We start from the raw sequence: 111,029 nt of genomic DNA, 5'->3' as shown, positions 1-111,029 counted from the left end.
CGGAGCGAGGGGTGTGGCGTGGGTCTCCACGACGGACCCCGCACCCTCGCCCTCGACGATGTGCATGACGACGGTACGGGGCTCGGGCGCCGTGAACCGGGCCCGGACCGGCACCACCAGTCGCCCGGCCACCTTGAAGGACACGTCGACGGTGAACCCGTCGTCCTCCGCCGGGCTGTCGGCGGGGGTCCCCGTCACCGTCAGGTCCACGAAGGAGTACGGGTGGAACCACGCGCCGTGCCACGGATCGAGGCGGTTGGCCACCACGTCTTCCGGCTCGCAGCGCCCTACGCCGGAGTAGACCGCCTCCACGGCGTCCCGCGCCCTCGGCCGAGCGGGTAGGTACGGACGTTCCGAAGGGGGCTCGCCCCCCACGCGGTCGAGCCGCACCCAGAGAAGGACGCCGTCGTCGAAGGCGGGATAGGGCTCCCATCCGGCGAACGGCCCGCCGTCCAGTACGAGGCCGTGCCAGTGGCAGACCAGCGTGCCGCAGCGGACGGGGCTGTCGCGCAGCGGCGCCCCCAGATGCGGGCACGCACCCGGACCGGTGCGCAGCCTTCCCCCGCCGTCGCGCCACGCCACCACTTCCGTGGAGCCGACCGTGACCCCGAGGGCCTTCCCGGGAGGAAGGGCGCGCGAGGCGCCGATGACGTACCAATTGCCGGAAGGCCTGCTCCGCGCACGTTTCAGGGCCTCCGTGATGAGACCGGGTTTCGCCTCGCGCCATGTGGGCGCCTGACGCTCCCACGGAACGGGCGCGCGCCGCACCCGCAAGGGAACGCGCCCGCGTCGTGGGCGTCCTGCCGCCGGGCTCATACGGCCTCCTCCCGCACCGGGGCCGGGGCGCCGGCCGTCCGCAGCCGGGACACCCCGTCGGACCGGACCGCCTCGACCGCGTCTGCTCGGCGCCGGCGCACCGTGCGTACGGCGACCGCCCGCACCAGACCGTCCAGCGCCACGGCGGCCCGTCGTCGGCGCGGGACGACCGCCCGGCGGTGCAGGACCGCGTACCCGTCCGCCTCGATCGCGTCGAGGATGCCGCTGTACAGCACGAACGCCGTACGGATGCAGGGCCGCGACACCGGGGCGAGCATCGCGATGCCGGGCAGGGCGGCCCGGTAGACGGCCCGGTTGTGGGCTGCGGCGGCCCGCAGTACGTCGGTGATCCGGCTGTCCGGCAATCCCGTGCTCCGGCTCCACTCGAAGCGTTCCCGGTCCACCCCGTGCGCGGCCAGCAGCTCGGCCGGCAGATAGAGCCGGCCCCTGTCCAGGTCCTCGCCGACGTCCCGCAGGAAGTTGGTCAGCTGGAAGGCGACACCGAGCGCGGCCGCGTGCGGTGCCGCCTCCTCGCGCGCCACCACCGTCCCGAGCACCGGCAGCATCTGAAGGCCGATCACCGCGGCCGAACCGTGCATGTACCGGCCGAGATCCTCGTACGAGGCGTACCCGCCGACCGTCAGGTCGCTGCGCATGGAGGACAGGAAGTCGGTGAAGTGCCGATGGTCGATCCCGTACCGGCCCGCCGTGTCGGCCAGGGCACGGATCACCGGCTCGGCGGCCCGGGCCCCTCGCAACCCTGCCTCCAACTGGGCTTCCAGGGCGAGCAGAGCGCGGGCGCGCTCCCCGGGCGTGGCTGTGGTGTCGAGATCATCGACGATGTCGTCGGCCCGGCGGGCGAAGCCGTACAGGGCGTGGACGGCCGGCCTCCGGCCGACGGGAAGGAGCCGCGTCGCGAGGAAGTAGGTCCTGCCGTGACGCGCGTTGAGGCCGCGGCAGCGGGTATACGCGGCCCGGAGCGCGGGGTCGTGGATGCCTGCTGCGTCGAGTTCGTGGTCGGTCATGCGCTGGCACCTCTCGGGGCTGGGCGCGGGGCCCGGGCGGTACGGGGGCCGGTAATCCTCTCCGCCGCCAGCTTCCCGGAGATCAGGACGGTCGGCACGCCGACGCCGGGCGTGGTGCCGCAGCCGGCGAGGACGGCGTTGACCGTGCCCCGCACCAGGTTGCGCGGCCGGAAAGGGCCGGTCTGCGGGAAGGTGTGGGCCACGGAGAAGGGAGTGCCCGCCGCATGCCCCCGCGCGGTCCAGTCGACCGGCGTGACCAGCCCCTCCTCCTCGATCGCCGCGCCGAGACCGGGCATCTCGCGGCGCTCCAGTTCGGCCAGCAGCTCGTCCCGGTAGCGGGGCCCCAGCTCCCCCCATTCCCGTACGCCGGGCCCGACCTCGGTGTTCGGGCAGGGAGCCAGTACGTAGTGGAGATGCTTGCCCGGCGGTGCGAGAGAGGGGTCGGTCGCGGTGGGCCGGGTGATGAGGAGCGAGGGGTCCGACATCAGCTTCCCGGTGCGGGTGAGTTCGTGGAAGGTGTTCTTCCAGGCCGCGCCGAAAGAGATGGTGTGGTGCGCCAGGTCCGGCCAGGTGCGGTCCGTGCCCGCGTGCAGGATCACCGCGGACGGCGAGTGCCGCAGCGGCAGGGGGCGGTGCGGGCTGCGGCCGAGCAGTCGGTAGCTGACGGGCAGATCAGGGGTCAGGACGACCGCGTCGCACGGAATGCGCTCCTGGTCGGTGACGACAGCGGTGACCCGGTCACCCGAACGCTCCAGCCGGGACACCCTCTGCCCGTAGCGGAGCGATGCTCCGGCTTTGGCGGCCGCGTCCGCCATCGCCCGGGGCAACGCGTGCATGCCACCCCGGGGGAAGTACACACCGGCCACCGTGTCCATGTAGGCGATCACCGCGTACGCGGCCAGTGCCCGTGCCGGCGGCACGCCCGCGTACAGCGCCTGGAAGGAGAAGACCCTGCGCAGCCGTTCGTCCGACACGAAGTGCCCGACCCGCGCGTCGAGCCGGCCGAAACCGCCGAGCGCCGCGAGGCGGGCCAGGTCGGGATGGGCGAGCTGGAGCGGTGAGTCGAAGTTGGTGTCGATGAAACGGCGCATCTGCACCCGGTAGAGGCGCTCCAGCCAGATCCGCAGCCGCCGGTAGCCGACCGCCTGCCGGGCCCCCGCGAACTCCTCGACGGCGGCCTCCATCGCGGCACCGTCGGTGTGCACGTCGAGCTGGGACCCGTCGGCGAACCGCGCCCGGTAGGCGGGGGCCAGCCTGATCAGCTCCAGCCGGTCGGCCATCCGCTCCCCGACCGCGGCGAAGGCCTCCTCCACCAGATCCGGCATCGTCAGCACCGTCGGCCCGGTGTCGATACGGAAGCCTCCCGACTCCAGGAGCCCGGCCCGGCCCCCGGGCACGTCCTCCCGCTCGACGACCGTCACGCGGCGGCCCGCGCCCAGCAGGTGCAGCGCGGCGGCCAGTCCCGCCAGACCGGCACCGACCACCACCACATGGTCGACGGGTCCCTTGACCGTGATCATCCGCCATTGCCTCCTTCGGTCGCGATCAAAACCGGGGAGGCACCTGCCGCCCCGGTGCCGCCGCCGTCCGTCTCACCGGCGGTGCCGGGGGAGTGGGCGGCCCGCTCTCCGGAGACGGTGCGCAGCAGACCGAGCAGTTGGCGGCCGCTGTGCCCCTCCACGTCGACGGCCTGCCCCAGACGGCGTACGGCGTGATCCCGGAGGCGCTCCGCCCTCCGCTCCACATGAGCGCGCGCCCCGGTCATCTCGAGCACGCCGCGTACGTCCGCGAGATCCTCCTCGGTGAGGTCGGCGTCGCCGGTGACGCGGCCGAGTACCGCCAGCGCTTGTTCGTCGCCCGCCGCTTCGGCCCACCTCCGGCCCACAGCCAGCAGGTAGGTCGACTTGCCCTCGCGGATATCGTCGCCGGACGGCTTCCCGGTCAGTGCCGGGTCGCCGAAGACCCCGAGCAGATCGTCCCGCAGCTGAAAGGCGATACCGGCACACCGGCCGGCGGAGCGGAGAGCGTCCGTGGTCCGGTCATCGGCGCCCGCCAGGGCGGCACCCATCGCCAGAGGCCGCTCGACGGAGTACGAAGCACTTTTGAGGCGGGCGGTCCGTAAGGCCTGCGCCACTGATGACCCACCGCTGACCTGGCCCCGCAGATCCAGGTACTGCCCGGCGACCATCTCGGTCCGCATGGCCCGCCACAGCGCGCCGATCCGACGACGCTGGACGGCGGACAGCACGGTCTCCGCCACCGTGTCGTCGGCCCAGACCAGGGCGAGATCACCCGCCAGCACGGCGGCCGAGGTACCGAAGACGGAACCCCGCCCGGAATCCGGCGAGAGACCCGCGCGCTCTGCCAGACCGATGTGCACGGCAGGCTTCCCCCGGCGGAGCCGCGAGCGGTCCATCACATCGTCATGGATGAGCGCGCAGCTCTGGATCAGCTCCAGCGCCACCCCGAGCCGCAGCGCGGCCGCGGTCTCCGCCGCGCCGCAGGAACGCATCCCCCACCACAGAAGGCGGGGCCGCATCCGCTTGCCGCCCTCCAGCGTGAAGTCGGCGACCCGCCGTGCCAGCTCCTCGCAGAAGGAGGCGTCGCTCCGCACCGCCTCTTCGATCCGGTCCGCCAGCACCGCCCGTGCGGTGCGCAGGACCGCATCGACCACGTCCGCGTCCACGACCCGGGCGTCCTCGCACGACGGGACATGGCGGCGGCCTCCGCCCTCCTCGTGGGCCGGGCGCGAAGAATCGCCGAACGAGTGATCCGTAGGCTGGCGGCGGCCCATCTCACGCCCTTCCGAGATCAGTGATGATGACGAACGACTCGACACTCCGCCCGGCCGCGTACCCCGATCGCGTGCCTTCGTGCACGGCCGATCGAAGTTTCGCGCCGCGCGAAGGCAGGCACTGATGAAGAGACGATCACGTCGGCCGCGCACTCCCGGTGGAGAAACACCCCGGACACGTCATGACGGCGGCCACCACGCCCGTATGGCCCACGTTGACGGGCGCACACCGGCCGCATCTCTCGGTTCGTGGTGCGACGTCGGCGCTCGACGATGTGGGCGATCGTCCTGTGAGTACGGGAGGAAAACTCCCACGACGGGGGATATGCGGAGGGGGCCGAACAGGTTCTCCTTGTCGGGACGCCCGCGTGCCGCATATGCCAACGGCCGTTTCGTCAGCCAGGTTGGTCGCACCGCACCTACCGATGACATGAAGGAGAATGCCATGATCCGTCGTATCGCGATCACGCTGGCGGCCGTCGCCGCAGCCGGGTTCGTCGCCGCGGGACCGGCTTCCGCGCAGGGAACGAACGGCTGGGAGGGCCCGGCCGGCGGTGGTCACGAGGAGATCGAGGGCGGCTGGGCCAGCGGTGAGTACCGCAACCTCGGCGGCCCGTACGGGATCACCTACATCAAGGGCGAGAAGGCCTACTTCGACGCGGAGCGCGGCTACTTCGTCCGCTGACCCGGCAGCCGGGCGCACCCGGCCGCGGCTGTTCCGGAACGGGTGGGGGCCCGCCCACGGGGACGCTGTTGGTCAGTTCGGGCTCGGCGTGACGTCGGCCTTCAAGACCTGGTTGGTCTTGAAGGCCGACGTTGTCGTAGGGGGTGGAGTGCCGACGTCGATACAACCGACGGAGCAGGGAGACGTCCCCGCTGAGCTTGTTCCTTCAGCCTCCGCCCCCGCTCTGGCGCTCCCTGCCTATTGGGGTGACCATGGCGAGCTGGTCCGACACACTGGTTCGATGCGGCACGATGATGAACAGCCCTTGTCCGGTGGCAATGTCAGTGAGGGTGTCGTTCGCGTCGGGGACACCGTTCGCCGTCCGGCCGGGCCATGGACCCCCGCTGTGCATGGCCTGCTTGCCCACCTACACCACGTGGGATTCGGCGCGGCACCTCGTCCGCTCGGCATTGACGATCAGGGGCGTGAGGTCCTGACCTTCATGCCGGGGGACGTGGTCTGGCCCGACCGGTTCTCGCTGGTCGACCCCGCTCGACAACTGGCTCGCGTTGCACGGTTGATCCGGGACTTCCACGAGGCCGTGCAGGACTTCACGCCGCCGTCCGACGCGCGGTGGCAGACGTCGATCCCCGCTGAGGGCAGTGACATCATCGCCCATAACGACCTGGCGCCCTGGAACCTCGTGGTCGCAGACGAGACGCGGTGGGCCTTCATCGACTGGGACGGTGCAGGTCCCGGCTCGCGCCTGTGGGATGTCGCCTACGCCATTCACGGGTTCATCCCGCTGTCCGCGCATCCGGACTGGGAGCGCCCGGACGCGGCGAGCCGACTGAGAGTCTTCGCCGACACCTACGGTCTCGATGAGCCCGAACGTCGTCGGTTGGTCCCTATGTTGGGGCGCCGTACGCGTTCCATGCACGACTTTCTGCGAGACCAGGCAGCCCAAGGTGTCCAGCCCTGGGAAAGGCTGTGGGCCGAAGGCCACGGTGAGGCCTGGCGAAACGACACCGAGTACATCGAGCAACGCGAAGACCAGTGGGTCCACGCCCTGCTCGCAGGGTGAGCTCGTTCTTCATGGTCCGAGGTCGAGATCGGGCCTCGAACTCGTCCGCTCACCTGGACGTTCACCGGACCAGCCACCAGCACAAACTCACCGGCGCCGCCATCAACCTCGCCCACATCGACGCCGGCTCTCCGATATTGGCCATGCCCGCACGCGCGTCTCACACTGCGCGGTTCTACAGCACAGCCAGGGCTGAGCAGCGCTCACGGATTGGATTGATGGCCCCCGAACCCCTTACGGCTTTGCCGATGTCGGATGGCCAATTGGGCCTGCACCGGGCAACGAAGTCGCGGAAGTCCTCGCACAGGTATTGCGGGTCAGAGGGCTTCAGCCGTATCTGCTGGTGACCGCTGTGCACCCACCAGACCTCGAAATCGGTCACTGTTCCCTCGACAGGCCAGTCCTCGTTTCGTCGGCGAGGCAGAAGCACGACGTCGACGAACCCTCCGACACTGAGGCCGATGTCCACGAAGATACCTATCGCCCCTGGCCTGGGCACCCGGACGACCGTGCCCGTGAAGACCTGACCGAAGCGCAGCTCACCTTGGACTCGCTCCCACTCTGCTTCCGTCACCACTCACGCATCCTCGCACCTCGGCACCGGCCTGGACGGGAGAACCCGGTGCGGGCTTCGACTCACACCTCAGGCCTGGCCGGCCCCCGCCGCCACCGCTTTCGCCCAGCGGTAGTCCGCCTTGCCGCTGGGCGAGCGCTGGATCCGGTCGGTGAGCACCAGTGCGCGGGGGACCTTGTAGCCGGCGAGCCGGGTCCGGCAGTGCGCCTGTATCTCGTCCAGAGTCAACCTGTTCGCCCCCTCGCGCAGTTGGACCACGGCGGCGACCCGGTTGCCCCAGCGTTCGTCGGGTACGCCCGCGACGAGCGCGTCGTACACGTCCGGATGGGACTTGAGCGCCTGCTCGACCTCCTCCGGATACACCTTCTCGCCCCCGGTGTTGATGCACTGGGAGCCTCGGCCGAGCACGGTGACGATGCCGTCCGCGTCCACGGTCGCCATGTCGCCCAGCATCACCCACCGCTCCCCACCCCTGCGGAAGAAGGTGTCGGCGGTCTTGGCCGGGTCGTTGTAGTAGCCGAGCGGGACATGCCCGCGCTGGGCGATGCGGCCCGGCTCGCCCGGGACCACCGGCTCGTACGTCACCGGATCGACCACGGCCGTACGGGCGTTGACCTGCACTCGGAAGCCCTTCTCCGGTCCCGAGTCGGCGGTGGCCGTGCCATTGAAACCGGACTCCGAGGAACCGAAGTTGTTCAGCAGCGTCACGGTCGGCACGAGCGCCTGGAACTCCGCCCGCACCGAGTCCGACATGATCGCCCCGGAGCTGGAGACGGAGAACAGCGACGAGCAGTCCGTTCCGCGCAACTGCCCTTTCAGGCAGTCGATCAGTGGTCGCAGCATCGCGTCGCCGACCAGCGAGACACTGGTGACCTTCTCCTTCTCGATCGTCCGCAGCACCTCGACGGGAACGAACTTACGCTGTACGACGACACGTTGGCCGAAATTGAAGCCGATGAAGGCGGTCAGAGTGGAGGTCCCGTGCATCAGTGGCGGGGTGGGGAAGAAGGTGATCCCCCCGCCGCTCGCGGAGACCCGTGCCGCCAGCTCCTGCGGGCTCTTCACCGGGTCGCCGGTCGGGGCGCCGCCGCCCAGGCCCGAGAAGAAAAGGTCTTCCTGACGCCACATCACACCCTTCGGCATCCCGGTCGTGCCGCCCGTGTAGATGATGAACTGGTCGTCGGCCGAGCGGGGTGCGAAGCCGCGCCCGGCCCCGCCCGACGCCTCCGCCTCGGTGAACGGCACGACCGGAACGGCCCGGGGAGCGGCGGGAGCGCGCCCCACCCTGACGAGGTGGCGAAGGCCAGGGGCCTGCGGGGCGGCCGCCGCGACCCGCTCGTCGAACTCGCCGTCGAAGACCAGCGCCGCCAGGTCCGCGTCCCGGTAGAGGTAGACCAACTCCTCCTCGACGTAGCGATAGTTGACGTTCACCGGAACGATCCTCGCCTTGAGGGCTCCCAGGACCGTCTGGAGGTACTCGACCCCGTTGTAGAGGTGCAGCCCCAGGTGCTCGCCCGGTCTGATCCCCGCGGCGATCAGGTGGTGGGCGATCCGGTTGGCGGCGGCGTCCAGCTCCGCGTACGTGAGCCGCCGCTCCGCGCCCGTACCGGGATGGTCGACGTACAGGAGCGCCTCGCGGTCGGGCACCGCGTCGACGACCGATTCGAACAGGTCGGCAAGGTTGTACTCCACCGTTCCTCCTGACCCCGGGTGACTGGCGGCTCGGCCGTCATTAGAGCGCCGGGCGGCACAACTGGGAAGGGGTGGCGTCGCAACAATCTGACGAACAGTCAGCAATCTATTGAACTGCGTGCCCTCCTCCTGCAACCTGTTCCAGATCTGGAGAACGGAGTCGGTCATGGGCGGTACGGAACACCTCACCGTGCGGCGCGAAGGCGCCACGCTGGTGCTCACCTTGAACAGACCACAGGCCAGGAACGCGCTCTCGTTGCCGATGCTCGTCGGTCTGTACGACGGCTGGCTCGCGGCCGACGCGGACGACACGGTCCGCTCCGTCGTCCTGACCGGAGCGGGCGGCGCGTTCTGCGCCGGCATGGACCTCAAGGCCCTGGCGGGTGACGGAATGGAGGGGGAGGGGTACCGGGAGCGGATGACGGCCGACCCGGACCTCCACTGGAAGGCGATGTTGCGCCACCACCGCCCGCGCAAACCGGTGATCGCCGCCGTGGAGGGCCCCTGCGTCGCGGGCGGCACCGAGATCCTCCAGGGCACCGACATCCGCATCGCCGGAGCGGGAGCCACCTTCGGGCTCTTCGAGGTCCGCCGGGGCCTCTTCCCGATCGGCGGCTCCACGGTCCGGCTGCCCCGGCAGATCCCCCGCACCCACGCCCTCGAAATGCTCCTCACCGGCCGCGCCTACACCGCCGACGAGGCCGCCGCCATCGGGCTCATCGGCAGGGTCGTGCCCGACGGAACGGCGCTGGAGGAGGCCCTCGCCGTCGCCGAACGGGTCAACGCCTGCGGGCCGCTCGCCGTCGAGGCCGTGAAGGCCTCGGTCTACGAGGGCGCGGAGCTGACGGAGACCGAGGCGCTGGCAGCCGAACTCAAGTGCGGCTGGCCGGTGTTCGCCACCGAGGACGCCAAGGAGGGCGCGCGCGCGTTCGCCGAGAAGCGGCCGCCCGTCTATCGGCGCGCCTGAGCGCCGAGCACCCCGTCCTCAGTGCTCCCCCCAAGGAGGCAGTAGCCATGTCCGACGTCCTCAGCGCCCCGCTGGTGGTCGAATTCCCCTTCACCCGATCGCTCGGGCCCGTCCAGAGCGCCTTCCTCACCGGACTGCGCGAACGGACCGTCCTCGGCGTCCGCACGGAGGACGGCACGGTACTCGTGCCGCCCGTGGAGTACGACCCCGTCACCGCGAACGAGATCAGCGACCTCGTCGAGGTCGCCCCCACCGGCACCGTCACCACCTGGGCCTGGAACCCGGACCCACGCCGCTACCAGCCGCTCGGCACGCCGTTCGCCTGGGTGCTCGTCCGCCTCGACGGAGCCGGCACCGCGCTCCTGCACGCCCTCGACGCTCCGGGCCCGGACGCCGTGCGCACCGGGATGCGCGTCCGCATCCGCTGGGCGGCGACGCGTACCGGAGCCATCACCGACATCGCCTGCTTCGAGCCGTACGACAGCGAGCCCGGAGGCTTTGAAGCCGTGCCGCACACGGGGGAGTTCACCGACGCCGTCACCGGCATCGTCACCCCGGCCCGCCTCGACTACGTCCACACCCCGGGCCGCGCCCAGAGCGCCTACCTCGCCGCCCTCGAAGACCACCGCACCGTCGGCGAACGCTGCCCCGCCTGCCGCAAGGTGTACGTCCCGCCGCGCGGAGCCTGTCCCACCTGCGGGGTCGCCACCGCCGAACAGGTCGAGGTCGGCCCGCGCGGCACGGTCACCACGTTCTGCGTCGTCAACATCAAGGCCAGGAACCTGGACATCGAAGTCCCGTACGTCTACGCCCACATCGCCCTCGACGGCGCCGACCTCGCCCTGCACGGGCGCATCGCCGGAATCCCGTACGACCAGGTGCGCATGGGGCTGCGCGTCGAGCCCGTCTGGGCCGGTGCTGGTGGTCAGGGGTCCCGACACCCGGACCACTACCGGCCCACCGGGGAGCCCGACGCCGACTACGACACGTACAAGGAGCTGGTGTAGATGCGGGACGTGGCCATCGTCGCCTTCGCCCAGACCGCACACCGACGGCGCACCGACGAGCTCTCCGAGGTCGAGCTGCTGATGCCCGTCCTCCACGAGGTGCTCGGCGCGACCGGCCTCAAGGCGAACGAGATCGGGTTCGTCTGCTCCGGCTCCGCCGATTACCTCGCCGGGCGGGCCTTCTCCTTCACCATGGCGCTCGACGGCGTCGGCGCCCACCCGCCCATCTCCGAGTCCCACGTCGAGATGGACGGGGCCTGGGCGCTGTACGAGGCCTGGGTGAAGATCCAGACCGGCGAGGCGGACACCGCGCTCGTCTACTCCTACGGAAAGTCCTCGCCCGGCCGGGTCCGCGACGTCCTCACCCGCCAGCTCGACCCCTACTACCTCGCCCCGCTCTGGCCCGACTCCGTCGCGCTCGCCGCCCTCCAGGCGCAGGCCCTCATCGACGCGGGCGCCACCGACGAACCCGCCCTCGCCGAGATCGCCTGCCGCAACCGCACCGCCGCCGCCGACAACCCGCACGCCCAGCTCACCGGCGACGTTCCCGCGGGCGACTACCTCGTACGGCCGCTGCGCACCGGCGACTGCCCGCCCATCGGCGACGGGGCCGCCGCCGTGGTCCTCGCCGCCGGGGACGCCGCCCGCGCCCTGTGTGCGCGGCCCGCCTGGATCCGGGGCATCGACCACCGCATCGAGGCACACGGCCTCGGCGTCCGTGACCTCACCGACAGCCCCTCCGCCCGGCTCGCCGCAGAGCGTGCCGGAGCGTTCGAACGGCCCGTCGACACCGCCGAGCTGCACGCGCCGTTCACGTCCCAGGAGGTCGTCCTGCGCAAGGCGCTCGGGCTCGGCGACGACGTCCGTGTCAACCCCTCCGGCGGCGCGCTCGCCGCCAACCCCGTGATGGCCGCCGGACTGGTCCGCCTCGGTGAGGCCGCCGCCCGCATCCACCGGGGCGCGTCCGACCGGGCGCTCGCGCACGCCACCTCCGGCCCCTGCCTGCAACAGAACCTGGTCGCCGTCCTGGAAGGGGAGAGCCCCCGTGTCTAAGGAGCCCGTCGCCGTCGTCGGCATCGGCCAGACCAAACACGTCGCCGCCCGGCACGACGTGTCCATAGCCGGACTGGTCCGTGAGGCCGCCGTCCGGGCGCTGGAGGACGCCGGGCTGACCTGGAGGGACATCGACGCCGTCGTGATCGGCAAGGCCCCCGACTTCTTCGAGGGCGTCATGATGCCGGAGCTCTATCTCGCCGACGCCCTCGGCGCCGTCGGCAAACCCATGCTCCGCGTCCACACGGCGGGCTCGGTCGGCGGCTCCACCGCCCTGGTCGCCGCCAACCTCGTCGCCGCCCGCGTGCACCGCACCGTCCTCACTCTCGCCTTCGAGAAGCAGTCCGAGTCCAACGCCATGTGGGGCCTCTCCCTGCCCGTCCCCTTCCAACAGCCGCTGCTGGCCGGCGCGGGCGGCTTCTTCGCCCCGCACGTGCGGGCCTACATGCGGCGCACCGGAGCACCCGACGAGGTCGGATCGCTCGTCGCCTACAAGGACCGGCGCAACGCGCTGAAGAACCCCTACGCGCACCTCCACGACCACGGCATCACCCTGGAGAAGGTCCGGGCCGCCCCCATGCTCTGGGACCCCATCCGTTACTCCGAGACCTGCCCCTCCTCCGACGGAGCCTGCGCCATGATCCTCACCGACCGGGAGGGCGCGGCCGACTCGCCCCACCCGCCCGCCTGGATCCACGGCGGGGCGATGCGGAGCGAACCGACCCTCTTCGCCGGCAAGGACTTCGTCTCCCCGCAGGCCGGCAAGGACTGTGCCGCCGACGTCTACCGACAGGCCCGGATCACCGACCCGCGCCGGGAGATCGACGCCGTCGAGATGTACGTGCCGTTCTCCTGGTACGAGCCGATGTGGCTGGAGAACCTCGGCTTCGCCGAGGAGGGCGAGGGGTGGAAGCTCACCGAGGCGGGCGTCACCGAACTCGACGGCGACCTCCCGGTCAACCCTTCGGGCGGTGTGCTGTCCACCAATCCCATCGGCGCGTCCGGCATGATCCGCTTCGCCGAGGCGGCCCTCCAGGTGCGGGGGAGGGCCGGGGAGCACCAGATCGACGGGGCCGCCAGGGCGCTGGGCCACGCCTATGGCGGAGGAGCCCAGTTCTTCGCCATGTGGCTGGTCGGAGCGGAGCCCCCGCCCGGCTGAGGGGGAGCGGTGGGCCCGGGCCCGCGCGGCCCGGGCCCGGCTCCGCGACGTGAGCCGGGACACGTAACATGGCAGCATGTCCTTCCTCCGCCGCCGTAGCGCCGCAACACCCGCGGGCCCGGACTTCGACGTCCTGGCCATGGACCCCGGGGACTGGCCCGGCAACCTCGGCGCCGGCCTGCTCCCCGCCCCCGACGGCAGCTGTCAGGGCGTCTTCCTCCGTTACGACCTGTACGGCGGCCGGGGCCCGGCGATGATCATCGGCAATCTCCCGGAAGGCTCGCCCGCCCGTGAGACCGAGGAGGGCCAGGTCCCCTTCGAGGTGGCCCAACTGCTCCTCGCCCTGGAGAACGACGAGCCGATCGAGGTCGTCAGCTCCGAGGACGTCCCCGTCATGCAGGGCGACAACCTGCTGATCGTCCGCCGCGTCAAGCTCTCCGAGAGCCGTATCGCCTGCGTCCAGTTCGACCGCAGCGACGGTGTCCTCGTGACCATCGCCAGCTGGGACCGGCCGATCACCGACGATCTGTACACCCTGCTCAAGCCCTTGCCCGCAGAGCTGTTCCAGCAGGGCTGAAACGTCCCTGCGCAAGGCCGCCCGGATTCGTCCGGGCGGCCTTTTCCGTTGTCCGGGCGGGTATCCGGCCATTCTCCGCGCCCGGGTGCGCGGCGGCCCAGGAGGAGGCTAGGGTAGAAAACGCAACGACTGTTCAAGTTGTAGCGACCGTTCAAGTTGATTGATCGTTGCCCGCGAAGGGCCGCCCCTACGTCTGCCCACGGAGGTCCGCGCATGGCCAACCCCTACGGCGTCCTGTTCCGGACACCCGGATCGAGGGCCTTCTCCGCCGCCGGGTTCGTCGCCCGTATGCCCCTGTCCATGGCGGGCATCGGCATCATCGCGATGGTGTCGCAGATGCGCGGTGACTACGGCCTCGCCGGAGCCGTCTCCGCCACCTTCACCCTGTCCATGGCCCTGTGCGGTCCGCGGATCTCCCGGGCGGTCGACCGGCGGGGCCAGAGCCGGGTGCTGCCGCCCGTCGCCGGACTGAGCGTGATCGCGCTCGGCGCGCTGCTGCTCTGCGCCCGGTACGAGGCCCCCGCCTGGACCCTGTTCGGCTGCGCGGCGGTGGCCGGCGCGATGCCCAACATGGCGGCGATGGTGCGTGCCCGCTGGACCCACGCCCTCAAGGGCTCCGACCGGCTGCACACCGCCTACTCGCTCGAATCGGTCGTCGACGAACTCACCTTCGTCGTGGGCCCCGCGCTCTCGGTGGCGCTGTGTACCGTGCTGTTCCCCGAGGCCGGGCCGCTGGTCGCCGGGATGCTGCTGATACTCGGCGTCCTCATGTTCGTCCCGCAGAAGCGCACCGAGCCCCCGGTGGTCCGGCCGGCCGACGGCCACCCGCGAAGCGGCTCGGCGATCCGCAGCGGAGCGCTCCGCCTGCTGGCCCTCACGCTCGCGGCCGGCGGCGCCATCGTCGGCACCGTCGACGTCGTGAGCGTCTCGTTCGCCGAACAGCAGGGCTCACCCGCCGGCGCGGGCATCGTCCTCTCGGTCTACGCGGCGGGATCCGCCCTCGCCGGGCTGGTCTTCGGGACGCTCAAGCTCACGACACCGCTGCCGCGGCTGCTCGTCATCGGCACCGCCGGGACGGCGCTCACGACCCTTCCCCTGCTGCTCGTCGGGGACATCGTCTCGCTGTCCGCCGCCGTCTTCCTCCCGGGTCTCTTCTTCGCGCCTACCATGATCGTGGTGATGGGGCTGGTGGAGAGGACGGTGCCGCCCGCCGCACTCACCGAGGGCATGACCTGGGCCATCACCGGACTCAGCGTGGGCGTCGCGTCCGGCGCCGCGGTGTCGGGAGCGATCGTCGACCGCTTCGGTCCCGTCGGCGGCTTCGGCGTCGCCGTCGCCGCGGGCGCGGCCGCCCTGCTGACGGCGTTGTGCGCCAGGCGTCCGCTGGAGCGGAGTCTCCAGGAGCGTACGGACCGCGACGCCGGGGAACCGGCCGCGGCTCCCGGCCGGTCCGCGCACTGACGGGCCCGCGCCATCGCACACCCGCCGTCCCATCCACCACGACGCCCGGAGGCACCGTGCACGCACCGCAGACCGACGGACGCCTGCTGAAAGGCGAGCGACGGAAGGAGGAACTCATCGAGGCCACCCTCCAGGTGGTCGCCCGGGAAGGAGTCGCGGGCGTGAGCCACCGGGCGGTCGCGCGCGAGGCGGGCCTGCCCGCCACCGCCGCGGCCTACCACTTCACGAGCATCGACGACCTGCTCACCGGCGCGCTGACCCGCTGCATGGAGCAGGACGCGGACCGCATGCACCGGCTGGCCGAGGAGACCGACGGCGGCCCCGAGGGCATCACCGCGCTCGCCGAGCTGCTGGCCAAGGTCGTCAACGGCCCCGGACGGCTGCTCGCGGAGTACGAGCTGTACCTGCTCGCGGCCCGCCGCCCGGAGCTCCGCGGCTCCACCCGGCACTGGCTGGAGGCCATCGCCGCGTACGGCCGCCGCTACACCGACGACCCGGTCCGGGTGCGGGCGCTCAAGGGCGTCATCGACGGCCTGCTGCTCCAGGGGCTGCTGACCGACACCCCGCCGACGGCGGCCGAGTTCGAGGCGGTGCTCCGGCACGTCCTGCTCTGAGCCCCCGCCCCGTCCGCATCCGTCACCGGTCGTGGCCCGCCGTCCGTTCCTCCGTGCGGCGGGCCACGACCCGGACAACTAAACCGGGCTGCCCGCGAGTTGGGCCATCATCCGGGTCACCTGCGCTGCCGAGGTGCCCAGGCCCGTGGGGCCGCTCAGATGCCAGGGGGTGTCATTGCCCTGCCGCAGGTCCTCCTCGCGGTAGCGGCGGCAGCCCCGGTGCCAGATCAGGATCCCCGCGATCCAGTGCTCGAGCTCCCGCACATAGCCCGCGAGGATCTCCCGAGCCTCGGCGTCGAGGCCGAAATCGTCGTACAGCACCGGGAGTTCGACCTCGGCGACATGCAGGAACTGTCGCAGCCGCGAGTTCATCAGGTCGTGCACGATCGCCACGCCCGTCGGGTAGTCCACGCCGAAGAAGTTCTGCACCACCAGGACGCCGTTGTGCACCTCGCCCTCGTACTCGATCTCCTTCTGGTACGAGAACAGATCGTTCATCAGGCACGCGTAGTCCGCCGCCGCGTTCTCCAGGGAACGCATCGGACCACTGCGGTAGACCTCGTCAGGAACCTTCCTGCCGTGCCCGAGCCGGCACAGGCTCATCGTCAGGTCCGATCCGAACGTCGCCCGCCGCATCTCGATGTAGTCCACCGGATCGGGGATACGGTTCTGCGCCTGGTTCGCCAGCTCCCACAGCCAGCTCTCGGTCATCGACTCGATCGCCGTCCGGAAGGTACGCCGCCCGCTCAGGTCCATCGGGGCGGCCGTCCTGCGCCACAGGTCGCCCAGACTCCGCTCCAGCGCGTTCACCGGCTCCGGCGTCCCCTCACCGTCCAGCGGCATGAACAGCGACAGCCGCTCGTTGGCCAGCCGCGCCCCCGCGAGGTCCCGGGCCCGCCCGTGCACGACCGGGAACCAGTCGTCGCCGTACGTACCCCAGGCCAGCCACCCCGAGGACAGGTCCAGTTCGTCCGGGGTCGCGTCCGGATCCAGCCCCGCCGCGCACAGCGGCAGGTCGATCGCGACGAGCCGCCGCTCGTCCCAGATATGGGAACCCGGCACTCCCGGCTGGGCCTCCAGGATGCCCATGCGCCGCGCCCAGTCGACGATCCGGACCCGGGCCCCCTCCAGATGCGGGCTCAGCGTCGTCCCGAACGGCAGGTCGAAATCCGGCAGCAGCGAGGGACCCACGTGCTGGTACGGCACATGGCTCTGGCTGCGGGCCCGCGCGGTCTCCGAGCGGAGCGTGAACCTGATGGAGGCGGCGGACATGCCGAAGCCGGCCACGCTTTCGCCCGCGCCGCCGCCGTTCATGTAGCGGCTGGAGCGCATGTGCCACTCGTGGCCGCCGGACTGCCAGTCCTGGAGCCCCTTGACGTACGCCAGCACGGCCGCGGCCCCCGCCGGGTCCAGTCCCCTCTCGGCGCAGAGCGGGCCGAGTTCGGTCAGCGCGGTGTTCTCGAACTGCTGGAGCCGTGAGGTCAGCAGGTCATTGACCGCCTCGGCGGCCTCCTGCGTGGAGCAGCCGAGGAACTTCTCCAGCACCAGCACGCCGTTGCTGTTCTCCCCCTCGTCCTCCACCTCACGTTGGTACGAGAAGAGGTCGTTGCGCAGGTGCACCCCGTCGGAGAACGCGTCCCGCAGCACCCGCAGCGGGCGGGCGTCGGCGACCGAAGCGGGCACCTCGGCGTTGGCCGCGTACTCCACCAGACCCGCCGACCAGGGCGCGCCGCCCACTTTGCGGCGCATCTCGATGTACTCGACGGGGTTCGCGATGCGGCCCTCGTGGATGTTGGCGAGCTCCCACAGGGACTCGTTGAGGAGGTTCTCCGTCGCCTCCGCGAACCGGGCCCGCCAGGCGTCCGACATCGAGGGGACCGTGCGCGCCCACAGATCGGCGAGCCCCGCCTCGACGGGGTTCTCCGGCTCCGGCGTCGGGGCGCCGCGCTCCATCGGCATGAAGGCGGGCAGACGGTCCAGATACCGCTTGCCGCCCTCCCGGTCGGGCGTGCGCTTGAAGAGTTCCAGGAAGTGGTCGTCGAAGAAGAAGACCCACACGTACCAGTCGGTGACCAGGGAGAGCGCCTCGGCCGAGCAGTCGGGGTGGGTGTAGGCGCACAGGAGGGCGTAGTCGTGCGCCTCCAGGTCCTTCTCCTCCCAGATGCCGGATCCCTCCAGCATCCCCATGGAGCGGGCCCATGCCCGGGTGTGCGTGCGTGCCGCCTCCACGTGAGGGTTGAGCCGCGCCGGATACGGAACATAGAAGTCCGGCAGAGAGAAGGGCTGTGCCATGTGCGTCAGGCCTTTCCAGAAGCCTCCACGCGGGGAATCGCGCGGACCGGTGGTGTCCGCGCAGCACTACCCTTCGGCCATACGGAGCACGCACGACGGCGAATAGTCACATAATCGCAGCGCTGATGCGTGCTCAGAAGGCGGTCGTTCGTCAGTCGGTCGTTCGGGAGTCTGTTGCTCAGTAGGCGGAGTCGACGTTGTCGATCGAGCCGTACCGGTCCGCGGCGTAGTTGGCGGCGGCGGTGATGTTGGCGACCGGGTCGGTGAGCTTCTTCGGGGTGCCCTTGACGTGGTAGGCGTCGAAGGTGGGCTGGATCACCTGGAGGAGACCCTTGGAGGGAATGCCGTTCCGCGCGTTGATGTCCCAGTCGTTGACGGCGTTCGGGTTGCCGCTGGACTCGCGCATGATGTTGCGGTGCAGCCCCTCGTAGGAGCCGGGGATGTTCTTCTTCTTCATGATGTCGAGCGACTCGCGGATCCAGCCGTCGAGGTTGTTCGCGAACTTCTTGGGCGTGACGGCCTTGCGCTCGGTGGAACGGTTGGCGGCCTGCTTCTCGGAGCGCGCCTCGGCGGCGTCCTTCTCCGCGGTCGCCTTGCGGGCTGCCGCGGCCTTCTCAGCGGCGGCTTCCTTGGCGGCGGTCTCCTGAGCGGCCTTCTTGGCCGCCGCGTCCTTCGCCGTGGGGATGCCTGCGGCGGCGACCGGCTCCACGGAGATGGAGGGCCGGGTCGCCGTGGTCTGCGCTTCGCTCGGACCGCCGGTGGCGGCTATGGCGCTGACGGAACCGGCCGCGACGAGCACGGCGGTGGCGATCTTGTGCGAGCGGGTGATGCGCAGGGTGGAGATGCGGGGCATGCGTGAGCTCTTCCTGTGGGGGACGGGCTTCGCGGCCTTCGCGCCGCGTCGGCGGGAACCGGGATGTCCGGGCCGCGTTCGCCGGAGGGCGATCGACGCGGGCTCGAACTCGGTGCTTGCCGGGATCCATGGTTAGCGCTCGTCGACATAGGAAGCAATGACCGCCTTTACTACTCTTTATCGTGAGATGCCAATTTATGAGCCATATGGGCGGTTCGTTACGCCGTCCTGGAGGGCTCGTGCCTACTACCGGAGGCCGTAGGTGACGTGGGTCTCGTGGCGGGCCTCACCCGCGACGGGCCCCGGCGCGGCACAGGGTCAACCTGCGGTCACGGGGAGATACCGCACGGAAGGGGTCGCGTCGCCGCCGTACGGAGCCTCGTGCGATGTCCGCCCGGGAGCGTCGGCGTCAGCTCGACCGGGCGCGACCGGGCGACGGCGGAAAGGCCCGGGAACGCACGACAGCGCGCTGCGGGACCGGTGTGTCGGCACCGGTCCCGCAGCGCGCTTCTTCTTCACAGTGGTCAGGTCACTGCGGTCCTCGGCGAGGCGGGCCGTATCCCCGCTTCGCCGTCCGCTTCCTCAGCGTGTGCCGACCGCGGCCCGCACCGCCCGCCGCGCCAGGGCGCAGTCGTCGTGCAGCCTGCGCAGCAGCAGCCGCTGCTCCTCGCCCGAGGAGAGCGAGCCGGGCCGGTCGGCCCCCGCCGCGGGCGCCTCGCGCATGGTGCGCTGAACCGCCGTCTCGTAGTTGCGGATCTCGCGGGTCAGCACCAGCATCAGGTTCACCAGGAACGCGTCCCGCGCGGCCGGCCCCCTGGCCTGGGCCAGCTGGCTGATCTGGCGTCGAGCCACCGGAGCATCGCCCAGCACCGCCCACAGCGTCGCCAGGTCGTACCCCGGGAGATACCAGCCGGCGTGCTCCCAGTCGACGAGCACCGGCCCGGTCGGCGACAGCAGGATGTTGGAGAGCAGCGCGTCCCCGTGGCAGAACTGCCCCATGCCCTGCTTGCCGCCCGCGTGGGCCAGACCGTGCAGCAGCTTCTGCAGATCGCCGAGGTCACGGTCGGTGAACAGACCGAGCTCGTGGTAGCGCGCGATCCGCGACGCGTAGTCGAGCGGTGCCTCGAACAGTCCGGGCGGCGGCCGCCAGGCGTTCACCCGGGCGATCGCCCCGAGCGCCGCCCGGATGTCGGCCCTCGGCGGCGCCTCCGCCGGGTGCCGGGTGAGGGCGGCGACCCGACCGGGCATCCGCTCGATCACCAGCGTGCAGTTCTCCGGATCCGCCGCGATCAGCCGGGGCACCCGAACCGGGGGGCGGTGCCGGACGAACGCGCGGTATGCCGCTATTTCGTGCCGGAACCGCTCGGTCCACGCCGGCGAGTGGTCCAGTAAACACTTCGCGACGGCGGTGGCCCGCCCGGTCGTTCCCACGATCAGGACCGAACGGCCGCTGCGACGCAGCACATGGACCGGATTGAACTCGGGGCAGATGCGCTGCACGGAGGCGATGGCCATCCTCACCTGCGCGCCCTGGGGCCCGGACAGGTCGATCCTTCCGCTGAGCGGTCCGGCGCCCGGCCCCGTGGCCCGTCGGGCCCGGCCCGGACCCTGCGCCGGTGCGCCGGCGTGAGGAGCGAGATAGGGCCCGCCACCCGCGCCCATCGGGCGGAGCGGACGGGGCGGGGCGGACACGGAGGACGATGCTGTGTACATGGGCGAGACAGATCCCTTCGTGCGCCGACAAGGTACGTGCGCCAACCCGGCCGACGGCCGTTCGGCACCCTGGGGAGTACCTAGGGCTGCCGGGCGGGGTGGCGCTTTCCTACCTGACACCGCAGCGCGGGTGGCAGACCATCTGGCGGACCCTGGCGAACCCTGGCGAATAGTCACAGCGCATCTGACAGGGGGTTAGTGTCAAGTCAGCCGAGAACCTGGGGGCTTGAAGTGACCGGAGAACCCAACACCCGCCTTTCTGACCTGTTCGGCCTGGCCGGCTGGTCCAAGGGCGAACTCGCGAGAATGGTGAACCGGCAGGCGGCGGCCATGGGCCACCCGCAGCTGGCCACCGACACCTCGCGGGTCAGGCGCTGGATCGACATGGGGGAGTCCCCCCGCGATCCCGTGCCCGAAGTGCTGGCGGCCCTGTTCACCGAGCGGCTCGGCCGTGTCGTGACCATCGAGGACCTCGGGTTCGGCCGACGCGGGCGTGTGGGGAAGCGGCGTGACTCCGGGACGGAACACCATCCCGATCAACTGCCGTGGGCGCCCGAACGGACGGCAGCGGTCCTCACCGAATTCACGGGAATGGACCTCATGCTCAACCGTCGCGGCTTGGTGGGTGCGGGCGCCGCGCTCGCCGCCGGCTCAACCATCGCCGGCCCCCTGTACGACTGGCTGCACAGCGACCCCGCTCCGGCGGCCGAAGCTCCACGCGCCAACGACCCCCTGCACGCCGACCCCGCCGGTTTCGACCGGTACGAGGCCGCCCCGGTCGGCTCCGAGGAGATCGAGGCCCTGGAGCACTCGGTCGAGGTGTTCCGCGCCTGGGACGCGTCCCGGGGCGGCGGACTCCAACGCAAGGCGGTCGTGGGCCAGCTCAACGAGGTGGGCGGCATGCTCGCCTACCGCCACCCCGACCATCTCCAGCGCCGCCTGTGGGGCGTCGCCGCCAACCTCGCCGTCCTGGCGGGCTGGATGTCCCACGACGTCGGCCTCGAACCCACCGCCCAGAAGTACTTCGTCATCGCCGCTCACGCGGCTCGCGAAGGCGGCGACCGGCCGCGCGCCGGAGAGGCGCTCTCCCGGGCGGCACGCCAGATGGTGCACCTCGGCCGCCCCGACGACGCACTCGACCTGATGAAGCTCGCCAAGTCCGGCTCCGGGGACGAGACCCTGCCCCGTACGCAGGCGATGCTGCGCACCATCGAGGCCTGGGCACAGGCGTCGATGGGCCGCGGGCAGGCCATGCGGCGCACCCTCGGGGAGGCCGAGGAGCTCTTCGTCTCGGACAAGAGCGATGTGCCGCCGCCCAGTTGGATGCAGATGTTCGACGAGGCCGATATGCACGGGATGCAGGCGCTCGCCTTCCGTACCCTGGCCGAGCACGACCGGGGAGCCGCGGTCGTCGCCCAGCGCCATGCCAAGCAGGCGCTGGAGCTTCGGGTCAACGGGCGCCAGAGGTCGAAGATCTTCGACTACATCTCGCTGGCCTCGGCCTGCTTCATCGCCAACGACCCCGAACAGGCCGACCGGTACGCCCGGCTCGCGCTGGTGTCGATGGGGGAGACCTCCTCGCACCGCACTTGGGACCGGCTCCGCGCAATGTACCGGCTCACCGGGCAGTTCGCCGGATACGCGCGGATCCAGGATCTGCGTGAGGAGATCGAGCTCTCGATGCCGTCGAGCCGGAAGAAGACCAAGGGCACGCAGATCTGAGCCGGCGGCGCCACTCCGCGCTCCTTCACGCCCTGATACGTCCGCGCTTCCTCATGCCCCGATGCGGGCGACCAGCACGCACGCGTCGTCCAGGCGCTCGGCCCCGCCGAACTCCTCGACGACGCTCCGTACGCACTCCTGTGCCGTACGGGCGTCCGCGAACCGGGGAGCGAGGGCGAGCAGCGCCTCCGGGCACGCACTCCGGTCGCCGCGCGGCGTCAGGCCGTCGGTGTGCAGTACGAGCACGTCACCGGGGTACAGCCGTACCTCGTCCTGTTCGAAGACGACGTTGGACGCGGCGCCGAGCAGCATGCCGTCCGGCGGGGGCAGGAGCCGTCCCGAACCGTGGCGGAAGAGCAGCGGTGCGGGGTGTCCGGCCTGCGCCCAGGACAGAACGGAGGTGTCGGGGTCGTAGCGGCAGCACAGGGCGCTGCCCAGCGCGGGTTGTAATGACGTTTCGAGCACCTGGTTGAGGTGCCCCATCAGCGCGCCCGGCTCGATGCCGGCGACGGCCATGCCGCGCAGCGCTCCCAGCATCATCGCCATCGCCGAGGTGGCGGGGACGCCGTGCCCGGTGAGGTCGCCGACGGTGAGGAGGGTGCGCCCGTCCGGCAGCTCCATGGCGTCGTACCAGTCGCCGCCGATGAGGTCGCTCGACTCGGAAGGGAGGTAGTGCGCGGCGACGTCCAGGGTTGCGGGGCCCCGCGTCGGGGGCCGCGGCGATCCGCGCCACGGGGGGAGGACGGCCTCCTGGAGCTCCACGGCCATGCGGTGCTCGGCGCGCTCGATGTGCTCCTCGTGCCGCACCGACGCGCTGCTTCTGCTCACGGCCTGTTCGTTGCGCCGCAGCTCGCTGACGTCCCGCAGGACCGCCCACATGGAGGCGGTGCAGCCTTCGGCGTCCAGGACCGGCTCGCCCGTCATGTGAAGGGTGCGTGTGCGGCCGTCGGGCCGCACGATGCGGAACTCGCCGTCCATCGGCCGGCCGTCGACGAGACAGCCCGTCACCATGGCGGTCAGCACCGGCTGGTCCTCGGGCAGCAGTACGGACGGCAGGTCGTCGAGGGAGAGGGGGGTGGACCCGGGCGGCCTGCCGAAGATCTCGTACAGCTCCTCGGACCAGCGGGACTCGTCGGTGAGGAGGTTCCACTCGGCGCTGCCCGCCCGGTTCAGCGGGGAACCGGCGCTCGGGCCGCCCGGGACCCCGGCGGCCCGGGGGGCGTCGGCGGAGCAGTGATCCGGCAGGCCCGCCCGGAGCTGGCCCAGGTGCTCGTCGAGGTCGTCCAGGTGCTGCACGGCAAGCTCGCACAGCGCACGCTGCCAGCGCAGCTGGGGGTCGTCCTCGTCGAACACGACGGCGTCCCGCCGTACCGCGTCCACGTCCCCGCGCAATCGACGCGTGCGGTGGATCAGAGCTCCGACGGCGTCGTGCGCGGGAAGCTGTGGTGCGGGGCGGTCCGCGGAGAGGGGGGACGGCATCTCGTACTCCGATACAGGCGCGGCCTAGCCGGTTCTGAGGGGTGGATCGCTACCGACTGTCGCACAGGCCGCGGCGGCCCGTAAGAGCTTTGGCAACACTCGATGGGTGCTTGCTTCTGGCATATGCCAGCGGCCCTCAGCGGTGGTGGCTATCCGAACAGGCTTGCGTATGAGGCGAGTTGACCGTGAGGGGAGATGTGGCCGAGGTGCGTGCCAGGGGCAACGGGAGAACGTGAAGCCGTGATTTGCTCGGATCCATGTGCGGCGATGTGCGGCCCTGCTGCCGGTGCGGAGCGGCGGGCCCCGGGTCCGGCGGGTGAGGTCCGGGCAGGAGCCGGGCGGTGCCGGACTGCTCCGGTGAATTCGCCGGTTCCTGCACCGGGGTGATGGTGCCCGCCTCCCCCCGCGGCAGTGATCGGCCGATCAATGAGGCATCTGAGCTGACCGACTGCCTATCTCGTCGGCATCTCCGGAGCTCACGGGCAGGCACTCGGCGAGCAGGTCGACGACGTCGCGCCAGGCTCGCCGCGCGTGCTGCGGGTGGAAGCCGACGCCGGGGGCCACGGGGTGGTCGACCGGCGGGTGGTGGAAGGCGTGCAAGGCGCCGCCGTAGACCGTGAGGCGCCAGTCGACGCCCGCGGCCTGCATCTCGGCGGTGAACGCGTTCCGTTGCGCGGGCGGCATGATGGGGTCCTCCGACCCGACCCCGGCCCACACCGGGCAGCGAATGCGCGCCGACTCGCCCGGTCGGCCCGTGGTGGTCGCGTTGACTGTCCCGATCGCGCGGAGGCCGACGCCGCCGCGCCCGAGTTCCAGCCCTATGGCACCCCCGGTGCCGTAGCCGACGGCGGCGATCCGGTCGGGGTCGGTCCGCGGTTCGGCGCACAACACGTCGAGCGCCGCATGGCCGATGTCCCGCATCCGGTCGGGATCGGCGAGCAGTGGCAGGCAACGGGCCAGCATCTCCTCGGGGTCGCGCAGATAGCGCCCGCCATGAAGGTCGAAGGCGAGCGCCACGTATCCCAGGTCGGCGAGAGCGTCGGCCCGGCGGCGCTCGACGTCGCTGAGCCCCGTGCCCTCCGGCCCGAGCAGCACCGCGGGTCGGCGGCCGACACCGGCCGGGAGTGCGAGGTGCCCGATCATCGTCAGACCGTCGGCCGGATACTCGACCGTACGCGTGGTAGCCGTCTCCATGAGACCGGACTGTAGTGATCGTCGGGCCCGGTCCGGTGGGCGTTCTGCCGCTGGCAGAACGGGGCGGGCAGCCCTCTGGGACACGGGGCGCGGCGGGTCGGGAATGCCGAGCGGGGCACCCGCGTTACTCCACCAGAACGAAAACGAATCCCATTCCCGGTATAGGAGTGGGGTCGGCAGAAGTATCGGGAGGCGCTCATGGCACGCAGCGAGACCAGGCCGGTCGTCACCCTCCGGTCCACCGTGGGAACGGGCCGGAGTTACGTGACGCGCAAGAACCGCCGAAACGACCCCGACCGGCTGGAGCTCCGCAAGTTCGACTCCGCCGCAGGTCGGCACGTTCTGTTCCGCGAGGTCCGCTGACCGTCCGGAAGAAGTCCGTCCCCTTGTACGTCGCCGCTGTGTGCGGTGAGGAAGGAACGCATCCATGAAGTCCCGCATCCACCCCGTGTCCCGTCCGGTGGTCTTCCGTGACCGCGCGGCCGACGTCGCCTTCCTGACCCGCTCCACCGCAGACTCCGTCGAGCGCGTGGCATGGGGGGACGGCAACACCTACCCCGTCATCGACGTGGAGACCTCGTCGGCGAGCCACCCGTTCTACACCGGCGGCCGCCAGGTGCTCGACACGGCGGGCCGCGTCGAACAGTTCCGGCGCCGCTACGGTACCGGCGAGACGTCCGCGAGCTGACCGGGCCGGTCCTGGCCAGGGGAGAAGCCCGGAAAGTCGTGCCGTGGATCACATCCGCAGGGGCGGGTTCCCGGGAACGGCCGAGGATGGTTTATCGTTCATCTATATGTGGGAGTGAGGGGGACCGCGTCCCCGGGCCTCACCCGTAGCCCATGGGGAACATGGCCCTGCCGAAGCCCCATGGAGCGCTCCGCCGAGAGGCGACCGCCCTGCACGCCCGCACTCAAGCCGCCCCGGCTGGATTCCCCCGATCCGGCCGGGGCTTCCCCTTGCCCGCACCGGCACCGTCTCCGCGCCGGAGCACCCGAGGCCATCACCACCGCGTACGGGTCACACGGTCTCGTCGAGGTCCTTCGCATAATGCTCGATCGCCCGCCGGTACTGCTGGACGGACGGGTCGTTACTGGTCGTGGCCGTCAGCTCCAGCAACAGCCGCATCGCCTCGTGGTGCTCGTCGGTGTTGTACAGGGCCATCGCCAGGAACGCCCGGAACGAGCCGTCGTCCGGGAACTCCTCGACGCCCCGGCGCAGCGTCTCCACCGCCTGCCCGTACCGCCCGAGGATCCGGTACGTACTGCCCAGTCCCAGGAGGGCCCCACTCCGATCCTCCGCGGCCAGCTCCGGATGGGCCAGAGCGCGCTCGTAATAGGGCACCGCCTCCGACTCCAGCCCCAGTACGTCGTGGATCCACGCCGTCCGGCAGGCCACTTCCGCGTCGTCGGGGTACTCGGCGGTCAGGGCGAGGAGCCGTTCGCGCGCCTCTTCGGGCCGGCCCTCCGTACGCAACCGGTCGGCCTCGTCCAGCAGGTCCCTCTTCTTACGTGCGCTCATGCGCACATCGTCTCAGGCGGGCGTGGACGGGCGCGTGAGATTTTCGCTCCACGGGGCCGTCCGGCGCTTGTTCCGGCCGGGCGGGGGCACCCGTCGGCCATGACAGCAGAGGCGAATCCCCGTACACGCCGGGGGACATGGGTACGTGTGCTGGTGCGCGGAGCTGCCCTGACGGTGGTGCTGCTGGGACTGGTGGCGTTCTCCGTCCTCCTGGCCAAGGTGACGCTCACGCCCTCACCGGCCTCCGCGGACCTCGTCACCTCCAATCTCCGCCCCGGGCACTCCCTGCGCCAGTACGCCGAGGAGTACACCTTCCTCGCCGCAGTCAAACAGGCGGGCGGAAACCTGCTGCTCGGCGTGCCGTTCGGGCTCCTGCTGCCGTTCTTCGGGCCACGCCGCCTGCGCATGATCCGGACGACGCTGCTGACCGCCGTCGCCATGGCCGTCGTCGAACTGATCCAGGGCGCACTGGTCGCGGGGCGCGCCTTCGACATCGACGACGTCATCCTCAACACGGCGGGCGCACTGCTGGGCTACTTCGTGCTGGGCCGCCGGATCAGCCACCGCTACTACACCTACACCGACGACCGGGGCTCTCCCGGCCCGTCGGCGGAGAAGCCCGAGGCCGAGCCGGTGCGCGCGCCGAGCCCCGCCGCGCGCACCAGGGCGGACCGCGCGAAGCCCGCTGCCGGAAAATCCGACCTTACGGGGACCGTCGCCGCCAAGGCGGGTCGTACGAAGACGGCGGCCACGAAGACGGCGGGCATTGAGCCCGGACAACGGGCCCGGCCGAAGCCGGCGGAGGCGACCCCGGCGAAGAGGCGGGGCTCCCACGCCGGAGGGACCGACGGCCCGGCGGGCGCCGGCCGCAGCGCCCCCGGGTCCGGCTCCGTCCGCTCCCTGCTCGACCGCCTCCGCGGCCGCTGAGCCCGGGCACCCGTTCGGGCCGGGCCGTTTGCGGGCGGCCCGGGGCGAACGCACGGTGGGGACACGTCCTGCGCGCGGATGCCGTACGGATCCCCTGCCGAGGAGAAGCGACATGGCCGAAGGCCAGTGGAGCCCGGGCCGCAAGGAGACGGACGCGGACGAGTTCCGGCCCGTCCTGGACATCGTCGAACCGGCCCGCCAGCGGCGGCTGACCGTCCTCCTGCGACTTCTGCTGCTCGTCCCGCACTTCATCGTGCTGTCCGTCCTGCGCATCGCGGCGTTCTTCACCGTCATCGTCGGCTGGTTCGCCGCCCTGGTGCTGGGACGGCTGCCCGATCCCGTCTTCCGCTTCCTGACCGGCGTCCTCGGATACGACATGCGCGTCTCGGCCAGCGACATGCTGCTCATCGACCGCTACCCGCCCTTCGCCCTGACCCCGCCGGCCGACTATCACGTGCGGATCGAGGTGCGGCCCACCCCGCTCAACCGGCTCGCGGTGCTGTTCCGTGTCTTCCTGATGATCCCGGCGGCGATCGTGCAGAGCCTCGCCGTGTACGGCTGGTGGGCGCTGGCCTTCGTCTGGTGGCTGATCACGCTGTGTCTCGGCCGGATGCCCCGGCCGCTGTTCGAGGCGACGGCGGCCGTCCTGCGCTACCGGATGCGGTTCTCCGCGTACGTCATGATGCTCACGCCCGCCTACCCCAAGGGGCTGTTCGGCGACGACGACCTCGCCGTGGCGCCGGAGCGGTCGCGCTCCGCCACCCGGCCGCTGGTCCTGAGCAGCGCCGCGAAATGGCTCGTGGTGCTGTTCCTGGTGCTGGGTCTGGCCGGTCACATCGCCTCGTCCGTGACCGCCTCGACGACCGACGACACCTACGACACGTGTCTCGTCGGCTCCTGAGGGTCGGCGGGCCCCGCCGCGTCGGCGTAACGGCGGGCCAATTGAGCGAAGGCGCCCCTGAGCGCTTCGGGCCCGACGACCTCGATGGCCACGTCGAACCGGCCGAGTTCGGCGGCGAGGCCGGCCCACGACCAGGCGCCCAGGACCACGCGGCAGCGGCCCGGGCCGTGTTCCTCGACGATCCCGTCGCGGAGGTGACCGGCCACCGCGGAGGCCGGCGCGTCGAGGATCACCTCGCCGCGGCAGGGCCACGCGCCGGGGGCGTCGGAGCCCTGGAACCGGGCGGCGACGAAGGCGGCCACATCGCCTCCGGGCACCTCGCGCGACGTGAACCTGGGACCCGTGGGAGTGCGAGGGGTGATCCGGTCCGCGCGAAAGGTCCGCCAGTCCTCGCGATCCAGGTCCCAGGCGACGAGATACCAGCGCCCGCCCCAGGTGACCAGATGGTGCGGCTCCACCCGCCGCACCGCGGGCGGGGCATCGGCGGCGGCCGGCGCATACGCGGGGGAGTGGTCGAAGCGCAGCACCTCGCGGGCGTGCACGGCAGTGCTCAACGCCACCAGCACCCGCGGATCGGCCTGCGGCCGCGGCGGGACTCCCGTGCGTTCGACGGCGGTGACCCGCAGGGCGTCGACGCGGTGGCGCAGCCGGGCGGGCATGACCTGCCGGACGGTGGTGAGCGCGCGGGCCGCGGCCTCCCCGATCCCGGCGCCGGTCGCCGCGGCCGTCCGCAGCGCGACGGCGAGCGCGACGGCCTGGTCGTCGTCGAACAGCAACGGCGGCAACCGTGCGCCCGCGTCCAGCCGGTATCCGCCGTCGGGGCCTTTGAACGCCGCGATGGGATAGCCCAGCTCCCGCAGCCGGTCGACGTCACGCCGCACCGTGCGCGGGCTGACCTCCAGCCGCTCGGCCAGCAACGCGCCCGGCCAGTCCCGACGCGCCTGGAGCAGGGAGAGCAGCGCCAGCAGTCGGGCTGAAGTCTTCGGCATGACGCCAGTATGGCCGGGGAAGAGGCCACACCCTGACCTCTTCCCTTGCGAGGGTTGACCCGTAGCGCACGCCAGGAACACCGGAAGGAACCGATCACCATGACCACCGCCACCACCTCTCCCGACCCCGAGCGCACCGAACTCCTCGCCGCCCTCGCCACCGCGCGGGCCGCCCTGATCCGCGCGGTCGAGGGCCTCGGCGACGAGCAGGCCGGTGAGCGCCCCACCGTCAGCGCGCTGTGTCTGGGCGGCCTCGTCAAACACGTCACGGCCATGGAGAAGAGCTGGCTGAACTTCGTGACCGAGGGCCCGTCGGCGATGTCCTTCGCGCTGCCCGAAGGAGTCACCTGGGACGACCTGGCGGCCGGCACCGCCGCTGAGTACCCGAAGTGGGCGATCGAGCGGGAGAAGGAGTTCCGGATGCTGCCCGGCGAGACGACGGCCGGGGTCATCGGTGCCTACGAGCAGGTCGCCGCCCGCAGCGAGAAGATCATCCTCGCGGTCCCCGACCTCTCGGCGGCGCACCCGCTCCCCGAGGCGCCCTGGAACGAACCCGGCGGCGAGTGGAGCGTACGGCGGGTGCTGACCCACGTCCTCACCGAGACCGCCCAGCACGCCGGGCACGCGGATATCCTGCGCGAGACGCTCGACGGGCGGCAGGCGACCTGACCACCGGCGCACCGCGCGGGGTCGCGCGGAGGCGGAGACCGACGTCGGACGATCGAGAAGGAGGGGCCACACGGTGACCGTCCTCGACAACCGGGCGCTCAACCGCGCCACGCTGGCCCGCCAGTTGCTGCTCGACCGGGCCGATCTGCCGGTCGTGGACGCCGTGGCCCACCTCTGCGGCCTCCAGGCGCAGGAACCGCAGGAGCCCTTCGTCGGGCTCTGGTCCCGGCTGACCGCCTTCGACCCGGCGGTTCTCTCGGACCTGCTGACCCGGCGGAGCGTGGTGCGCACCCATCTGATGCGGCGCACGATCCACCTCGTCACCGCCGACGACGTCCTCGCCTGGCGGGCCCGCCACGACGCCATGCTGCGCCAACGCGTGCTCGGGGTCTACCGCGACGAACTGAAAGGGGTCGACCTCGACGCACTCGCGGCCGACGCCCGGGAGCTCATGGCCGACGGGGAACCCCGTACAGCGGCCGAGATCGTGGCCGCGCTCGCCGGGCGCTGGCCCGGTCCGGGTCCTCGCCCCCTGGGCGAGATGGTGGTCGCCGCTCTTGTTCCGATGGCGCAGGCACCGCCCCGGGGGTTGTGGCGGGCGAAGGGCGGGGTGCGCAATGTCGCCCTCGCCTCCTGGCTGGGCCGACCGGTCGATCCGCCCGCCCCCGGCGGCGCCGACCCGGTCGGCCAGGTACTGGTCCGGCGCTATCTCGCCGCCCACGGTCCCGCCGCGGCGGCCGACCTGCGCGCCTGGTCGGGCCTGGCCGGGCTGCCCGGCGCGGTGGCCGCCGTACGCGACGAGCTGGTCCGCTTCCGCGACGAGCGGGGACGGGAGCTGCTCGACCTGCCCGACGCGCCGCGCCCCGACCCGGACACTCCCGCCCCGGTGCGGTTCCTGCCGGCCTTCGACAACGCGATCCTCGGCTACCAGGACCGCGGCCGGATCATCGACGACGCCCACCGCGGCCTCTCGGTCGCCGGCGAGCGTGTCGTGCTGGTCGACGGCCGCGTGGCGGCCACCTGGCGCGTCACCGACGGGGTGGTCGCGGTGGAACCCCTGCGGGCCCTCTCCCGTGCCGACCGTGACGCCGTGGCCGATCGGGGGAGGGAGCTGGCGTCGTTCCTGACCGAGGGCGAGAGCGACCGCGTACGGGTGGCCGCCGCGCCGCGCTGAGCGGACCCGGCCGCCGGGCTGACGCCCTCGTGTCTGCCCGGCCCTACCGGAACGGGCCCATTTTGTACGGTAGTTCTCTCCGGATTCGGTAGCAGCCGGACTGAAAGCACCGGTCGCGGGTCACACGCTGGACATGACGTCCAGCGACGTAACCACAGAGCCCGCGCCGCACGGCGACGAAAAGCGCGACGCCCGCCCTCCCCGGGCATGGCCGAAGGTGCTCGGCATCGCCGCGGCCGTGCTGGTGCTGCTGTTCGCGGGCAGCCGGTTGAGCCTGCTGCCGGGTCTCGACGACCTCTTCGGCGAGGAGACCCACGACCGGTCGGGCCCCGCCGTGCTCAAGTCGATCCAGGACATGAGCGCGTACGAGGCCGCCTCGGGCGACTTCCAGGTCGTCGTCGACCTGGAGAAGGACGCGAAGTTCGTCCCCGACGTCCTGCGCGGCACCCGCACCCTGTTCGTCGGTGCGGGGACGGTCGGCGCCTCCGTCGATCTGGGCGAGGTCACCGGGAGCGGCGTCGTGGTGAACGAGGACCGCACCACCGCCGAACTCCGGCTGCCGCACGCGGTGCTGGGCAGGCCGGCCCTCGATCCCGACCGTTCCTACGCGGTGTCCAAACAGCGCGGTCTCTTCGACCGGCTGGGCGACCTCCTCTCCGACAATCCCGGCAGTGAGCAGGCGGTCAACAAGCTCGCCGTCCACCACATCTCGGAAGCGGCGAAGGAGAGCGAACTGACCGCCCGCGCGGAGAAGAACACCGCCGACATGCTGAAGGGGCTGCTCGGTTCCCTCGGCTTCGAGCGTGTCACGGTCCGGTACGGCGACGACCAGGAGTGATCGCGTCACACGGGCGGCCGCGCGGGGTGCGCGCGCGCACCCGCGGCTCGGAGGGGCGGGCCCACCACCACGGATCGCTCTTGACGTGAACGCATCGATGGGTATGGTCTAGTCCAAGTGCAAGGCCTTTCCGGACACCTTCATCAGGCCTGTCCGGCAAGGGACTTGCAGCCCTTCGCGCCTCTTGGCCCCACACTCGCGAGGCCTCGCCGCCGAAGCCGGGCCCCCCACGGCCCGCCACCGCGCGGTGTGGTCTCCTGTGAAGGAGAAACATGCACGCGAAAAGGAAGACCGCACTCGCCGTCGGCGCCATGCTCGCCCCGGTTCTCGCCCTGAGCCTTCCGGCGAGCTCCGCCAGCGCCCACGGCTACATCTCCAACCCGCCGAGCAGGCAGGCGCAGTGTGCCGCCGGCACGGTCAGCTGCGGTGCGATCAAGTACGAACCGCAGAGCGTCGAGGGCCCCAAGGGGCTCACCAGCTGTAGCGGCGGAAACAGCGGCTTCGCCGAGCTGGACGACGACTCCAAGGGCTGGTCGGTCACTCCGGTGAACCGTTCCCAGCAGTTCGAGTGGAAAATTACCGCGCGCCACTCGACCAGCACCTGGCAGTACTTCGTGGGCGGCGAGAAGATCGCCGAATTCGACGACGGCGGCGCGCGGCCCGGTGCGACCGTGACCCACCGGGTCGATTTCGGCAACAAGACCGGCCAGCAGAAGGTGCTCGCCGTCTGGAACGTCGCGGACACCTCGAACGCCTTCTACGCCTGCATCGACGTCAACGTCAGGTAGGAGCGCCGTACCGGTCGGGCCCCACGTTCCTCCGTCCGCCCACGCCCCGGTCGCGCATCGTCGCGGCCGGGGCGCGGTGCTGTCCGCAGTGGCCGGAAAACGGCATGGCGCGGAAGCCTCGGGTAGTTGAGCGGTTACCCTACGTCAGCTGTTCTGGTTGATCGTCAGTGCTCGAGGGGACTCCTGAATGAACCGCATCCGTACCGTACTCGCCGCGCTCGGCATCACCGCCGGACTGATCTCCGCCCCGGCGGCGAGCGCCGCGCCGGGGCCCGCCCGACCCGCGCCCGCCGCCGAGCGTCACGAGCCCTGCACCGGAGAGTTCCGCGGCGACGCCCGCCTCGGTCCCAAGTGGCTGCCGAACAAGCGGCTCGCCCCGGTCGGCCCGCTCCTGAAGGGCTGGAAGCGCACCGGCGACCTCACGCCGAACGACTTCCTCAAGAAGTACTGGGAAGGGCCCGCGGACACCGGTAGCTGGAAGTACCCGCCCAACGACGGCTTCGCCGAGGTGAACGGCGAGATCGACAAGGAGCCCGTGAAGCTCCGCACCGGCCAGCGCCTGGACCGTTTCGGCTCGGAATACGGCGGCTACCTCGCCCCGGCGGGTGACGCCTACGCCGAGCGCGCCCTGCCCCCGCAGAACCTGAACACCCGTGACGCGGCCAGCCCTTGCGACTACCGGGTCTACAAGGTCGCCAAGCCCTTCTGGGTCTGGCAGGGCGGCATCGCCCCGTGGTTCGAGCAGCCCGGCGGTGGCCAGCAGATCAAGCTCGACGCCGTGTTCCTCGACCCGGGCGCGGGGCAGCGGCTCAATGTGAAGTGGCTGCTGGACAACGCCTACCTGACGCCCGCGGGCGCGTAACCCGCCATGGATCGCCGGGCCCTGCGGGCCGCACTCGTCGAGGCGCGGATCCCCGGGGGCTACTACCGGATCGAGGGCGTCCACGAGCCCGTTCCCACCCCGCCGGACTTCCTCTTCGTCCGGCGGAGCGGGGGCGGGGACTGGGAGACCGGGGCCTTCGAGCGCGGCACATACGAGGTCGTCGCCCGCCACCCGGACGAGGCCACCGCCTGCGCGCACCTGCTGAGCCTGCTCGTCTGAAGCAGGCCCCCGCAGCCGTTGTTTTGCCGGAACGGCAAACAACCTTGTCCGTGCGGTCCCACCCGCCGAATGATCGTGACCGGGCGGCCGGGCCCCCGGCCCGGCCGCCCGCCGAAGCGACACGACCGCCCCACCCGCACGGGGCGCCCGAGGAGGAGCCATGCCGGAGCCCACCCCCGTACCCACGCCGTCCGCGCGTTCCGCGGACCGTGCCGCCCGCCCCTCCGCCTTCCTGCCCGGCGCGACCCACCGGACGGTCGCCGTCCCCGGCGGCCGGGTCCACTGCGTCGAACAGGGCACGGGCCCTCTCGTGCTCCTCGTCCACGGCTTCCCCGAGTCCTGGTACTCCTGGCGCCACCAGCTCCCCGCCCTGGCCGCAGCGGGGCACCGGGCCGTCGCCATCGACGTGCGCGGCTACGGGCGTTCCTCCGCACCCACCGCCACGGACGCCTACCGCATGCTCGCCCACGTCGCCGACAACACCGCCGTCGTCCACGCCCTCGGCGAGGAGACCGCCACGGTCGTCGGCCACGACTGGGGCTCGCCCATCGCCGCGAACAGCGCCCTGCTCCGCCCGGACGTCTTCACGGCGGTCGGGCTGCTGAGCGTCCCGTACGCACCCAGGGGCGGCCCCCGCCCCACCGACGGCTTCGAGGGCATCGGAGGCGAGGAGGAGTTCTACGTCAGCTACTTCCAGACCCCCGGCCGGGCCGAGGCGGAGATCGAACCGGACGTACGCGGCTGGCTCGCCGGCTTCTACGCGGGCCTCTCCGGGGACACTGCCGCCCCCGCGGACCACCCCGGCCTCTTCTTCGTACCTCCGGGCGCGCGCATGGCCGACCGCTTCCCCGTCGGCCCGCTCCCCGGCTGGCTCGACGAACGGGACCTCGACGTCTACGCCGAGGAGTTCGAACGCACCGGTCTGACCGGCGCCCTCAACCGCTACCGCAACGTCGACCGGGACTGGGAGGACCTCGCCGCCTGGGACGGAACACCCGTCACCCAGCCCTCGATCTTCATCGGCGGCGCCCTGGACGCCTCCACCGCCTGGATGTCCGACGCCATCGACGCCTACCCGCGGACCCTCCCCGGCCTGTCCGCCGCCCACATCCTCGAAGGCTGCGGCCACTGGATCCAGCAGGAACGCCCCGACGAGGTGAACCGCCTGCTGACCGACTGGCTGCACGGCCTGCGCTGAGCGACACCGGATCGCGGTGCCCCCGGGGCGGCAGGCCGTGCCGCCCCGGGGGCACCGCGGTCGCCCGATGTACTGCCTCCGGACGGCTAAGGCGATCTCGCCCGTCCCGTCCCGCTCGTGGGCGGGCATCCCGTACGCCGACACCTCGCGCAATCCAGCCGGCTCCCCGCCGCACAGCGCGCGGCGACACACCGCCGACCCGGCGGTGTGTCGCACCCGGGAGTTGCGGGCCTCTCCGGCGAAGGTGGACGCATGAACACCGCAGGCATGCTGGCCGAAGCGTTCGACCGGGTCGGGGAAGCGGTCCACGCGGCGGTCGAAGGACTCACGCCCGACGACCTCAACGCCCGCGTCGACGCGGGGGCCAACTCCATCTCCTGGCTGGTCTGGCATCTCACCCGCGTCCAGGACGACCACATCGCCGACGCGGCCGGTACCGGACAGCTCTGGCTCACCGATGGCTGGGCGGACACCTTCGGGCTGCCGTTCGACGAGGCGGCGACCGGCTACGGGCACAGCACCGACGAGGTCGCCGCCGTCCGCGTGGACTCCGCCGATCCCCTTCTCGGCTACTTCGACGCCGTGCACGAGCGGACCCTGGACTTCGTCGCGGGACTGGAGGGCCACGCCCTCGACCGGATCGTCGACGAGGGCTGGTCGCCCCCGGTGACGCTCGGTGTCCGGCTGATCAGCGTCGTCGCCGAGGATCTCCAGCACGCGGGCCAGGCCGCCTTCGTCCGAGGGATGCTGGAACGCGCCTGAGGACCGGTGACCGGAGCACCGCCGGTGGGACCGCGCACACCCGTGCGCGGTCCCACCGGCGGTGCCATACTCGGAAGAAGTCGGCTGGACCGGCTTGCCGTCGTCCGAAAGGTGACCGTCATGAGCTGGGCATCTTGGACGACCAGCGGTGTCTTCGCGGGAACGGGCGGGGTGCGCACCGAAGAGGCGGGCATCCTGAGCGGCGACCTCACGGTGCATACGACCTGGTCCGACGGACAGGCGTCGGTGGCCGTGCAGTACAGCGGGTCGTCGGACTGGTTCACCCTCACCGGCAGCCCCGTGCCGTGCCCCTCCGAGGAGGAGAGCCGCACCTTTCACCAGAGCGTGGTCGAAGCCGTCCGTGCCGGCGAGGGCGCGACCGTCCCTCCGGTCGGCGCGGGACCCGTCTGACGTCGCTCACCGCTCACCGCGCCCCATAGAGTGGATCACCGGATCCGTTCCCCCAGGGGCGGGCGCGCGGTACACGGGCGAGGAGCGGTGCACATGGGGCGGGCGGGCACACGGCGGTCGAGGACACGGAAGAACCGGCCGTTCTGGGTGGAGCTGCCACTCCTCATCGGCGTCGCCCTGGTGCTGGCGCTGCTCATCAAGACGTTCCTGGTGCAGGCCTTCTCCATTCCCTCGGACTCCATGCAGAACACCCTCCAGCGGGGCGACCGGGTCCTCGTGGACAAGCTGACACCCTGGTTCGGATCGGAGCCGGAGCGCGGTGAGGTGATCGTCTTCCACGACCCGTCGAACTGGCTCGCCAACGTGCCCGTGGACCCGCCCAACACCGTGCAGAAGGTCCTGAGCTTCGTCGGCGTGATGCCCTCCGCCGAGGAGAAGGACCTCATCAAGCGCGTCATCGGCGTCGGAGGCGACACCGTGGAGTGCGAGGGCGCCGGACCGGTGAAGGTCAACGGCACCGCCCTGGACGAGCCGTACGTCTTCCCCGGCAACACCCCCTGCAGCGACGACGAGGACGGCGGCCGGTTCAAGGTCACCGTGCCCGAAGGCAAGGTCTGGGTGATGGGGGACCACCGCCAGGCCTCCGCGGACTCCCGCTACCACCAGGACGACCCGAACCAGGGGATGGTCCCGGTCGAGGAGGTCGTCGGCAGGGCTGTCGTCGTCGCCTGGCCGGTCGGCCGCTGGAGCACCCTGCCGGTGCCGGGAACCTTCGACGACGTGCCCGACAGCCCTTAGCGCTGCGGGAAGTTCCGTACGTAGCGGCGCTGCCAGGGTGTCTCCACCGCCCGCGGGTGATAGCCGTCGCGCACGAACGCCACCGCTTCGTCGGAGGGGACCCCGTCCAGGACGGCCAGGCAGGCCAGCGCCGTGCCGGTGCGGCCCATTCCGCCGCCGCACGCCACCTCGACCCGCATTCCGGCGGACCGGTCCCACGCCTCGTGGAGGAGTTCCCGTGCCGCCGCCCGGTCCGCCGGGAGCCGGAAGTCCGGCCACCGCAGCCACCGGGATTCCCAGGCGACCGGGGGCGGGGTACGCCCGAGGAGGTACACGGCGAAGTCCGGTTCGGGGCCTGCCGGCAAGGGCTTGCGCAGACCCCGGCCGCGCACGAGCCGTCCGGAGGGGAGGGCCAGGACGGCCGGGTCGGCGGCGTTCCACGTGTCGATCACGTGTCCCAATCTAACGACCCGGCAGTCGCCGGCAGGACATCGACCGGGGCGCGGCCCTCACAGACGATGGTCACCCTGACCGGCTGACCGGCTGACCGGCTGACCGGCTGACCGGCTGACCGGCTGACGGGCGGCGGCCAGGACGAGCAGGAACGCCGGACGGGCGTGGAGCCCGCTGCGGGAGGCTATGGCGACGGTCTGCCGGTGCATGGAGCACTCGTGGGCAGGCATGTTCGGGAGGGGCACGTGTGCGGAGTTCAGGCGGCGACGGTGACCCGGGAGCCGTCGGGGCCCGCGGACCCCGTGTCCCCGGCAGCCTCCGGTGCCGCCCTGCGCGCGCCCTTGAGCAGAACGACGAGCGCGGTCGCCACCAGCGTCCCGGCGGCGATGGCGAGCAGGTAGAGGAACGGCCCGCCGATCAGCGGGACGACGAAGACGCCGCCGTGCGGAGCGCGCAGGGTCGCGCCGAAGGCCATCGACAGGGCGCCGGTGACCGCGCCGCCCGCCATCACCGACGGGATGACCCGCAGCGGGTCGGCGGCGGCGAACGGGATCGCGCCCTCGGTGATGAACGAGGCGCCCAGCACCCAGGCCGCCCGGCCGTTCTCCCGCTCGGTCCTCGTGAACAGCCTCCTGCGTACGGTGGTGGCCAGCGCCATCGCCAGCGGCGGCACCATCCCGGCCGCCATGACCGCGGCCATCACCTTGAGGCTGCCCGGCGTCGGGTCGGCGAGACCGCCGACCGCGAAGGCGTACGCCACCTTGTTCAGCGGGCCGCCCATGTCGAAGCACATCATCAGCCCGAGGACGACGCCGAGGATCACCGCGTTGGAGCCCGACAGACCGTTCAGCCAGTCCGTGAGCGCGTTCTGCAGTGAGGCGATGGGCTTGCCGACCACGATGAACATCAGGAACCCCACGGCCGCCGACGCGACCAGGGGGATCACCAGAACCGGCATGATGCCGCGCAGGGTCGCGTGGACGGGGACCCGCTGGATGGCCATCACCACCGCACCGGCCAGCAGACCGGCGACCAGACCTCCGAGGAATCCGGCGTTCACCGTGAGCGCGATGGCCCCGCCGACGAACCCGGGCACCAGCGCCGGCCGGTCCGCCATCCCGTACGCGATGTACCCGGCCAGCACCGGCACCAGGAACCCGAAGGCGGCCGAGCCGATCTGGTTGAGCAGGGCGGCCCAGCTGTCCGCCTCACCCCAGACGAAGTGGTCGGCGACCGACTTGGCGCTCGCTATCTCGTAGCCGCCGATGGCGAACGACAGGGCGATCAGCAGACCGCCCGCCGCGACGAACGGCACCATGTAGCTCACGCCGGACATCAGATACGTACGGAGCCGGACGCCGAAGTGCGCGTGATCCGCGGCGGATCCGTTCCCGTCCCCGGTGTCCGCGCCTCCGCCGTCCTCGGACACGGCGGCGATCTCCCCGCGTTCCGCCTTGCGGCGGGCCTCGGCGATCAGCTCGGCGGGCCGGTTGACGCCCGCCTTGACCCCGACGTCGACCAGCGGCTTGCCGCGGAAGCGGGACTTCTCCCGGACCTCCACGTCGTGCGCCCAGATCACGGCGTCCGCCGCCGCGACGACGGAGGGGTCCAGCTTCTTGAAGCCGGCCGAACCCTGGGTCTCCACGGTCACCTCGACCCCCTCGGCGCGACCCGCCGCGGCCAGGGACTCGGCCGCCAAGTAGGTGTGGGCGATGCCGGTGGGGCAGGAGGTGACGGCGACGATCCGGAAGGGGGCGTACGCGGCTGCTGCGGCTTCCGTCTCCGTCTCCCTCTTCGTCTCCGTCTCTGCCCTCGCCTGTTCCTGCTCCTGGCACTCCTCCGGCGGCTCCTCGCCCCGGATCAGCGCGGCCACCGCCCGCGGATCCGTTCCGGCGCGCAGGGCGGCGGTGAACTCCGCGTCCGTCAGCCTGCGGGCCAGGCCCGACAGGATGGTGAGATGCGCGTCGTCGGCCCCGGCCGGGGCCGCGATGAGGAAGATCAGATCGGAAGGACCGTCGGCTGCCCCGAAGTCGATGCCCGCCCCGCTGCGCCCGAAGGCCAGCGTCGGGGCGCTCACATGTTCGCTGCGGCAGTGGGGGATGCCGATGCCGCCGTCGAGGCCGGTCGGCATCTGCGCCTCGCGGGCGGCGACGTCGGCCAGGAAGCCTTCGAGGTCGGTGACGCGGTGCGCGGCCACCATCCGCTCGGCGAGCGACCTCGCAGCTGCGTCCTTCGTCGGGGCGGACAGATCGAGATCGACCAGTTCCGCGGTGATCAGCTCACTCATCGCGGTGCTCCTTGCTCGGGGACCGCCGTGCGGCGGCTCGGTGGGACGGGGCGGCGGGCCCGTACGCACGGGGTCCGTACGGGAGTTGCGGGAACTGCGACGGCGATGGCGGTACGGGGGGCGGTGATGGCGGCACGAGGGTCATGGGGCGGGCTCCGTCAGCGCGCGGTCCAGCGGCACGTCGGAGGTCGTCACGACCGACGGCAGATCCAGGTCGGCCGGGGTGGGCATGAGGCTTCCGGCCAACTGCACGGCCGCGGCACCGTGGGCGACGGCCGAAGTGAGAGCTTCCGGGCCCTGCCCGCCCGCTGTCAGGAAGCCGGCCAGGGAGGCGTCCCCGGCGCCGACATTGCTCCGGACTGCGGCGACCGGCGCGTTGGCGAAGTACGCGCCCGACGCCTCGACCAGCAACTGCCCGTCGGCGCCCAGACTCGCCAGCACCGACCTGGCCCCGCGCTCCCGCAGCTCCTCGGCAGCCTTCAACGCGTCACCCACCGTGGCGAGCGGCCGGCCGACGGCCTCGGCGAGCTCCTGGGCATTGGGCTTGATCACGTCAGGACCCCGGTCCAGGGCTGCGGTCAGCGCCGCTCCGGAGGTGTCCAGCGCGATGCGCGCGCCGGCCCGGTGGCTTCGCTCCACCAGTTCCGCGTACCACTGCGGCGGCAGTCCGCGCGGCAGGCTTCCGCAACAGGCGACCCAGTCTGCGGCGGCCGAGTGGGCCCGTACCGCGTCCAGGACGTCCTCCGCCTCGGCCGGACTCAGCTCGGGGCCCTGCGCGTTGACCTTGGTCAGGGTGCCGTCGGGTTCGACGAGCGTGACGTTGATCCGGGTGTTCCCGGCGATCGGCACGCCGACCGCCTCGATGCCCAGGTCGCCGAGCAGCCGGGTGAGCAGGGCGCCCTCCGGGCCGCCCATCGGGGCGACGGCGAGGGTGCGCTGTCCGGCCGCCGCGACCGCGCGGGAGACGTTGACTCCTTTGCCGCCAGGATCGACACGGTCGGCCGTGGCACGCAGCACGCTGCCGCGGGTCAGCCCGGGCAGCTCGTAGGTGCGGTCCAGGCTGGGGTTGGGGGTGACGGTGAGGATCATGCGCGTACTACTTCCGTGCCCCGGCTCTCGATGGAGCGGGCGTCGTCGGGGCTGAGGCCCGTGTCGGTGATGAGCAAATCCACGGCGGTGAGATCGCCGAAGCGGGCGAAGTGCTCCTGCCCGAACTTGCCGGAGTCGGCGAGGAGGACGACCCGGCGGGCCGCCTTGATCACGGCGCGCTTCACCGCGGCCTCGGCGAGGTCGGGCGTGGTCAGGCCGCCTTCGGGGGAGAAGCCGTTGGTGGCGAGGAAGACCACGTCGGCGTTGATCTCGGCGTACGAACCCAGCGCCCAGGCGTCGACCGCCGCGCGGGTGCGGTGCCTGACCCGGCCGCCCACCAGATGCAGCGCGATGCCGGGGTGATCGGCGAGACGGGCGGCCACCGGCAGGGCATGCGTCACCACGGTCAGCGTCGCGTCGACCGGTACGGCGGCGGCGAGCCGTGCGGTCGTCGTCCCGGCGTCCACGATCAGATTGCCGTCGGCGGGCAGTTCGGCGAGGGCGGCCTGGGCGATGCGGTCCTTCTCGTCGGCGGCGACGCCGTCGCGTTCGGCGAGGTCGGGCTCGAAGCCGAGCCGCCCGGCGGGGATCGCGCCACCGTGCACCCGGCGGAGCAGCCCAGCCCGGTCCAGGGTCTTGAGGTCACGCCGGACGGTCTCGGCCGTCACCTGGAACTCCTCGGCCAGGGACAGCACGTCGACCCGCCCGCACTCCTGGGCGAGGCGGAGGATCTCCTGCTGACGCTCCGGTGCGTACATGTGGTTTCGTTTCCGTTCCGTGCCCGATCCTGTGGTTTCGCGCTCAGGTTACGTCCGAGGTGTGGCAATGTAAACACAATCGGGCGACGGGTGGGCATGAACGGAAGGGTGAGCTCGCGCGTGGACGTGCGCCCACCCCAGGGCGGGGCGCACCGCGCACGGTGCGCCCCGCCCTGGGGGTTCGGTCACGGCGTTCGGGGTGGGTCCTCGCTCAGAGGGCGGGCCAGCAGGGGAGTGCCGGGGACCTGGTGGCCGCCGCTGGCGAGCATGCGGACTTCTCCCCGGTCGCTGATCTCGGCGCGCACGATCCCCGTCTCGTCCTCGTACACCGGGAATCCGCCGGCTCCCAGTCGGTCGGTGAGCCGCACGCGGACCACGTCGTCCGCGGCTCCGGACAGCTCGAAGATGAGCTCGTAACACTCGGTGTGCACCATGTGATCCATGACGGCCTCCGGGCCGGGCGCGGAGAATACGGCCCTGCCGCCATTGTTTCGCACCCCGGCGTCCACCGCCCGGGGAGCGACGGCCAACGGGCGGACGCGCCCGGTCGATCGGGTGACTCCCCGGTAGGACAACATGACCGATGGCCCGAAGGGCTAGACATGCGTGCATGAGACTTGAGCCTCGACGAATGAACAGTGCCTCCTCCCGTTCCCGCACCCTCAAGACGGTCGGCGCCCTCGGCATGGCCGCCGCCACGGCCGTTCTGATGACCGGATGCGGTCAGAGCTCGGACAGCGCGACGAGCGCGGCCACGTCCGAAGCCGCGAAGGTCGTCCCGCAGAAGCAGACGACGTCGCCCTCGGCCAGTGCCCAGCTGACCCAGGACCAGCAGGAGCGGAAGAAGGTGCTCGACGCCACGAAGGTCACCTTCGACGACGCCGCCACCACCGCCGCCGGCGAGGTGGCCGGGGGCAAGCTGGTCGATCTGGACCTGGAGGGTGTGGACGACGACGACAAGGACCAGAGCCCCAGCCCGACGGGATCCGGCAGCCCCACGGGTTCGGCCAGCCCGACCGGTTCGGCCAGCCCGACCGGCACCGCGAGCCCGAGCGGAACCGGCACCTCCAGCCCGAGCGCGAGCCCGGGCTCCGAAGGCCCGGTCTGGGTCGCGGAGGTCGCGGAGAAGGACGGCACCGTCCACACCGTCCGGATCAACGCGGTCGACGGCAAGGTGATCGAGGCTCGGGTCGACGCGGATCAGGACGCGGACGACAAGAAGCAGACGGCCGCCCGGCTCGCCCAGGCCACCCAGACCCCGCAGCAGGCCGCCAAGGTCGCCACCGAGAAGAAGAAGGGGACGGTCACCTCCGTCGGCCTCGACGACAGCGACGGCAACAGCGTCGTGTGGCAGGTCGACGTGGTCGGCTCGGACTGGAAGAAGACGACCTTCGACGTGGACGCCAAGAACGACACCATCGTCCGCGAGGAGACCGACAACGACTGACCGCCGCCCCACCTGACCCGCGAAGGGGTGCGCCGGACGCCCGGCGTACCCCTTCCGTCCTCCAACCGCGGGACAACCCAGCAAGCACCACCTGATCTGTGACGGACGCGGCACCCCGCTCAAGGTCGTCATGACTGCCGCGAACGTCAACGACGTCACCCGGACGCTCGCCCTGGTCGACGGGATCCCGCCCGTCGCGGGCCGCCCGGCCGGCCCCGCCGTCGGCCCGACACGCTGCTCGGTGACAAGGGCTACGACTCCAACCCGAACCGGGACGCGCTACGCAAGCGACGAATCCTGCCTCGTCTCGCGCAAGGGCTGCCCGAACCTCAAAGGGATGCGCAAGCTCCGCTACGTCGTCGAGCAGATCTGCGCCCTGCTCCACCACTTCAAGCGTCTCGCCGTCCGCTGGGAACGCCACACCGAACTCCACGACGCCTTCGTCTCCCTCGCCTTCAGCCCGATCTGCTGGAGACGCCTCAAGACGACCCGCACATGATCGTGTTACGAGCTCTTAACCGTGCAGGTCAGGAGCTTGCCCTGTCCGAGGGCCGGAGTCGTGGCGGTAGGACTCACCTGCTTGGATTCCGGCATGACGGATTGGGCGCAACTCAGCCATGCCCACGGCTCGGCGCACGACATACCGGTGCTGCTGGACCAGATCGCTTCGGACCCGAGCCCCGAGCGTTGGAACGATCTGTGGACGGCGCTCTGCCATCAGGGCAGTGTCTACTCGGCCAGCTTCGCGGCCTTGCCATGGCTGGCCGACGTAGCCGGCCGCGATGACCGGGAGCAGGCGGTCAGCGCCTTGAATCTGGCGGGTGCGATCGTGGCGGGCTCTGACCAGCCGCACGGGGCCGGCGACGTCCGCGCCCAGCACGCTGCGGAGGTCGAGACCTTGCTGGTAGTGGTGAACGAACACCTCCGGACATCGTCCGATCGGAACGAGTACGCCTATCTCCTGGAATCCATGCTGAGCTTCGAGGGCGTCGTGAGCTGGGGCGAAGAACTCGCCTGGGGCCTCGTCATCGAGGAGTACGAGGTCTCCTGTCCTGGCTGCCAAGCCAACCTGTTCGTCGTTGTCGGCGAGCGCGGATTCTTCTCCACGAGCGGTGACTACGCGCTGTCGGAGGATGACGTCGAGACGACGCCCCTGCGTCCCGCCAGTCCTGCGGCCATGGATGGCATCGGCCGCCGGCTCCACGACATCGCCCTCGCCGACGGGCACCAAGACGTCGCCTGCGCGATGACCTACGTCTTCGGCGAGGCGACGTGCCCGGACTGCGAAACCGGCTTCTCCGTAGCGGATCAGTGCCGATGGGTCCGCCACACACTGAACAGGTCCAGAAGAACAGAGGTGCCTTCGCCGAACCGGGCTCTGGTGCCTCCGGTCGATGGGTTCTGACGGGAGAGAGCCGTCGCCGGGAGCTCACCGCATCTCCGTGTTCAATAGGCGGCCTGTCGGCAGGCGTGCGGGCACCACCGTCGGGCTGCTGAGGCCGGCTGCACGGGGGTGCGGCAGAAGCCGCATGTCGGGCCCGCAGGTAGGCGGGCTGGAGGTGGTCGGCCTGGGCGAGGCGGACCATGAAAGTCTCGATGCTTTCGCGGTCCAGCGGCCGGATCTGGCGCGGGAGGTGGGAAACGGCGTCAGGGGCGCTGGAAGACGCCGCGGTGCCATCGACAGCGGCTCTGCTGGCCGCGACCCGGAAGCGGGATGAGAAGTTCCCCCGGCCCGGGGGCGACAGCGAGGTCGGCCCCGACGCCGAGTAGGCCTCTCCCCGGGCCCACGCGCAGCGCGAAGCCCCCGACCGCAGCATGGTCGGGGGCTTCGCACGCGGTACAGCGCCAGCACGGTGGCGCCGCGCACCTGTCCTCAACAGGGCTGGGCGGCCCCCTCATCGTTGGTGAAGACGGCGAGGATGAAGCTCCACAGCTCTTTGGCACGGGTTCCGACGTCACGCAGGCTTCCGTAGGCGGCTTGGGCGTCCCGCCCGGCCTTGGTCGCGCCACGCAGCACTTTGGAGACCTTGTCGCCGGCCTGGCCCAGGCTCTCGAGAAAGTCCAGGCATGAGGACACCAGGGTGGGGTTGGGGTTCTTGCGATGTGCCACGAACAGTCTCCTAGTGCGGGATGCGGTGTGCTGCCCCACTGTGGCACTGAGCACTGGCACGTGGGGCGGAAACGCGACACCCTCACCCGAACCGGGCAGGGGGCGGACGGGTCGTCAGGCCGGGGCGATGACCTTCACCAGGTCGGTCCGCCACAGGATGACCTGGAACGTGCTGTCCCCGTACCAGCCTGTCCCGCCTCACGCGACGGCAAGCCGTGGGTCTTCCTTCATCCACCGGTCCAGTTCTTCACGGTGCCCTGGGCGAATCTCGTACGGAGCGTGGTGCGACCCCGTAGGGCCAGGCGACGCCGCCTTTGTCGTCGGTGCCGAAAATGGGCTTGGCTCGGGTCTCGCTGACAGCCACTGGTGCCCCCTGCTGGTGTGTGTGGGCCGAGCGTACGGGCACCCCCTGACAATCCGGGACGGCCTACAGCGTTGGTACGTACAAGCCGGCGGCGGCCCCGATGTGTGGTTCGGGTGGCGCGGGTGTCGCAGGAGTGGGGAGCCAGCTCGAACACGCCACCGATTTTGTGGGCGATGACGGTCCAGCGGATCCGAACCTCACCAGGGTCGTAGCCGTCGGGATGCTGTTCGTGCTGACCGTCCGCGTACTCGCCGACCCACATGGCCCATGGCCTCAGGGCGGTGATCTTCGGCGAGGTGGCCTGGTACATACGTCATAGTCCCTGGCCGGCGTACGGACGGTGGCTTCGGGCGGTCGGCTGGCAGAGGGCCACATCGCGCGGAGGACCAGGACGCGTTCGTACTTGGGCTCGCCCGCGGGCCGGTCTGTCCAGGCAGGGAAGTGAGTGGTCACGATCGCGTTGTCGCCGGAGTCGACGTGACGTGCTTCTGGGTCCAGTCGGCGGCCTGCTGGAAGACGTCGGGCTTCGCCGAAGCCTTCGAACGAGATGGTGGACAGCCTCGCGCTGAAGCTCATGATCACCGGTCACCGAACAAGACACGCCCCCTCTCCGACACAGTCTCCGCGAAAGTGAATTCATGGGCTGCACGGACTACGAGGCGGACGTCGACTCCAGCGGCGATTTCCGCAGCAGGGACGGCCTCAGCACCCGGGACGCGGGGAATCTCGGTGCCACCGAGATAGCGCTCGCGTGCACGTGGAGCCATCCGTACGAAGGCAAGAAGAACGACCTGCGGGAAGCTGACGTCCGGTACAACACGTCGGACTACGATTCCCGGAGGTGCAGCGGGTGGAGGACGCCTCGTGGCAGGCGGAAGCGCGGCGCGCTCGTCCGGTTCCCGCCGGCCCGCACGCGGCTGGATTTCGACCAGGCGATGGTGGCCATCGCGGCGGACGGGACGTTCACCGCGCGCATACTCACTCGTCCCGCAGCAACCGTGCGCGCCTGAGCAAGCACCGTATCTGTGAAGCCGTCCCGGAGAAGAAGGAGCGGGCCGCCAACCGGAAGAAGAAGGGCAGGGAAGGCGGTCCAGCGGTCCCTGGCGGGTGGAGGACGGCTGCACCGACTGCGGACGCGACGCAGTCCACGCCTACGCCCGCCGGAAGTGGATGACCCAGCAGAAACGCCGGCCGGATATCTGACCGCCGTACTGGGCAGGGTCGGGAATGCGCTGTCTGCGGCTCTCAGCTCGCCCGGGACCGCCCTGACCTCCGTGTGGTCGTCCACCCACGTCTCGACGACCAGGTCGTCTCCCAGAACCGACCCCCCCACACCAGCTCTCGATCGGATCAGGAGCCTGCGGGTGGGCCGTCTCCGCTCCGACCCCGAACCACGGTGGCAAGACCCGCCAAGCGCCTCCGCTGTCCAGCACATGGATGATCACCGCGAACAGCTGTTCATCAGAGGCGTCGTACGTCGCACCGCCCTGCGCCCGCACCTTCGACGGCGGGATCAGTGCGCGGTTCCCGGCTTCCGGCGGTCGAGCAGTCGGCAGACGAAGCCCTCCTGGAGTTCGCGGAGCCTGGCCAGCAGCCGGGGGTTCGTCGAGCTGTTCACCTGGGACGCGAGGGAGACGGTCAGCGACCGCTTGCCGTCCTTGGTCCCCGCGGCGAACTGCGTGTAGCCGGGGAAGTTGCCGGTATGGCCGTATACGGTGCCGCAGCGCGTCGTGTACGAGAACACCGCGAGACCGGCCCTGTTGCGCCCGGGGCCGGCCGGTTCGGAGCTGCCTTCCACGAAGGACAGCTGCTGCCGGCGGACCTCGGGGCCGAGGCCCAGCCCACCGGCGTAGCCCCGGATGAAGGCTCCCAGGTTCCGGGGTGTGGAGACGATGCCGCCCGACGCCCACACGCCCGACGCGCCGAGCACCGTGCTGACGTCCTCGGGCGCGTTCGGCGGGTCCACCACGTAGCCGTGCAGATAGGGCTCGGGCAGCCGGTAGCCCTGCGGGAGGCTGGTGTCGCGCAGGCCGAGCGGCCGGTACACGAGCTCGGCGAGGAGCTGCTCGTACCGCCGGCCCGTGGCCGCCTCGGCCATCAGCGCCACGGCGATGTTGTCGGAGTTGGAGTAGCGGTACGCCGAGCCCGGCTCGAACCGCAGCGGGTCCCCGGCGACGTAGTCCAGCAGGCGGCGTGAGTCGAAGCGCCGGCGTGGGTCGGCCGTCAGCTCGGCGATGAAGGCCGGGGCCTCGGTGTAGTCGGGCAGCCCGCTGGTGTGGTTCAGGAGCTGACGGAGCGTCACCCGATGCCAGGCGGCGGGGAGCCGGGGCAGCCGCCGACCGAGGGTGTCGTCCAGGCCGAGCGCGCCCCGCTCGGCGAGCTGCAGGGCGACCGAGCCGCTGAAGGCCTTCGCGGTGCTGGCGATCCGCATGTGGTCGGTGGTCCTGGGCGGCCGCCCGGTGCCGAGCTGCGACGTACCCGCCCGGTACACCTCGCTCCGGCCGCCCGCCGTGAGGACGGCGATGGCGCCGGGCGGCCCTCCCGGAGTGTCCACGAGCGCCTGGAGTCCCCGCCGCAGCTCGGGGCCGACCGGCCCGTGCGGGCCGTCGCCGCCCCCGCCGGCGTGGGCCGGGCCGGACATCAGGCCGGCAAGCGATGCGGCCGTCAGGGCCGCGACGACGGCTCCTCGCCGCCCGGACCGACCACGGGGGCGGGGGAGCGGGGCGTCAGGGCGAGAAGGTACGGACACGGGGGCCTCCTCGAGGCGGTGGGCGTCGGGCGGTGCGGTGGCGTCCGCTCCCGCGAGCCCCAGCATCGGGCGGCCGGACGGGGCTCGCCCCCGAGGTGGACCATCCGGCCGATCCCCGCCACACTGCCGGTGCCGGGCAGCGCACCGGCCACGCGACCGCTCCCCGCCCCCCTCCTTCAAGGTGATGCTCAGAGGATCGGGGGAGCGCCCCGGCTCAGATCCAGGACGTACCGCCGCCCGGGACGGTCGCCGAACATGACGTCCTCCAGCGGCTCGAACCCCGAGCGCGCCAGCACCGCGCGCGATCCCGTGTTGTCCAGCGTCGTCTCCGCGCGCAGTGCGGTGAGCCCGTAATCCCGGGCCGCCAGGACGCAGACCTGATGGACCGCCCAGGTGGCAAGCCCGCGCCCGGCGGCCTTCTCCGCTATGCGATAGCCCAGCTCGGCCGAACCCTCCCGCACATCGACGAGGTTGATCCGGCCCAGGACGCCGCCGTCGTCATCCTCGATGACGTGGAAGTGGAGCAGCCCCGCGTCCTGCTCGGCGAGCAGCTCACGGTGCCGTTCGGCGAACGCGGCGAAGTAGTCGTCGCCCCGGTCGGGAATGGACGCGGCGAAGTAGGCCCGGTTCTCCCGCTCGAAGGCGAGCAGAGCCTCGGCGTGGTCGGGACGGAGCCTGTTGATGGACGTCATACGGGGATGCTAAGTGGTGTCCCGTCGGGGTGTTCGGTGTCCAGCGGCTGCCTCCGGTGTCCGGCGTCCGGGCGGCTCGGGCTATCCGGGATGTCCACGCTCCAGCGCGTGGGCCAGGCCGCGTTCGGCGTCGTCGGCCGAGGCGCGCCGGTAGGCCCGTTCGTACGCCGAGTCGCCCGCGACCTGCCGGGCCCGGAGCTCCCACTGCTCGCGGATCGCCCCGAGCTCCGGGGTGCCCCGGTGCGGGTGGCCGATCATGCGCCAGTACGTGTGCCCGGTACCGGAGGCGCGGGCCGCGGCCACACCGTTCCCCTGCGCGGCGATGGATCCGGCGAGCAGATCGAGGCCGAGTGCTATGCCGAGGCTGTCGTGGAGCTCGTGCTTGCTCGCGAGCATCGCGCGAGCGTGGCTCTCGGCATGGCGGGGGCGGCCCTGGAGAAGGTGGATGAGGGCGAGTTGGTGATCGGCGTACGCCCGCGCCCAGTGCTCGCCGAACCGCAGGCTGATCCGCTGGAGCCGCATGGCCTCCTCGTATGCCTCGTCGAGCCGGCCGAGCGCCGACAGGGCGAACAGACGTATCACCCGGCAACGCAGCTGTGAGGGGGCGTCGGCCGGGTCGCCGCCGTGGTGGCTCAGCGCGCGGTCGCTGACGGCGTACGCGGTGAGCGGTTGCCCCATCATCAGATACGTGAAGCTCATGGAGTGGGCCGCGAGCAGCACCGCCTCCGGGTTCTTGTCGCGGTGTGCGGCGTGCCGGCACTCCTCGCCGGTGCGGCGCGCCGCCTCGTGTTCGCCCTGCAGGGTCAGCGTGATGCCCAGGGCCCACAGCGCCCGGGTGCGGTGAGGGCCGGCGGAGAGAGGCAGGGCGAGCACCCGCTCCAGGTACGTACGGGCCTGGTGCAGATGGCCGCAGCAGCTCCAGAAGAGTCCCGCGCAGCCGGCCATCTCCATCGCCATCTCCGGGTCCTCGGCCAGCAGATGGTCCAGGGCCGCGCACAGGTCCGCGTGGGTGTCGGCGATCCGGTGGTACCAGAGGACCTGCGACGGCCCGAGCCAGCCCGCGTACGCCTGGACGGCGACATGGGCGAAGTGCCGGGCGTGCCGGTCCGCGAGGAGCGCGTCCTCCGCCAGCTCGGCCAGCCACATCGCCCCGTACTCACGCAGCGTGTCCAGCATGCGGTAGCCGTCCCCGGTCCGCCGGAGCACGGACTGGTCGGCCAGACGTTCCAGGGCCGGGGCGACGGCCCCGGCGTCCAGCGGCCCGCCCGCGCACACCGCCTCGGCGTCCGGGGTGGTGATGACGTCGCGGAAGACGGAGAGCCGTGCCCACAACAGCCTCTCCAGCGGTGCGCAGAGCTCGTGGCTCCAGCCGATGGTGGTGCGCAGGGCCCGGTGGCGGCGGGGCCAGACGGTGTCGTCGGTGAGCTCGTCCATACGGGAGGCCAGCCGGCCGGTGATCTCCTGCGCGCTGCTCTCGCGGAGCTGGGCGCAGGCGAGTTCGACGGCGAGCGGTATGCCGTCGAGCCGACGGCAGATCTCGGCGACGGCGGCCGCGTTCCCGGGGGCGTCGAGCGAGAGGGCCGGGGCGACGACTGCCGCGCGCTCGTGGAAGAGCCGGACAGCCTCGTCACCGTCGTCGCCCGCGGAGAGCGGGGGCACCTCGACGCTCTTCTCGTCCGCCGCGCCCAACGGCTCCCTGCTGGTGGTCAGGACCGTCAGCCCCGGGGCCGAGGCGAGCAGTTCGGTCACGAGCCGCCCGCAGGGGCCGACGATTCGCTCGCAGCAGTCGAGAACGAGGAGCAGCCGCCGACCGGACAGCCATTCACCGAGTGCGGTCACGGGCCGGCGGGGGCTGTGGTCCAGAAGCCCGACGCCGTCGCAGACCGTGGTGGCGAGCAGTTGCTCGTCATGCAGATGGGCAAGGCCGACCCACCAGACGCCGTCGGCGTAGCGGTCGCGGGCACGCTCGGCGGTGCGCAGGGCGAGCCGACTCTTGCCGACCCCGCCGGGGCCGGTGAGCGTGACCAGCCGATGGTCTCGAAGTGCCCGTTCGACGCTGACCAGTTCGTTGTCGCGTCCGACGAAGCTGGTCGTCACGACGGGGAGGTTGCCCATCACGGGGACATCCTGCCTCGCGGCGGCCCGCCGCCTCCGTGCATAGCGAAAAACAGTCAGAAACGGCCGACAATGCATCCTGTTCGATCGGTAAGTGGCTTAGATCAGAGAGAAGGTGGTGTGCCCGCGCTCCGACGCCCCGGTCCGGTGCTGCGCAGACAGCGAAGCGCCGACGGCTGACGGAACGGCGGCCGGGAGGCCTTGTCGTACCCCTGCGCTACGTTGCTGGCATGAGGCAATTCGTACTGGTGGCAGGGGCCTGGCTCGGCTCGTGGGCGTGGCGCGACGTGGAGCCCGGACTGCGCGCGGCCGGTCACGGGGTCCACCCGCTGACCCTGTCGGGCCTCGCGGACAAACGGGAAGCGGCGGCCGGGCAGCAGACCCACGTCCGGGACATCGTCGACGCGGTTGAGCGCCTGGACCTTCGGGACGTGGTGCTGGTCGGCCACAGTTATGCGGGCATTCCGGTCGGGCAGGCCGCCGAGCGGATCGGTGACCGGCTCGCCCGCGTCGTGTTCGTCGACGCCGACGTTCCGGCCGACGGCGAGTCCTTCGTCTCCGGCTGGCCGGACGGCCGGGCCGGCGTCGAGGCCGCCATCGCCGCCAACGGGGGCTTCTGGCCGCCGCCGGCCGCCGCCGACTGCGCGGACCAGGGTTTCACCGATGAACAGCTCGCCCGGTTCCTCGACGGCTCGACACCCCACCCCGGTGCCACGCTCACCGGTCCCGCCGTGCTGGCCCGTTCCCCGGGCCTGCTGCCCGCGACGTACGTCACGTGCCTGCTCGACCGGCCCGAGCCGAGCCCCGAGGTGGCCGAGCTGCTGGCGGGCGAGCGGTGGCGGCTGGTCACGATGGACACCGGCCACTGGCCGATGTTCTCGCAGCCGGCCGAGCTCGCCCGCGTCCTGTTGGACGCCGCGGGGACGGACGCCCGACGATGACGGCCTCACCCCGCCCGGAGCGGCGCTCCCCGGACGAAGCGGCCACGGAGCACCCGGAGATCACCTACATCGGATGCGCGCGCTGCGGCACCCTGATCGCGGGTCTCGACGGGCGGTACGCCTGTTCGGGCTGCGGCTGGGTCAACGAGTGGACCGAGGGCCACCGGCCCCTGCCCGAGGCCCGGCGGCGGCGCTCGGCGGACACGACCTAGCTGGAGCACGCCCCCCGCCCCGGCGTCCGGTCTCACTCCGCGCCCAGCCTCCCGATCCCCCTCCCGCGCCTTCCGGCGCCCCCATCCATCCTTTGAGGAGTGCACGACATGTCCGACCCGCACGACGCCGACGCGATCCGCGCGGCCCTGGCCGAGATCGCCTCACTGCTCGCGCCCGCGCGCCCCGCCGTGGCCGAGGAGGTGCTGAGCGCCCACGACCGCCCGCACGACTACGTGAGCGCCTTCGGGGACCGCCTGGAGGGGCGGGGTGTCGACGAGCCGGTGGACAACCTCGCCTGGATCGCGCTCATCGACGCCCTCGCCGCACACGGTCTGCTCGCGGAGTTCGACTGGAAGGAGGACGCGCGGGAGATCCGGGCCCAGCTGCGCAAGCTGGAATCGAGGCCCTCCGTGGATCCGTGGGTGCTCTTCGAGGCCGAGGAGACCCTCCTGCCGACCGAGCAGTTCCTGCACGCCTGCGGACGCCGTTACCGGGAGATCGGTGCGGCGCTGGCCGTCCTCGACATCGAGTCCGACTGCTATCCGGTGGTGGGACTGCGGGCGGCCCGTGCCGACGAGCTGACGGCGCTCGCCGCCCGCGCGGGCTTTCCCGTGCAGCACCTCGGCGCCGACCGTCGCAGCCGGTGACCGAGCCGCCGCCCGCGCCCCCTGGGACGGGACGCTGTTCCAGCAGGTGCGGCAGGGTCCGCCGGCCGGAATGGAATCGCGGCCGCCGCCGCCCACCACGTACACTCGCCCCCGCCTCCGCCGACCGGCAGAGGTTTTTCGCACCAGACCACCGGGAAAAAAATCGCATGAGTTCCGCAGACAGCACCGAAGCACCGATCTACGCCGGCCTCGTGGAGGAGCACGGCGATGTGCCCGCCGAGGTACGCAGAGTGGCCGAGGAGGTCCTGCGCGAGGCCGACCGCGCCATCGACTTCGGCACGGTACGAACGGCCGCCGCGGCACGCTGAGGGCCGCTCGGGGTCCGCAGGCCGGAACCCCCCGGCCGCAGCCGCCTCGCGGCGGCCATGCCCATCACGGGACGATAAGCGTCCTGCAACTATTGCCATATTCTTGCGTTCGTGACGCGATGGTTTGCTGAGCAACCGTCGTCAGTGGAAGCGGGTGAGGCTGCGGTAGGCCGGGCGTTACGACATCACGCCCGATGCCACCGCGGCCCCCGGCCCCCCGTCGCGACCGCCCGGCGGCCGTGCTTCGGTGAGCGGTCCACGCAGGCGCGTGGAGAGCGCTCCCAGCCGGCCGTCGAGGGCGGCGGGCGGCAGGGCCGACACCGCGCGCGTCGTCGGCCGGGACTTCGCCCACCGGGCGGTTTCTCACCCGGTTCCCCATGGTGGCCCACGCCCTGCGGTCGACGCCCGCGCTCGTCGGCATCTCTGGCGGGGCGTCGCGCGCCCCGCGGTACGTCACCCGTCGGAGACCGCCGCACCTCCCATGCCCCGGGGCTCCCGCCGCCCGTCCGCTGCGGTGGGGGCGGCGGCTGGTCCTGTCCCCGTCCCGCACGACGCCACGCGGTCCACGGGTGACCCCTCGTACGGGGTTCACCTCCTTGGTTCTCCACGATTTCGTCCGTCGGTGCGGCCTGCGCGTACAAGGACTGTCAAGGATTTACGAAATCAACGCGACATCTTGCGGACATTCGTCGGCGGTGGTTGAGTGTGGCTCGCCGCACAGCTCGGGGCTGTGGGCTTCCCGCACTCCTGCCCTAAAGGGGTCCACCGATGAGAAGTTCTGTTCTTCGTCGTACCTGCGTCACCGCCGTCGCCACCGCACTGACCGTCATGGGCCTGGCCGCCTGCAATTCCGGGAGCGACAGTGCCTCGGACGGCAAGACGCGCATCACGGTCAACTGCTGGCCCCAGCCGAGTGCGAAGATCGACCACCAGCGGTTCGACGAGGACGTCAGGACGTTCGAGAAGCAGAACCCCGACATCGACGTCACCGCGCACGACGCCTTCCCCTGCCAGGACCCCAAGACCTTCGACGCCAAGCTGGCCGGCGGCCAGATGGAAGACGTCTTCTACACGTACTTCACCGACACCGAGCGCGTCGTCTCCATCAACCAGGCAGCGGACATCACCGAGTACGTCAAGGACCTCAAGGCGTACAAGGACATAGCCCAGCCCCTGCGCGACGCCTACACCGTCGACGGCAAGATCTACGGCATCCCGCGCACCAACTACTCCATGGGCCTGCTCTACAGCAAGCCGCTCTTCACCAAGGCCGGACTCGACTCGAACAAGCCGCCGGCCACCTGGGAAGAGGTACGGGCCGCGGCCAAGAAGATCGCCGCCCTCGGCGACGGCACCGTCGGCTTCGCCGAGTACAGCGCCCAGAACCAGGGCGGCTGGCACTTCACCGCCTCGATCTACTCCCAGGGCGGCGCGGTCGTCAGCGAGGACGGCAAGAAGGCCACGGTCGACACCTCCGAGGGCAAGGCCGTCCTGCAGAACCTCAAGGACATGCGCTGGCGCGACGACTCCATGGGCGCCAAGCAGCTGCTCATCATCAACGACACCCTCCAGATGATGGGTTCCGGCAAGCTCGGCATGTACCTGGCCGCCCCCGACAACGTCCCGCGCATCGTCAAGGAGGCCGGCGGCACGTACGAGGACCTCGCCTTCGCCCCGATGCCCGGCGGCAAGGGCAACCTCATGGGCGGCGACGGCTACATGTTCAACAAGAAGGCCACCCCGGAGCAGATCAAGGCCGGACTCAAGTGGCTGGAGTGGACCTTCCTCACCCCGGGCCAGGGCTACATGAACGACTACGCCCGCGCCGCCGAGGACAAGTCCCCGGTCGGTCTGCCCGAGCCGAGGCTCTTCACCGGCGCCACCGACGCCAAGGACCAGGAGCTGAAGAAGGCGTCCGCCAACGTCCCGGTCGCCAACTACCAGGCCTTCATCGACGGTGGCCAGCAGCTCGACATGAAGCTGGAGCCCAAGCACGGCCAGCAGATCTACGCGGTCCTCGACGGCGCCGTCTCGGCGGTCCTGACGAAGAAGGACGCCGACATCGACGCCCTGCTGAAGGACGCCCAGTCCAAGATCGACGGAATCCTGGCCCGGGGCTGAGAGAGCCATGAAGACCACGTCCCAGCCCGCGGCGCAAGCGGTACCGCGGTCCGCCGGCACGACGCCTTCCCCGGGGGACGCGCGCCCGGCGGGCCGCGGGCCACTGGGCCCGCTGCGCAGGAAGATCGCCGACCAGGCCACCGCCTACGGGTTCCTGATCGGCGGCCTGCTCTGCTTCGTCCTGTTCTCCTGGTACCCGGCCGTCCGGTCGGTGATCATCGCGTTCCAGAAGTACACCCCCGGCTCCGACCCCGAATGGGTCGGCACCGCGAACTTCACCCGGGTCCTCCAGGACCCCGAGTTCGCCGCCGCCTGGCGCAACACGCTCACCTTCACCGTGCTCGCCCTGGTCATCGGGTTCGCCATCCCGTTCGTCATGGCCCTCGTCCTCAACGAACTGCGGCACGCCAAGGCCTTCTTCCGGGTCGTCGTCTACCTCCCCGTGATGATCCCGCCGGTGGTCAGCGCCCTGCTGTGGAAGTGGTTCTACGATCCGGGCGCGGGCCTGGCCAACGAGGTGCTCGGCTTCCTCCACCTGCCGACGTCGAACTGGACCAACGGCGCCGACACCGCGCTCGTCTCGCTCGTCGCCGTCGCCACCTGGGCCAACATGGGCGGCACCGTCCTCATCTACCTCGCCGCCCTCCAGGGCATCCCCGGCGAGCTGTACGAGGCCGCCGAGCTGGACGGCGCGTCCGTCTGGCAGCGCGTCCGGCACGTCACGATCCCGCAGACCCGCTTCATCATCCTGATGCTGATGCTGCTCCAGGTCATCGCGACGATGCAGGTGTTCACCGAACCGTTCGTCATCACCGGCGGCGGCCCGGAGAACTCCACCGTCACGGTGCTCTACCTGATCTACAAATACGCCTTCCTCTACAACGACTTCGGCGGCGCGTCCGCCCTCAGCGTGATGCTCCTGCTGGTGCTCAGCGCCTTCTCCGCCCTGTATCTGCGACTCACCCGCACCGACTGAGAGGAGCGCCGCCCGCCATGACCCGGACAGCTCCGCCCCCGGTACAGAAACCGCCCACCGTCCGCGCCAGGAAGTCCGGAGACCCCCCGGTCGACCGGTCGCCACGTACCGTCATCTCGCCGCTGGCGCTGGCCGGAAGACGCGGCAAGGTCGCCTACTGGTCGGTGTTCGCCCTCGTCGTCCTGCTCTTCGCGTTCGCGTTCCTCTTCCCCGTGTACTGGATGGTCACGGGCGCGATGAAACCGCCCGAGGAAGTGGTGCGCACCCCGCCCACCCTCGTCCCCGAGCAGTGGCGGGTGAGCGGCTACACCGATGCCTGGGACCTCATGCGGCTGCCGACCCACCTGTGGAACACGGTCGTTCAGGCGACGGGCGCCTGGGTGCTCCAGATCGTCTTCTGTACGGCCGCCGCCTACGCCCTGTCCAAGCTCAAGCCCGCCTTCGGCAACATCATCCTCGGCGGCATCCTCGCCACCCTCATGGTCCCCGTGCAGGCCCTCGTCGTACCGAAGTACCTCACCATCGCGGACATGCCGCTGATCCACGTCAACCTCCTGAACGACCCGCTGGCCATCTGGCTGCCGGCCGTCGCGAACGCCTTCAACCTCTATCTGCTCAAACGGTTCTTCGACCAGATCCCGCGCGACGTCCTGGAAGCCGCCGAGATCGACGGGGCGGGCAGGCTCCGCACCCTGTGGTCCATCGTCCTGCCCCTGTCGAGACCCGTCCTCGGCGTCGTGTCGATCTTCGCGCTGGTCGCCGTGTGGCAGGACTTCCTCTGGCCCCTGATGGTCTTCTCCGACACCGACAAGCAGCCGATCAGCGTGGCACTGGTGCAGCTCTCGCAGAACGTCCCGCTGACCGTGCTGATCGGGGCCATGGTCATCGCGAGCATCCCGATGGTCCTCATGTTCCTGGTCTTCCAGCGGCACATCATCGCCGGAATCAGCGCCGGCAGCACAAAAGGCTGACCGCGCCGGACGGCACCACCTGCGCCGCCCACCCGGACCCGCCGCCGTCCCCGGCCTTCCCGCCCCGCTCCGGGGGCAGCGGCGTCAGAACCTCCTGTCCTCTGTCGCGCGGACCGGCCCACATCCCGCCGGCGACCGCGCCCCGCCCGAAAGGAACCCGCCTCATGGAAGGCAGCCAGCTTGCCGCCGACGACTGGTGGCGCTCGGCCGTCATTTACCAGGTCTACGTCCGCAGCTTCGCCGACGGCGACGGCGACGGCACCGGCGATCTGACGGGCGTGCGGTCCCGGCTGCCCTACCTGGCCGAACTCGGCGTCGACGCCCTGTGGTTCACCCCCTGGTATCTGTCCCCGATGGCGGACGGCGGGTACGACGTGGCCGACTACCGGGCCATCGACCCCTCCTTCGGCGACCTCGCGGAAGCCGAGAAGCTCATCGCGGAAGCCCGCGAGGCAGGGATCCGGACCATCATCGACATCGTTCCCAACCACGTCTCCGACCAGCACGTCTGGTTCAGGGCCGCCCTGGCGGCGGGCCCCGGCAGCGCGGAGCGCGAACTCTTCCACTTCCGGCCCGGCCGCGGCGAACACGGCGAACTGCCCCCCAACGACTGGGAGAGCGAGTTCGGCGGGGTGCCCTGGACCCGTGTCGAGGACGGCGAGTGGTACCTCCACCTCTTCGCCACCGAGCAGCCCGACCTCAACTGGGCGCACCCGGCCGTACGCCAGGAGCACGAGGACGTCCTGCGCTTCTGGTTCGAACGCGGCGTCGCCGGGGTGCGCATCGACTCCGCCGCCCTCGTCGCCAAGGACCCGGCGCTCCCGGACCTCGACGGGCACCCGGGGCCCCACCCGTACATCGACCGGGACGAACTGCACGACATCTACCGGGGCTGGCGGGCCATCGCCGACGCGTTCGGCGGCGTCTTCGTCGGCGAGGTGTGGCTGCCCGACTCGGAGCGCTTCGCCCGCTACCTCCGCCCCGACGAACTGCACACCGCCTTCAACTTCACTTTCCTCAGCTGCCCCTGGGACGGCGCACTGCTGCGCCGTGCCATCGACGAGACCCTCGCCGAACACGCCCCCGTCGGAGCCCCCGCCACCTGGGTCCTCTGCAACCACGACGTCACCCGCACCGTCACCCGCTACGGCCGCGAGGACACCGGCTTCGCCTTCACGGCCAAGGCGTTCGGCGTCCCCAGCGACCTGGAGCTGGGCACCCGCCGCGCCCGCGCCGCCGCCCTCCTCTCGCTCGCCCTGCCCGGCTCCGTCTACCTCTACCAGGGGGAGGAACTGGGCCTGCCCGAGGCCGACGTACCGCTGGACCGCGTCCAGGACCCGATGTACTTCCGCTCCCAGGGCCGGGCCCCCGGCCGCGACGGCTGCCGCACCCCGCTGCCCTGGGCGGCCGGCGAACCGTTCGCCGGTTTCGGCTCCACCGCCGAACCCTGGCTCCCGCTCCCCGCCGACTGGCCGGACCGCGCGGCCGACCTCCAGGCGCGGGACCCCCACTCCATGCTGGCCCTCTACCGCGAGGCCCTGCGGCTGCGGCGCGCCCTGACCGCGCTGCACACCGCACCGCTGCGCTGGCTGAACGAGGAGCCCGGCCTCCTGATGTTCACCCGCGGTGAGGGCCTGGTCTGCGCCGTCAACCTCGCCGGGGAACCCGCCCGGCTCCCCTCCCGCACGGAGGTCCTCCTCACCAGCGGCCCCCTGGACGCCGAAGGCCGGCTGCCCCGGGACACGGCGGTGTGGCTGGCCCTCCGAACCCGTACGAACACGGTCCGGGGCGTCCCCGCTGCGCCCCGATCCGGGGGCGATCGCCGGAGGGCCTGAGTACCCGCACTCAGGCCCCCCGCCCCGGCCGCCACGACGATGAGGGTGTGGCGGGCGAAGCCGGGAGAGGCGGACCCCGCACCGCCGTCACCACGACGGCCCCGCCCGCCGAACCCCGGGAGAACCGTGCTCAGCCGCATCGCCGCCGCCGTCGTCCCCTCGCTCGGACGACTCACGGTCACGTCCGACCACGCCACGGCCCCGGCCGCCGGCAGCATCATCGTCGCCAACCACACCTCCCTGGCCGACCCGGGCATCGTCCTCGCCGCACTGCTTCGCCTCGGCGTCGAACCCGTCGTCATGGCCACCGCGGGACTGTGGCGCATACCGGTCCTCGGGCGTCTCCTGGAACGCGGCGGTCACGTGCCCGTGCACCGGAACACCGACCGGGCGGCGGCCGCCCTCGACGCGGCGGCCGTCGCGCTCGGGGACGGCCGGCAGCTGCTCATCTACGGCGAAGGACGGCTGCCCTGCCGCACGGACGCGGCGGAGGCTCCGCCGGAGAGCTTCCGCAGCGGCCTCGCCCGTCTCGCGCACGCGTCCGGCGCGCCCGTCGTCCCGCTCGGCCAGGCGGGAGCCCGCCGGGTGACTTCCGGCACCTGCGTCAAGCAGATCTCGGGGCTCCTCACCGCTCCGGCCCGCCGCCCCCGGCTCCACGTCCACGTCGGCGCCCCGCTGTGTCTCCCGCAGGACGTCGAGGCGGCGACCGCCACGGCCCGCGAAGCCGTCACCGCGGCCTGGCGCACCGCCGCGCACCACCTCGGCGAACCCGCGGCGCTCGCCGGACGCTGAACGGCGACGGAACCGGGTGAGGAGCGGCTACCCGGCCTCCCGCGCCACCTGCTCCAGGCGCTGCCGGTACTCCTCCCACCACGCGCGGTCGCCCGGCGGCATGTTGTCGGTGCCGGACCGCAGTCCGACCGTCCCGTCGACGAGCTCCCGGACGATGTCGGCGTGGCCGGCGTGCCGCTGGAGGTCGGCGATCACGTGGACCAGGACCTGGTGCAGCGTCACGCGGCCCCGCTCACCGGGCCACCACCGGACGTGCCCGACCGCGTCGAGCGGCAGTTCGGCGATCGTGGCGTCCGCGTGCTCCGCCACCCGGCGGTAGAGGGCGAGGATGTCCTCGCGCGACTCGTCGGCGGTCGCCCACATGTCCTGGTTCGGCTCGGCGTCGTCCCCGAAGGCGGGCGGCGTCTCGCCGAACGGCCGACGGAACGTCTCGCCGAAGTAGCCCAGCTCCACCCCGGCGGCGTGCTTGACCAGCCCGAGGAGATTGGTGCCGGTCGGCGTCACAGGGCGCCGGGCGTCGTACTCGGAGAGCCCTTCGAGCTTCCAGAGCAGGGCGTCGCGAGCGGCCCGCAGATAGTGCTGGAGGTCAGCCTTCGGCTGCGAGTCAGTCATGTGGGCAGTCTGTCACCGAGCACTGACGAACGATCCCCGCCCAGGGGCGGCCGGGGTGTGCGCACCGCACCGTTCCGGGACACGGCCCGGGTGGCGGCGGCGACCCCGGCGGCGTAGGTATGGAGGCGTGCCGCTCCGGAGGACGACCGACGCCACGGAGCGCATGGGCCTGCGAAGGCCGGTGACCAGCAGGCCCACCCGCCGGACCGGCGTCCTCGTCCGGCGTCTCACCACCGGGGACGAGGAGACGGATCCCGATGACCGCGGCAGAGCAGAGCACCCCGGTGCACGGGGTTCCGTGCTGGGTCAGTCTCATGACCCCGGACGTGCGGGCCACCCAGCACTTCTACGAGACCGTCCTCGGGTGGACCTTCCGCTCCGGCACCCTCGGCGAGGGCTTCACCGTCGCCCACCTCGACGCCCTGCCGGTCGCGGGGATCGCCCGGATCGCCCCCGGTCTGCCCACCGCCGTCTCCTGGACCCCGTACTTCGCCGTCGATGACGCGGACGCCACAGCGGCACGGGTCCGGGAACGGGGCGGCACCATCGCCGTCGGCCCGATCCGGCTGGGCCCCGGGCGGGGGGCCGTGGCCGCCGACCGGGAAGGGGCCGGATTCGGCTTCTGGGAAGGCCGGACCCCGCCCTGGTCGTTCGGCCGCGCCGATCCGCCCGCCTCCATCGAACTGCGGACGAGCCACGCCTTCGACTGCGCGATCTTCTATGCCGAGGTGTTCGGCTGGGCCTCCGAGGAACCCGGCGGCTGCGAGGTCGGCTACGCGTACGGACAGGACGCGGTCGTCGTACGGCAGGGCGGCCGCACCGTGGCCACCCTGCGCGGCGGCGGCGACGCCTCGTCCCCCGACCCCCGGCTGCGTCCGCGCTGGCACGTCCGGTTCCCGGTCGCGGACCTGGAAGCGGCCACCGAGGCGGCCCGCGCGGCGGGCGGTACGGCGGGCCCGCTGGTGGACTCGCCCGCCGACGGAACCGAAGTGGTGATCAGGGACCCCGACGGCGGCATCTTCACCGTCTGCGCCCCCTCGCCGGACACCCTCTGAGCTCCCCGCCCCGGAGAGCGCCCTTCAGCAGGTGCGGAACACGTACCCCGGCTGTCCGGCCGGCCGGACGTCGAGATCCCGGCGCACCACCGAGACCTTCGCCCCCACGGACGAACACGCCCGCGCGAAGTCGTCGTCGGCGTACTCGACGACGAACACCCTGTCGCCGTACGCGGAGGCGTAATCTTCGCACTCGCCGTACCGGCCGCACTCCTCGGCGACGGCGAAGTCGAATCCGATCGACCCGCGCTGCTCCAGCAGATCGGTGGTGTTCTTCTGGCCGATCGCCAGCCCGGCGGCGTGCGCGCGGTCGGCCAGGAGCTTCGCGAACGCCGCGTTGTGCGCCCGGGTCAGCAGGCCTTTCGACCGTTCGTAGGAGTCCAGGTTGTCCGGCTCCACCGCCTGGAAACCGGACTTCGCGCAGCCGTCGACCCAGCCCCCGACGATGTCCGCCAGCCGGGTGCGCTTGTCCGCGGTCGAGGTGTCGAGCAGCGCCTCGCCCCACTCCTCGTCATTGACCAGGTCGCCGTCGCCGTCGCGCAGCAGCAGATCGGGGTCGTCCTTCTCCCACCGGTCCAGCGCGTCGGGCTGGGTCTGGAAGGCGTTGACGTAACAGACGTTGTACAGGCCTTCGGCCGGCTCGTCGCTCCGGTCGCGGGAGACCGCCCCGACCCCGGCGGGCGGGGTGTACGCGCCGCCGATCTGGTAGTCGAAGGTCACGTCGGCCTCGGGCGGCACGACCTCGGGCACCGACCCCGAGGCGAAGGCGTTGGCCAGCAGCAGTCCCGCTCCCGTCGCGATCGCGACACCGCCGGCCAGACCGGCGAGCGTGCTTCGGCGGCGGAGGAACGGACGGACGGCGGGCTGGGACATGGGTGACTCCGGTGCGTGGGTTTCGGAACCTGCTCCCCCATCATGGACGGCCGATCATGAGCGAACCGCTCGCGCCCGCCCGAAGCCGGAGCCGTGGTCGAGAACGACGTCCCGGATGTGCCGCAGGGGCGCCAGCGCACCGACACTCTCGCCGAGCAGGTCCCAGCCCCGCGGCATGACCGGGGCGGCACTCGGCTCGCCCGGCCCGATCCGGTCGAAGACGCCCGACCGCACCGCCGATGCCGGACGGGAGCGTCGGTCAGTCCGGCCAGTCGCCGTCGAGTGCCTCGGCGGCCTCCGCCGCCACCGCCTCGGCGACGGCCGCCAGGGCTGCTGACTCGAGCTTCCACTGCTGCCAGTACAGCGGGACGTCCACGGTGTGGTCCGGGGCGAGCCGCACCAGCCGGCCATCGCTCAGCAACGGCTCCGCCTGGACCTCGGGCACCATGCCCCAGCCCATTCCCGACGCCACGGCGTTCGCGAACCCCTCCGACGTGGGTACCAGGTGGCGGCGGGCGCTCGGCCGGGGGCCGGGGCCGAGCCGGCGCACGAAGGCGTCCTGAAGATCGTCGCGCCGGTCGAAGCCGATCACCGGAGCGTCGCCGATCAGCTCCCGCAACGCGACGCCCTCCTGCCGCCCCAGCCACCGGTCGGCGAAACCGGGACTGGCCACCGGCAGATACCGCATGCGGCCCAGTCGGCGGACCGAGCAGCCCGTCACGGCCTCCGGCGACGAGGTCACCGCGGCCATCGCCAGCCCCTCCCGCAGCAGGGTGGCCGTATGGTCCTGGTCCTCCCGGCGCAGCTCGTAGCAGAGTCCCAGCTCCTCCGGCACGCGCCGCAGGGCGGGCAGGAACCAGGTCGCCAGCGAATCGGAGTTCACCGCGATCGGCAGGAGCGTCGGCTCGCCCGGACCGGACATCCCGAGCGCCGCCTGGGCGTCGTGCTCCAGCCTGGCCAGCTGGCGGGCGAAGCGCACCACCACCTCACCGGACTCGGTGGGCCGCACCGGCTTCGTGCGCATCAGCAGTACCCGGCCCGTGCGCTGCTCCAGCGCCTTCACCCGCTGGCTGACCGCCGACGGCGTCAGGCGCAGGGCGTTCGCCGCCGAGTCGAAGGTGCCCTCGTCGACCACGGCCAGCAGGGTCCGCACCTGATCGAGAGGAAGCTCGGACATCATGGCTGCTAATGATACGTAAGAATCTTTAGCTGGACACCGTGATCTCTCGCTCATAGCGTCGCCGCATGACGAACGCCCTGACCACCGCAGCCGCCGGGTTCGGCACCGGCCTCTCGCTCATCGTCGCCATCGGAGCCCAGAACGCCCTGGTGCTGCGCCAGGGCGTCCGCCGCGACGGCGTGCTCGCGGTGGTCGGGATCTGTGCCCTCTCCGACGCGGTGCTCATCGCGCTGGGGGTCGCCGGCGTCGGCGCTCTCGTCGTGGCCTGGCCGGCGGCGCTGACGGTGGTGGGGCTGCTCGGCGGGGTGTTCCTGATCGGCTACGGTCTGCTCGCCGCGCGCCGGGTCCTGCGGCCGTCGGCCCTGCACGCGGGGGACGCTCCGGGCGTCTCGCGCCGGGGTGTGGTGCTGACCTGCCTGGCGATGACCTGGCTCAACCCGCACGTGTACCTCGACACCGTGTTCCTGCTCGGGTCCGTCGCCGCGGACCGAGGGCCGTTGCGCTGGACCTTCGGCCTCGGCGCGATCCTCGCCAGCGTGTGCTGGTTCGCCGCGCTCGGGTTCGGTGCCCGGCTGTTGAGCGGAGTCCTCGCGCGGCCCTCCGCGTGGCGCGTGCTGGACGCTCTGGTCGCCGTGACGATGATCGGCCTCGGCGCGAAGCTGGCGCTGAGCGCCTGAGCGCCTCCCGTGCCCAGCGGCCTCCCTGGACGCTCCACGCGTCCAGGGTCGAGGGCGCTCGCCCGGCGTACCATGCCATGATCGCCATCTTTCGACAGGATCGGTGCCATGGAAGCGTGCAACGGGCCGTCGTTCCCGCCCTGGACAGGGTGCGTCCGCTCGAGCTCGGAATCCCGGGCCGAGTGCGGACAGGTGGGCGGGAAAAGGGAGTTGATACGGCTTTTTGCGCGGTCGGCGCCCGGGGGATTTTGGCATTCGTCGCGGCCCGGAAGACGCATTTCCGGGATGTCCGGGGCGTGGGGCCTCGTTCGGACATGGAGAAAATAACCGACTATTCTGTATCTTGTCCTACCAGTACGCGCATCGCAGGAACGGCTCGCCACTACATGACCCCTGGGGGGAGTTATGCCCGAAGCAGCAGTCTTGATCGATCCGGTGCCGACTATGGACGTGGAGGCCGAGGTGGTGCATCCCGTAGGGATCGACATGGTGCACCGGACCAGACCGGAGGACGCGTTTCCGCGGAACTGGATACGCCTGGGACGCGACCGGTTCGCGGTGGAGGCGGTTCTTCCGCACGACCATCCCTTCTTCGCTCCGGTGGGTGACGACCGGCACGATCCGCTGCTGGTCGCGGAGGCGATGCGGCAGGCGGCCATGCTCGCCTTCCATGCCGGGTACGGGATCCCGCTCGGCTACCAGTTCCTGATGACGGGACTGGACTACGTCTGCCATCCGGAGCATCTGGCGGTGGGGGGCGCGCCCACCGGGATCGACGTGGAGGTGTTCTGCTCCGACCTGAAGTGGCGGGGCGGGCTCCCGGCGCAGGGGCGGGTCGGCTGGGCGGTGCACCGGGACGGTCAGCTCGCCGCGACGGGGATGGGGGTGACCCGGTTCAGCACTCCCCAGGCGTACCGGCGGATGCGCGGCGACGCCCCGGCAGAGGGTATATCCATACCGGACACCGTGCCGGTTCCGGCCGCCCTCGCGGGCCGTGCCCGCGTCGAGGACGTGGTGCTCTCGGGGACGGGGCAGGACGGGGTCTGGGAGCTGCGCGTGGACACCCGGCATCCCACCCTTTTCCAGCGCCCCAACGACCATGTCCCGGGCATGCTGTTGCTGGAGGCTGCCCGCCAGGCGGCGTGCCTGGTGGCAGGGCCCGCCGGCATCGTTCCGGTGGAGGCGAGCACTCGGTTCCACCGGTACTCCGAGTTCGGCAGCCCGTGCTGGATAGGGGCGGTCGTCCTGCCGGGGGAGGGCGAGGATACGGTGAAGGTCCAGGTGACAGGGCGTCAGGACGACGAGACGGTCTTCTCCACGGTCCTGTCCGGCCCCCGGGTCGACGGCTGAGAGGTTGCTCGAGTGATTCTCGTGACGGGTGCGACCGGAGCGGTGGGCCGTGAGGTCGCCGGACAGCTCGCGGAGGCCGGCCCCGTACGGATCCTCGCGCGCCGTCCCGAGCGGCTCGCGGTGCGGGGAGCGGGGGTCGAGGTCGTCCGGGGGGAGTACGGGGACCGCGCCGCTCTCGACCGGGCACTGCGGGGCGTCGCCTCGGTGTTCCTGGTGACGAACAGCCCGACGGAGCCCGACGACGAGCGGGTCGCCGCGGCGGCGTCCGCGGCAGGCGTACGCCATCTGGTCAAACTGTCCATGATGGCGGTGGAGGAGCCGGGCGCCGACGACTTCATCACCCGGCGTCAGCGGGAGAACGAACAGGCGATCAGGGATTCGGGGGTCCCGTGGACGTTCGTGCGCCCCAGGACGTTCATGTCCAACACTCTTTCCTGGGCCCCCGGCATCCGGTCGGCGGGAGTGGTGCGCGCCCTGTACGGCGACGCTCCCGTAGCGTGCGTCGACCCGCGCGACGTCGCCGCGGTGGCCGTCGCCGTTCTCACCGGCCCGGGGCACGGGGGCAGGGCGTACGCCGTGTCCGGCCCGGAGGCGATCACCGCGCGGGAGCAGACGGCCCAGCTCTCCCTGGTGCTGGGGCGGCCTTTGCGCTTCGAGGAACTGGGCGTGGACGCCGCGCGTACGGCCCTGCTGGCGAAGTATCCGCCGCCCGTCGCGGAGGCCTTCCTGCAGAGCGCGGAGCGGCAGCGGGCGGGAGCGAAGGCGTCCGTGGTCCCCACGATCCAGGAGTTGACGGGCCGTCCGGCGAGGCCGTTCCGCCGCTGGTCGGCCGAGCATGCGGAGGCTTTCGCGCCGGAATAGGGCCGCTTCGCGGGAGAGAGGAGAGCCTTTTTCCTTGCGGGCGGCAGACAAGCGCGACTGCGCACGTATTCTTTTTTCCGGTCCGCTCTCACGGCGAGCGGTGGACGCGGTCCCCGAAGAGGGCCCGGAATCACTGCCGTGATCATCGGTACTCCCAAAAGACGACCGGTGAGCTGGATTCGGCGACTTAAGATCTCCGGGCAGGCGCGTCCGGCTCGGCGCGCTCGTCCTCATCGCTCAGGGCTGTCCCGCCTCGTGTCGCCGATGACGTCGACCCGGCCCGCGTCCGCTCCCCAGCTCGCCAGCAGGCGCAGGGCCTGGGCCGACTCCGAGCCCGGCTCCGCGTGGTAGGTCACCAGATGCTGCTCCTCGTCGTCCGGGAGGTTCAGCGTCTCGTACGACAGCGCCAGCTCCCCGACGAGCGGATGCCGCAGCAATTTGATGCCGTGGCCCTTCTCCTTGACATTGTGCGTGGCCCACAACCGCCGGAACTCGTCGCTCTTGACCGACAGTTCGCCCACCAGCGCCGACAGCTCCGGATCGTCGGGGTGGCAGCCCGCGTACAGCCGCAGATAGCTGACCATGTCCGAGGCCTTGGAGTCCCAGTTCACGAAAAGATCCCGGTAGGCGGGGGAGAGGAACACCAGCCGCGCCCAGTTCCGCTCAGCCTGCGGCAGCGCACCCCAGTCGCCGAACACCGCGGCCGCCATCGGATTCCAGGCGAGGACGTCGGACCGCGCCCCGGTCACGTACGCGGGGATGCCGTCCATGCTGTCGAGCAGGTACAGCAGACCCTTCCGTACCCGCTGCACCCTGGCCGCGCGGCGCTTCTTCCTGTGCCGCGCGGGCTTGGCCAGGTGGGTCAGATGTGCGCTCTCGGCGTCCGTGAGCCGCAGCGCACGCGCGATCGCGTCGAGCACCTCGGCCGAAACATTGCGCCCGTTGCCCTGCTCCAGACGCGTGTAGTACGCCACGGACACCCCGGCCAGCTGCGCCAGCTCCTCCCGCCGCAGACCGGGCACCCGGCGGTGCCGGCCGAACTCCGGAAGGCCCACGTCCCCCGGCTGGAGCTTGGCCCGCCGGGTGCGCAGGAACTCACTGAGCTCGGCCCGCCCGTCCATCGGCTCGGGGGCGGCGGCCTCTGGTCGATCGTCCATGGCTTCCATTATTCCTGTGACTCCTGGTCGCGGGGGCCTGAGCCTGTCCCCGTCAGTAGTAGGACCGCTGGACGTAGGCAAAGCGGTGACCTGGGTAAACATCCGTCACGGCGTGATGCTGGGAGACGTTCCTACCGCATCACCCAGAGGAGAACCTCCGGCATGACCACCGTTGCCGCCTATGCCGCTCCCCGTGCCAAGGCCCCGCTGGAGCGCACCACGATCGAACGCCGCCCGGTGGGAGAGTTCGACGTGCTGATCGACGTCAAGTTCGCCGGGATCTGCCACTCCGACATCCACCAGGCCCGCGACGGCTGGGGAGAGGGCATCTTCCCGATGGTGCCCGGCCACGAGATCGCCGGGATCGTCGCCGAGACCGGCCCCGGGGTCACCCGGTTCAAGGTCGGCGACCGTGTCGGCGTCGGCTGCATGGTCGACTCGTGCGGAGCGTGCGACGCCTGCCTGATGGGCCGCGAGCAGCACTGCGCCGAGGGGAACACCCAGACGTACAACGCCCTCGACCGCGGCGGCGAGCCCACGTACGGTGGCTACTCGACGCACATCGTCGTGGCCGAGAGGTTCGCCCTCTCCATCCCCGAGGGCATCGCCCTGGACGAGGCCGCGCCGCTCCTGTGCGCGGGCATCACCACCTACTCCCCGCTCAAGCGCTGGGGTGCGGGCCCGGGCAAGAAGGTCGCCGTCGTCGGCCTCGGCGGTCTGGGCCACATGGCCGTCAAGATCGCGCACGCGCTCGGAGCCGAGGTCACCGTCCTCTCCCAGTCGCTGCGGAAGAAGGACGACGGGCTCAAGCTGGGGGCCGACCACTACTACGCGACCAGTGATCCGCGGACCTTCGAGGAACTGGCCGGCACCTTCGACGTCATCCTCTCCACGGTCTCGGCCCCGCTGGACTTCGGCGCCTACCTCGCTCTGCTGCGGACCGACGGCACCCTGGTCAACGTGGGCGCCCCCGAGGAGCCGATCTCGCTGAACCTGTTCTCCCTGATCCTGGGCAACAAGTCGATCGCGGGTTCGATGATCGGCGGGATCAAGGAGACTCAGGAGATGCTGGACTTCTGCGCCGTGCACGGGCTCGGCGCCGAGATCGAGGTGATCGGCGCGGGTCAGGTCAACGAGGCGTACGAGCGAGTCCTCGCCAGCGACGTCCGCTACCGCTTCGTGATCGACACGGCGACGATCTGAGGCGTCGGCCGCCCGGCCGCCCCCTCACGCGAACGTCCGCCCCGAGCGCCCGAGGTGCTCGGGGCGGACCGGTACTCACGCCTGGTCCGGTCTTCCCGGGGCTGCCGACGGCGCGCCCCTTCCAGGACGGCCGGCGGCAGCCCCGGGAAGAGCGCCTCCAGGTCGTCCTGGCGCAGCCGGCTCAGGCGGGAGGCCCCTCGTGGTTGCCGACGGCTGACGCCCGCCTCACGCAGCACCTCGAAGTGGTGGGTGCTGGTGGACTTGCTCACCGGCATCCACCGGCGGCATCGTCCGGGACGCCGCGATCTCCGCGCACCCGGCTACCAGGTCCCCTTCGCCGAACAGGTCAGGCGGACGGCCGGCGTCCCCACCTCCGCCGTGGCCCTGATCCTCGACGCCGGTGAGGCCGAGGAGATCGTCGCGGCGGGGCGGGCGGACGCGGTCGTGATCGGCCGCGAGATGCTCCGTGATCCGCACCGGGCCCATCACGCCGCCGAGGCCCTGGCGGCCGGGCCCCGCCGGCCCGACCAGTACGGCTACGCCCTGGCGCGCCGCCCCGCCCGGGTCTGTCCGCCCACCGGGCCGCCCGGCCGACCAGGCCATCCGCGCTGTGCTCCTCTCCCGGCCCCCGGCATCCTCCGGCTGCGCCTCGCCGAGGCCGCCTACGCGCAGTACCGCGCCGACATGACGAGCTTCGCCCGGCGACTCGCCCGCGTCGAAGCCTCGCTGACGCCCGCACCCGGCATCCTCCCCCTGCGGGAGTGGGCCGGTGGTCCTGGCCCCGGGAACCCGACGAAAGGGGGAGCTGGCCCCCGCCGCGCTGGGGTGCCAGCCCCAGTGATCCCCAACGGCCCTTCTTCTAGCGTCTGTTGATGTGAGTTACGCACAGGACGCAGAGAAGACCATCCGACCCCTGGCGGCCGCCCGTACCACCACGGCGGCCCGGACGACCGCCAGGGCCGGCGCAGCGGGCCTGGCCCTGGCCCTGGCGGCGGGCATCACGGCGTCACCGGCCCTGGCCACCGCACGGCCCGGCCCGGAACCCCGTACGGTCGCACCGCCGACGACCGCCGGAGCGCTCGACCGCTATTACCACCAACCCCTGGACTGGGGCACCTGTATGAGCTCCCCGCAGGACGAGACGGGCAGAGACCTGGACAGGGCGGGCGTGCAGTGTGCCGACGTCACGGTCCCGCTGGACTACACAGCCCCCGGGGGCCGGACGCTCACGGTCGCGATATCCCGTCTGAAGGCCACCGACACCCGCCGCCGCATCGGCGCGATCCTCCTCAACAACGGCGGCCCCGGCGGCCCGGCCGTGGACTCCCCGCCGATCGTCCGCACGGCGATGAAGGAGGTCGGCCCGCGCTACGACATCGTCGGCTTCGACCCACGCTTCGTCGGCCGGAGCACCCCGCTGGACTGCGGCTGGCCCGTCAGCTTCACCTGGTTCTCGGCCGGTGCGAGCCGGGCGGGCTTCGACCGCCAGGTGGCGCTGAGCAAGAGCCTGGCCGACAAGTGCCGCGCCACGAACGCCTCGGTGCTCCCGCACATCAGCACCCGCAACACAGCCAGGGACATGGACGTGATCCGGGGCGCACTGGGCGAGCGCAAGATCTCCTACCTGGGCTATTCGTACGGCACCTACCTGGGCACGGTCTACACCCAGATGTTCCCCGGCCGCTACGACCGGATGGTCCTGGACGGAGCGGTGGGGCCGGACGACTACCACCCGCGCCTGCTGAAGCACACCGTGCGCGAGAACGAGCAGGCGCTCTCCGCCTGGGCCGCCTGGGCGGCCGCCCGCCACACGACGTACGGCCTGGGCCGCTCCCGTACCGCGGTGCTCTCCACCATCGACCACGTCATGGCGAAGGCGGCCCGCGCCCCGCTGACGCTCGGCACCGGCCCCGACGCCTTCCGGGTCGACGACACCCACATACCGACGCTGCTCTTCATGGGCGTGGCCGACGACGGCGACGGCTCGCGGGACCTCCTGGCCCAGCAGGTGGCGGCAATGTCCGGGGCGTCGAAGGGCCGCGAGGCTCCGTTGCCCCCGGGGTTCGCGGAGACGCTGCGTCTCCTGTTCTCCGGCGCGGGCTCCGCCTTCGGCAGCTCCCAGACGGCGATCATCTGCGGTGACGTACCGGCCCCGCGCGAGACCGAGCGCTACTGGCGCGACATCCAACGGAGCCGGGGCGCACACCCCCTGTTCGGCCCCCTCACCGAGAACATCGGCCCCTGCGCCTTCTGGGACGCGCCACGGGAAGCCTCCACCCGTATCAGCCACGACGCCCCCGTCCTCCTGGTCGCGGCCACGGGCGACCCCCGCACCACCTACCGGAGCACCACCGCCCTGCACAGCCGGCTTCCGGGCTCCAGGCTCCTCACCCTGGAGAACGCCAACCGCCACGCCCTGTACGGGGAGTACGGCAACGCCTGCGTGGACACCGAGGTCAACCGCTACCTCGCGACGGGGCGCCTCCCGAAGAGGGACGAGACCTGCGTGAAGTGACCCGGGGCGGGAGACGGCCTCCCGTCGGTGTACGGGCGGCCTCCCGCCGGAGGATGCCGGGCGCCCGTCCCGCTCCGTACCGTCCGAGGTGTCGGGCGAAGTCCGGCCGACGATGTCGGGAGGTCGCGGTGATGAGCATGGCGCGCAAGGTGATCGCATGGGGCGCTGCCCTGCTGCTGCTCGTGACCGGAACAGCGGCGGCAGCGGCCCCGCCCGGGGAACGGCCCCCGGGGATACGGGTGACCGAGGAGCGGTGGATCGGCGACCGGCTCCTCGAACTGACCGTGCGGTCGGCGGCGCTGGGGGGCGTCGGCACGGTCCGCCTGCTCACCCCGGACGGCTGGGAGGATCGCGGGCGCGGCGAGCGGTGGCCGGTCCTGTATCTGCTGGCGGGGGGCCACGGCGACCCCGAGGCCTGGACCGAGGACTACGCGGTGGAGCGGCTCCCGCAGCTGCGGGACGTGCTCGTGGTCATGCCGTCGATGCCGGTCTTCGGGTTCTACAGCGACTGGTGGAACGGCGGCGCCGGCGGCGCGCCGCGCGTGGAGACCTTCCACCTCGACGAGGTGCGCCCGCTGCTGGAGCGTCTCTACGGCGCGGGGGGCCGGCGGGTCGCGGCGGGGGAGTCGCAGGGCGGTTTCGGCGCGCTGACCTACGCGGCACGCAACCCCGGCCTGTTCCGCGCGGTGGCGGGGCTCAGCGGCTACGTCCATCCGCTCCAGCACCCCCGGGCGGTCCGGGCCGGACTCGACTATCTGGGCCTGGACCGGTCCGCGCTGTGGGGCGACCCGGTGGCCCAGCGGCGGATCTGGCAGGACCACGACCCGTACTACCGGCCGGAGCGACTGCGCGGCGTCGAGGTCCACCTCTCCAGCGGCGACGGCCGGGCGGGCGTCCTCGACCCGCCCGGCACGGAGCCGGACCCTCACGTCCCCGGCCTGGAGGACCCCGACGACCCCTTCCCCGCGGACGTCCTGTCCCCGACCGAGGCCATCATGGGGGCGGAGAACCGGGCGATGGCCTCCCGGCTGCGGGCCCACGGGGTGGCGGTCACCACCCACTTCTACCGGGGCACCCACTCCCCGCCCTACTGGGAGCGCGAGTTGCGCGGGGCGCTGCCGGCGCTGCTGCGCGCCCTCGGGCGGTGAGGGGGGGCCGGGCCCTACGCCGACGGGAGCGGTGAGCCGGCCCCGTCGGCCGGGGCCCCGGCCTGCGGGGAATCCTCCACGAGCTGCTCGCGGAGGTAGTTCCAGACGACCCCGAGCACCGCCGCCACCGGCACGGCGAGCAAGGACCCCACCACGCCGGCCAGGCTGCCGCCCAGGGTCACGGCGAGCAGGACCGTGGCCGCGTGCAGCCCCAGCCCACGGCTCTGGATCATGGGCTGGAACACATTGCCCTCCAACTGCTGTACCACGACGATGATCGCCAGCACGATCAGGGCATCCATCGGCCCGTTCGAGACCAACGCGATGACCACCGCCACGAATCCGGCGAACAGCGCCCCCACGATCGGCACGAACGCGCAGACGAAGGTCAGCACCGCCAGCGGCAGCACCAGCGGCACGCCCAGGATCCACAGGCCGATCCCGATGAAGACCGCGTCCAGCAGACCGACGAACGCCTGGGACCGTACGAACGCGCCCAGGGTGTCCCAGCAGCGGGAGGCCACCTCGGGGACGTCGGTGGCGAGCCTGCCGGGAAGCTGACGGGTGAGCCACGGCAGGAAGCGCGGGCCGTCCTTGAGGAAGAAGAACATCAGGAAGATCGACAGAACCGCTGTGACCAGCCCGTTGACCACGGTGCTCACCCCGGTGACAGCGGTGGTTACCACACTGCCGACACTGTCCTGGAGTTGAGCGGTCGCGGTGTCGAGCGCACCGGTGATCTGGTCGTCGCCGATGTTCAGCGGCGGACCGGCCGCCCACTCGCGGACCTTGTCGATGCCCGCGATCACCCCGTCGGCCAGCTCCCCGGACTCACCAGCCACCGGCACCGCGATCAGCGCCACGATGCCCGCCCCCACAAGCAGGGAGAACACCGTCACCACCGAAGCGGCGAGCGAGGGCCACCACCCGAGCCGGCGCAGGAAACGGGCGAGCGGCCAGGTCAGCGTGGTGAGGAACAGACCGACTATCAGCGGCCACACGACCGACCACATCCGGCCCAGCACCCACAGCGCGACCGCCGCCGCCACGAGGATCAGCAGCACCTCTGCGGAGACCCGTGCCGACGTGCGGAGAGCAGCCGCGGTCTTTGTCGAACTCAATGGCGAAGACATGGCGTTACCCTATGGCTTCGCCGACCGTGTTCCGGCCACGCCCACGGCCCGCAGGCACCGAGCGCCACGAGGGCGGGCCGCCCGCCCCCGTCAGCGCAACGACGGGGGCAGTTCCTCCCGATGGACGATCCCCAGACGCTGGGTGGCGCGGGTGAGCGCCACGTACAGATCGCTCCTGCCGAACCGGGCGGGCTCCACGACCAGCACATGGTCGAACTCCAGCCCCTTGGCCTGGCGCGGATCCAGCAGCACCACCGGGCGCGTGAGGTCGGGGGCCTCACCCGCCGCGACGCCGTCCAGCGGGGCGGCGATCTCCTCGTGCAGCGCACGCGGCGCGATCACCGCGAGGCGTCCCTCCCGGGGCGTCAGCTCCACGACCGCCCGGGCCACCTCGCCCGCCAGGTCCTCCCCGGCATCCCGCGTCCACGGCTTCTCGCCGGTCGACCGGACCGAGACGGGGGCGGTGAACGAGGGGTCCCTCTCCCGCAGGACCCCGGCGGCCAGCTCCATGATCTCCGCGGGCGTACGGTAGTTGACCTCCAGCGTGACGTGCTCGAAGCGGTCGCCGACGTACGGCTGGAGGATCTTCTCCCACGACCCGACGCCGGCCTCCTCGGACGTCTGGGCCGGGTCGCCGACCAACGTCAGCGAGCGGCTCGGAGCCCGGCGCATCAACAGCCGCCACGCCATCGGCGACAGCTCCTGCGCCTCGTCGACGATGATGTGCCCGAAGGCCCAGGTACGGTCGGCGGCGGCCCGCTCGGCGGCGGTGCGGTGGTCGGCCTCCTCGTGCCGCTCCGCCATCCGCTCGGCGTCGATGATGTCGTGGGCGGCGAGGACCTCGGACTCCTCGTCCTCGAACTCGTAGCTCTCCGAGCCGCGCGACAGCTCCAGCACCCCCTGCGCGTAGCCGACCCGCTCCTGACGGGCGGCCTCGGCGGCCGCCTGCTCCGCGCTGTCGTCGACGCCGAGCAGCTCGGCGGCCTCGTCGAGCAGCGGTACGTCGGCGGACGTCCACGCCGCGCCGACGGACGGACGCCGGATCAGGTCGGCGTCCTCGTCCGGTACGTACACCGGGTCGGCCAGATAGTCGGCGAGGAAGCCTTCCGGGGTCAGCGGCGGCCACAGCTCGTCCACCGCCGCGTGCACCTCCTTGCTCAGCGCGACGTCCCGGCCGAGCTGGGCCACGTCGTCCGGGCCGAGGAAGTTGGGCCCGCCGTAGGGGTCCGCGCCGATGCGCTCGACGAGCTGCGCGGTGAGCGCGTCGATGACGCGGAAGACGAAGTGCGGGCGGGCGAGATTGTGCGGCAGACGGGTGTCCCTGGCCGCCTGCCGGGCCTCGTACGCGATCTCCCAGTCCAGGACCAGGTCCCCGCCGTCCTCGTGCGGGACGACCATCGCCGCCCCGGGCTCGGGCAGCCGCTGCCGGTCGCGTACGGCCAGCGCGAGCGCCTCGGCCATCGGCTCGCCGCCCTTGACGGCCGCGGCGCGCGCGGAGTCCGTACCCGTGGCGCGCACCCCGGGGAACAGCTCCGCCTGCGTCGCCAGCAGTACCCCGGTCTCACCCAGCGCGGGCAGCACTTCCGCGATGTAGCGCAGGAACGCCGGGTTGGGCCCCACGATGAGCACGGCCCGCTTGGCGAGCAGCTCGCGGTGCTCGTACAGCAGGAAGGCGGCCCGGTGCAGCGCGACGGCCGTCTTGCCGGTGCCGGGTCCGCCCTCGACGACGAGGACGCCCCGGTGCGGCGCCCGGATGATGCCGTCCTGCTCGGCCTGGATGGTCCGCACGATGTCACTCATGCGTCCCGTGCGCGCGGAATCGAGCGCCGCGAGCAGGACGGCGTCGCCGTTCGGATCCTCGAAGCCGGTGCGGTCGCGGTCCCCGAGGTCGAGGATCTCGTCGTGGAGCTCGGTGACCGTGCGGCCCTCGGTGGTGATGTGCCGTCGCCGGCGCAGACCCATCGGCGTGTGCCCCGTGGCGAGATAGAAAGGACGCGCCACCGGCGCACGCCAGTCGATCAGGACAGGGGTGTGGTCGGCGTCGTCCTCACGGATCCCGATACGGCCGATATGGTGCGCGAGTCCGTCGGAGCGGTCGATGCGCCCGAAACACAGCGAGCCGTCCACCGCGTCGAGCGCGGCGAGCAGGCCCGAGCGCTCCGCGACGAGGATGTCGCGTTCCAGCCGCGCCTGCTGGCCCGTCCCGACCGGCGTCAGCGCGTGCTCGACGCCATCGGCGGCCACCCCGCGCAGGGCGTCGACCCGGGCATGGAGCCGGTCGATGAATTCCTGTTCTTCCCGCAATTCGTCGCTTTCCCGGTTTGACAAAACGGCTCCCCGCCAGATATATTCGTACTCATAAGGCCCCCGAGCGGGGCCTTTCTGCATGAGCGCAGAAGAATCCAATATACCCGCGAAAATCCCCGGACCGCAATTACGGTCCGGGGATTGTCCGTTCCGGGCCGACTACTTCCGGAGTGCGGCGGCCCGTGCCTCCCCGTCCGTGCCGATCGGCGTTCCCGCCGCCAGGTCCCGCGGGGACAGAGCCAGCGACCGGGCGGCCGTCGCACCCACGTCGGCGAGACTCCGCGCGTCCGGCAGCAGCTCCGCCCCGGCCCCGTCGGGGCGGTGGATCAGCACCGGCACGTACTCCCGGGTGTGGTGCGCGTGCCCGATCGAGGGGTCGTTGCCGTGGTCGCCGGTGACGATCAGCCGGTCCCCGGAGTCCGTGAGCAGTGCCAGGAGCCCGGCGAGCCCCGAGTCCACCTGTTCCAGCACCTGCCCGTAGCGTCCGGGGTCCTGCTGGTGCCCCGCGAGATCCGTCTCCTGGACGTTCGCGACCACCAGGGCGTCGCCCCCGGCGCGTACCGCGTCCAGGGTGTACGCCAGGACATCGGCGGTGGCCACGGCGGGCCGCCGGTCCGCCTGTTCGCACACCAGGATGTCGGCGGCCTTCCCCACCAGGGTGACCGGGATGCCGGCCCGCGCCGCGAGAGCGGGGAGCTGACGGGTGTGGTCGAGCGGCGCCCCCAGGTGCTGCACTTCCAGACCGCCGTTGCGGTAGAAGCCGGTGGCCGGGGTGTCCAGCCCGACGGTGCCCCCGTCCCCGCCCCGTACGTAGGAACCGAGCGGACCGTCCGCGTGCCCGCCCACGGCGATGACCCGGGCGACCGGGGCGACCGCCCGTACTGTGCGGGCGACGGCGAGGATCCCGCCCGGACCGTCGAACGGCAGATCCTCCAGGCGCCCCGAGGCGTTCCAGTTGATCCCGGGATCGGCCTCCAGGTTGTCGTGGACCAGCACCGCCCCGTCGACCAGCAGCAGCGGCTTTCCGTCCAGCCGCTCCACCCGGTGACCGGCCGTCGTGAGCGCCTCGGCCACCTCGTCGAGGTGGTCGGCGAGCCGGGCCACGGCCACCCTGCTGTAGTCCGCGCCCATCATGGTCTGGTGGCCGGCGAAGGTGTCCGCGCCCGGGTAGCCGAGGGCGGCCCGGCCCGCCGCCACGGGCAGCCGGGTGCTCCGCGCCAGGTCCCGGTGCGGATGGACCAGACCGAGGCCCAGCGCCCCGAGCACCGGGAGCCGCAGCGGCCGCCCGAACGCGGCGCGGGCGTGGTCGAGGACGTGCCCGCAGGTGTCGGCGGCGAGGTCGCCGGGGCGCAGGGCGCCCGCGTCGGGCATGGCGCCGACGCCGAATCCGTCGATGACGACGATGACGGTCCTGGCCATGGGATCACTCCTTACAGGGCTCGGCCGTGGGCGTCGTAGAGCCCGTTCAGCCGGGGCCTGCCGGAGGCGAGTCCGGAGACGACGGCGACGGTCGAGCGGGTGACGAAGATCTGGGTGCGGAAGGCGAGCAGCGCGGTGTCGCCCAGCCGGACGTCCGAGCCGGGCGGTGGTGCGTCGAGCAGCCGGTAGTAGTCGATGTTCTCGGCGGGGGCGGTCTGCACGCCCAGGCGCGCGCCGGTGCGTGGCAGGAGGGTGCCGCAGATGTGGGAGCGCGCGTAGAACCCGCCGCCGAACAGGGCCGGGCGGCCGTCGTCGAGGGTGTGGGCGACCTCGCTGACGTACACGTACGCGGGTTTCTCGGGCTGGGACGGGTCCAGGGCGTGCAGCGGAGTGGTGCCGGTGAGGGCGTGGCCCGGCTCCCCGTGCGTCGCCCCGCGCTCGGCGAGCAGCGGGAGGGACGCCATCGAGGTGGCGCTGGGCGCGCTCAGCCTCAGGTTCTGGTGCCCGCGCGCCGCCAGCAGGTCACGGGCCTTGAGCGCCAGGTCGAAGGTGGCCGTCGCGGTGGGAAGGCCCGTCGCGGGGTCGCACAGTACGCACGGGAAGGCGGTGACGCCGGCGATCCGGATGCCCGGCAACGCCTCGGCGGCCTCGGCGAAGACGTCCAGCCGCTCCACCGGAACCCCACCCTCCTGTCCCGGGTAGACGACGCCCCCGGCGCCTTCGAGCCGGATCAGGACGTCCTGGACGAAGCCCAGTTCCCGGGCCGCCTCCGAGACGGCACGGGCGTTGGCCAGGTCGAAGACCGTGACGTTCTCCGGCCGCCACGCCAGCATGCCGGGCAGCTCCCGCCGGGGGATCTGGACGAGGTGGCCGAGGTTGCCCGGCCTCGCCCCGGCCGCGTGCAGGGTCCGGGCCTCGGCCGGGTCGATGGCGGCGGAGCGGGGGATGTGCCGGGCGACGGCCCGGATCAGTTCGGGGTTGCGGCCGATCTGTTTGACGACGAACCACAGACCGAGGCCGAGGCGTTCGGCCTCGGCCGCCAGCAGCGCGGCGTTGGACTCCACGGCGTCGAGATCCATCACATACGTGTCGGGCGGGATCTCGCCACGCCGGTGCAGGGTGGCCGCGGCGTCGACGAGCTCGGGGTTGCGGGTGAGCACGGTGTCGAGAAACACGGTCAGTGGTCCTTCGGGTCGGCCATCGCGGCGAGCGAGCGGCGCAGGATGTCGATGACGAGGTCCGCGCCGGCCCGCATCGGGTTGACGCGCACGGTCCAGTCGGCCAGCTCCGGGGCGTCGTCCAGGGCGGAGCTGGACATCCGGTAGAAGAGCGGCGCGATCTCGTAGCGCGAGTTGGAGCCGACGGGGTAGGGCGCGGCGCCGAACCGTGCGGCGACGGACGGCAGTCCGGCGGCGATGGGCCGGTCCAGGCGGATGAGCAGGCAGCGGTCCTGGGCATTGGCGACACGCACCTCCGCCACCCCGGCCACCTCCCCGGCCGTGAGCCGTTCGGCGACCTCGGCCCCCACCCGGGACTGCACGGCCCACAGGAGCGGTACGTGGGTGAGGGCGCGCAGCGCGTCCAGCGCCTGGTGGCCCTGGACCTGCCCGCCGCCGGAGTAGTTGTCGCGGCGGACTCCCCCGACCAGGTCGCGGGCGCCCACGACCAGGCCGACGCCCTCGGGCCCGTGGAGCTTGAACAGCGAGAAGCAGGAGGCGTCGGCGCCCAGCTCGACACCGGCGGCGGGGGTGCGCATGACGGCGTAGTTGTCGTCCACGACCGTGCGGACCCCGGCCGCCCGGCAGGCGGCGATGACCTCGGCCGGATCGTAGGAGTCGGCCAGCCGCTGCCGGGTGTGCTGGACGTACGCCCACCGGAACCGCCCGGACGCCAGAGCGGTGTCGAGCGCCGCCCGGTCGTTGAAGTCCGCCTCCGTGGTGCGTACGCCGATGCCTCGGAAGGTGACCTCGGTCGTGCGGTAGACCGGGGCCCGGTGGATGAGCACATCGTCGCCCGCCCCGACGACGGCGTTGAGCGCGGCCCGGATCGCCCCGGTGCCCGCGCCCTGTACGAGGGCGGCGTCATCGGCGCCGAAGAAGTCGGCGAGGACCGCCTCGACGCGGGCGGTGGTCCGGGGCCGGCCGAGGCCGGGGACGACTCCCGCGTCGGCGGCGAACAGCTGCTCGCCCTCGAAGTGCGCGGCGGTGGCCTCCAGCAGCCGGAACTGCCGCGCCGCGGCGTCCTCCAGGGCCACCGTCGGCAGCGGAAAGGTCACGGGGAGCACGGGTGGGGGTGCGGGGCTCATGTCAGTTCTCCTCCACGGTCGCGCCGGTCAGGAAGCGCACCGGATTGCGACGGGTCAGCAGGTCGATCAGGTCGTCGTCGGCCCCGGCCGCCCGCAGCCGGGGCAGGAAGTCCGCGAAGAGGTGCCCGTATCCCTGGCCGCCCTCGCCGCGCAGATAGCCGTGGCGGGAGATGTCGCAGCTGAGCAGGGCCCGGTCGGCGTGGCCCGCCTCCAGCAGTGCGAGCAGCAGCCGCAGCCGGGTCTCGTCGCTCTGGTACGCGGACTTGCCCACGGTGTCGAACGCGACGTACGCCCCGCGCGCCGCCAGCTCCCGGTGGAGGCCCGGGTCGTCCAGCAGGTCCTGGTGGCCGACGCTCACGCGGTGGGCGGGCAGACCCTCACCGGTGAGCAGCTCCAGTTGGGCGAGGCCGCCCCGGCCGAGCTGGGCGTGGGTGGCGAGGGAGAGGCCGGTGGCCAGCGCGGCCCGTGCGCCGGCCCGCAGCACCTTGGCCTCGGCGGCGGTCGGTGCGTCGCCGTGGCTGCCGATCTCCCCGAGGACGCCGGGCCGGACCCCGCTCCCGTCGATGCCGTCCTCGATCTCCCGGACGAGGATGCCGGTGAGCGCCGCCACGTCCAGGGTGTCGACCTCCGGTGTGTGGAACGGCTCGTAGTACCAGCCGGTCGCGGCGACGACGGCGACACCGGTCTCCCGGGCGATCCGGGCCAGGGTCCGCACGTCGCGCCCCATGCCGCGGCAGGTCAGCTCGACGACCAGGGCGAGGCCGTACGCCTCGCGCAGTGCGGCGAGTTCGGCGGCCACGGCCACCGCGTGGCGTTCCGGTCCGAGGACGGCCGCGCCGTCGCCCACCCGGTCCAGATCGAGGACGAGGTGCTCGTGGGCGAGGGCGGGGCCGCGTACCGAAGCGGTCCGGAGCTCTCCGGTGACGGTGCGCAGGGTGTGCGGTGCGGGGTGGTTCATCGTGGGGCCTCCTGCTCCATGTACGGCACGCCGGATCCGGGGTCGGGCCTCAGCCCTTGACCGGGGTGAACAGGTCGAGCCAGTACAGGATGTTGAGGAGGACACCGCCGACGATCACCGCCGCCGGGGCCGCGGCCATCCTCACGACCGGCCGGCCCATCGACTCGTTCAGGAGGTAGAGCCCGCCGACGACGAGGATGCCGAGCCCGCCCCCCATGGCGTTGGCGGCCATCAGCGAACCGAACAGGATCGCGAGCTGGAGCGTGTCCCCGATGGCGCTGCGCAGATGCTCCGAGGAGTCGCGGACGCTCGGCAGCTTGCCGAGTATCCTGCCGATCCAGGAGAGGGCCAGCACCTCGACGGCGAACACGAGCGCACCGACGACGGCGGCCAGGAACGGGTTCGGCATGAGGTACCCGATCGGGTACACCAGGGTGAAGCCCGCGATGCCGTACGCGCCGGACGCCAGGGCGGTGGTCGCGATCAGCGGGATGAAGCCGAAGACCCGGTAGAAGTCGACCTGCGCCGCCTCGGCGTACTGCCCCTTCGCGATCAGGAAGCTGGTCGCCTCGCCGCCGCCGAACACATGCATCTGGGCGAGCACGCACACGCCGGCGCCCAGCACCATGAACAGAGGGAGATACTTCCGCAGCCGGGCCGCGCTGGCGCTGAAGAGGGATGCCATCGGGTCGTCCCCGCCCACCTCCTCCACGACGCCCGCCGCCCGGTCGGCCCGGCGCTGCCGCAGGTCCTTGGAGACGGCGAGGCCGATGAGCATCAGCACGCCCACCGCCATGGCCAGCGCACCGGCGAACATGTTGGGCCACAGCTTCATCGTCATGACGACGAGGGCCAGTTCGAGGACGCCCGCGACGCCGCCCCACCTGCGGCCGAACTGCTTGGTGATGGCGAGCACCGGGAAGAGCGTGAACAGGAACAGGATCGGCGTCGACATCTGCTGCATCGCGGTCAGGAAGTCGACCGGGAGGTCATGGGCGATGTTGTTCGCGCCGTTCAGCCCGAAGACCACCACCGCGCCCCACGCCCCGCCGAGGATCGGGGCCAGCCACTTCTTCGGTGACAGCATCCCGAGGATGTCCGTGGGCAGGAAGAGCAGCCACGGGTTCAGCACGCCGGTGGACAGGGCCATCGGCGCGCCGAGACCGAAGATGAATCCGGCGGAGAGCCCGAACGAGACGGCCGTCGTCGCGCTGCGGGTGGTGCGCCCCTGGATGAAGTCCAGCAGGAAGGGGCGCACACCGTCGTTGAAGACGGCCAGCGCCATGTGCGCGATGAACGCCGTGAGCGCGCAGAGGGCTATCACGGTCAGTTGCTGGGCCAGCGAGAAGTCGAGTTCCGCGCCGGCGGCGAGGGTGGTGCTCACGAGTCACTCCTTGGTGCCCGGGGTGATGATGAAGGAGGCTGCGATCAGCCGTGGGCCGCGATGGCGCGGGCCATCAGCGGGGCGATGACGTCGATCTGGTCCATCGAGAAGCCGAAGGCCTTCTTGCCGTCGGCGAGGAGGGCGGCGATCGCGTCCTCGGTGGGGACGCTCCGGCCGAAGGTGTGGCAGGAGGCGCTGCCCAGGAGGCCGACGAGCACGCCCAGCGACGCACCCGCGCCGGTGTGGCAGGTGCCCAGGTAGTAGTCGGCCTGGCCGACCCGCAGCTTCATCGCGGCGTCCATGTCGCTGGAGGGAACGACATCGAGGGAATCGATGCCGAGCTTGCCGATGGCCTGGGTGACCTCGACCTTGCCGACTCCACCGGTGAGGATCTTCGTCATGGCTGTTCTGCTTTCTACGTGTTCCTGCGGGGCGTACGGGGAAGCGGGGGCGTACGGGGGGAGGGGCGCGGCGACCGGTCAGGAGGCGGGGGCGGGCGGGGAGTTCCGGGCCAGTACGGCCAGGTGCATGCCGAGGAAGTTGATCTCGGACTCGGGGAGAGCGGCCCCGAGCTCCCGTTCGGCCCGTGCGGCGACGGCCCGGGCGCGTGCGACCGCTTCCGGTTGGTCCGCCAGCTCGGCGGCGACCTGGTCGTCGGTGAGGAACTGCTCGATCGGCTCACCGTTCAGCAGTCGGCCGATGGCCATCATGAGATGGCTGGTCAGCATGGAGGCCGTCGCCTCGGTGACGAGGTGCCCCTCGGCTTCCAGGGCGGCGAGTTCGGCGGCGACGAAGTCGGCCACCTCGGGTTTGACCTGACCGCCTTCGCGGAACAGCTGGATCCGCAGTGCGAGCTGGTCGTCCATGATCGTCCTCCTCAATCAACAATAACCAGGATTCTGTATTTTCGACGCGTACGGCGCTCCGGGATCATCCGCTTCGCGGCGGCCGGCCGACAGGTCAGTACGAGGGGACGCGCTCCCCCCGCAGCACCTCACTCTGCAGCCGTGTCACCGTCGACAGGTCGAGCGCCTCGCGGACGGCGGCGAGCGCCTTGGCCCCCTCGGTCCGGCCGATCACGGCGGCGGTGGAGTTGCGCAGGGCCAGCTCCCGGGTGACCTCGTCGCCGAGCGGCACCACGTCGACGCCGAGCCCGAGCCGGTCCTGTGCCTCGTCGAGGTTCCAGACGGTCGCGTCCACCTCGTTCCGGGCGAACAGGTCGTGCAGTTGCATGTAGGAGGCCTCCCGCCACTCGATGTCCTCCCGGCCGGCGAACACCCGCTCCACGAGCATGCGCAGATCCTCCGAGGCGTGGTCGACGGCCACCCGGAGCCCCGGAGCGGCCAGATCGGCCCCGTGCCGTACGAGCATGCCGTGTGCGCCGACGTAGGTGGCGGGGCCGAGGTCGGCCACCAGCTCCACCGGATGCTCGGCGATCAGCTGGTCGGCGGCGAAGCGCGACAGCACCACCAGGTCGACCTTGCCCTCCAGCAGGGCGGCGGTGCGGGCTCCGGCCCCCCGCATGAACGTGATCGCGAACGGCGCGCCCGCCTCCTCGAAGGCGCTGCGCAGTCCGGTCGCCAGTCCCTCGTACCTACGGGAGTAGGGGAGCGGCATGGCCGCGAGCAGGGTGCCGAGGCCGGACAGTCGCCACAGGACGGTGCGGTCCGAACGGACCAGGAAGGTTCCGAGGTGACCGCGCGCGGTCGTGGAGATCGCCCCGGCCTCCTCCAGGAGCTGGAGGGCCGCCTGCACGGTCCCGTTGCCGCAGCCCAGCTCCTCGGCCAAGTCGCGCACACGCGGCAGCCGGGTGTCCGGCTCCTGATGCAGGAGCAGGACGGCCAGCTGCCGGGCGGCGAGGCCGTTGCGCGTGAGGAGTCGGTCGTCCAGGTCGTTCACACATCAAACAGTAAACAGGATTCTGGATACTGGCAAGGGTCGGGTCGCCGGGCCTGAGGGGGCCACTACGGGCCGGCCTCAGTCCGGCAGGGGGACGCGGATCACGGGGTCGAACGGGTGCTTGTTGAAACCGCTGCGCACATTGCGGCAGCTCGGCGCCTGGCACATGAAGAACTCGTCGACGCTCCGGCGGCCCGTCCGGCCGCGGAGCCAGGTCTTCTCGTCGGTGGTGAGGGAACGGTGCTGCTCGTCGGAATCGCACGTGTAGCAGTACATGGCGCGGGCCGGCACGGGACCTCCTGAAGCGGGCGAACTGACAGAAGGGGAAGCATATGAGGGCGCGTCGGCCGTGGGCGGTGTACGGCGCGCCCGAACCTGTCGCTGGCGGGACCGCGGCGGCCCCCGTCCGGAGAGCCGCTGCGGTCCGGACGTCCGCGTCAGCGGGTCAGGGTGAACGCCTGGGCCGGGGAGCCGGAGCAGGGCTGCTGCGAGAGCCCGGCCCCGTCGGCTGTCGAGGAGTCGTCGACACTCAGGCCCTCGCTCCGGGCGTGCCGGTCACGAGGAGGCGGGACAACGGCATGAAAGAACAGCGACCAAGTGGTTGGCAAGTAGTCTGCTCGCGTGTTCCTTCCCGTTGCCGGAAGATCTTCGCCGGGGCCTCGGCTGGCTTGAGGTGAACCGCTGAGCAACCAGTCAGTGGGCAGGCCGACGCGCGGTCCGGCCAAGGCCCGTACGCCGCTCAGCCGGAGGCCCGGCAGCGACAGCAGGTCATCCTGGCCATCGCCATGGACACCTTCGCCGCCCGTGGTCACAACAACGCCTCGCTCGCCGAGATCGCGGGCCGGGTCGACCTCCCGCAGGCGGGTGTGCTGCGCTACTTCCGCTCCCAGGCCCTTCTCCTCACCAGCGTCCTCGAACTGCGCGACCAGAGAGACATCGAGCACCTCGGCCCCGACCGCCCCCAAGGGCTGGACTTCCCGCGTCACCTGGTGGACACCGCACTGCGCAACGCGGAGCGCGAGGGCATCGTCCGGCTGTACGCGGTGCTCTCGGCGGAGTCGGTCACCGGCGATCACCCCGCCCAGGACTACTTCCGCGACCGCTACCACGGGCTGCGCGCCTTCGTCGCCGACGCCCTGCGCGAGGCCTGCGAACCGCCCGCCGACCGCGCGGCGCTGACCGGCAACGCGGCCAACGCCATCATCGCGGTCATGGACGGCCTCCAGGTCCAGTGGCTCCTGTCACCGGAATCCGTGGACATGGCAGCGTCGATGGATCTCGTGGTCACTTCGCTGCTGGCCACTCTCGGTCCTGGGCGTTTCGGCCCGCACGCGGCAGGCTGACCCACCGCGACCGGGCCGGTCGCCTACTCCAGACCGTTGCGTGCGGCGAGCCTCAACAAGACCCCGATCAGGGCGGGTTCGAGCCCGAGCGCCGTGAAGGTGAGTGGTGGCGCGCCCCGCCGTTCGATCTCGACGCGGTGGGAGGCCATGAGGAGGGAGGCGCTGCTCGTCCTGCGCAGACCTGTCACCTCCCGCCACACCACCGCGTCCCGCACCCCGCCGAGCGGGCCGGTGACGGCGATGCCTCCCTGGTGCAGCCGGCACTGGTTGCCGCCGCATCGAGCGCTGACGAAGCGCCACGCCAGACGCAGGCCGAACAGGACGAGGACCACGGTCGCGGCCACGGCGCCCTTGAGCAGCGCGGAGTTCGGCCTGATCCACACCAGCAGGGCGATCATGACGACCACCAGCAGGGTGACGGTCCGCACCGCGAACTGGGCGAGCGCGCCCGCGAGCCCCACAGCGTGGTACGTGCCGATCCGCTGCCCCAACTCCGGTGCGCTCCGGGTCTGTCGCACGATGAACCGCCTTCTCGGGATGTGAAGCCACCGGCCCGCATGTCCCCGACCGATCGAGTGGCGGGCCCGGACGGCCGCGCACCGTCCTTCGGCGCCGCCGCGCACCCGACGTTATGGCCGCCCGAGACATGACACCAGCGACCGAAATGCATGGGACCCATGCGCGACCGGAATGTGATCGGGGAGGATGCCGGTGGTCGGGCGGCGCGCACGGCGGCAAGGGGGAAGACATGTGGGAGAACGAATCGCTCCGGTTGCTCGTCACCGTGGCCGAGACCGGATCGTTCACCCGGGCGGCGGCCCGGCTGGACTACACGCAGTCCGCGGTGTCCCGGCGGATCGCCGCGCTGGAACACAAGGCGGGCGGTCCGCTGCTCGTACGCCTTCCGCGAGGCGTACGGCTCACCCCCGCGGGGCGGGTGCTGCACCGGCACGCCGTGGACGTGCTCGGCCGCCTGGCCCGGGCCGAGCGGGAACTGACCGTGCTGCACGCCGGAGGCGGCGGGCCCCTGCACACCGGTGCGTTCGCCACCGCCAACATCGCACTCCTGCCGACCGCGCTGCGCGCCCTGAAGGACGCCCGGCCGGGGATCCACGTGGTGGCCGACGAGAACCCGACCGGCACGCTGATGCGGCAGCTGGCTGACGGAACGCTGGACCTCGCCGTCGTGAGCGATTATCCCTACGGCCTTCCCTCGGCCGACGGGATCACGACCACCGTGCTGTGCGAGGACGAACTGCTCGTCGCCCTCCCGCGCCGACACCCCCTGGCCGGGGACGAAGCCGTCGACCTGTACGAACTCCGCGACGAGACCTGGATCCAGAGCGCGTACGGCGACCGACCCACGATGCTCGCCGACGCCTGCGCCCGAGCGGGCTTCACCCCGGGGAAAGTCATGCGGATCGCCGGGTGGGCGGGCAAGTTCGGCTACGCGGTCGCCGGGCTCGGCGTGGCCCTGGTCCCCTCGCTGGCGGCGCCGGCGGTGCCGGGTGAACTCGTCCTGCGCCCCCTCACCGACCCCGCCATGCGCCGGACCGTGCATGTGGCACTGCCCGACACGCCGCTCCCGGCGGCCCTGGCCCTGCGGGAGTGCCTGACCGGGGCGGTCGCGGACCAGGAGCGGCCCCGCTCACCGGGGTGAAACGGCTCGTGCCCCGTCCCGTACGCCCGTTCCGGGCGAGGGGGCGACGGAACCGCGCCCCTCCCACGTGTCCACGCCGTCCATCGCCCCCAACTGCGCGTCCAGGGAGGCCAGGAGCCAGTCGTGCGCGGAGCCCGGAGTCGGCTCGGGGCGGCCGCCGGGAGCACTGATCACCTCGGCCGTCAGCTCCCAGTAGCGGTCGATGCGCGGATCGGCCGCGAGCCGGCCGGCCAGTACGCGGCGGAAGGCCGCCGTGTCGGGAGCGCCGTACGTGCTCGCGTACGCGTCCACGAAACCGTCCAGCGCCTCGCCGGGACAGGGCTCCGCATCGCGGCGCAGCTCCCCGCCCGCCAGGTCGTACGCCTCGGCGAGACCCGCGTACAGCACGGCCGACGCACGGGCCCCGGCGGCGCCGTGCGCCCGGGGCTGGCAGGAGCCGCCGCCACCACCGCCCCCGCACGGACGGGTCACGTAGGCGTGCAGCCGTGCGAAGGCGAGGACCTGGTCCGGCCGCGGGTCGTCGGGCAGGTCCGGCACCGCCGCCTCCAGGAACGCGGTGACCGACCGGGCGGGCATGCGGGGCGGCAGCCACGCACGCCAGAACCGGGCCAGCGAGGCGGTGCTCGGCGGGGCGGCGACCGCACCGACCAGCCTCAGCCGGTCGGGCCGTTCGGCCGGCGGGCTCTCCTGTACCAGCCTGAGCGCGGCCTCCCGCCAGCGCAGCGCGGCGAGCTCGGAGCCCAGGGAGCGCAGCCGGCCGGCCACGGCCTCCTCCAACGCGCCACCCTCCCCGGCCCCGTCGCTGCGCTCGTCCTGCTCGTCGAGGATGCGGCGCACCTCGGGAACCGGCAGGTCGAGGCCGCGCAGGGAGCGGATCATGCGCAGCCGCTCCACGGCCTCCGGAGCGTACCTGCGGTGCCCGCCGGCGCTGCGGGAGGCCTCTGGAAGCAGCCCTCGGTCCGAATAGAAACGGACGGTCTTGACGCTCACGCCCGTGTGCTCGGCCAGTTCGCCGATGGTGCACAGACCGTCGTACGACGAGAACACTTGAACCTCCACCAGGGGGAGTTCCTACGGTAACGCCGAGCGCTGCCGGGAGATCGGGCCGGGGCGCGGGAGACACCGTGACGAGGAGGGACCATGACTGTATTCATCCTGGTGGCCGGGGCGTTCACCGGACCCCACGTGTGGCGGGACACCGCCGCCCGGCTGGCCGCGGACGGCGCCGAGGTGCGAAAGGTGGCGCTCACCGCGCTCGGCGGACGACCCGCGGATCCCGGGGAGGCCGTCGACCTGGAGACCCATGTCGCGGACGTGCTCGCGGTGATCGACGCGGTGGCGGCGGAGGCCGCAGACCCGGAGATCGTGCTCGTCGGCCACGACTACGGCATCCACCCGGTGCTCGGTGCCGCCGACCGGAGGGACGGGGCGATCGCCCGGATCGTCTACCTGGACGCCGGGATGCCGAGGGACGGAGTCCCCGCCCTGGCCGCAGTGCCCGACCAACGCCTGCGCGAGGAGGTGTTGGAGCGCGCCGCCGGAAACGGGGAACGGGGGCCCGGCGGTGAACTGCCGCCCCCGGCCCGGGACGCGTGGTCCCGCTGGGGGAGCGTCGCCGGTCTCTCCGGGGCGGCGCTCGACGGACTCACCGCCCTCGCGGCACCGCAGCCGCTGGGTACGCTGCTCCAGCCGTTGCGGCTCACCGGAGCCGTGGCCGACGTGCCCGTGACCGGGGTGCTGTGCACCGCCAACGGACCGGGGGTCGAGATGCTCCAGATCCTGGTGGACGTCGGCGACCCGGCGCTCCGGTCGCTGGCCGAGGCCCGGGTGCCCTTCCTCGAACTGCCCACCGGGCACTGGCCGATGCTGTCCTGCCCCGCCGCGCTGGCCGAGACCCTGATCGAGGCCGCGTCCGGCGGGGGGCACCGGCTGGCAGCCGCCGACGCCTCCCGTACGCCCGCCCATCTGCGGCCGTTCCTCCTCGACGTGCCCGACAGGCCCCGCGAGCGGACCGGGAACACCGACCTGTACCTTCCGGACGGTCCGGGCCCGCACCCGGCCGTGGTCTTCGTGCACGGCGGACCGGTGCCCGCCGACGCACGGCCCACGCCCCGGGACTGGCCGACCCTGACGGGATACGCACGCCTCGTCTCGGGGCAGGGGGTCGTGGGGGTGACGCTCGACCACCGCCTGCACGCCGTGACCGACTACGAGGTGGCCGCCGCGGACGTGGCCGACGCGGTGGAGCGGGTACGCGCCGACCCGAGGGTGGACGCGGACCGGATCGTCGTGTGGTTCTTCTCGGGCGGAGGCCCGATCGTGGCGGACTGGCTGACGGACCCGCCGCCGTGGCTGCGCTGCGTGGCCGCGAACTACCCGATCCTCGCGCCGCTGCCGAGCTGGGGGCTGGGCGACACCCGTTTCCACCCGGTCCGGGCGGTCTCCCGAGCCGGACGCCTTCCCGTCGTGCTGGTCCGGGCGGAACGCGAGAGTGCCGAGATCGCCGCGACCGTCGAGGAGTTCCTGACCGAGGCCACCCGCTGCGGAGCGAACGTCGAGGTCATCGACGTACCGGAGGGGCGTCACGGCTTCGAGACCCTCGACTCGACCGACGGGGCGCGCGAGGCCGTGCACCGCGCGGTGGGCGCGGTGCTGGCCCGCTTGAAGGCGTGACGTCCCGATGCGTGGGGCAGGGAGCGGCCCGGGGGCGGGGCGACTACTCGATGACCAGCTCGACCTCGATGTTTCCCCGCGTGGCCCTGGAGTACGGGCAGTAGGCGTGGGTGGCCTCGACCAGCTTGCGCCCGGTCTCGCCCGCGAGGGTGTCCGGCAGTTCCGCGCGCAGGACCACCGAGAGCCCGAAGCCGTCGCCGTCCTTGCCGATGGAGACCTCGGCGGTCACGGACGCGTCCTTGGTGTCGACCTTCATCTCGCGACCGACCGCGGCCATCGCGCTGGCGAAGCAGGCGGCGTAGCCGGCGGCGAAGAGCTGCTCGGGGTTGGTGCCCCGGCCGTTGCCGCCGAGAGCCGGGGGCAGGGCGAGGGGGAGGTCGATCTGACCGTCCGAGCTCACGGCACGGCCCTCGCGGCCGTTGGCGGTGGCGGCGGCGGCGTACAACGCGTCCATGGGTGGTGACCCTCCACTGGAGCCCCGACCGGGATGGTCGCGGCGAGAGAAATAAAGATTGCACACAATTTAGTTGTGTACAACTTAATGACGTGGTCGGCGGTACGCTGGTTCCATGACCACTGCTCCGGGCGCCTCGCCCGATCTCTCCGGCGTCCCCGACGCGGAGCTGCTGCGACTGGACCATCAGGTCTGCTTCTCGCTGCACTCCGCGTCGCGCGCGTTCGGCGGCTTCTACCGGCAGGCTCTCAAGGACCTGGGCCTCACGTACTCGCAGTACCTGGTCATGCTGGTCCTGTGGGAGCACGGCCCCCAGCCGGTCAAGGGCATCGGGGACCGCCTCCAGCTGGACTCGGGGACCCTCTCCCCGCTGTTGAAGAGGCTGGAGACGGCCGGACTGGTCCGGCGCGAACGCAGCCGCGAGGACGAACGGTCCGTCCTGATCGACCTGACCGACGAGGGCGCACGCCTGCGCGAACGCGCGCTGTCCGTCCCCCGGGGCGTGCTGGAGGCCACCGGTCTGTCCCTGGACGAGATTCTGGAGCTGAAGGACGTCCTGGGCCGTCTCACCGCTGCCCTGGGCGAGGCCGCTGACGCCTGCTGAGCCGCCGAGGGCCGGCGTGACCGGCGGTCAGCCGTCGCGATGGGTCAGGGCGTCGGAGATGCGGTCGGCGACCGCCCGCCGCATGCCGGGGTCCAGCGGTTCCGCGGTCAGTGATTCGTACAGCCACAGGCCGTCGGCCGCGAGGCGGACGATGAACCGGTCGAGCGCGGCCGGATCCTCGGCCGACGACGCCGGGGACGGCGCCCACCGTTCCGTCACGGCTTCCCACACGGCCGCGTGCGCGGGGTTCGTCGAGCCCTCGAGCATCAGCAGGAGCTCGGCCCGCGTGGCGCTCTGGATGGCGACCCGGGCATAGGCGGCGAGCCGTTCCTCCCTGGTGGCCTCGGCCGCGGGTTTCCCGGCCGCCGCGACCAGATCGGCTTCCCACTGGTCCGCCAGATGCTGGTGGATCGCCCGGACGAGATCGTCGCGCGAGGCGAAGTGGTAGAGGAGGCCGCCCTTCGTCAGCCCTGCCTCCGCGGCGACGGAGTCGAAGGTGACGCTCTTGACGCCTTCACGCTGCACGACACGGGTGGCGGCTTCGAGGATCTGGATCCGTTTGCTGGTGCGCATGGGTGGCTCCCGTGCCGTCGGGTCGGTGGTGTCCCGGACTCGGTGGTGTACCGGGCTCGGGGGTGTACGGGGCTGAGGGGGTGCGGCGTTTCAGTGGTGTGCGGGGCCGGACAGTGCCGAGCCGGGGCCGTGGCGGCGCAGCAGCACGCCGGTCGCGAGGGCGCCTACGGCGAGGACCGTGGCGACCACGATCAACACGGCGAGGTACGCGCCGTCGAACGCCTCGGACGCCGCGGTGATCAGCGCGCTGTTGGCCCCCGACCCTTGGCCGGCCAGGGCGAGCGCGCTGTCGAGGCTGTCGCGCGCCTGTTCGGGCACCCCGGCGGGGAGGTCGATGGTCGCGGAGTACACGGCGGTCAGCAGGCTGCCGAGGAGGGCGACCGCGACCAGGCTGCCGAACTCGTAGGAGACCTCCTCGACGGACGAGGCCATGCCCGCCCTGCGGGCCGGGACATTGCCCATGATCGCGCTGGAGGCTACGGACATGGCCGCGCCGAGTCCGCTGCCGGTGATGATCAGCCCGGTGACGAGGAGGCCCGTGCTGGTGGCGAAGTTCGTGAGCACCAGCACGGTGCCGACGGCGCCCAGCGCGAGCCCCCCGGTGATGAGCGGCAGCAGCCCCACCCGGTGGAGGACCGCGCCCCCGAGCACCGCGGTGGGGAACGCGCCCACGGCGACGGCCGCGACGAGGAATCCGGCCCGCAGTGGGGTGAAGCCCTCCACGAGCTGGAAGCGCTGGGTGGTGACGAGCTGGATGCCGGCGATGGCGAAGAGGGCGAATCCTGCGGCCAGCACCCCCGCGAGGAAGGCCCGGTTGCGGAAGATCGCGAAGTCCAGCAGTGGGTAGGGCAGTCGGCGCTGCCGTCGGGCGAACGTCCAGCCGCCGACCGCGGCCGCGAGGACGGCGGCGGCGATGACGGCCGGATCGGGGTCGGTCTTCGCCGTCTCCTTGATCGCGATGACGAGGCCGACCAGGGCGACGAGCGCCAGGAGTGAGGAGACCAGGTCCCAGCGCTTGGAGATGTCCGGATCGTTCGGCGGGGCAACGAACAGCGTGGCCACGACCGCCGCGAGGACGACCGGGATGTTGATGATGAAGACCGATCCCCACCAGAAGTGTTGCAGCAGGATCCCGCTGATGATCGGCCCCAGCGCGCTGCCCACGACCGCTATGGTGCCCCAGACCGCGATGGCCATGTTGCGCTCGCGCTCGTCGTCGAAGGTGACGCGGATCAGGGCGAGGGTGGCGGGCATCATCGCGGCCGCGCCGACAGCGAGGAAGGCCCGCGCGGCGATCAGGGCCTCCGGGCCGGTGGAGAACGCCGCGCCGAGCGAGGCCGCGCCGAAGACCACGAGGCCGATCAGGAACATCCGCCGGTGTCCCACCCGGTCACCGAGCGTGCCGCTGCCCAGGAGCAGGCCGGCCATCACGACCGGGTAGGCGTTGATGATCCAGAGTCCCTCGGAGCTGCTGGCGCCGAGATCCTCCACCAGCGTCGGCAGGGCCGCGTAAAGGATGGAGTTGTCCAGCGTGATCAGCAGGAGCCCCGCGCTCACCACGGCCAGGAGCAGCCAGCGCCGCTTCGTGCTGATGGTCATCCCTCGTGAGCCTCACTGTGAGAACCGCCCCGACTCCATAACTGTACCTTACGGAAGGTACAGTTATGAACTTTGAATGACAGGCGAATCTGTCGAGAGGTGAGGCGACAAATAAGGTTGCCTATGCGGTCGATGACAGGTAAATTTGTCACATGGATGATGTGAAGGCGATCCCGACCCCTGATCAGAGCGATGAGAACTTCTGGGCCACGGTCCTGACCCCGGTGGACCCCGCCTGGATCGAGCCCCGCGACGACGACACGTTCGCCATGGACGAGCAGGTGCTCGACGCGGTCCGGTCACTGGCGGAACGGATCTCGACGCGCGCGCTCGCCTACCGCGCGGTCGGCAAACCCTTCGACGCCGCCCTTATGGCCGCGCCCGATGTGCAGCTGGCGATGGTGCGGTCGCTCTACGAGGCCAAGCGGTCTGTCGACCGGCTGGCCGAGAGCGCGGCCACCGTCGCCGGACGCGGTGGATCCAGCTACGCGCAGCTCGGCGCGGCCTGGGGTGGCATCAAGCGTCAGTCGGCGCGTGTCAAGTGGCCGCACGCGGTGCCCAAGAAGTCTGCCAGCGAGTCCATTCCGCTTCATTACGCGGGCGGCGACGCCGTGATTCACCACGATCCGGGCGCCGACGCCTGGTGGTACACCGCCACGGGAGCGGACTTGCAGGAGGACGAGTCGGAGGCCATCCACGGCACATCCGCCGAGGCCATCGCGCGGGCCACCGAGTTCCTGCTGTCGCACGACCGGTCCGCGTGACACGGGACCGCACGACCGGTCCGCGTGACCCGCGTGGCACGGATCGCGACCGTGCGTGCGGCCGCCGTGGGAGCACGGCGGCCGTTCAGGTCCCGTCCGCTCCGTGGTGGAAGTCCCAGGCGTCGATGTCGCGGTAGTGGATCGGCCCCGGGCCTCGGCCGATGTTGCTGCCGACAAGGTGGAGGCGGGCAGCCTCCCAACTCCGGCCGGTGAACGCGGCGAGCCCCGCCGCGGCCTCCACCGTGGCCGTGTGGTCACCCCGACGGGACCGGGCCAGCGTCAGATGGGGCCGTAGGGGCCGCTCGGCGAAGGAAACACCGCACTCCCGGACGAGGGCGCGTACGTCGGTGGCGAGGTGGTGCAGCCCTGTGAGGTCCCCCGTGACCCCGGCCCACAGCACCCGCTCGTCGAAGTGTCCGCCGCCGTGCAGCGCCAGCCGCAGGGGACGTCGCCGCGCCGCGAGCCCGGCGAGCTGGGGCATCAAGGGCGGGACGGCGGAGACCGGCAGCTCACCGAGGAACGCCAGGGTGATGTGCCAGTCCTCGACGCGGTTCCACCGCATGCGGGGACGGGCGTCGTAGGCCGGGCGCAGCGCCTGCGCCAGCTCGTTCTTCGCGTCGTCGGGCGGGGCGAGCGCCAGGAACACGCGGGTCGTCGTGGCCCGGACGCGTTCGTCCGCAGGGGGACCGGTCACGGCTTCGAGCGGTTCGTTCACCTGCCGTACCGTACGTGCCGGCCGTGCCCCCGCCGCGACGCGGGGCCCGGTGCCGCAGGCGGGCGCGGGCCGACTTTGTACCGTACGGTGCGACGCGTCCCGGAGGAGTGCCTGAACCCGCGGGCGCGGCACGGAAGAGCGTCTCGACCCGCCTCCGCTCCCCGGCCGGGTCGAAGGCCGGCATCCCCCGGACAGGACAGGACCCCCGTGCGAGGATGAGCGGATGAGACGGCGACTGCCCTGGGGGGACGCGTTACGGACCGGACTGGGCGCGCCCCGACGTTCCCGGCGGCTGAGCAGCAGCCCGCGCTCACGGGTGTGGCGGGTGGAGACGGCCGGGGCGCCGGTGGTGGTGAAGCAGATCGTCGACGGTCCCGACGCCGACGAGCGGTACGCCCGTGAACTGGCCGCGTTGCGTCTCGCCGCCGGAGCCGACCCGGCCGTGGTGCCCGCACTCCGGGGCACCGCCCCCGACGACCGGGTGCTGGTCCTGGAACATCTCGACCACCGGCAACCCTCCGGCGACTGGATCGTGGACTACGCGGCGGCACTGGCCCGGCTGCATGCCGTCGCCCGTCCCGAGCACGCCGGAGTGCTGCCCCGCTGGCAGGGCCCGGACGCCGCCGACGCCGCCTCCTTCCTCCGGCTGGCCGCCGCTCTCGACGCTCCCGTCCCTCCCGGCGTGCCCGGCGAGCTCGACGGCCTCGTGCACCGGCTCGCCCGGACGCCCGGGCACGCCCTGCTCCACGGCGACCCGTGCCCCGGCAACGACCTGCACACCACTGGCGGGACCCGGTTCATCGACTTCGAACAGGCCTCACTGGGCAGCGGGCTGGTAGAGCTCGCCTACCTGCGCATCGGCTTCCCGACCTGCTGGTGCGTCACCGCGGCCCCCGCCCCGCTGCTGGAACGGGCGGAGACCGCCTACCGCACGGCGTGGCGCGCCGAGGCCGGCGACGAACTCCACGGTGACCTCACCGACTTCTGCGCCGGCTGGCTGATCCGGGGCGACGCCCTGGTCCCGCGAGCCAACCGCGAAGGCGCCGATCACCTGGCCCGGATCCCGGTCCGCGACTGGAAGTGGGGCACCGTGACGGCCCGTCAACGCCTCGTCCACCGGCTCGGTGTCGTCGGCGGAATGACCGCCGGCCGCGATGGTCCGAGCGGACTGAGCACCCTCTGCACGGACATGCGCCGGCGGATGCTCGCCCGCTGGCCCGGGCTCCGGCCCGTCCCCGCGCGACGCCCCTGACCGTGGAGGTGCGCCGCACGGCGTCAACGGGCCCAGCCTGGTGTCCACGCGTCGGCCGGCGGCATCGGCCGTACCTGGGCGAGGTACCTGCGCAGCGCCGCCAGAACCGGGTGCGGATTGCCGGTCCGGTACAGGAACACGTGCGGATAGACCGGAGTCGGACCCACGACAGGGATCCGCCGCAGGTCGTGCGAGGCCGGCCACATGTATCGGTCCCGGGAGCCGACGAGTGTGGCCGGCGCGTCGGAGTCGGCGATCGAGTCCATCAGCGCCTCGGTCCCGAAGTCGGGCCCGACGGCGTCGATACGCAGACCGAAGTCCTCCGCGAGCCGGTCGTAGTAGGCGGCCCACTCGGTGCCCTGCTTGATGCCCGGGATCCAGATCCGGTGCCCGGCCAGATCCGCCGGGGCCAACGACCGGGCGGAGGCCAGCGGGTGGCGCGGTCCGACGAGGAGCTGCAACGGATCGTCCAGGACGCGTTCGGCGCTGATCCCGTCGGGCAGCGCGCCCGCGGGCACGGCGCGGAAGGTCGCGTCGATCTCGCCGGCCCGCACCGCCTCGGCCGCCCCGGTCACGTTCGCGTCCGCGAGCGTCACCACGTCGAGGTCCGTGCCGGGGTGGGCCTGGTAGAAGCCCCGCACGGCCAGCGCCGGGGCGATGCGCCGGTGGAGCACGTCCACACGCAGCACCCGGTTCCCGGGGCGTACCGAGGCGACGGCCCGCTCCACGGCCCGCAGCACCTCGCGGGCGTGGGGCAGGAATGCCTGCCCGTCGGCAGTGGGGCGCGCTCCGCGGGCGGTGCGGACGAACAACGTCACCCCGAGCACGCGTTCCAGGCCCGCCACGCGCTTGGAGACGGCCTGTTGACTGATGCGCAGGTCCACGGCGGCTTCCCGGAACTGTCCGGTGTCCGCGACGGTGACGAACGTGCGCACGGCTTCGATGTCCACATCCTGAAGCCTATGGGCCCACAACCGTGCGTTGTGGGTCACCGACCGCGGGGTGTGCGTCGGCGGCTCTCCGCGGACGGGCCCACGCAGGCGTCTCTTGCTCCTGTGGCATAGGGTCATGCCTATGACGCAAGAGGACGGCGAGCTGGACAGCCTGGTACGCAAACGCATCCGCGCCCTGCGTGTGGCCCAGGGCTGGTCCCTGGAGGAGCTCGCCGCCCGCGCGAAGGTCAGCCAGTCCACGCTCAGCCGCATCGAGAACGGCCGGCGCCGACTGGCCCTGGACCAGCTGGTCACGCTCGCCCGCGCCCTGGACACCTCCCTCGACCAGCTGGTCGAGACGGCCTCCGACGACATCGTCTCCAACCCGATGGTCGACGGGGCCCACGGTCAGCTGCGGTGGCCCATCAAGGCGGAACCCGGCATGACCGTCATCCGTCAGCGCCTGACCGATCCGCCGCCCGACAACCCTTCTCGGCTGCGCGCGCATCCGGGCCGCGAGTGGCTCGTCGTTCTCTCCGGCACCGCGATCCTCCTCCTGGGCAACCGGCGCCTGCGGATCGAGACGAACCAGGCGGCGGAGTTCCCCACGATGCTCCCGCACGCGATCGGCGCAGAGGGCGGGCCGTGCGAGCTGCTGGGCCTCTTCGACCGGGACGCCCGCCGCGGCCATCAGCGCGGCGAAGGCGCGGAGAGGACGAACCGCCCGGCTCCGCCCGGGCGCAGCCTCCCGTGACGATTGCGGGGCGGCGCGTCGGAGTGCCTGCCGTACGGTCGGGCCCCAGCCGCCTGGCGTACGGCCGGACCATGGGGCGGGGGCCCGCCGATCATGATGATCGGCGGGCCCCGGGCACCGGTCCGTGCAGCTGACCGCCCGTGCGGTTCAGCGGCTCACGCGGGGTCGACGCGTGAGACGGCGCCGGCGCTGCCGAGGACGTACAGCTCGCCGTCACCGCCCTCGACGAAGGAGATGACCTCTCCGCCGCTGACTCCGAGGTCGCCCACGCCGGTCACCTCGCCGTTCTCCAGCTGGAGCGTACGCAGCGTGCCGTCGCAGTAGTCGCTGAACACATAGCGTCCTCGAAGGTCCGGGAGCGCGTCGCCGCGGTAGACGTATCCTCCGGTCACCGAGCAGCCGAGGCCCGTTCGGTCGTACTCGTGGACCGGCGGGACGTGGTTCGCCGGCTCGGTGCCGCCCCGGAAGGGGTGGGTGCCCTCCATGGAGGACCAGCCGTAGTTCTCGCCGCCCTCGCTGTCCGCCGGGGCCCAGTCGATCTCTTCCCAGTCGCTCTGGCCGACATCGCCGATCAGCAGGTCGCCCGTACCCGCGTCGAAGGAGAACCGCCACGGATTGCGCAGCCCGTAGGACCAGATCTCGTCCTTCGCGTCCGCATCGTCCACGAACGGGTTGTCCGCCGGGATCGCGTACGGTTCGCCTCCGCTCGGGTCGATCCGCAGCAGCTTGCCGAGCAGCGTGTCGAGCTTCTGCCCGTTGCCGTGCGGGTCGCCGCCCGATCCGCCGTCACCGAAGGCGATGTACAGATAGCCGTCGGGGCCGAACTTGATGTCCCCGCCGTTGTGGTTCGCGTACGGCTGCGCCTGGGTGAGGACGGTGCGCCGGGTCTCCGGCCGGAGTCGGCCGCCCTCCACGGCGAACTCGTCCACCCTGCTGGTGCCTTCGAGGTCCGTGAACGAGATGTAGAAGTGCGCGAAGGTCTTGTCGAACGCGACGCCCAGCAGGCCGCGTTCGCCGTCCGTGGTGGTCTCGTCGGAGATGTCGAGCACGGGTGCGCCGAGGCCCTGATCGTCCAGCACCCTTACCGTGCCCGCGCGTTCGGCGATCCACAGGGTGTCATCGGGTCCGGCCGCCCCGGCGGACGGACTCTGGGCCCTGGCCACTTCGGTCAGGGACGCGTTCGTCGGCTGAACCGGAGCGGCGGGCTCGTCGGCCGACGCCGTGGCCAACGCCAGTGACGTGACGAGGCAGAGCGTGCCGATGATCGCCGAGCTTCTGGTGCGAAATTTCACCGTGGCCTCCTGGAGGCGGCGAAGGGGGGAGGTCACCCGGCTGCTCGAGCGGAGTTGGGTGGGGGGCACGAGCCGGCAGGCAACCTGGGTGGGGGAGTTGGTGGGTCACCGGCTACAGGCGAGGATAGGGGGACGGACGCGGTCTGGCCTAGACCAGCGTTGCGGCGTCTTCTCCCGCGGCGGCGCTCGCGCACTCCGCCAGTCGGTAGCCGGCCCATCGTCGACGCGAACCTCGCCGCTGATCTCTGAGTGCCTCCTGTTCGGCTGTGGTGGGAGCGCTCCTATGCTCCCCAACTGCGGTCGCGTACAACGTAATTGCGCCGCAGCGCTTGACAGTCACCGAATGCCACGCCACTTTGGGAGCGCTCCCACACGCAAGTTTCCCCACTCGAACCCCCTACCTCCTGAGCGTCACGGATCCCTGGACCCGTCCGTCGCCACCCCCGACGGACGTACGAGAGGAGCACGGAGCCGCAATGAGAAGCAGAGGCACCACCCCGTACGCACCGCACGCACTCCGCAGAAGAGCGGCCGCCGCACTGTCCGCACTGGTCATGGGCGCCGCACTCGCGGTGGCCGTACCCGGACAGGCGTCGGCCGCCGCCCGCGTCGACAACCCCTACGCGGGCGCCACCGCGTACGTGAACCCCGACTGGTCCGCCAAGGCCGCCGCCGAGCCCGGCGGCGACGTCATCGCGGACGAGCCTTCCTTCGTCTGGATGGACCGCATCGCCGCGATCGGCGGCACACCCGGCGCGCGAGGCCTGCGCGCGCACCTCGATACGGCCGTGAGCCAGGGAGCCGACCTCTTCCAGGTCGTCATCTACAACCTCCCCGGCCGGGACTGCGCCGCCCTCGCCTCCAACGGTGAACTCGGCCCCACCGAGCTGAGCCGCTACAAGGACGACTACATCGACCCCATCGCCGACATCCTCGGCGACCCCGCCTACGCGAGCCTGCGCATCGTCACGCTCATCGAACCGGACTCGCTGCCCAACCTGGTCACCAACGCCGGAGGGACCGCCGGCTCCACGCCCGAGTGCGCCACGATGAAGGCCAACGGCAACTACGAGAAGGGCATCGGATACGCCCTGCACACCCTGGGCGCGCTGCCCAACGTCTACAACTACGTCGACGCCGCCCACCACGGCTGGCTCGGCTGGGACTCCAACTTCGTCCCCGCGGCGGAGCAGTTCAAGAAGGCCGCCACGACGGAGGGCGCCACCGTCTCCGACGTGCACGGCTTCATCGTGAACACGGCCAACTACTCGGCGCTCCAGGAGCCGCACTTCGCGGTGACCGACTCCGTGAACGGGACCACGGTGCGCCAGTCGCGCTGGGTGGACTGGAACTACTACGTGGACGAGCTCTCGTTCGCGAAGGCCCTGCGCACGGAACTGGTCCGACAGGGCTTCGCCTCCGACATCGGCATGCTCATCGACACCGCCCGCAACGGCTGGGGCGGCTCCTCCCGGCCCGCCGGACCCGGACCGCTGACCAGCGCCGACGCCTATGTCGACGGTGGCCGGACCGATCGCCGCATCCACGCGGGCAACTGGTGCAACCAGAGCGGCGCCGGCATCGGCGAGCGTCCCACGACCGCCCCCGAGCCGGGGATCGACGCCTACGTCTGGGCCAAGCCCCCGGGCGAGTCCGACGGCAGCAGCGAGCCCAGGGACAACGACGAGGGCAAGGGCTTCGACCGGATGTGCGACCCGACGTACACCGGAAACGGCCGCAACGGCTTCAACCTCACCGGCGCGCTGCCCGACTCCCCGGTGGCCGGGCACTGGTTCTCCGGACAGTTCCAGGAACTGCTCCGCAACGCCCACCCGCCGCTGGACGGCGGCAGCGGAGGCGAGGACGACACCCAGGCTCCGACCGTGCCCACGAACCTGCGGGTGACGGCCAAGTCCAGCAGCAGCGTCACCCTCGCCTGGACGGCTTCCACGGACGACACCGGCGTCACGGGGTATGACATCCTCCGCGACGGCACCCGGGTGGGGACGACGGCCACGACGACCTACACGGACACCGGCGTGAGCGCTTCGACCGCCTACAGCTACTCGGTCAGGGCCAAGGACGCCGCAGGCAACCTCTCGGCCGGGACCCCGGCCGCACAGGTCACCACCGAGGCGGGCGGCGGTACCGGAACGGGCGCGCTCAAAGCCGAATACCGCAACACCGACGGCTCTCCGACCGACAACCAGATCCGGATGTCCCTCCGCCTGGTCAACACCGGTTCGGCCGCGATCGACCTGTCCACGGTCACGGCCCGCTACTGGTTCACCTCCGAAGGCGGCGCGAGCACTTTCGCCACCGCCTGCGACTACGCGGTGCTGGGCTGCGGCAGCGTGACGCACAGGGTCCGACCGGTCAGCTCACCGGCCACCGGCGCCGACCACTACCTGGAGGTCGGCTTCGGCGCCGGCAGCCTCGCGGCGGGCGCCACGACCGGGGAGATCCAGCTGCGGCTCAACAAGAGCGACTGGTCGGCGTTCCAGGAGAGCGACGACTACAGCCGCTCCACCAACACCGCCTTCGCCGACGCTCCGAGGATCGGCGTCTTCACCGGCTCCACCCTCGCCTGGGGCACCGCCCCCTGACCTGCTCCACCACCGGTAAGGATCCCGGCACTGCCGCTGCCCCTCTCCCCGGACGACGGGAGAGGGGCAGCGGTGCGGAGACCGGTACGGACGAGACCAGCGTCAGCGCACGTCGACCCGGTCGCCGGAGCCGATCGTGCCCAGACGGGACGCCGTGGCCTTGAACTGCGCCTTCCAGGTTCCGTCCTTCTTGGCGGTGAACCCCTTGGAGAAGACGCCCTTGCCGTTCGTGTGTACGGTCGCCGACTTGCTCCACTTGCTGGAGCCGTCGGCCTTGAACAGGATGATCACGGACTGGCCGGAGGCGTTCTTCCAGGTGCCGTCCAGGCTGCGCAGGGTGCCCTTGACGGTGATGGTGCGCCCCTTGCGGACCGGCTCGGGGGAGGCGTTGAAGCCGGAGACGGCGGTCCGCAGCTTGACGTCCACGTTGTCGGAGGTGCTGACGGCCGCGGCGCGGTCGGCGGTCCCCGCGTAACGGGCGCGCCAGGTGCCGTCCTTGACGGCGGTGACCGATGCCGAGGCGACGCCCTTGCCCGTGGTGCTGACCGTGGTGGCCCGGCTCCAGGTCTTGCCGCCCTTCGCCCGGAACTCGATCACGACGGGCGCCTTGGCCAGCGGCCGCCAGACGTTGTCCGTGGCGCCGGCGGTCTGGAGCGTGGCGACCACCTTCAGCTTGCCGCCCTTGCCGACTGGCTCGGGAGAGGCGTTGAAGGAGACGATCCGGGCGGGCACCGCGGACACCGTGAGAGCGGCGGCCGAAGTGGCCGTCCCACCGGACGCGTTGACGAAGACGGCACGGTAGCGGTGGCCGTTGAGCGCGGCCGACGCCTTGACCGACAGGGTGGTGGCGGCGGCTCCGGGGACGGTGCTCCAGGTCGCGCCACGGTCGGTGCTGCGCTCCCAGCGGACCGAGTCCGCGCCGGTCGCGGCGGCGGTGAACGTGCCGGTCGCCCCGGAGCGGACGGTACGCGGCGCGGGGTGCCGGGTCACGGTGGCGGCAGGGACCTCGACGCCGAACGTGAGCGGCTGGGCGACGTCCTGGGCCCGGGAGGGCATCCAGGTGGAGTCGCCGCCGTCGTGCGAGTTGAAGCTCGTCACGAAGCAGGCGGTGGCGCGGCAGTCGACGACGGGAGCACCGGAGGGGGCGAAGGTCTCGGTGAGCTTCAGCGTGACGCTGAAGGTGCCGTCCGCGCCGACCTGACGGACGTAGGCCGCGTTGCCGAAGACGCTGGGGTAGGTGGTGCCGGGCAGGGCGATGGACTGGGCCAGATACACGCCGCGCCCGGGCTGGTAGCCCTTGCCGCTGACGGTGACCTCGTTCTCGGCGTCCAGGCCGGTGACCTGGCTGACCGTCAGGACGGGGACGCTGACGCCGCCGCTGATGGCGACGGGGTCCAGTGCCGTGCCGACCGCGTACATGGGCCGGCCCTGGTAGGCGAAGATGGCCGCGCCCTCGTCGGTGAGCGTGGCCGTGATGCCCGTCCAGTCCAGGACGGCTCCGTCGAGCGCGTCGGCGGACGCGGTGAGCGCGGCGAGCGGCACGTCGGGTGTGGTCACCGGGGCCTTGCCGGCCGCGATGTCGGTCGTCACGTCCATGTGGAGTGTGCCCTTGCCGTCCTTGAGGACGACACGCGGGTCGGCGAGCGTGATGGCGGTTATCCCGTGACTCGGGACCGCGTAGGTGACCGAGCCGCCGAAGCGCACATCGGCGGAGCGCTCGGCGGGGTCCACCGAACCGTGCCTGACGGGATAGCCGACCCGTCCGGTCGCATCCGCGGTCGCGCCGTCGGCCACGTCCATCGAGCCGCCCGAGCCGGTGACGTAGCGGACCCAGGAGTCCTTGAAACCCCAGGAGGACCGGCCGGACACCAGGATCGGGGAGGCCGCGGACGTGGTACCGCCGGCCTCGGCCCGGGTGGCTGCGTGGATGCCAGGAGTGGCGGCGGAGGCGGGAACGGCGAGGACGCCGGCGCCCACGGATACGACGGTCAGGGCGGCAAGAGCGGCCAGGCGGCCGCGGCGGGGCATGGACATGCGCTGCATGTCTCCTTCGGGGGAGGGGCACGGCGCACGCCTGGACGGAGCCGTTCCCGGGAGGCGAACGGAAGAAGGGGGGACACCGGCTTCTCGGCGTGTGGGGACCCGAAGACGACACATCGCATATTAGGTGAGGCTAACCTAATTGTCACGATGGGGTGTGGCCGGGGACGGTGACGGCGGGCGGGCTCCAGCGGCCGGCACGGGACGCCCCGGGGGAGACGCCGTACTCCTCCTTGAGCTGTTCGGGGATGGCGTAGTGCATCACGCGTCCACGGGTGAGGGAGGACAGTTCGAGGACGGTGGTGAGGTGACCGAGGCGGTCCAGGGCCCAGGCGCCGAGGGGGGACCGGTCCTCGATGGTCTCCAGGACACCGAGGAGGTGGGGCACGGCCTTGACGACGGTGTCCCACGAGGTGCGGGGCACCTGGAGCCAGTCGGCGCAGGTGGAGCCGACCAGGTGCCGGATGAGCGCGGAGACGATCGGGTCGAAGAAGCTCCCGGGCACGACCTCCTCGTAGAGGTCGATGAGCTGCCGGGTCAACAGCGCGCCTTCCTCGGAGGGCCCCATGTGCCGGATCATGTAGAGGTCGAGGAACCGGCGCGCCTCGTCCAGGGACCGGGGGACGGCCTCCTGGCTGACTCCCAGCATCGCGCCGACCACGCGCCAGGCGTAGTAGTAGGCCGCCGCGCCCTCCTCCGACATGTGGATGCCGAGGCGGTGCAGGCTGTCGAGCACGAGCAGCGAGAAGAACATCTGCCCGCCGATCATGTCCTCCTGGCAGATCGGCGTCCCGAGCGCGTCGGTGTCCCACCGCTTCTCGCGCAGGAGGTGATGGCGGATCGACGCGTGCAGAAGGCGGACCTTCTGGGCGGCGGGGAGGAAGCGCCCCCCGGCCTCGAAGGCGTCGGGCCGCATCAGATAGACGGTGAACTGGCCCGTCTCCGCCATCCGTTTGGAGGGGTACTTCAGCCCGTGAGTGGCGGAGAGGAGCTTCGCCACGTGCGGGACCACATAGCACGCCGGCATGGAGGCGAACGAAAGCGCGGTGGAAATATGCACGTTGTTGTCGATGAAGAACAGCCGGGCCTTCTCCATCTCCTCCCAGTCGACCCAGGCCGGCGGGGCGCTCGTGGCCTGAAGGTAGTCCCGGGCGACATCGGGCAACCCGTCCGGCAGGGGAGCGCCGGCGGTGGAGACGTAGCGCATCAGCGTGTTGAACGTGCCCACCTCCCCGCGTTCGAAGAGCGCGGCGACGGTGGCGTCGGCCAGTTCGTCACCGCCCTGCCGGAGGGCGTTCATCGAAGCCTCGGTGTAGGTCAAGACGACTTCCTTGTTCTCGGTCCGGTCCGGTCCGGTCCGGTCCGCTGCGGTCCGGTGCGGAGTGTGTGCGGCGGGCGGGCGAGGAGTCAGGACAACCGGACGGTCGCCGAGTTCGCCAGCGCCGTCAGGGCGTCGACCGCATGTGACGGCACGTCCAGCTCATGGAGGGCGTCGAGGGCTTCCTCGACGCGCCCCGTGATCATGTCTTCGACGAGGCCGGGGGCCTTCAGCCTGCGCATGACCTCGCGCACCGCGTTGACCCCGTCCTCGTCCAGGTCGCGCCGGCCCAGAAGGGCCCGTAGCCGGTCACGGTCGTCATCACCGGCGACCCGCCAGGTCTCCGCCAGCAGGGCCGTGGGCCGGTGGCCGCACACGTCGTCGGCATTGGCCTTGCCGGTCCGTCCCGGGTCTCCGAACAGCCCGAGCAGATCGTCCCTCAGCTGGAAGGCCTCGCCCAGCGGCAGCCCGTACGCGGAGTAGCCCTCGCGCAGCCGACCGCCGGCCCCGGCCAGCGCGCCGCCGATCAACAGAGGCTGCTCGACGGTGTACTTGGCGGTCTTGTACCGGATGACCTTCAGCGAGGCCGCGGTGTCCGGCTCCGCTCCGGTGCGCAGGATCTCCAGGCACTCGCCCGCGATCAGCTCCCGGCCCAGAACCGTCCACAACGGGCGGGCCCGGCCCAGGTAGGCGGCGGGCAGACCGCTGGTGGTGAACAGGTGCCCGGCCATCCCCATCAGCAGATCGCCCACCAGCAGCGCCAGCGACCGGGCGGCGGCGACGGAACGCGGCCGACGGCGCACGGCGCCGCGCAGGGCGATGTGCGCGGTGGGGCGGCCGTGCCGCAGAGCGCTGTCGTCGATGAGATCGTCGTGCACGACAGCGGCGGCGTGGATCAGCTCCAGGGAGGCCGCGGCCCGCACCAGAGCGTCGCTGTCCGGCTGCCCCGCCGCCCGCCAGCCCCAGTAACAGAACGCCGCCCGCAGCCGTTTGCCGTCCGCGACGACCGCCTCCACCTGATCGGCCACCGGGGCCAGGGCCGGGTCGATCGCCGCGAACAACTCGGCCTCCCGGGCGACGAACGGGTGCACCACCTCGTCGACTCGGACCTTGAAGGCGGCCGCATCCCAGCGGTCAGGCGTCATCGGCGGCCCGCCGGGCGACGGCCTGCCGGGCGAGCAGCTCCAGATGGGCCGGCGGCGGGGCGGCGTACCGGCCCAGCACCAGGCGCCCGCGCGCCATCAGCTCGTGCTCGGCGTCCGTCGCCAGTTCCGCGGCGTCCGAGCGGCGCAGCAGCCCGCGCACCGCTCCCAGGGCAGCACCCACCGCGCTCACCGCCAGATCGGCCGCCCCCGCCACGAGCAGGACCACCCGCTCGTCCAGGTCCCCGTCACGTCCCGTTTCTCGCGTCATGCCACTCCCCACCCCACAACTGCCGACGGCGCGGGTCACGCGCCCACTCCACAGCATCGCGACGCACCCGGTGCCGAAGGGGCGGAAGTCACGATCGAGTGATCTACTCGCTCGGCCGTACGGTTTGCCGCTGCTGGCGCCGCCGCAGTCGCGGGAGGCCACCGATCCGTCGTGAATCGAGGAGGATGCCGCGGCCTTCTGGCTTTTGTCAGCACGGCGGCGCGCCGCGGGGCGCGCGAGACCGTCTGCCTGAGCCGTGTTGCGTTGCCGCGCTCCAGGCGTACGACCGACCGACCGGCCGCGTACCTCCGGACGTGCTGGGCGCGGTCGATCCGTCAGCGCCGAAGACCGGCGTTCAGCCGGGCGGCCTGACGCGTGAGGTGGTCGCGCTCGGCGAGCGTGGGGGCCCGGTGGGCGGCCTCCGCGTACAGCCGCGCCGACTTCGGCAGGTCGCCGTCGCGCTCGTGGAGATACGCCGCCACCGCCGTGTGGCGGGGCAACGTGTCGCTGAGCGGGGCGAGTTCGGCCAGCCCGGCGCGCGGTCCGTCGGCCTCGCCGACGGCCACCGCGCGGTTGAGCCGGACGACCGGGCTGTCCGTCAGGGCGGCCAGTTCGTCGTACCACTCGACGATCTGCACCCAGTCGGTCTCCCCGGCGGTCGGCGCGTCGGCGTGGAGCGCCGCGATGGCGGCCTGGGCCTGGAACTCGCCCAGCCCGTCGCGGGCGAGGGCCCCTTGCAGGATCTCGACGCCCTCGGCGATCGCTCCGGTGTCCCAGCGGCCCCGGTCCTGCTCGGCGAGCGGCACCAGGCTCCCGTCGGGCGCGGTCCGGGTGGCGCGGCGGGCATGGTGGAGCAGCATGAGGGCGAGCAGCCCCGCCACCTCCGGGTGGTCGATCGCTGCCGCGAGCTGCCGGGTGAGCCGGATCGCCTCGGCGGCGAGGTCGACGTCGCCGGAGTAGCCCTCGTTGAAGACGAGATAGAGGACGCGGAGGACGGTGGCGACGTCGCCGGGCTGATCGAACGGCACGCCGGAGACGGTGCGCTTCGCCCGGCTGATGCGCTGTGCCATCGTCGCCTCGGGCACCAGATAGGCCCGGGCGATCTGGCGGGTCGTGAGCCCGCCGACGGCGCGCAGGGTGAGCGCGACGGCGGACGACGCCGTCAGCGACGGGTGCGCGCACAGGAAATAGAGCTGGAGCGTGTCGTCCACCGCCGGCACGGGTCCGGGCGCGGGCTCCTCGTCGACGAGGTCCTCCCGCCGACGCCGGGCGGCCTCCGCCCGGGTCGCGTCGAGGAACCGTCGCCAGGCCACGGTGACCAGCCAGCCCTTCGGGTCCCGCGGTCGCTCGTCCGGCCATACGCGCACCGCCTCGACCAGGGCGTCCTGCACGGCGTCCTCGGCCGCCGCGAAATCTGCTCCGCGGCGGACGAGGACTCCGAGGACGCTCGGTGTGAGACTCCGCAGGAGGGCCTCGTTCATCGTGGCGTCACTCCGTGACGGTGGGCGGCGCGGACAGGAACGGGCGGAGCTCCAGCCACTCGTGGATGGGCTTCCCGCCCGCCCCCGGGGCGGCGGACAGCTCCCCGGCCAGTTCGACGGCGCGGTCGTAGCCGTCGACGTCGATGATCATCCAGCCGGCGATGAGGTCCTTGGTCTCGGCGAACGGCCCGTCGGTGACCGGCGGGCGGCCCTCGCCGTCGTACCGGACCCACGCGCCCTCGGGGGCGAGTGCCGAGCCGTCGACGAACTCTCCGCTCTTCTCCAGCCGGTCCGCGAAGTCCTGCATGTACTGCACGTGCGCCGAGATCTCCTCCGGCGTCCACCGGTCCATCGGTACGTCGTTGACCGAGGCCGGGGCTCCGCGGTAGTGCTTGAGCAGAAGGTACTTGGCCATGGTGTTACTCCTCGGTGCTGTGCGGCCCATTGTGGCCGCTTTCACTCCAGGGACGGAGCCGGATGCGGGTTCTCGACATCGTCGCCCGAAAACCTCGCGAAATCTTTTCGGCGGGCCGGGCACGAGCCCGCGATCCCCGCTCGTGCGGGTCCACGGGCGTGACCGCACGGACTCCGCATGCGGCCCACGGGTCCGCGACGCGGACGGGCCGGAGACGGGGAGCACGAAGACGGCGGCCCCGGAGAGGCCCGGAACGATGGGTGACCACGCGGATCTGCCCGGTGTCAGGATCTGGTACGCGACCGAGGGGGGCGACGACCCCCCGCTGGTGCTGTGCCGCACGGCGGCTCCTGCACCAACCGTGGGCGGGGAGCGCAGCTATCCGATCCTGCACCAACCATGGGCGGGGAGCGCAGCGATCCGACCTCGCCGCCGCCCCCACCGGGTGCATCTCCCGGAACGGCGCGCCCGCGGGCACACGGCCGACGTCGCGTGGCCGCTGACGCACCTGGACACGGCCCGCGTCCGAGGCGCCCACCCTCGTCGTGGTCGGTGATGACAACTCGATGACGCTGATGCATACGAGGGCCGTGTACCGCGCGATCCCGGACGCCGAGCCGACTGTCGTTCCCGGGGGCGCCCCTCTCCCGCCCGGCCCCGCTGGAGAAGCCGGCGCTGGTCAACCGGCTGATCCTCCACCACCTCCTACAGGAGGCGGTGGAGACGATGACGCCCGTCCGGCGGACGGAGACCTGGGCGGTCCCGGAGGGCGCGGCGCCGCGATCCGAGCCGCGGCGTCGAGGACCGCGGGTCTCATTCCTCGGCGCAGCTGAGACCTGCGGGAGGTCCGCAGCTTGCCCAGCAGTCGGCGCAGCGTGGCCCGGTCGCGCTCGGACAGGTCCGCGAAGGGTTCGTCCTCCACTTCCCTCATCGGGGCCGCCGTCACCCACCTGCGCGCTACGGACTACGAGATCGCGCAGCCCGTGGGGCTCCGGCGTGCCGGTGGCGCGGTCGACCGCATGGGGTGAATGTCAGCAATAGCTTAGATGTGCACATTTATGCTTGCTCGATGCGATCTGCTCCCTGGTGGGCCTTGGCCTCCTCCGGATGCGCCCCCGTCCTTCTGGTCGGCTCCTGGATGACTGCGCAGCTGCGCCAGGGGCCGGAGTACGACCCCGCGAGGCAGACTCTGAGCGTGCTGGCCTCCTACGGTGCTGCCAGCTACTGGCTGATGACGGGGATGCTGCTGGTACTGGGAACGTGCTACGTGGCGACGGCGCACGGGCTCCGGCCGGCGGCGCCCGCCGGCCGGGTGGCCCTGGCCGGCGGCGGACTGTGCGCACTGGCCCTGACGCTGGTGCCCGTCCCGAACAGCGGCGGGGCTTTGGAGCACGGCGCCGTGTCCACCGTGGGCCTCGTGCTGCTGGCGGTGTGGCCTCCCCTGGCCGCAGTCCGGGACCGGAAGCCGGTGCCGTGGGGGTTGAGGCTCGATGTGTCGCTCGCCGCGAGCGCGTTGATGGGCGCGAGCGCCCTGTGGTTCCTGGCCGAACTGCAGAGCGCGGGGGCGCCCGGCGTGGCCGAGCGCGTCGTGACGTTCGTCCAGGCACTGTGGCCCTTCCTGGTGGTCGTCTCCTGCCGGAGGAGCGCGGCCTGACGGAACCGAAGCACCGACATTGATGAGGCCGGCGAAGTCCTCGATGGCCTGCCCGAGCGCGTCCACACGATGCAGCAGTGGCAGATCGGTCTTGGGCCAGAGCAGGAGCAGAAGGCCTTCCGTCAAGCGATCCTTGCTCGCTCCAGGACGACAGAACCTGACTCCTCATAGCGAACACGACGTCACGCACAACCTCGCGACACACTCCCGCAGGCCCCCGAGGCCCGGCCACGGCCTGCCGACGGAGACGTGATGGGCCTGCCGCCACGGATCGACGGTAGCGTTCTCCTAGGTGGCGCCCGCGCCGGAATACTTCGTGGGGCGGCCACGAGGGCCGTTGTCAGAGGCGACGGGCAAAATTGCGGCCATGAAGGTCACTCCTGTCACTCCGACACGGCCGGTCGACGTAGCCGCGGTCTTTCCCCAACTGGTTCCGCTGGCCCGCACGGCGACCCGCCTGCATCCCCGCCCCGGGGGGCCGACGTGGAACGACAGCTCGATCGGCGGGCCGCTGCTGTGGCCCGCCGAGGAGCCGTGGCCGCACTGCGAGGGACCACATGTGGTGGATGGCGTCAACCGGGCCCAGCCCCCGTCGGATCTGCGGCTGGAACGACGGATCCTCGCCGCCTCGCACGGCCGGGACCTGACTCCGGAGGAACGGGAGACGCTCGAGCGGATCAGGCCCCCTCGGACGTATCCGGTGAGGCCGACGGTCCAGGCGTACGACGGCCCCATAGCGATGCTGCCCGTCGCGCAGCTGTACGCACGGGACGTCCCCGATCTGAGCCCGCCGGAGGGCAAGGACCTGCTGCAGGTTCTGTGGTGTCCCTTCGATCACCCGATCATGCCCAAGACCCTGCTCTTCTGGCGTTCGGCAGCCGCGGTCACCGACGTCCTCGACACGCCCCCCGAGCCGCCCGCAGTGCAGTTCGACGGCTATCTACCGGACCCGTGCGTGCTCGAACCGGAGCAGATCACCGAGTACCCCGACCATCTGGAGCTGAGCGAAGAACTGCGGATGCAGCTCAGGCAATGGAGTCTGCCGGAGGCGGCAGAGGAAGACCTGGATCCCGACACGTACTACGACTGTGTGCTGTCCAACGCACCCGGCTGGAAGGTCGGCGGCTGGCCCGCTTGGAACTCCACCGACCCCCGCTCGCAGCCCTGCTCCGAGTGCGGCACCCGCATGGAGGTCCTGATGACCGTCGCCACGTTCGAGGAAGGGGACGACGCCGGGAACAGCTGGTCTCCGCACCCTCACCCGGGTGCTGGACCGTACCCCGGCCACCGCGGCTACAACGCGACCGGGGTCCAGATAGGCAGCGGCTACCGGCAGCACCTGTTCGTCTGCCCGGCGGAGCCCGACCATCCGCACATCGAGTTGATGACGTAGCCCGTCAGCAGGGTGCAGCCGGGGCGTCACGGTGCGGGCATGCCGTGACGCCGCGTGGCTGTGAGGCTCAGGGTGCCTGCCTGCGGCCCGGCATCCGGGAAGGAAGCAGGCCGTCCCCGAACCGACCGCGACGCATCGCCCCGTCGCGCGCCCGCCGGGAATCGCACGACGGCCTTCAGATGAGCGGCTCGACCCACACGTCGCGGTAACGGATCCTGCCCCCGTGTGCCTGGAGTCTGATCGCCCCGGGCCGTCGGACAACCAGTCCGAAGCCTGCGGTCCGAAGCCTGCGGTCCGAAGCCTGCGGTCCGAAGCCTGCGGTCCGAAGCCTGCGGTCCGAAGCCTGCGGTCCGAAGCCTGCGGTCCGAAGCCTG

General features: G+C 71.8%; 106 protein-coding genes and 2 pseudogenes (1 of these 108 cut by a window edge). 56 read left to right on the top strand and 52 right to left on the bottom strand.

What is annotated here, in order from left to right:
- The 4 genes in view from ACH4RG_RS25745 to ACH4RG_RS25730 are tightly spaced (each overlapping or abutting the next) and all read right to left on the bottom strand, a layout consistent with a single transcriptional unit that may run on beyond the window.
- A protein-coding gene (locus tag ACH4RG_RS25745) for a DUF5914 domain-containing protein (protein WP_397925583.1) crosses the window boundary here: on the bottom strand, window positions 1-816 show its 5' portion. The gene continues 201 nt to the left of window position 1, outside the view; 816 of the gene's 1,017 nt are visible here — the first part of the coding sequence; its start codon is at window positions 814-816; the stop codon falls past the left edge of the window.
- Window positions 813-1,841, bottom strand: a complete 1,029-nt coding sequence (locus ACH4RG_RS25740; protein ID WP_397929076.1) for a phytoene/squalene synthase family protein — start codon at window positions 1,839-1,841, stop codon at window positions 813-815. Before ACH4RG_RS25740 ends, ACH4RG_RS25745 begins: the two co-directional genes overlap by 4 nt.
- Window positions 1,838-3,361, bottom strand: coding sequence for a phytoene desaturase (locus tag ACH4RG_RS25735; RefSeq protein WP_397925587.1), 1,524 nt, complete (start codon window positions 3,359-3,361; stop codon window positions 1,838-1,840). Before ACH4RG_RS25735 ends, ACH4RG_RS25740 begins: the two co-directional genes overlap by 4 nt.
- A complete protein-coding gene (locus ACH4RG_RS25730; RefSeq protein ID WP_398540318.1) occupies window positions 3,358-4,635 on the bottom strand; it encodes a polyprenyl synthetase family protein in 1,278 nt (425 codons plus the stop codon). The genes ACH4RG_RS25735 and ACH4RG_RS25730 overlap by 4 nt, the downstream gene beginning before the upstream one ends.
- Before the next feature lie 445 nt (window positions 4,636-5,080).
- Here ACH4RG_RS25730 and ACH4RG_RS25725 point away from each other — a divergent pair, with 445 nt between their 5' ends.
- Together ACH4RG_RS25725 and ACH4RG_RS25720 are read left to right on the top strand one after the other, a co-directional pair.
- Complete coding sequence (locus ACH4RG_RS25725; protein ID WP_397925591.1) at window positions 5,081-5,320, top strand: hypothetical protein; 240 nt, start codon at window positions 5,081-5,083, stop codon at window positions 5,318-5,320.
- A gap of 280 nt (window positions 5,321-5,600) precedes the next feature.
- Complete coding sequence (locus tag ACH4RG_RS25720; protein WP_397925593.1) at window positions 5,601-6,383, top strand: phosphotransferase enzyme family protein; 783 nt, start codon at window positions 5,601-5,603, stop codon at window positions 6,381-6,383.
- A gap of 175 nt (window positions 6,384-6,558) precedes the next feature.
- On the opposite strand, the gene ACH4RG_RS25715 is transcribed toward ACH4RG_RS25720, so the two are convergent.
- Together ACH4RG_RS25715 and ACH4RG_RS25710 are read right to left on the bottom strand one after the other, a co-directional pair.
- Window positions 6,559-6,957: a hypothetical protein gene (locus ACH4RG_RS25715; RefSeq protein ID WP_398540317.1), complete on the bottom strand. Its 399-nt coding sequence runs from the start codon at window positions 6,955-6,957 to the stop codon at window positions 6,559-6,561.
- 69 nt (window positions 6,958-7,026) lie between these two features.
- Window positions 7,027-8,649, bottom strand: coding sequence for an acyl-CoA synthetase (locus ACH4RG_RS25710; RefSeq protein WP_398540316.1), 1,623 nt, complete (start codon window positions 8,647-8,649; stop codon window positions 7,027-7,029).
- A 166-nt stretch (window positions 8,650-8,815) separates the two neighbouring features.
- On the opposite strand from ACH4RG_RS25710, the gene ACH4RG_RS25705 reads away from it, so the two are divergent.
- The 7 genes from ACH4RG_RS25705 to ACH4RG_RS25675 all read left to right on the top strand — a co-directional run bounded on the left by ACH4RG_RS25705 (window position 8,816) and on the right by ACH4RG_RS25675 (window position 15,487).
- A complete protein-coding gene (locus tag ACH4RG_RS25705; protein WP_397929082.1) occupies window positions 8,816-9,616 on the top strand; it encodes a crotonase/enoyl-CoA hydratase family protein in 801 nt (266 codons plus the stop codon).
- 47 nt (window positions 9,617-9,663) lie between these two features.
- Window positions 9,664-10,623, top strand: coding sequence for a Zn-ribbon domain-containing OB-fold protein (locus tag ACH4RG_RS25700; protein WP_398163048.1), 960 nt, complete (start codon window positions 9,664-9,666; stop codon window positions 10,621-10,623).
- The gene (locus ACH4RG_RS25695; protein WP_397925603.1) at window positions 10,624-11,676 is read left to right on the top strand and encodes a thiolase domain-containing protein; all 1,053 of its coding nucleotides are present in this window, start codon (window positions 10,624-10,626) and stop codon (window positions 11,674-11,676) included.
- A complete protein-coding gene (locus ACH4RG_RS25690) occupies window positions 11,669-12,835 on the top strand; it encodes a thiolase domain-containing protein (protein WP_397925605.1) in 1,167 nt (388 codons plus the stop codon). The genes ACH4RG_RS25695 and ACH4RG_RS25690 overlap by 8 nt, the downstream gene beginning before the upstream one ends.
- 76 nt (window positions 12,836-12,911) lie before the next feature.
- The gene (locus ACH4RG_RS25685) at window positions 12,912-13,412 is read left to right on the top strand and encodes a hypothetical protein (protein ID WP_003971159.1); all 501 of its coding nucleotides are present in this window, start codon (window positions 12,912-12,914) and stop codon (window positions 13,410-13,412) included.
- 213 nt (window positions 13,413-13,625) lie between these two features.
- Window positions 13,626-14,873 (top strand): MFS transporter, encoded by a 1,248-nt coding sequence (locus ACH4RG_RS25680; protein ID WP_397925607.1) that lies wholly within the window; start codon window positions 13,626-13,628, stop codon window positions 14,871-14,873.
- 56 nt (window positions 14,874-14,929) lie between these two features.
- Window positions 14,930-15,487 carry a TetR/AcrR family transcriptional regulator gene (locus ACH4RG_RS25675; protein ID WP_397925609.1) on the top strand — a complete coding sequence of 186 codons (558 nt, stop codon included), beginning with the start codon at window positions 14,930-14,932 and terminating at the stop codon, window positions 15,485-15,487.
- Window positions 15,488-15,565: 78 nt separating this feature from the next.
- Here ACH4RG_RS25675 and ACH4RG_RS25670 read toward each other — a convergent pair whose 3' ends face one another.
- The 3 genes from ACH4RG_RS25670 to ACH4RG_RS25660 all read right to left on the bottom strand — a co-directional run bounded on the left by ACH4RG_RS25670 (window position 15,566) and on the right by ACH4RG_RS25660 (window position 20,345).
- Entirely contained in the window at window positions 15,566-17,779 is a 2,214-nt protein-coding gene (locus ACH4RG_RS25670) for a germacradienol/geosmin synthase (protein WP_398163050.1), read from the bottom strand.
- A 178-nt stretch (window positions 17,780-17,957) separates the two neighbouring features.
- Window positions 17,958-18,632, bottom strand: coding sequence for a transglycosylase SLT domain-containing protein (locus tag ACH4RG_RS25665; RefSeq protein WP_397925613.1), 675 nt, complete (start codon window positions 18,630-18,632; stop codon window positions 17,958-17,960).
- A gap of 582 nt (window positions 18,633-19,214) precedes the next feature.
- Window positions 19,215-20,345 (bottom strand): aminoglycoside phosphotransferase family protein, encoded by a 1,131-nt coding sequence (locus ACH4RG_RS25660; protein ID WP_398540315.1) that lies wholly within the window; start codon window positions 20,343-20,345, stop codon window positions 19,215-19,217.
- A 231-nt stretch (window positions 20,346-20,576) separates the two neighbouring features.
- Between ACH4RG_RS25660 and ACH4RG_RS25655 the strand changes: the two genes are divergently transcribed.
- Entirely contained in the window at window positions 20,577-22,067 is a 1,491-nt protein-coding gene (locus ACH4RG_RS25655) for a hypothetical protein (RefSeq protein ID WP_397925617.1), read from the top strand.
- A 51-nt stretch (window positions 22,068-22,118) separates the two neighbouring features.
- Here the strand turns inward: ACH4RG_RS25655 and ACH4RG_RS25650 are convergent, their stop codons facing one another.
- Both ACH4RG_RS25650 and ACH4RG_RS25645 read right to left on the bottom strand, forming a co-directional pair.
- Window positions 22,119-23,546, bottom strand: coding sequence for a PP2C family protein-serine/threonine phosphatase (locus ACH4RG_RS25650; RefSeq protein ID WP_398540314.1), 1,428 nt, complete (start codon window positions 23,544-23,546; stop codon window positions 22,119-22,121).
- Window positions 23,547-23,969: 423 nt separating this feature from the next.
- Window positions 23,970-24,740 carry a dienelactone hydrolase family protein gene (locus tag ACH4RG_RS25645; protein ID WP_398540313.1) on the bottom strand — a complete coding sequence of 257 codons (771 nt, stop codon included), beginning with the start codon at window positions 24,738-24,740 and terminating at the stop codon, window positions 23,970-23,972.
- Between the two features lie 198 nt (window positions 24,741-24,938).
- Between ACH4RG_RS25645 and rpmG the strand changes: the two genes are divergently transcribed.
- Both rpmG and ACH4RG_RS25635 read left to right on the top strand, forming a co-directional pair.
- On the top strand, window positions 24,939-25,103 hold the full coding sequence (gene rpmG, locus ACH4RG_RS25640) for a 50S ribosomal protein L33 (RefSeq protein WP_265603538.1): 165 nt from the start codon (window positions 24,939-24,941) through the stop codon (window positions 25,101-25,103).
- Between the two features lie 64 nt (window positions 25,104-25,167).
- Window positions 25,168-25,428 (top strand): type B 50S ribosomal protein L31, encoded by a 261-nt coding sequence (locus ACH4RG_RS25635; protein WP_397925625.1) that lies wholly within the window; start codon window positions 25,168-25,170, stop codon window positions 25,426-25,428.
- A gap of 330 nt (window positions 25,429-25,758) precedes the next feature.
- Here the strand turns inward: ACH4RG_RS25635 and ACH4RG_RS25630 are convergent, their stop codons facing one another.
- Window positions 25,759-26,259 carry a tetratricopeptide repeat protein gene (locus tag ACH4RG_RS25630; RefSeq protein WP_397925627.1) on the bottom strand — a complete coding sequence of 167 codons (501 nt, stop codon included), beginning with the start codon at window positions 26,257-26,259 and terminating at the stop codon, window positions 25,759-25,761.
- A gap of 147 nt (window positions 26,260-26,406) precedes the next feature.
- On the opposite strand from ACH4RG_RS25630, the gene ACH4RG_RS25625 reads away from it, so the two are divergent.
- On the top strand, window positions 26,407-27,186 hold the full coding sequence (locus ACH4RG_RS25625) for a VanZ family protein (protein ID WP_398163053.1): 780 nt from the start codon (window positions 26,407-26,409) through the stop codon (window positions 27,184-27,186).
- Window positions 27,187-27,298: 112 nt separating this feature from the next.
- Window positions 27,299-28,087, top strand: coding sequence for a DUF4389 domain-containing protein (locus tag ACH4RG_RS25620; RefSeq protein WP_398540312.1), 789 nt, complete (start codon window positions 27,299-27,301; stop codon window positions 28,085-28,087).
- Here the strand turns inward: ACH4RG_RS25620 and ACH4RG_RS25615 are convergent.
- Entirely contained in the window at window positions 28,060-29,076 is a 1,017-nt protein-coding gene (locus ACH4RG_RS25615) for a helix-turn-helix transcriptional regulator (protein WP_398540311.1), read from the bottom strand. The two genes, ACH4RG_RS25620 and ACH4RG_RS25615, sit on opposite strands and share 28 nt — an antisense overlap.
- 99 nt (window positions 29,077-29,175) lie before the next feature.
- Here ACH4RG_RS25615 and ACH4RG_RS25610 point away from each other — a divergent pair, with 99 nt between their 5' ends.
- The 10 genes from ACH4RG_RS25610 to lepB all read left to right on the top strand — a co-directional run bounded on the left by ACH4RG_RS25610 (window position 29,176) and on the right by lepB (window position 36,816).
- The gene (locus tag ACH4RG_RS25610; RefSeq protein WP_398540310.1) at window positions 29,176-29,745 is read left to right on the top strand and encodes a DinB family protein; all 570 of its coding nucleotides are present in this window, start codon (window positions 29,176-29,178) and stop codon (window positions 29,743-29,745) included.
- 73 nt (window positions 29,746-29,818) lie between these two features.
- Window positions 29,819-30,919: a winged helix DNA-binding domain-containing protein gene (locus ACH4RG_RS25605; RefSeq protein WP_398540309.1), complete on the top strand. Its 1,101-nt coding sequence runs from the start codon at window positions 29,819-29,821 to the stop codon at window positions 30,917-30,919.
- Between the two features lie 133 nt (window positions 30,920-31,052).
- On the top strand, window positions 31,053-31,757 hold the full coding sequence (locus tag ACH4RG_RS25600) for a DUF4230 domain-containing protein (protein ID WP_397925638.1): 705 nt from the start codon (window positions 31,053-31,055) through the stop codon (window positions 31,755-31,757).
- 272 nt (window positions 31,758-32,029) lie between these two features.
- On the top strand, window positions 32,030-32,545 hold the full coding sequence (locus tag ACH4RG_RS25595) for a lytic polysaccharide monooxygenase auxiliary activity family 9 protein (RefSeq protein ID WP_397925640.1): 516 nt from the start codon (window positions 32,030-32,032) through the stop codon (window positions 32,543-32,545).
- A 187-nt stretch (window positions 32,546-32,732) separates the two neighbouring features.
- On the top strand, window positions 32,733-33,407 hold the full coding sequence (locus ACH4RG_RS25590; protein WP_397925642.1) for a TNT domain-containing protein: 675 nt from the start codon (window positions 32,733-32,735) through the stop codon (window positions 33,405-33,407).
- A 6-nt stretch (window positions 33,408-33,413) separates the two neighbouring features.
- Window positions 33,414-33,647, top strand: a complete 234-nt coding sequence (locus tag ACH4RG_RS25585) for a hypothetical protein (protein ID WP_397925644.1) — start codon at window positions 33,414-33,416, stop codon at window positions 33,645-33,647.
- A 160-nt stretch (window positions 33,648-33,807) separates the two neighbouring features.
- Window positions 33,808-34,845: an alpha/beta fold hydrolase gene (locus ACH4RG_RS25580; RefSeq protein ID WP_397925646.1), complete on the top strand. Its 1,038-nt coding sequence runs from the start codon at window positions 33,808-33,810 to the stop codon at window positions 34,843-34,845.
- 252 nt (window positions 34,846-35,097) lie between these two features.
- Complete coding sequence (locus tag ACH4RG_RS25575; RefSeq protein ID WP_398540308.1) at window positions 35,098-35,607, top strand: DUF664 domain-containing protein; 510 nt, start codon at window positions 35,098-35,100, stop codon at window positions 35,605-35,607.
- Window positions 35,608-35,727: 120 nt separating this feature from the next.
- Entirely contained in the window at window positions 35,728-36,018 is a 291-nt protein-coding gene (locus tag ACH4RG_RS25570) for a hypothetical protein (protein ID WP_026290270.1), read from the top strand.
- Window positions 36,019-36,111: 93 nt separating this feature from the next.
- Complete coding sequence (lepB, locus tag ACH4RG_RS25565) at window positions 36,112-36,816, top strand: signal peptidase I (RefSeq protein ID WP_397925650.1); 705 nt, start codon at window positions 36,112-36,114, stop codon at window positions 36,814-36,816.
- Here the strand turns inward: lepB and ACH4RG_RS25560 are convergent.
- The 5 genes from ACH4RG_RS25560 to ACH4RG_RS25540 all read right to left on the bottom strand — a co-directional run bounded on the left by ACH4RG_RS25560 (window position 36,813) and on the right by ACH4RG_RS25540 (window position 41,816).
- A complete protein-coding gene (locus ACH4RG_RS25560) occupies window positions 36,813-37,247 on the bottom strand; it encodes a protein-tyrosine phosphatase family protein (protein WP_397932610.1) in 435 nt (144 codons plus the stop codon). The genes lepB and ACH4RG_RS25560 overlap by 4 nt on opposite strands.
- A gap of 257 nt (window positions 37,248-37,504) precedes the next feature.
- Window positions 37,505-39,535 carry a fructose-specific PTS transporter subunit EIIC gene (locus ACH4RG_RS25555; protein ID WP_398540307.1) on the bottom strand — a complete coding sequence of 677 codons (2,031 nt, stop codon included), beginning with the start codon at window positions 39,533-39,535 and terminating at the stop codon, window positions 37,505-37,507.
- Window positions 39,536-39,676: 141 nt separating this feature from the next.
- Entirely contained in the window at window positions 39,677-40,624 is a 948-nt protein-coding gene (gene pfkB, locus ACH4RG_RS25550; RefSeq protein ID WP_397932607.1) for a 1-phosphofructokinase, read from the bottom strand.
- Window positions 40,621-41,382 carry a DeoR/GlpR family DNA-binding transcription regulator gene (locus ACH4RG_RS25545; RefSeq protein ID WP_397925658.1) on the bottom strand — a complete coding sequence of 254 codons (762 nt, stop codon included), beginning with the start codon at window positions 41,380-41,382 and terminating at the stop codon, window positions 40,621-40,623. The genes pfkB and ACH4RG_RS25545 overlap by 4 nt, the downstream gene beginning before the upstream one ends.
- Window positions 41,383-41,567: 185 nt before the next feature.
- The gene (locus ACH4RG_RS25540) at window positions 41,568-41,816 is read right to left on the bottom strand and encodes a DUF6296 family protein (protein WP_397925810.1); all 249 of its coding nucleotides are present in this window, start codon (window positions 41,814-41,816) and stop codon (window positions 41,568-41,570) included.
- Between the two features lie 197 nt (window positions 41,817-42,013).
- On the opposite strand from ACH4RG_RS25540, the gene ACH4RG_RS25535 reads away from it, so the two are divergent.
- The 3 genes from ACH4RG_RS25535 to ACH4RG_RS25525 all read left to right on the top strand — a co-directional run bounded on the left by ACH4RG_RS25535 (window position 42,014) and on the right by ACH4RG_RS25525 (window position 44,234).
- On the top strand, window positions 42,014-42,829 hold the full coding sequence (locus ACH4RG_RS25535) for a PepSY domain-containing protein (protein WP_397932605.1): 816 nt from the start codon (window positions 42,014-42,016) through the stop codon (window positions 42,827-42,829).
- Window positions 42,830-42,920: 91 nt separating this feature from the next.
- Window positions 42,921-43,328, top strand: coding sequence for a hypothetical protein (locus ACH4RG_RS25530; protein WP_397932629.1), 408 nt, complete (start codon window positions 42,921-42,923; stop codon window positions 43,326-43,328).
- 93 nt (window positions 43,329-43,421) lie between these two features.
- Window positions 43,422-44,234: a hypothetical protein gene (locus tag ACH4RG_RS25525; protein ID WP_398540306.1), complete on the top strand. Its 813-nt coding sequence runs from the start codon at window positions 43,422-43,424 to the stop codon at window positions 44,232-44,234.
- Window positions 44,235-44,702: 468 nt separating this feature from the next.
- Here ACH4RG_RS25525 and ACH4RG_RS25520 read toward each other — a convergent pair whose 3' ends face one another.
- On the bottom strand, window positions 44,703-44,939 hold the full coding sequence (locus ACH4RG_RS25520) for a hypothetical protein (RefSeq protein WP_397925665.1): 237 nt from the start codon (window positions 44,937-44,939) through the stop codon (window positions 44,703-44,705).
- A gap of 1,002 nt (window positions 44,940-45,941) precedes the next feature.
- Between ACH4RG_RS25520 and ACH4RG_RS25515 the strand changes: the two genes are divergently transcribed.
- Entirely contained in the window at window positions 45,942-46,313 is a 372-nt protein-coding gene (locus ACH4RG_RS25515; RefSeq protein ID WP_397925667.1) for a hypothetical protein, read from the top strand.
- 503 nt (window positions 46,314-46,816) lie between these two features.
- On the opposite strand, the gene ACH4RG_RS25510 is transcribed toward ACH4RG_RS25515, so the two are convergent.
- The 3 genes from ACH4RG_RS25510 to ACH4RG_RS25500 form a co-directional block, all read right to left on the bottom strand.
- Window positions 46,817-48,118 (bottom strand): serine hydrolase domain-containing protein, encoded by a 1,302-nt coding sequence (locus ACH4RG_RS25510; RefSeq protein ID WP_398540305.1) that lies wholly within the window; start codon window positions 48,116-48,118, stop codon window positions 46,817-46,819.
- Window positions 48,119-48,240: 122 nt separating this feature from the next.
- Window positions 48,241-48,744, bottom strand: coding sequence for a GNAT family N-acetyltransferase (locus tag ACH4RG_RS25505; protein WP_397925670.1), 504 nt, complete (start codon window positions 48,742-48,744; stop codon window positions 48,241-48,243).
- A gap of 81 nt (window positions 48,745-48,825) precedes the next feature.
- The gene (locus tag ACH4RG_RS25500; RefSeq protein WP_398540393.1) at window positions 48,826-50,859 is read right to left on the bottom strand and encodes an ATP-binding protein; all 2,034 of its coding nucleotides are present in this window, start codon (window positions 50,857-50,859) and stop codon (window positions 48,826-48,828) included.
- Between the two features lie 230 nt (window positions 50,860-51,089).
- Between ACH4RG_RS25500 and ACH4RG_RS25495 the strand changes: the two genes are divergently transcribed.
- The 9 genes and pseudogenes from ACH4RG_RS25495 to ACH4RG_RS25455 all read left to right on the top strand — a co-directional run bounded on the left by ACH4RG_RS25495 (window position 51,090) and on the right by ACH4RG_RS25455 (window position 59,684).
- Window positions 51,090-51,800: an alpha/beta fold hydrolase gene (locus ACH4RG_RS25495; protein WP_397925672.1), complete on the top strand. Its 711-nt coding sequence runs from the start codon at window positions 51,090-51,092 to the stop codon at window positions 51,798-51,800.
- Window positions 51,797-52,012 (top strand): hypothetical protein, encoded by a 216-nt coding sequence (locus tag ACH4RG_RS25490; protein WP_397925674.1) that lies wholly within the window; start codon window positions 51,797-51,799, stop codon window positions 52,010-52,012. The genes ACH4RG_RS25495 and ACH4RG_RS25490 overlap by 4 nt, the downstream gene beginning before the upstream one ends.
- 108 nt (window positions 52,013-52,120) lie before the next feature.
- Window positions 52,121-52,660, top strand: a complete 540-nt coding sequence (locus ACH4RG_RS25485) for a DUF6630 family protein (RefSeq protein WP_397932601.1) — start codon at window positions 52,121-52,123, stop codon at window positions 52,658-52,660.
- Window positions 52,661-52,827: 167 nt separating this feature from the next.
- Window positions 52,828-52,989 carry a hypothetical protein gene (locus ACH4RG_RS25480; RefSeq protein ID WP_018956403.1) on the top strand — a complete coding sequence of 54 codons (162 nt, stop codon included), beginning with the start codon at window positions 52,828-52,830 and terminating at the stop codon, window positions 52,987-52,989.
- A 768-nt stretch (window positions 52,990-53,757) separates the two neighbouring features.
- A complete protein-coding gene (locus tag ACH4RG_RS25475) occupies window positions 53,758-55,110 on the top strand; it encodes an ABC transporter substrate-binding protein (RefSeq protein WP_398540304.1) in 1,353 nt (450 codons plus the stop codon).
- A 7-nt stretch (window positions 55,111-55,117) separates the two neighbouring features.
- Window positions 55,118-56,086, top strand: coding sequence for a carbohydrate ABC transporter permease (locus ACH4RG_RS25470; RefSeq protein WP_397925680.1), 969 nt, complete (start codon window positions 55,118-55,120; stop codon window positions 56,084-56,086).
- A 17-nt stretch (window positions 56,087-56,103) separates the two neighbouring features.
- A complete protein-coding gene (locus tag ACH4RG_RS25465) occupies window positions 56,104-57,057 on the top strand; it encodes a carbohydrate ABC transporter permease (RefSeq protein ID WP_397925682.1) in 954 nt (317 codons plus the stop codon).
- 164 nt (window positions 57,058-57,221) lie between these two features.
- Window positions 57,222-58,814 (top strand): annotated as a pseudogene (locus tag ACH4RG_RS25460) (glycoside hydrolase family 13 protein); the annotation flags it as partial.
- 204 nt (window positions 58,815-59,018) lie between these two features.
- The gene (locus ACH4RG_RS25455) at window positions 59,019-59,684 is read left to right on the top strand and encodes a lysophospholipid acyltransferase family protein (RefSeq protein WP_397932599.1); all 666 of its coding nucleotides are present in this window, start codon (window positions 59,019-59,021) and stop codon (window positions 59,682-59,684) included.
- 27 nt (window positions 59,685-59,711) lie between these two features.
- Here ACH4RG_RS25455 and ACH4RG_RS25450 read toward each other — a convergent pair whose 3' ends face one another.
- Entirely contained in the window at window positions 59,712-60,296 is a 585-nt protein-coding gene (locus ACH4RG_RS25450) for a DinB family protein (RefSeq protein WP_397925686.1), read from the bottom strand.
- 257 nt (window positions 60,297-60,553) lie between these two features.
- Here ACH4RG_RS25450 and ACH4RG_RS25445 point away from each other — a divergent pair, with 257 nt between their 5' ends.
- Entirely contained in the window at window positions 60,554-61,351 is a 798-nt protein-coding gene (locus tag ACH4RG_RS25445) for a VOC family protein (protein ID WP_398540303.1), read from the top strand.
- A gap of 24 nt (window positions 61,352-61,375) precedes the next feature.
- On the opposite strand, the gene ACH4RG_RS25440 is transcribed toward ACH4RG_RS25445, so the two are convergent.
- Both ACH4RG_RS25440 and ACH4RG_RS25435 read right to left on the bottom strand, forming a co-directional pair.
- On the bottom strand, window positions 61,376-62,224 hold the full coding sequence (locus tag ACH4RG_RS25440; protein ID WP_397925690.1) for an endo alpha-1,4 polygalactosaminidase: 849 nt from the start codon (window positions 62,222-62,224) through the stop codon (window positions 61,376-61,378).
- A 259-nt stretch (window positions 62,225-62,483) separates the two neighbouring features.
- Window positions 62,484-63,404 carry a LysR family transcriptional regulator ArgP gene (locus ACH4RG_RS25435; RefSeq protein ID WP_397925692.1) on the bottom strand — a complete coding sequence of 307 codons (921 nt, stop codon included), beginning with the start codon at window positions 63,402-63,404 and terminating at the stop codon, window positions 62,484-62,486.
- A 65-nt stretch (window positions 63,405-63,469) separates the two neighbouring features.
- Between ACH4RG_RS25435 and ACH4RG_RS25430 the strand changes: the two genes are divergently transcribed.
- From ACH4RG_RS25430 to ACH4RG_RS25420, 3 genes are all read left to right on the top strand, one after another.
- Window positions 63,470-64,081, top strand: coding sequence for a LysE/ArgO family amino acid transporter (locus tag ACH4RG_RS25430; RefSeq protein WP_397925694.1), 612 nt, complete (start codon window positions 63,470-63,472; stop codon window positions 64,079-64,081).
- 405 nt (window positions 64,082-64,486) lie between these two features.
- Entirely contained in the window at window positions 64,487-65,431 is a 945-nt protein-coding gene (locus ACH4RG_RS25425) for a ScbA/BarX family gamma-butyrolactone biosynthesis protein (protein WP_397932592.1), read from the top strand.
- A 12-nt stretch (window positions 65,432-65,443) separates the two neighbouring features.
- Window positions 65,444-66,292: an NAD(P)H-binding protein gene (locus ACH4RG_RS25420; RefSeq protein WP_397925698.1), complete on the top strand. Its 849-nt coding sequence runs from the start codon at window positions 65,444-65,446 to the stop codon at window positions 66,290-66,292.
- 230 nt (window positions 66,293-66,522) lie between these two features.
- Here the strand turns inward: ACH4RG_RS25420 and ACH4RG_RS25415 are convergent, their stop codons facing one another.
- Complete coding sequence (locus tag ACH4RG_RS25415; protein WP_397932590.1) at window positions 66,523-67,449, bottom strand: helix-turn-helix domain-containing protein; 927 nt, start codon at window positions 67,447-67,449, stop codon at window positions 66,523-66,525.
- A gap of 162 nt (window positions 67,450-67,611) precedes the next feature.
- Between ACH4RG_RS25415 and ACH4RG_RS25410 the strand changes: the two genes are divergently transcribed.
- Complete coding sequence (locus ACH4RG_RS25410) at window positions 67,612-68,652, top strand: NAD(P)-dependent alcohol dehydrogenase (RefSeq protein ID WP_397925702.1); 1,041 nt, start codon at window positions 67,612-67,614, stop codon at window positions 68,650-68,652.
- 95 nt (window positions 68,653-68,747) lie between these two features.
- Here ACH4RG_RS25410 and ACH4RG_RS25405 read toward each other — a convergent pair.
- Window positions 68,748-68,927, bottom strand: a pseudogene (locus tag ACH4RG_RS25405) (transcriptional regulator); the annotation flags it as partial.
- Here ACH4RG_RS25405 and ACH4RG_RS25400 point away from each other — a divergent pair.
- From ACH4RG_RS25400 to ACH4RG_RS25390, 3 genes are all read left to right on the top strand, one after another.
- Entirely contained in the window at window positions 68,908-69,525 is a 618-nt protein-coding gene (locus tag ACH4RG_RS25400; RefSeq protein ID WP_398540302.1) for a hypothetical protein, read from the top strand. The pseudogene ACH4RG_RS25405 and the gene ACH4RG_RS25400 sit on opposite strands and share 20 nt — an antisense overlap.
- Window position 69,526: 1 nt before the next feature.
- On the top strand, window positions 69,527-71,167 hold the full coding sequence (locus tag ACH4RG_RS25395; RefSeq protein WP_398540301.1) for an alpha/beta hydrolase: 1,641 nt from the start codon (window positions 69,527-69,529) through the stop codon (window positions 71,165-71,167).
- Between the two features lie 131 nt (window positions 71,168-71,298).
- Window positions 71,299-72,315, top strand: a complete 1,017-nt coding sequence (locus tag ACH4RG_RS25390; protein ID WP_397925706.1) for an alpha/beta hydrolase — start codon at window positions 71,299-71,301, stop codon at window positions 72,313-72,315.
- A 14-nt stretch (window positions 72,316-72,329) separates the two neighbouring features.
- Here the strand turns inward: ACH4RG_RS25390 and ACH4RG_RS25385 are convergent, their stop codons facing one another.
- The 11 genes from ACH4RG_RS25385 to ACH4RG_RS25335 form a co-directional block, all read right to left on the bottom strand.
- Window positions 72,330-73,448 (bottom strand): AI-2E family transporter, encoded by a 1,119-nt coding sequence (locus tag ACH4RG_RS25385; RefSeq protein ID WP_397925708.1) that lies wholly within the window; start codon window positions 73,446-73,448, stop codon window positions 72,330-72,332.
- Window positions 73,449-73,538: 90 nt separating this feature from the next.
- Window positions 73,539-75,752: a HelD family protein gene (locus tag ACH4RG_RS25380; protein ID WP_397925814.1), complete on the bottom strand. Its 2,214-nt coding sequence runs from the start codon at window positions 75,750-75,752 to the stop codon at window positions 73,539-73,541.
- A gap of 162 nt (window positions 75,753-75,914) precedes the next feature.
- Window positions 75,915-77,174: a phosphopentomutase gene (locus tag ACH4RG_RS25375; protein ID WP_397925710.1), complete on the bottom strand. Its 1,260-nt coding sequence runs from the start codon at window positions 77,172-77,174 to the stop codon at window positions 75,915-75,917.
- Window positions 77,175-77,185: 11 nt separating this feature from the next.
- Entirely contained in the window at window positions 77,186-78,349 is a 1,164-nt protein-coding gene (locus tag ACH4RG_RS25370; RefSeq protein ID WP_397925712.1) for a YhfX family PLP-dependent enzyme, read from the bottom strand.
- A gap of 2 nt (window positions 78,350-78,351) precedes the next feature.
- Window positions 78,352-79,479, bottom strand: a complete 1,128-nt coding sequence (locus tag ACH4RG_RS25365; RefSeq protein WP_397925714.1) for an aminotransferase class V-fold PLP-dependent enzyme — start codon at window positions 79,477-79,479, stop codon at window positions 78,352-78,354.
- Between the two features lies 1 nt (window position 79,480).
- Entirely contained in the window at window positions 79,481-80,437 is a 957-nt protein-coding gene (locus tag ACH4RG_RS25360) for a phosphotriesterase (protein ID WP_397932582.1), read from the bottom strand.
- A gap of 49 nt (window positions 80,438-80,486) precedes the next feature.
- On the bottom strand, window positions 80,487-81,821 hold the full coding sequence (locus ACH4RG_RS25355; protein ID WP_397925718.1) for a YhfT family protein: 1,335 nt from the start codon (window positions 81,819-81,821) through the stop codon (window positions 80,487-80,489).
- Between the two features lie 44 nt (window positions 81,822-81,865).
- Window positions 81,866-82,222 carry a DUF2620 domain-containing protein gene (locus tag ACH4RG_RS25350; protein WP_397925720.1) on the bottom strand — a complete coding sequence of 119 codons (357 nt, stop codon included), beginning with the start codon at window positions 82,220-82,222 and terminating at the stop codon, window positions 81,866-81,868.
- Window positions 82,223-82,300: 78 nt separating this feature from the next.
- The gene (locus tag ACH4RG_RS25345) at window positions 82,301-82,687 is read right to left on the bottom strand and encodes a PRD domain-containing protein (protein WP_397925722.1); all 387 of its coding nucleotides are present in this window, start codon (window positions 82,685-82,687) and stop codon (window positions 82,301-82,303) included.
- Between the two features lie 94 nt (window positions 82,688-82,781).
- Window positions 82,782-83,720 (bottom strand): GntR family transcriptional regulator YhfZ, encoded by a 939-nt coding sequence (yhfZ, locus tag ACH4RG_RS25340; protein WP_398540300.1) that lies wholly within the window; start codon window positions 83,718-83,720, stop codon window positions 82,782-82,784.
- Between the two features lie 78 nt (window positions 83,721-83,798).
- Entirely contained in the window at window positions 83,799-84,011 is a 213-nt protein-coding gene (locus ACH4RG_RS25335; RefSeq protein WP_018956374.1) for a hypothetical protein, read from the bottom strand.
- A gap of 494 nt (window positions 84,012-84,505) precedes the next feature.
- Here ACH4RG_RS25335 and ACH4RG_RS25330 point away from each other — a divergent pair, with 494 nt between their 5' ends.
- Window positions 84,506-85,063, top strand: coding sequence for a TetR/AcrR family transcriptional regulator (locus ACH4RG_RS25330; RefSeq protein WP_397932579.1), 558 nt, complete (start codon window positions 84,506-84,508; stop codon window positions 85,061-85,063).
- A 23-nt stretch (window positions 85,064-85,086) separates the two neighbouring features.
- Here ACH4RG_RS25330 and ACH4RG_RS25325 read toward each other — a convergent pair whose 3' ends face one another.
- Window positions 85,087-85,581: a hypothetical protein gene (locus ACH4RG_RS25325; RefSeq protein ID WP_397925728.1), complete on the bottom strand. Its 495-nt coding sequence runs from the start codon at window positions 85,579-85,581 to the stop codon at window positions 85,087-85,089.
- Between the two features lie 230 nt (window positions 85,582-85,811).
- Between ACH4RG_RS25325 and ACH4RG_RS25320 the strand changes: the two genes are divergently transcribed.
- Window positions 85,812-86,723 carry a LysR family transcriptional regulator gene (locus tag ACH4RG_RS25320; RefSeq protein ID WP_397932577.1) on the top strand — a complete coding sequence of 304 codons (912 nt, stop codon included), beginning with the start codon at window positions 85,812-85,814 and terminating at the stop codon, window positions 86,721-86,723.
- On the opposite strand, the gene ACH4RG_RS25315 is transcribed toward ACH4RG_RS25320, so the two are convergent.
- Complete coding sequence (locus ACH4RG_RS25315) at window positions 86,712-87,770, bottom strand: MerR family transcriptional regulator (RefSeq protein WP_398540392.1); 1,059 nt, start codon at window positions 87,768-87,770, stop codon at window positions 86,712-86,714. The two genes, ACH4RG_RS25320 and ACH4RG_RS25315, sit on opposite strands and share 12 nt — an antisense overlap.
- Window positions 87,771-87,863: 93 nt before the next feature.
- Here ACH4RG_RS25315 and ACH4RG_RS25310 point away from each other — a divergent pair, with 93 nt between their 5' ends.
- Entirely contained in the window at window positions 87,864-89,396 is a 1,533-nt protein-coding gene (locus tag ACH4RG_RS25310; RefSeq protein WP_398540299.1) for an alpha/beta fold hydrolase, read from the top strand.
- 43 nt (window positions 89,397-89,439) lie between these two features.
- Here the strand turns inward: ACH4RG_RS25310 and ACH4RG_RS25305 are convergent, their stop codons facing one another.
- Window positions 89,440-89,850 (bottom strand): Ohr family peroxiredoxin, encoded by a 411-nt coding sequence (locus ACH4RG_RS25305; protein WP_398540298.1) that lies wholly within the window; start codon window positions 89,848-89,850, stop codon window positions 89,440-89,442.
- A gap of 115 nt (window positions 89,851-89,965) precedes the next feature.
- On the opposite strand from ACH4RG_RS25305, the gene ACH4RG_RS25300 reads away from it, so the two are divergent.
- Window positions 89,966-90,454 carry a MarR family winged helix-turn-helix transcriptional regulator gene (locus tag ACH4RG_RS25300; RefSeq protein ID WP_397925736.1) on the top strand — a complete coding sequence of 163 codons (489 nt, stop codon included), beginning with the start codon at window positions 89,966-89,968 and terminating at the stop codon, window positions 90,452-90,454.
- Window positions 90,455-90,481: 27 nt separating this feature from the next.
- Here the strand turns inward: ACH4RG_RS25300 and ACH4RG_RS25295 are convergent, their stop codons facing one another.
- Together ACH4RG_RS25295 and ACH4RG_RS25290 are read right to left on the bottom strand one after the other, a co-directional pair.
- Window positions 90,482-91,027: a TetR/AcrR family transcriptional regulator gene (locus ACH4RG_RS25295; RefSeq protein WP_397932572.1), complete on the bottom strand. Its 546-nt coding sequence runs from the start codon at window positions 91,025-91,027 to the stop codon at window positions 90,482-90,484.
- Window positions 91,028-91,117: 90 nt separating this feature from the next.
- Window positions 91,118-92,626, bottom strand: a complete 1,509-nt coding sequence (locus ACH4RG_RS25290) for an MFS transporter (protein ID WP_398540297.1) — start codon at window positions 92,624-92,626, stop codon at window positions 91,118-91,120.
- A gap of 152 nt (window positions 92,627-92,778) precedes the next feature.
- Here ACH4RG_RS25290 and ACH4RG_RS25285 point away from each other — a divergent pair, with 152 nt between their 5' ends.
- On the top strand, window positions 92,779-93,390 hold the full coding sequence (locus tag ACH4RG_RS25285) for a hypothetical protein (protein WP_397925742.1): 612 nt from the start codon (window positions 92,779-92,781) through the stop codon (window positions 93,388-93,390).
- An 85-nt stretch (window positions 93,391-93,475) separates the two neighbouring features.
- On the opposite strand, the gene thpR is transcribed toward ACH4RG_RS25285, so the two are convergent.
- Complete coding sequence (gene thpR / locus ACH4RG_RS25280) at window positions 93,476-94,105, bottom strand: RNA 2',3'-cyclic phosphodiesterase (RefSeq protein WP_398540296.1); 630 nt, start codon at window positions 94,103-94,105, stop codon at window positions 93,476-93,478.
- A gap of 223 nt (window positions 94,106-94,328) precedes the next feature.
- Here thpR and ACH4RG_RS25275 point away from each other — a divergent pair, with 223 nt between their 5' ends.
- Entirely contained in the window at window positions 94,329-95,357 is a 1,029-nt protein-coding gene (locus ACH4RG_RS25275; protein ID WP_397932567.1) for an aminoglycoside phosphotransferase family protein, read from the top strand.
- A gap of 23 nt (window positions 95,358-95,380) precedes the next feature.
- Here ACH4RG_RS25275 and ACH4RG_RS25270 read toward each other — a convergent pair whose 3' ends face one another.
- Window positions 95,381-96,307, bottom strand: a complete 927-nt coding sequence (locus ACH4RG_RS25270; protein ID WP_397932566.1) for a LysR family transcriptional regulator — start codon at window positions 96,305-96,307, stop codon at window positions 95,381-95,383.
- Window positions 96,308-96,431: 124 nt separating this feature from the next.
- Between ACH4RG_RS25270 and ACH4RG_RS25265 the strand changes: the two genes are divergently transcribed.
- A complete protein-coding gene (locus tag ACH4RG_RS25265; RefSeq protein ID WP_397925750.1) occupies window positions 96,432-97,043 on the top strand; it encodes a helix-turn-helix domain-containing protein in 612 nt (203 codons plus the stop codon).
- 155 nt (window positions 97,044-97,198) lie between these two features.
- Here ACH4RG_RS25265 and ACH4RG_RS25260 read toward each other — a convergent pair whose 3' ends face one another.
- Window positions 97,199-98,335, bottom strand: a complete 1,137-nt coding sequence (locus ACH4RG_RS25260) for a PQQ-dependent sugar dehydrogenase (protein WP_397932564.1) — start codon at window positions 98,333-98,335, stop codon at window positions 97,199-97,201.
- Between the two features lie 476 nt (window positions 98,336-98,811).
- On the opposite strand from ACH4RG_RS25260, the gene ACH4RG_RS25255 reads away from it, so the two are divergent.
- Window positions 98,812-100,941: a glycoside hydrolase family 6 protein gene (locus ACH4RG_RS25255; RefSeq protein ID WP_397925754.1), complete on the top strand. Its 2,130-nt coding sequence runs from the start codon at window positions 98,812-98,814 to the stop codon at window positions 100,939-100,941.
- A gap of 102 nt (window positions 100,942-101,043) precedes the next feature.
- On the opposite strand, the gene ACH4RG_RS25250 is transcribed toward ACH4RG_RS25255, so the two are convergent.
- From ACH4RG_RS25250 to ACH4RG_RS25225, 6 genes are all read right to left on the bottom strand, one after another.
- The gene (locus ACH4RG_RS25250; protein ID WP_398540295.1) at window positions 101,044-102,975 is read right to left on the bottom strand and encodes an HtaA domain-containing protein; all 1,932 of its coding nucleotides are present in this window, start codon (window positions 102,973-102,975) and stop codon (window positions 101,044-101,046) included.
- Window positions 102,976-103,126: 151 nt separating this feature from the next.
- Complete coding sequence (locus ACH4RG_RS25245) at window positions 103,127-104,302, bottom strand: oxygenase MpaB family protein (protein WP_397925758.1); 1,176 nt, start codon at window positions 104,300-104,302, stop codon at window positions 103,127-103,129.
- 86 nt (window positions 104,303-104,388) lie between these two features.
- Window positions 104,389-105,444: a polyprenyl synthetase family protein gene (locus ACH4RG_RS25240; protein WP_397925760.1), complete on the bottom strand. Its 1,056-nt coding sequence runs from the start codon at window positions 105,442-105,444 to the stop codon at window positions 104,389-104,391.
- Entirely contained in the window at window positions 105,434-105,712 is a 279-nt protein-coding gene (locus tag ACH4RG_RS25235; RefSeq protein WP_397925761.1) for a polyprenyl synthetase, read from the bottom strand. The genes ACH4RG_RS25240 and ACH4RG_RS25235 overlap by 11 nt, the downstream gene beginning before the upstream one ends.
- 335 nt (window positions 105,713-106,047) lie before the next feature.
- Window positions 106,048-107,193 carry an RNA polymerase sigma factor gene (locus tag ACH4RG_RS25230; protein WP_398540294.1) on the bottom strand — a complete coding sequence of 382 codons (1,146 nt, stop codon included), beginning with the start codon at window positions 107,191-107,193 and terminating at the stop codon, window positions 106,048-106,050.
- A 7-nt stretch (window positions 107,194-107,200) separates the two neighbouring features.
- A complete protein-coding gene (locus tag ACH4RG_RS25225) occupies window positions 107,201-107,608 on the bottom strand; it encodes a YciI family protein (protein ID WP_397925765.1) in 408 nt (135 codons plus the stop codon).
- Window positions 107,609-108,462: 854 nt separating this feature from the next.
- On the opposite strand from ACH4RG_RS25225, the gene ACH4RG_RS25220 reads away from it, so the two are divergent.
- The 3 genes from ACH4RG_RS25220 (at window position 108,463) to ACH4RG_RS25210 (ending at window position 110,655) form a co-directional block, all read left to right on the top strand.
- Window positions 108,463-108,636, top strand: a complete 174-nt coding sequence (locus ACH4RG_RS25220) for a hypothetical protein (RefSeq protein WP_397925766.1) — start codon at window positions 108,463-108,465, stop codon at window positions 108,634-108,636.
- A 41-nt stretch (window positions 108,637-108,677) separates the two neighbouring features.
- A complete protein-coding gene (locus tag ACH4RG_RS25215; RefSeq protein ID WP_397925768.1) occupies window positions 108,678-109,262 on the top strand; it encodes a DUF998 domain-containing protein in 585 nt (194 codons plus the stop codon).
- A 367-nt stretch (window positions 109,263-109,629) separates the two neighbouring features.
- Window positions 109,630-110,655: a hypothetical protein gene (locus ACH4RG_RS25210; protein WP_398163077.1), complete on the top strand. Its 1,026-nt coding sequence runs from the start codon at window positions 109,630-109,632 to the stop codon at window positions 110,653-110,655.
- The last annotated feature ends 374 nt before the right edge of the window (window positions 110,656-111,029 follow it).

Origin of the sequence: Streptomyces sp. NPDC021019 (assembly GCF_044333295.1) — a bacterium.
Taxonomy (GTDB): Bacteria; Actinomycetota; Actinomycetes; order Streptomycetales; family Streptomycetaceae; genus Streptomyces.
This window is presented reverse-complemented; position numbering and strand designations above follow the sequence as displayed.

What these genes read in the sequence shown, in the direction of transcription:
- ACH4RG_RS25660 (WP_398540315.1), bottom strand. Translation starts at nt 20,345, where the DNA reads ATGTACACAGCATCGTCCTCCGTGTCCGCCCCGCCCCGTCCGCTCCGC.
- ACH4RG_RS25545 (WP_397925658.1), bottom strand. Translation starts at nt 41,382, where the DNA reads ATGTACGCACCGGAGCGTCAGCAGGAGATCCTCCGCCTCGCCCAGGAG.
- ACH4RG_RS25365 (WP_397925714.1), bottom strand. Translation starts at nt 79,479, where the DNA reads ATGAGCCCCGCACCCCCACCCGTGCTCCCCGTGACCTTTCCGCTGCCG.
- ACH4RG_RS25620 (WP_398540312.1), top strand. Translation starts at nt 27,299, where the DNA reads ATGGCCGAAGGCCAGTGGAGCCCGGGCCGCAAGGAGACGGACGCGGAC.
- ACH4RG_RS25320 (WP_397932577.1), top strand. Translation starts at nt 85,812, where the DNA reads ATGTGGGAGAACGAATCGCTCCGGTTGCTCGTCACCGTGGCCGAGACC.
- ACH4RG_RS25635 (WP_397925625.1), top strand. Translation starts at nt 25,168, where the DNA reads ATGAAGTCCCGCATCCACCCCGTGTCCCGTCCGGTGGTCTTCCGTGAC.
- ACH4RG_RS25360 (WP_397932582.1), bottom strand. Translation starts at nt 80,437, where the DNA reads ATGAACCACCCCGCACCGCACACCCTGCGCACCGTCACCGGAGAGCTC.
- ACH4RG_RS25720 (WP_397925593.1), top strand. Translation starts at nt 5,601, where the DNA reads ATGCGGCACGATGATGAACAGCCCTTGTCCGGTGGCAATGTCAGTGAG.
- ACH4RG_RS25290 (WP_398540297.1), bottom strand. Translation starts at nt 92,626, where the DNA reads ATGACCATCAGCACGAAGCGGCGCTGGCTGCTCCTGGCCGTGGTGAGC.
- ACH4RG_RS25240 (WP_397925760.1), bottom strand. Translation starts at nt 105,444, where the DNA reads ATGACGCCTGACCGCTGGGATGCGGCCGCCTTCAAGGTCCGAGTCGAC.
- ACH4RG_RS25525 (WP_398540306.1), top strand. Translation starts at nt 43,422, where the DNA reads ATGACGGATTGGGCGCAACTCAGCCATGCCCACGGCTCGGCGCACGAC.
- ACH4RG_RS25725 (WP_397925591.1), top strand. Translation starts at nt 5,081, where the DNA reads ATGATCCGTCGTATCGCGATCACGCTGGCGGCCGTCGCCGCAGCCGGG.
- ACH4RG_RS25415 (WP_397932590.1), bottom strand. Translation starts at nt 67,449, where the DNA reads ATGGACGATCGACCAGAGGCCGCCGCCCCCGAGCCGATGGACGGGCGG.
- ACH4RG_RS25470 (WP_397925680.1), top strand. Translation starts at nt 55,118, where the DNA reads ATGAAGACCACGTCCCAGCCCGCGGCGCAAGCGGTACCGCGGTCCGCC.
- ACH4RG_RS25645 (WP_398540313.1), bottom strand. Translation starts at nt 24,740, where the DNA reads ATGGAGACGGCTACCACGCGTACGGTCGAGTATCCGGCCGACGGTCTG.
- ACH4RG_RS25555 (WP_398540307.1), bottom strand. Translation starts at nt 39,535, where the DNA reads ATGAGTGAGCTGATCACCGCGGAACTGGTCGATCTCGATCTGTCCGCC.
- ACH4RG_RS25490 (WP_397925674.1), top strand. Translation starts at nt 51,797, where the DNA reads ATGACGGCCTCACCCCGCCCGGAGCGGCGCTCCCCGGACGAAGCGGCC.
- ACH4RG_RS25300 (WP_397925736.1), top strand. Translation starts at nt 89,966, where the DNA reads ATGACCACTGCTCCGGGCGCCTCGCCCGATCTCTCCGGCGTCCCCGAC.
- ACH4RG_RS25480 (WP_018956403.1), top strand. Translation starts at nt 52,828, where the DNA reads ATGAGTTCCGCAGACAGCACCGAAGCACCGATCTACGCCGGCCTCGTG.
- ACH4RG_RS25465 (WP_397925682.1), top strand. Translation starts at nt 56,104, where the DNA reads ATGACCCGGACAGCTCCGCCCCCGGTACAGAAACCGCCCACCGTCCGC.
- ACH4RG_RS25700 (WP_398163048.1), top strand. Translation starts at nt 9,664, where the DNA reads ATGTCCGACGTCCTCAGCGCCCCGCTGGTGGTCGAATTCCCCTTCACC.
- ACH4RG_RS25685 (WP_003971159.1), top strand. Translation starts at nt 12,912, where the DNA reads ATGTCCTTCCTCCGCCGCCGTAGCGCCGCAACACCCGCGGGCCCGGAC.
- ACH4RG_RS25425 (WP_397932592.1), top strand. Translation starts at nt 64,487, where the DNA reads ATGCCCGAAGCAGCAGTCTTGATCGATCCGGTGCCGACTATGGACGTG.
- ACH4RG_RS25430 (WP_397925694.1), top strand. Translation starts at nt 63,470, where the DNA reads ATGACGAACGCCCTGACCACCGCAGCCGCCGGGTTCGGCACCGGCCTC.
- ACH4RG_RS25350 (WP_397925720.1), bottom strand. Translation starts at nt 82,222, where the DNA reads ATGACGAAGATCCTCACCGGTGGAGTCGGCAAGGTCGAGGTCACCCAG.
- ACH4RG_RS25475 (WP_398540304.1), top strand. Translation starts at nt 53,758, where the DNA reads ATGAGAAGTTCTGTTCTTCGTCGTACCTGCGTCACCGCCGTCGCCACC.
- ACH4RG_RS25570 (WP_026290270.1), top strand. Translation starts at nt 35,728, where the DNA reads ATGAGCTGGGCATCTTGGACGACCAGCGGTGTCTTCGCGGGAACGGGC.
- ACH4RG_RS25375 (WP_397925710.1), bottom strand. Translation starts at nt 77,174, where the DNA reads ATGGCCAGGACCGTCATCGTCGTCATCGACGGATTCGGCGTCGGCGCC.
- pfkB (WP_397932607.1), bottom strand. Translation starts at nt 40,624, where the DNA reads ATGATCCTCACCGTCACCCCCAACCCCAGCCTGGACCGCACCTACGAG.
- ACH4RG_RS25615 (WP_398540311.1), bottom strand. Translation starts at nt 29,076, where the DNA reads ATGCCGAAGACTTCAGCCCGACTGCTGGCGCTGCTCTCCCTGCTCCAG.
- ACH4RG_RS25535 (WP_397932605.1), top strand. Translation starts at nt 42,014, where the DNA reads ATGAACAGTGCCTCCTCCCGTTCCCGCACCCTCAAGACGGTCGGCGCC.
- ACH4RG_RS25265 (WP_397925750.1), top strand. Translation starts at nt 96,432, where the DNA reads ATGACGCAAGAGGACGGCGAGCTGGACAGCCTGGTACGCAAACGCATC.
- ACH4RG_RS25310 (WP_398540299.1), top strand. Translation starts at nt 87,864, where the DNA reads ATGACTGTATTCATCCTGGTGGCCGGGGCGTTCACCGGACCCCACGTG.
- ACH4RG_RS25440 (WP_397925690.1), bottom strand. Translation starts at nt 62,224, where the DNA reads ATGTCCCAGCCCGCCGTCCGTCCGTTCCTCCGCCGCCGAAGCACGCTC.
- ACH4RG_RS25390 (WP_397925706.1), top strand. Translation starts at nt 71,299, where the DNA reads ATGAGCATGGCGCGCAAGGTGATCGCATGGGGCGCTGCCCTGCTGCTG.
- ACH4RG_RS25235 (WP_397925761.1), bottom strand. Translation starts at nt 105,712, where the DNA reads ATGACGCGAGAAACGGGACGTGACGGGGACCTGGACGAGCGGGTGGTC.
- lepB (WP_397925650.1), top strand. Translation starts at nt 36,112, where the DNA reads ATGGGGCGGGCGGGCACACGGCGGTCGAGGACACGGAAGAACCGGCCG.
- ACH4RG_RS25485 (WP_397932601.1), top strand. Translation starts at nt 52,121, where the DNA reads ATGTCCGACCCGCACGACGCCGACGCGATCCGCGCGGCCCTGGCCGAG.
- ACH4RG_RS25665 (WP_397925613.1), bottom strand. Translation starts at nt 18,632, where the DNA reads ATGCCCCGCATCTCCACCCTGCGCATCACCCGCTCGCACAAGATCGCC.
- ACH4RG_RS25250 (WP_398540295.1), bottom strand. Translation starts at nt 102,975, where the DNA reads ATGTCCATGCCCCGCCGCGGCCGCCTGGCCGCTCTTGCCGCCCTGACC.
- ACH4RG_RS25510 (WP_398540305.1), bottom strand. Translation starts at nt 48,118, where the DNA reads ATGCTGGGGCTCGCGGGAGCGGACGCCACCGCACCGCCCGACGCCCAC.
- ACH4RG_RS25540 (WP_397925810.1), bottom strand. Translation starts at nt 41,816, where the DNA reads ATGGTGCACACCGAGTGTTACGAGCTCATCTTCGAGCTGTCCGGAGCC.
- ACH4RG_RS25600 (WP_397925638.1), top strand. Translation starts at nt 31,053, where the DNA reads ATGACGTCCAGCGACGTAACCACAGAGCCCGCGCCGCACGGCGACGAA.
- ACH4RG_RS25680 (WP_397925607.1), top strand. Translation starts at nt 13,626, where the DNA reads ATGGCCAACCCCTACGGCGTCCTGTTCCGGACACCCGGATCGAGGGCC.
- ACH4RG_RS25650 (WP_398540314.1), bottom strand. Translation starts at nt 23,546, where the DNA reads ATGCCGTCCCCCCTCTCCGCGGACCGCCCCGCACCACAGCTTCCCGCG.
- ACH4RG_RS25305 (WP_398540298.1), bottom strand. Translation starts at nt 89,850, where the DNA reads ATGGACGCGTTGTACGCCGCCGCCGCCACCGCCAACGGCCGCGAGGGC.
- ACH4RG_RS25670 (WP_398163050.1), bottom strand. Translation starts at nt 17,779, where the DNA reads ATGGCACAGCCCTTCTCTCTGCCGGACTTCTATGTTCCGTATCCGGCG.
- ACH4RG_RS25410 (WP_397925702.1), top strand. Translation starts at nt 67,612, where the DNA reads ATGACCACCGTTGCCGCCTATGCCGCTCCCCGTGCCAAGGCCCCGCTG.
- ACH4RG_RS25630 (WP_397925627.1), bottom strand. Translation starts at nt 26,259, where the DNA reads ATGAGCGCACGTAAGAAGAGGGACCTGCTGGACGAGGCCGACCGGTTG.
- rpmG (WP_265603538.1), top strand. Translation starts at nt 24,939, where the DNA reads ATGGCACGCAGCGAGACCAGGCCGGTCGTCACCCTCCGGTCCACCGTG.
- ACH4RG_RS25230 (WP_398540294.1), bottom strand. Translation starts at nt 107,193, where the DNA reads ATGAACGAGGCCCTCCTGCGGAGTCTCACACCGAGCGTCCTCGGAGTC.
- ACH4RG_RS25515 (WP_397925667.1), top strand. Translation starts at nt 45,942, where the DNA reads ATGGGCTGCACGGACTACGAGGCGGACGTCGACTCCAGCGGCGATTTC.
- ACH4RG_RS25740 (WP_397929076.1), bottom strand. Translation starts at nt 1,841, where the DNA reads ATGACCGACCACGAACTCGACGCAGCAGGCATCCACGACCCCGCGCTC.
- ACH4RG_RS25705 (WP_397929082.1), top strand. Translation starts at nt 8,816, where the DNA reads ATGGGCGGTACGGAACACCTCACCGTGCGGCGCGAAGGCGCCACGCTG.
- ACH4RG_RS25445 (WP_398540303.1), top strand. Translation starts at nt 60,554, where the DNA reads ATGACCGCGGCAGAGCAGAGCACCCCGGTGCACGGGGTTCCGTGCTGG.
- ACH4RG_RS25595 (WP_397925640.1), top strand. Translation starts at nt 32,030, where the DNA reads ATGCACGCGAAAAGGAAGACCGCACTCGCCGTCGGCGCCATGCTCGCC.
- ACH4RG_RS25345 (WP_397925722.1), bottom strand. Translation starts at nt 82,687, where the DNA reads ATGGACGACCAGCTCGCACTGCGGATCCAGCTGTTCCGCGAAGGCGGT.
- ACH4RG_RS25695 (WP_397925603.1), top strand. Translation starts at nt 10,624, where the DNA reads ATGCGGGACGTGGCCATCGTCGCCTTCGCCCAGACCGCACACCGACGG.
- ACH4RG_RS25450 (WP_397925686.1), bottom strand. Translation starts at nt 60,296, where the DNA reads ATGACTGACTCGCAGCCGAAGGCTGACCTCCAGCACTATCTGCGGGCC.
- ACH4RG_RS25225 (WP_397925765.1), bottom strand. Translation starts at nt 107,608, where the DNA reads ATGGCCAAGTACCTTCTGCTCAAGCACTACCGCGGAGCCCCGGCCTCG.
- ACH4RG_RS25500 (WP_398540393.1), bottom strand. Translation starts at nt 50,859, where the DNA reads ATGGGCAACCTCCCCGTCGTGACGACCAGCTTCGTCGGACGCGACAAC.
- ACH4RG_RS25495 (WP_397925672.1), top strand. Translation starts at nt 51,090, where the DNA reads ATGAGGCAATTCGTACTGGTGGCAGGGGCCTGGCTCGGCTCGTGGGCG.
- ACH4RG_RS25215 (WP_397925768.1), top strand. Translation starts at nt 108,678, where the DNA reads ATGCGATCTGCTCCCTGGTGGGCCTTGGCCTCCTCCGGATGCGCCCCC.
- ACH4RG_RS25575 (WP_398540308.1), top strand. Translation starts at nt 35,098, where the DNA reads ATGAACACCGCAGGCATGCTGGCCGAAGCGTTCGACCGGGTCGGGGAA.
- ACH4RG_RS25275 (WP_397932567.1), top strand. Translation starts at nt 94,329, where the DNA reads ATGAGACGGCGACTGCCCTGGGGGGACGCGTTACGGACCGGACTGGGC.
- ACH4RG_RS25255 (WP_397925754.1), top strand. Translation starts at nt 98,812, where the DNA reads ATGAGAAGCAGAGGCACCACCCCGTACGCACCGCACGCACTCCGCAGA.
- ACH4RG_RS25580 (WP_397925646.1), top strand. Translation starts at nt 33,808, where the DNA reads ATGCCGGAGCCCACCCCCGTACCCACGCCGTCCGCGCGTTCCGCGGAC.
- ACH4RG_RS25295 (WP_397932572.1), bottom strand. Translation starts at nt 91,027, where the DNA reads ATGCGCACCAGCAAACGGATCCAGATCCTCGAAGCCGCCACCCGTGTC.
- ACH4RG_RS25730 (WP_398540318.1), bottom strand. Translation starts at nt 4,635, where the DNA reads ATGGGCCGCCGCCAGCCTACGGATCACTCGTTCGGCGATTCTTCGCGC.
- ACH4RG_RS25505 (WP_397925670.1), bottom strand. Translation starts at nt 48,744, where the DNA reads ATGACGTCCATCAACAGGCTCCGTCCCGACCACGCCGAGGCTCTGCTC.
- ACH4RG_RS25330 (WP_397932579.1), top strand. Translation starts at nt 84,506, where the DNA reads ATGGACACCTTCGCCGCCCGTGGTCACAACAACGCCTCGCTCGCCGAG.
- ACH4RG_RS25435 (WP_397925692.1), bottom strand. Translation starts at nt 63,404, where the DNA reads ATGATGTCCGAGCTTCCTCTCGATCAGGTGCGGACCCTGCTGGCCGTG.
- ACH4RG_RS25285 (WP_397925742.1), top strand. Translation starts at nt 92,779, where the DNA reads ATGGATGATGTGAAGGCGATCCCGACCCCTGATCAGAGCGATGAGAAC.
- ACH4RG_RS25385 (WP_397925708.1), bottom strand. Translation starts at nt 73,448, where the DNA reads ATGTCTTCGCCATTGAGTTCGACAAAGACCGCGGCTGCTCTCCGCACG.
- ACH4RG_RS25590 (WP_397925642.1), top strand. Translation starts at nt 32,733, where the DNA reads ATGAACCGCATCCGTACCGTACTCGCCGCGCTCGGCATCACCGCCGGA.
- ACH4RG_RS25585 (WP_397925644.1), top strand. Translation starts at nt 33,414, where the DNA reads ATGGATCGCCGGGCCCTGCGGGCCGCACTCGTCGAGGCGCGGATCCCC.
- ACH4RG_RS25210 (WP_398163077.1), top strand. Translation starts at nt 109,630, where the DNA reads ATGAAGGTCACTCCTGTCACTCCGACACGGCCGGTCGACGTAGCCGCG.
- ACH4RG_RS25735 (WP_397925587.1), bottom strand. Translation starts at nt 3,361, where the DNA reads ATGATCACGGTCAAGGGACCCGTCGACCATGTGGTGGTGGTCGGTGCC.
- ACH4RG_RS25610 (WP_398540310.1), top strand. Translation starts at nt 29,176, where the DNA reads ATGACCACCGCCACCACCTCTCCCGACCCCGAGCGCACCGAACTCCTC.